88 protein-coding genes and 1 riboswitch (1 of these 89 cut by a window edge) are annotated in these 100,672 nt (G+C 72.5%); of the genes, 51 read left to right on the top strand and 37 right to left on the bottom strand.

What is annotated here, in order from left to right:
* Nucleotides 1–621, bottom strand: partial view of a TetR/AcrR family transcriptional regulator C-terminal domain-containing protein gene (locus tag ABT158_RS06600; RefSeq protein ID WP_352351601.1) — the 5' portion only. 6 nt of this gene lie to the left of the window's left edge; 621 of the gene's 627 nt are visible here — the first part of the coding sequence; the start codon lies at nucleotides 619–621; the stop codon falls past the left edge of the window.
* A 52-nt stretch (nucleotides 622–673) separates the two neighbouring features.
* On the opposite strand from ABT158_RS06600, the gene ABT158_RS06605 reads away from it, so the two are divergent.
* Nucleotides 674–2,248 carry an ATP-binding cassette domain-containing protein gene (locus ABT158_RS06605; protein WP_352351603.1) on the top strand — a complete coding sequence of 525 codons (1,575 nt, stop codon included), beginning with the start codon at nucleotides 674–676 and terminating at the stop codon, nucleotides 2,246–2,248.
* Here ABT158_RS06605 and ABT158_RS06610 read toward each other — a convergent pair.
* Nucleotides 2,245–3,456, bottom strand: a complete 1,212-nt coding sequence (locus ABT158_RS06610) for an ROK family transcriptional regulator (protein ID WP_352351605.1) — start codon at nucleotides 3,454–3,456, stop codon at nucleotides 2,245–2,247. The genes ABT158_RS06605 and ABT158_RS06610 overlap by 4 nt on opposite strands.
* A gap of 215 nt (nucleotides 3,457–3,671) precedes the next feature.
* On the opposite strand from ABT158_RS06610, the gene zwf reads away from it, so the two are divergent.
* The 7 genes from zwf to ABT158_RS06645 all read left to right on the top strand — a co-directional run bounded on the left by zwf (nucleotide 3,672) and on the right by ABT158_RS06645 (nucleotide 13,877).
* Nucleotides 3,672–5,075 (top strand): glucose-6-phosphate dehydrogenase, encoded by a 1,404-nt coding sequence (zwf, locus tag ABT158_RS06615; RefSeq protein ID WP_502911488.1) that lies wholly within the window; start codon nucleotides 3,672–3,674, stop codon nucleotides 5,073–5,075.
* A complete protein-coding gene (gene edd / locus ABT158_RS06620; protein WP_352351609.1) occupies nucleotides 5,072–7,024 on the top strand; it encodes a phosphogluconate dehydratase in 1,953 nt (650 codons plus the stop codon). The genes zwf and edd overlap by 4 nt, the downstream gene beginning before the upstream one ends.
* Before the next feature lie 142 nt (nucleotides 7,025–7,166).
* On the top strand, nucleotides 7,167–8,132 hold the full coding sequence (gene glk / locus ABT158_RS06625) for a glucokinase (RefSeq protein ID WP_352351611.1): 966 nt from the start codon (nucleotides 7,167–7,169) through the stop codon (nucleotides 8,130–8,132).
* A 58-nt stretch (nucleotides 8,133–8,190) separates the two neighbouring features.
* Nucleotides 8,191–8,805, top strand: a complete 615-nt coding sequence (gene eda, locus ABT158_RS06630) for a bifunctional 4-hydroxy-2-oxoglutarate aldolase/2-dehydro-3-deoxy-phosphogluconate aldolase (protein WP_352351613.1) — start codon at nucleotides 8,191–8,193, stop codon at nucleotides 8,803–8,805.
* A gap of 408 nt (nucleotides 8,806–9,213) precedes the next feature.
* Nucleotides 9,214–9,996, top strand: coding sequence for an IclR family transcriptional regulator (locus ABT158_RS06635; protein ID WP_352351615.1), 783 nt, complete (start codon nucleotides 9,214–9,216; stop codon nucleotides 9,994–9,996).
* 347 nt (nucleotides 9,997–10,343) lie between these two features.
* Complete coding sequence (locus ABT158_RS06640) at nucleotides 10,344–11,480, top strand: cytochrome P450 (RefSeq protein WP_352351617.1); 1,137 nt, start codon at nucleotides 10,344–10,346, stop codon at nucleotides 11,478–11,480.
* Nucleotides 11,481–11,600: 120 nt separating this feature from the next.
* Complete coding sequence (locus ABT158_RS06645; protein ID WP_352351619.1) at nucleotides 11,601–13,877, top strand: protein kinase domain-containing protein; 2,277 nt, start codon at nucleotides 11,601–11,603, stop codon at nucleotides 13,875–13,877.
* A gap of 467 nt (nucleotides 13,878–14,344) precedes the next feature.
* Here the strand turns inward: ABT158_RS06645 and ABT158_RS06650 are convergent, their stop codons facing one another.
* The 6 genes from ABT158_RS06650 to ABT158_RS06675 form a co-directional block, all read right to left on the bottom strand.
* On the bottom strand, nucleotides 14,345–15,250 hold the full coding sequence (locus ABT158_RS06650) for a D-isomer specific 2-hydroxyacid dehydrogenase family protein (protein ID WP_352351621.1): 906 nt from the start codon (nucleotides 15,248–15,250) through the stop codon (nucleotides 14,345–14,347).
* Nucleotides 15,247–15,978, bottom strand: coding sequence for a FadR/GntR family transcriptional regulator (locus ABT158_RS06655; RefSeq protein WP_352351623.1), 732 nt, complete (start codon nucleotides 15,976–15,978; stop codon nucleotides 15,247–15,249). Before ABT158_RS06655 ends, ABT158_RS06650 begins: the two co-directional genes overlap by 4 nt.
* Nucleotides 15,979–15,980: 2 nt before the next feature.
* On the bottom strand, nucleotides 15,981–16,601 hold the full coding sequence (locus tag ABT158_RS06660; protein ID WP_352351625.1) for a bifunctional 4-hydroxy-2-oxoglutarate aldolase/2-dehydro-3-deoxy-phosphogluconate aldolase: 621 nt from the start codon (nucleotides 16,599–16,601) through the stop codon (nucleotides 15,981–15,983).
* 274 nt (nucleotides 16,602–16,875) lie between these two features.
* A complete protein-coding gene (locus ABT158_RS06665; RefSeq protein WP_352351627.1) occupies nucleotides 16,876–17,790 on the bottom strand; it encodes a sugar kinase in 915 nt (304 codons plus the stop codon).
* Between the two features lie 73 nt (nucleotides 17,791–17,863).
* Nucleotides 17,864–19,186, bottom strand: a complete 1,323-nt coding sequence (locus ABT158_RS06670) for an MFS transporter (protein ID WP_352351629.1) — start codon at nucleotides 19,184–19,186, stop codon at nucleotides 17,864–17,866.
* A gap of 260 nt (nucleotides 19,187–19,446) precedes the next feature.
* Nucleotides 19,447–20,052 (bottom strand): TetR/AcrR family transcriptional regulator, encoded by a 606-nt coding sequence (locus ABT158_RS06675; protein WP_352351631.1) that lies wholly within the window; start codon nucleotides 20,050–20,052, stop codon nucleotides 19,447–19,449.
* Between the two features lie 148 nt (nucleotides 20,053–20,200).
* Here ABT158_RS06675 and ABT158_RS06680 point away from each other — a divergent pair, with 148 nt between their 5' ends.
* The gene (locus tag ABT158_RS06680; protein WP_352351633.1) at nucleotides 20,201–21,640 is read left to right on the top strand and encodes a PQQ-dependent sugar dehydrogenase; all 1,440 of its coding nucleotides are present in this window, start codon (nucleotides 20,201–20,203) and stop codon (nucleotides 21,638–21,640) included.
* A 42-nt stretch (nucleotides 21,641–21,682) separates the two neighbouring features.
* Here ABT158_RS06680 and ABT158_RS06685 read toward each other — a convergent pair whose 3' ends face one another.
* The 4 genes from ABT158_RS06685 to ABT158_RS06700 all read right to left on the bottom strand — a co-directional run bounded on the left by ABT158_RS06685 (nucleotide 21,683) and on the right by ABT158_RS06700 (nucleotide 25,977).
* On the bottom strand, nucleotides 21,683–22,450 hold the full coding sequence (locus ABT158_RS06685) for a signal peptidase II (protein WP_352351635.1): 768 nt from the start codon (nucleotides 22,448–22,450) through the stop codon (nucleotides 21,683–21,685).
* A 123-nt stretch (nucleotides 22,451–22,573) separates the two neighbouring features.
* Nucleotides 22,574–23,452: a carbohydrate kinase family protein gene (locus ABT158_RS06690; RefSeq protein WP_352351637.1), complete on the bottom strand. Its 879-nt coding sequence runs from the start codon at nucleotides 23,450–23,452 to the stop codon at nucleotides 22,574–22,576.
* Nucleotides 23,453–23,485: 33 nt separating this feature from the next.
* A complete protein-coding gene (locus tag ABT158_RS06695; protein WP_352351639.1) occupies nucleotides 23,486–24,511 on the bottom strand; it encodes a LacI family DNA-binding transcriptional regulator in 1,026 nt (341 codons plus the stop codon).
* On the bottom strand, nucleotides 24,508–25,977 hold the full coding sequence (locus tag ABT158_RS06700) for a glycoside hydrolase family 13 protein (RefSeq protein WP_352351641.1): 1,470 nt from the start codon (nucleotides 25,975–25,977) through the stop codon (nucleotides 24,508–24,510). Before ABT158_RS06700 ends, ABT158_RS06695 begins: the two co-directional genes overlap by 4 nt.
* A 230-nt stretch (nucleotides 25,978–26,207) precedes the next feature.
* Here ABT158_RS06700 and ABT158_RS06705 point away from each other — a divergent pair, with 230 nt between their 5' ends.
* Nucleotides 26,208–27,491, top strand: coding sequence for an ABC transporter ATP-binding protein (locus ABT158_RS06705; RefSeq protein WP_352351643.1), 1,284 nt, complete (start codon nucleotides 26,208–26,210; stop codon nucleotides 27,489–27,491).
* Nucleotides 27,492–27,705: 214 nt separating this feature from the next.
* Nucleotides 27,706–28,329: an FMN-dependent NADH-azoreductase gene (locus tag ABT158_RS06710; RefSeq protein WP_352351645.1), complete on the top strand. Its 624-nt coding sequence runs from the start codon at nucleotides 27,706–27,708 to the stop codon at nucleotides 28,327–28,329.
* Between the two features lie 62 nt (nucleotides 28,330–28,391).
* On the opposite strand, the gene ABT158_RS06715 is transcribed toward ABT158_RS06710, so the two are convergent.
* The 3 genes from ABT158_RS06715 to ABT158_RS06725 all read right to left on the bottom strand — a co-directional run bounded on the left by ABT158_RS06715 (nucleotide 28,392) and on the right by ABT158_RS06725 (nucleotide 32,144).
* Nucleotides 28,392–29,573 (bottom strand): hypothetical protein, encoded by a 1,182-nt coding sequence (locus tag ABT158_RS06715; protein WP_352351647.1) that lies wholly within the window; start codon nucleotides 29,571–29,573, stop codon nucleotides 28,392–28,394.
* Between the two features lie 183 nt (nucleotides 29,574–29,756).
* Complete coding sequence (locus tag ABT158_RS06720; RefSeq protein ID WP_352351649.1) at nucleotides 29,757–31,007, bottom strand: acyltransferase family protein; 1,251 nt, start codon at nucleotides 31,005–31,007, stop codon at nucleotides 29,757–29,759.
* A 24-nt stretch (nucleotides 31,008–31,031) separates the two neighbouring features.
* Nucleotides 31,032–32,144, bottom strand: a complete 1,113-nt coding sequence (locus tag ABT158_RS06725; protein WP_352351651.1) for a cation diffusion facilitator family transporter — start codon at nucleotides 32,142–32,144, stop codon at nucleotides 31,032–31,034.
* A gap of 51 nt (nucleotides 32,145–32,195) precedes the next feature.
* Between ABT158_RS06725 and ABT158_RS06730 the strand changes: the two genes are divergently transcribed.
* Nucleotides 32,196–32,552, top strand: a complete 357-nt coding sequence (locus ABT158_RS06730; protein ID WP_352351653.1) for an ArsR/SmtB family transcription factor — start codon at nucleotides 32,196–32,198, stop codon at nucleotides 32,550–32,552.
* On the opposite strand, the gene ABT158_RS06735 is transcribed toward ABT158_RS06730, so the two are convergent.
* The 3 genes from ABT158_RS06735 to ABT158_RS06745 form a co-directional block, all read right to left on the bottom strand.
* The gene (locus ABT158_RS06735; RefSeq protein WP_352351655.1) at nucleotides 32,553–33,716 is read right to left on the bottom strand and encodes an acyl-CoA dehydrogenase family protein; all 1,164 of its coding nucleotides are present in this window, start codon (nucleotides 33,714–33,716) and stop codon (nucleotides 32,553–32,555) included.
* A gap of 41 nt (nucleotides 33,717–33,757) precedes the next feature.
* Nucleotides 33,758–34,393 (bottom strand): ACT domain-containing protein, encoded by a 636-nt coding sequence (locus ABT158_RS06740; RefSeq protein WP_352351657.1) that lies wholly within the window; start codon nucleotides 34,391–34,393, stop codon nucleotides 33,758–33,760.
* 244 nt (nucleotides 34,394–34,637) lie between these two features.
* On the bottom strand, nucleotides 34,638–37,754 hold the full coding sequence (locus ABT158_RS06745; RefSeq protein WP_352351659.1) for a bifunctional cytochrome P450/NADPH--P450 reductase: 3,117 nt from the start codon (nucleotides 37,752–37,754) through the stop codon (nucleotides 34,638–34,640).
* A gap of 54 nt (nucleotides 37,755–37,808) precedes the next feature.
* Between ABT158_RS06745 and ABT158_RS06750 the strand changes: the two genes are divergently transcribed.
* Nucleotides 37,809–38,366: a TetR/AcrR family transcriptional regulator gene (locus tag ABT158_RS06750; protein ID WP_352351661.1), complete on the top strand. Its 558-nt coding sequence runs from the start codon at nucleotides 37,809–37,811 to the stop codon at nucleotides 38,364–38,366.
* A gap of 70 nt (nucleotides 38,367–38,436) precedes the next feature.
* Nucleotides 38,437–39,597, top strand: a complete 1,161-nt coding sequence (locus ABT158_RS06755) for a thiolase family protein (protein WP_352351663.1) — start codon at nucleotides 38,437–38,439, stop codon at nucleotides 39,595–39,597.
* Between the two features lie 21 nt (nucleotides 39,598–39,618).
* Here the strand turns inward: ABT158_RS06755 and ABT158_RS06760 are convergent, their stop codons facing one another.
* The 6 genes from ABT158_RS06760 to ABT158_RS06785 are packed head-to-tail and all read right to left on the bottom strand — an operon-like array spanning nucleotide 39,619 to nucleotide 46,713.
* Nucleotides 39,619–39,915 (bottom strand): hypothetical protein, encoded by a 297-nt coding sequence (locus ABT158_RS06760; RefSeq protein ID WP_352351665.1) that lies wholly within the window; start codon nucleotides 39,913–39,915, stop codon nucleotides 39,619–39,621.
* A gap of 18 nt (nucleotides 39,916–39,933) precedes the next feature.
* A complete protein-coding gene (locus tag ABT158_RS06765) occupies nucleotides 39,934–41,181 on the bottom strand; it encodes a NosD domain-containing protein (protein WP_352351667.1) in 1,248 nt (415 codons plus the stop codon).
* 58 nt (nucleotides 41,182–41,239) lie between these two features.
* Nucleotides 41,240–43,024, bottom strand: a complete 1,785-nt coding sequence (locus tag ABT158_RS06770) for a glycoside hydrolase family 13 protein (protein ID WP_352351669.1) — start codon at nucleotides 43,022–43,024, stop codon at nucleotides 41,240–41,242.
* Between the two features lie 5 nt (nucleotides 43,025–43,029).
* Nucleotides 43,030–43,869 carry a sugar ABC transporter permease gene (locus tag ABT158_RS06775; protein WP_352351671.1) on the bottom strand — a complete coding sequence of 280 codons (840 nt, stop codon included), beginning with the start codon at nucleotides 43,867–43,869 and terminating at the stop codon, nucleotides 43,030–43,032.
* A complete protein-coding gene (locus tag ABT158_RS06780; protein WP_352351673.1) occupies nucleotides 43,866–45,434 on the bottom strand; it encodes an ABC transporter permease subunit in 1,569 nt (522 codons plus the stop codon). The genes ABT158_RS06775 and ABT158_RS06780 overlap by 4 nt, the downstream gene beginning before the upstream one ends.
* Before the next feature lies 1 nt (nucleotide 45,435).
* Nucleotides 45,436–46,713 (bottom strand): sugar ABC transporter substrate-binding protein, encoded by a 1,278-nt coding sequence (locus ABT158_RS06785; protein ID WP_352351675.1) that lies wholly within the window; start codon nucleotides 46,711–46,713, stop codon nucleotides 45,436–45,438.
* A gap of 298 nt (nucleotides 46,714–47,011) precedes the next feature.
* Here ABT158_RS06785 and ABT158_RS06790 point away from each other — a divergent pair, with 298 nt between their 5' ends.
* From ABT158_RS06790 to ABT158_RS06800, 3 genes are all read left to right on the top strand, one after another.
* Complete coding sequence (locus tag ABT158_RS06790) at nucleotides 47,012–48,505, top strand: glycoside hydrolase family 13 protein (RefSeq protein WP_352351677.1); 1,494 nt, start codon at nucleotides 47,012–47,014, stop codon at nucleotides 48,503–48,505.
* A gap of 63 nt (nucleotides 48,506–48,568) precedes the next feature.
* Nucleotides 48,569–49,924 (top strand): sensor histidine kinase, encoded by a 1,356-nt coding sequence (locus tag ABT158_RS06795; protein ID WP_352351679.1) that lies wholly within the window; start codon nucleotides 48,569–48,571, stop codon nucleotides 49,922–49,924.
* Nucleotides 49,925–49,971: 47 nt separating this feature from the next.
* Nucleotides 49,972–50,790 (top strand): SAM-dependent methyltransferase, encoded by an 819-nt coding sequence (locus ABT158_RS06800; protein ID WP_352351681.1) that lies wholly within the window; start codon nucleotides 49,972–49,974, stop codon nucleotides 50,788–50,790.
* Here the strand turns inward: ABT158_RS06800 and ABT158_RS06805 are convergent.
* Complete coding sequence (locus ABT158_RS06805) at nucleotides 50,787–52,115, bottom strand: cation:dicarboxylate symporter family transporter (RefSeq protein ID WP_352351683.1); 1,329 nt, start codon at nucleotides 52,113–52,115, stop codon at nucleotides 50,787–50,789. The genes ABT158_RS06800 and ABT158_RS06805 overlap by 4 nt on opposite strands.
* Before the next feature lie 104 nt (nucleotides 52,116–52,219).
* On the opposite strand from ABT158_RS06805, the gene ABT158_RS06810 reads away from it, so the two are divergent.
* The 5 genes from ABT158_RS06810 (at nucleotide 52,220) to ABT158_RS06830 (ending at nucleotide 58,740) form a co-directional block, all read left to right on the top strand.
* Nucleotides 52,220–53,713, top strand: a complete 1,494-nt coding sequence (locus ABT158_RS06810) for a sensor histidine kinase (RefSeq protein ID WP_352351685.1) — start codon at nucleotides 52,220–52,222, stop codon at nucleotides 53,711–53,713.
* Nucleotides 53,710–54,393, top strand: a complete 684-nt coding sequence (locus ABT158_RS06815; RefSeq protein ID WP_352351687.1) for a response regulator — start codon at nucleotides 53,710–53,712, stop codon at nucleotides 54,391–54,393. Before ABT158_RS06810 ends, ABT158_RS06815 begins: the two co-directional genes overlap by 4 nt.
* Nucleotides 54,394–54,466: 73 nt before the next feature.
* Nucleotides 54,467–56,503, top strand: coding sequence for an N-acetylneuraminate synthase family protein (locus ABT158_RS06820; protein WP_352351689.1), 2,037 nt, complete (start codon nucleotides 54,467–54,469; stop codon nucleotides 56,501–56,503).
* A 3-nt stretch (nucleotides 56,504–56,506) separates the two neighbouring features.
* Nucleotides 56,507–57,493, top strand: a complete 987-nt coding sequence (locus tag ABT158_RS06825; RefSeq protein WP_352351691.1) for a glycosyltransferase family 2 protein — start codon at nucleotides 56,507–56,509, stop codon at nucleotides 57,491–57,493.
* The gene (locus tag ABT158_RS06830; RefSeq protein ID WP_352351693.1) at nucleotides 57,493–58,740 is read left to right on the top strand and encodes a polysialyltransferase family glycosyltransferase; all 1,248 of its coding nucleotides are present in this window, start codon (nucleotides 57,493–57,495) and stop codon (nucleotides 58,738–58,740) included. Before ABT158_RS06825 ends, ABT158_RS06830 begins: the two co-directional genes overlap by 1 nt.
* On the opposite strand, the gene ABT158_RS06835 is transcribed toward ABT158_RS06830, so the two are convergent.
* Nucleotides 58,724–59,902, bottom strand: coding sequence for a DUF6716 putative glycosyltransferase (locus ABT158_RS06835; RefSeq protein WP_352351695.1), 1,179 nt, complete (start codon nucleotides 59,900–59,902; stop codon nucleotides 58,724–58,726). The two genes, ABT158_RS06830 and ABT158_RS06835, sit on opposite strands and share 17 nt — an antisense overlap.
* A complete protein-coding gene (locus ABT158_RS06840) occupies nucleotides 59,899–60,843 on the bottom strand; it encodes a hypothetical protein (RefSeq protein WP_352351697.1) in 945 nt (314 codons plus the stop codon). The genes ABT158_RS06835 and ABT158_RS06840 overlap by 4 nt, the downstream gene beginning before the upstream one ends.
* Before the next feature lie 97 nt (nucleotides 60,844–60,940).
* Here ABT158_RS06840 and ABT158_RS06845 point away from each other — a divergent pair, with 97 nt between their 5' ends.
* From ABT158_RS06845 to ABT158_RS06855, 3 genes are all read left to right on the top strand, one after another.
* Entirely contained in the window at nucleotides 60,941–61,762 is an 822-nt protein-coding gene (locus tag ABT158_RS06845) for an aldo/keto reductase (protein ID WP_352351699.1), read from the top strand.
* A 19-nt stretch (nucleotides 61,763–61,781) separates the two neighbouring features.
* On the top strand, nucleotides 61,782–62,735 hold the full coding sequence (locus tag ABT158_RS06850) for a Gfo/Idh/MocA family protein (RefSeq protein WP_352351701.1): 954 nt from the start codon (nucleotides 61,782–61,784) through the stop codon (nucleotides 62,733–62,735).
* A gap of 117 nt (nucleotides 62,736–62,852) precedes the next feature.
* Nucleotides 62,853–62,990, top strand: a riboswitch (cyclic di-AMP (ydaO/yuaA leader).
* A 13-nt stretch (nucleotides 62,991–63,003) separates the two neighbouring features.
* Complete coding sequence (locus tag ABT158_RS06855; protein ID WP_352351703.1) at nucleotides 63,004–63,699, top strand: CHAP domain-containing protein; 696 nt, start codon at nucleotides 63,004–63,006, stop codon at nucleotides 63,697–63,699.
* A gap of 55 nt (nucleotides 63,700–63,754) precedes the next feature.
* On the opposite strand, the gene ABT158_RS06860 is transcribed toward ABT158_RS06855, so the two are convergent.
* Nucleotides 63,755–64,573, bottom strand: a complete 819-nt coding sequence (locus tag ABT158_RS06860) for a class I SAM-dependent methyltransferase (protein ID WP_352351705.1) — start codon at nucleotides 64,571–64,573, stop codon at nucleotides 63,755–63,757.
* A gap of 155 nt (nucleotides 64,574–64,728) precedes the next feature.
* On the opposite strand from ABT158_RS06860, the gene ABT158_RS06865 reads away from it, so the two are divergent.
* The 9 genes from ABT158_RS06865 to ABT158_RS06905 all read left to right on the top strand — a co-directional run bounded on the left by ABT158_RS06865 (nucleotide 64,729) and on the right by ABT158_RS06905 (nucleotide 74,327).
* Nucleotides 64,729–65,166: a YciI family protein gene (locus ABT158_RS06865; protein ID WP_352351707.1), complete on the top strand. Its 438-nt coding sequence runs from the start codon at nucleotides 64,729–64,731 to the stop codon at nucleotides 65,164–65,166.
* 45 nt (nucleotides 65,167–65,211) lie between these two features.
* Nucleotides 65,212–66,504 (top strand): RNA polymerase sigma factor, encoded by a 1,293-nt coding sequence (locus ABT158_RS06870; protein WP_352351709.1) that lies wholly within the window; start codon nucleotides 65,212–65,214, stop codon nucleotides 66,502–66,504.
* Between the two features lie 364 nt (nucleotides 66,505–66,868).
* The gene (locus tag ABT158_RS06875; RefSeq protein ID WP_352351711.1) at nucleotides 66,869–68,209 is read left to right on the top strand and encodes an ABC transporter substrate-binding protein; all 1,341 of its coding nucleotides are present in this window, start codon (nucleotides 66,869–66,871) and stop codon (nucleotides 68,207–68,209) included.
* 56 nt (nucleotides 68,210–68,265) lie between these two features.
* Complete coding sequence (locus ABT158_RS06880; protein ID WP_352351713.1) at nucleotides 68,266–69,222, top strand: carbohydrate ABC transporter permease; 957 nt, start codon at nucleotides 68,266–68,268, stop codon at nucleotides 69,220–69,222.
* The gene (locus ABT158_RS06885; RefSeq protein WP_352351715.1) at nucleotides 69,219–70,049 is read left to right on the top strand and encodes a carbohydrate ABC transporter permease; all 831 of its coding nucleotides are present in this window, start codon (nucleotides 69,219–69,221) and stop codon (nucleotides 70,047–70,049) included. The genes ABT158_RS06880 and ABT158_RS06885 overlap by 4 nt, the downstream gene beginning before the upstream one ends.
* The gene (locus ABT158_RS06890; RefSeq protein WP_352351717.1) at nucleotides 70,046–71,455 is read left to right on the top strand and encodes a GH1 family beta-glucosidase; all 1,410 of its coding nucleotides are present in this window, start codon (nucleotides 70,046–70,048) and stop codon (nucleotides 71,453–71,455) included. The genes ABT158_RS06885 and ABT158_RS06890 overlap by 4 nt, the downstream gene beginning before the upstream one ends.
* Nucleotides 71,436–72,434 (top strand): LacI family DNA-binding transcriptional regulator, encoded by a 999-nt coding sequence (locus ABT158_RS06895; protein ID WP_352351719.1) that lies wholly within the window; start codon nucleotides 71,436–71,438, stop codon nucleotides 72,432–72,434. The genes ABT158_RS06890 and ABT158_RS06895 overlap by 20 nt, the downstream gene beginning before the upstream one ends.
* Nucleotides 72,435–72,488: 54 nt before the next feature.
* Nucleotides 72,489–73,316: an aldose 1-epimerase family protein gene (locus ABT158_RS06900; RefSeq protein ID WP_352351721.1), complete on the top strand. Its 828-nt coding sequence runs from the start codon at nucleotides 72,489–72,491 to the stop codon at nucleotides 73,314–73,316.
* Between the two features lie 18 nt (nucleotides 73,317–73,334).
* Nucleotides 73,335–74,327 carry a phosphotransferase family protein gene (locus ABT158_RS06905; RefSeq protein WP_352351722.1) on the top strand — a complete coding sequence of 331 codons (993 nt, stop codon included), beginning with the start codon at nucleotides 73,335–73,337 and terminating at the stop codon, nucleotides 74,325–74,327.
* Here the strand turns inward: ABT158_RS06905 and ABT158_RS06910 are convergent.
* On the bottom strand, nucleotides 74,274–76,517 hold the full coding sequence (locus ABT158_RS06910) for a M64 family metallopeptidase (protein WP_352351724.1): 2,244 nt from the start codon (nucleotides 76,515–76,517) through the stop codon (nucleotides 74,274–74,276). The two genes, ABT158_RS06905 and ABT158_RS06910, sit on opposite strands and share 54 nt — an antisense overlap.
* 77 nt (nucleotides 76,518–76,594) lie before the next feature.
* Here ABT158_RS06910 and ABT158_RS06915 point away from each other — a divergent pair, with 77 nt between their 5' ends.
* The 4 genes from ABT158_RS06915 (at nucleotide 76,595) to ABT158_RS06930 (ending at nucleotide 81,195) form a co-directional block, all read left to right on the top strand.
* The gene (locus ABT158_RS06915; protein WP_352351726.1) at nucleotides 76,595–77,542 is read left to right on the top strand and encodes a LysR family transcriptional regulator; all 948 of its coding nucleotides are present in this window, start codon (nucleotides 76,595–76,597) and stop codon (nucleotides 77,540–77,542) included.
* A gap of 95 nt (nucleotides 77,543–77,637) precedes the next feature.
* Nucleotides 77,638–78,834, top strand: coding sequence for an FAD-dependent oxidoreductase (locus ABT158_RS06920; RefSeq protein WP_352351728.1), 1,197 nt, complete (start codon nucleotides 77,638–77,640; stop codon nucleotides 78,832–78,834).
* Nucleotides 78,835–78,902: 68 nt separating this feature from the next.
* Nucleotides 78,903–80,240, top strand: coding sequence for a class II 3-deoxy-7-phosphoheptulonate synthase (locus ABT158_RS06925; protein WP_352351730.1), 1,338 nt, complete (start codon nucleotides 78,903–78,905; stop codon nucleotides 80,238–80,240).
* 187 nt (nucleotides 80,241–80,427) lie between these two features.
* The gene (locus tag ABT158_RS06930; RefSeq protein ID WP_352351732.1) at nucleotides 80,428–81,195 is read left to right on the top strand and encodes an SAM-dependent methyltransferase; all 768 of its coding nucleotides are present in this window, start codon (nucleotides 80,428–80,430) and stop codon (nucleotides 81,193–81,195) included.
* Nucleotides 81,196–81,280: 85 nt separating this feature from the next.
* Here ABT158_RS06930 and ABT158_RS06935 read toward each other — a convergent pair whose 3' ends face one another.
* A complete protein-coding gene (locus ABT158_RS06935) occupies nucleotides 81,281–82,132 on the bottom strand; it encodes a LysR family transcriptional regulator (RefSeq protein ID WP_352351734.1) in 852 nt (283 codons plus the stop codon).
* A gap of 26 nt (nucleotides 82,133–82,158) precedes the next feature.
* On the opposite strand from ABT158_RS06935, the gene ABT158_RS06940 reads away from it, so the two are divergent.
* Nucleotides 82,159–83,601: an MFS transporter gene (locus ABT158_RS06940; protein WP_352351736.1), complete on the top strand. Its 1,443-nt coding sequence runs from the start codon at nucleotides 82,159–82,161 to the stop codon at nucleotides 83,599–83,601.
* On the opposite strand, the gene ABT158_RS06945 is transcribed toward ABT158_RS06940, so the two are convergent.
* On the bottom strand, nucleotides 83,567–83,941 hold the full coding sequence (locus tag ABT158_RS06945; protein WP_352351738.1) for a thioredoxin family protein: 375 nt from the start codon (nucleotides 83,939–83,941) through the stop codon (nucleotides 83,567–83,569). The two genes, ABT158_RS06940 and ABT158_RS06945, sit on opposite strands and share 35 nt — an antisense overlap.
* Before the next feature lie 150 nt (nucleotides 83,942–84,091).
* Entirely contained in the window at nucleotides 84,092–85,789 is a 1,698-nt protein-coding gene (locus tag ABT158_RS06950) for an ExeM/NucH family extracellular endonuclease (RefSeq protein WP_352351740.1), read from the bottom strand.
* 106 nt (nucleotides 85,790–85,895) lie between these two features.
* Between ABT158_RS06950 and ABT158_RS06955 the strand changes: the two genes are divergently transcribed.
* From ABT158_RS06955 to ABT158_RS06965, 3 genes are all read left to right on the top strand, one after another.
* Nucleotides 85,896–87,266 carry a pentapeptide repeat-containing protein gene (locus ABT158_RS06955; protein ID WP_352351742.1) on the top strand — a complete coding sequence of 457 codons (1,371 nt, stop codon included), beginning with the start codon at nucleotides 85,896–85,898 and terminating at the stop codon, nucleotides 87,264–87,266.
* A 76-nt stretch (nucleotides 87,267–87,342) separates the two neighbouring features.
* The gene (locus ABT158_RS06960) at nucleotides 87,343–88,485 is read left to right on the top strand and encodes a hypothetical protein (protein ID WP_352351744.1); all 1,143 of its coding nucleotides are present in this window, start codon (nucleotides 87,343–87,345) and stop codon (nucleotides 88,483–88,485) included.
* Nucleotides 88,486–88,774: 289 nt separating this feature from the next.
* Nucleotides 88,775–88,996, top strand: coding sequence for a BP74-related protein (locus tag ABT158_RS06965; protein ID WP_352351746.1), 222 nt, complete (start codon nucleotides 88,775–88,777; stop codon nucleotides 88,994–88,996).
* A 9-nt stretch (nucleotides 88,997–89,005) separates the two neighbouring features.
* Here ABT158_RS06965 and ABT158_RS06970 read toward each other — a convergent pair whose 3' ends face one another.
* The 3 genes from ABT158_RS06970 to ABT158_RS06980 are packed head-to-tail and all read right to left on the bottom strand — an operon-like array spanning nucleotide 89,006 to nucleotide 90,106.
* Nucleotides 89,006–89,437, bottom strand: coding sequence for an SRPBCC family protein (locus tag ABT158_RS06970; RefSeq protein ID WP_352351748.1), 432 nt, complete (start codon nucleotides 89,435–89,437; stop codon nucleotides 89,006–89,008).
* Entirely contained in the window at nucleotides 89,430–89,756 is a 327-nt protein-coding gene (locus ABT158_RS06975) for an ArsR/SmtB family transcription factor (protein WP_352351750.1), read from the bottom strand. Before ABT158_RS06975 ends, ABT158_RS06970 begins: the two co-directional genes overlap by 8 nt.
* Entirely contained in the window at nucleotides 89,753–90,106 is a 354-nt protein-coding gene (locus tag ABT158_RS06980) for a VOC family protein (protein WP_352351752.1), read from the bottom strand. Before ABT158_RS06980 ends, ABT158_RS06975 begins: the two co-directional genes overlap by 4 nt.
* A 104-nt stretch (nucleotides 90,107–90,210) precedes the next feature.
* Here ABT158_RS06980 and ABT158_RS06985 point away from each other — a divergent pair, with 104 nt between their 5' ends.
* On the top strand, nucleotides 90,211–90,894 hold the full coding sequence (locus tag ABT158_RS06985; RefSeq protein ID WP_352351753.1) for a permease prefix domain 1-containing protein: 684 nt from the start codon (nucleotides 90,211–90,213) through the stop codon (nucleotides 90,892–90,894).
* Here ABT158_RS06985 and ABT158_RS06990 read toward each other — a convergent pair.
* Nucleotides 90,886–91,245, bottom strand: coding sequence for a helix-turn-helix transcriptional regulator (locus tag ABT158_RS06990; RefSeq protein WP_352351754.1), 360 nt, complete (start codon nucleotides 91,243–91,245; stop codon nucleotides 90,886–90,888). The two genes, ABT158_RS06985 and ABT158_RS06990, sit on opposite strands and share 9 nt — an antisense overlap.
* Nucleotides 91,246–91,334: 89 nt before the next feature.
* Here ABT158_RS06990 and ABT158_RS06995 point away from each other — a divergent pair, with 89 nt between their 5' ends.
* From ABT158_RS06995 to ABT158_RS07030, 8 genes are all read left to right on the top strand, one after another.
* Nucleotides 91,335–92,498, top strand: a complete 1,164-nt coding sequence (locus ABT158_RS06995; RefSeq protein WP_352351756.1) for a cytochrome ubiquinol oxidase subunit I — start codon at nucleotides 91,335–91,337, stop codon at nucleotides 92,496–92,498.
* An 11-nt stretch (nucleotides 92,499–92,509) separates the two neighbouring features.
* Nucleotides 92,510–93,274, top strand: coding sequence for a cytochrome d ubiquinol oxidase subunit II (locus ABT158_RS07000; protein ID WP_352351758.1), 765 nt, complete (start codon nucleotides 92,510–92,512; stop codon nucleotides 93,272–93,274).
* A 31-nt stretch (nucleotides 93,275–93,305) separates the two neighbouring features.
* A complete protein-coding gene (cydD, locus tag ABT158_RS07005; protein WP_352351760.1) occupies nucleotides 93,306–95,009 on the top strand; it encodes a thiol reductant ABC exporter subunit CydD in 1,704 nt (567 codons plus the stop codon).
* Nucleotides 95,006–96,685 carry a thiol reductant ABC exporter subunit CydC gene (gene cydC / locus ABT158_RS07010; protein WP_352351762.1) on the top strand — a complete coding sequence of 560 codons (1,680 nt, stop codon included), beginning with the start codon at nucleotides 95,006–95,008 and terminating at the stop codon, nucleotides 96,683–96,685. Before cydD ends, cydC begins: the two co-directional genes overlap by 4 nt.
* Before the next feature lie 82 nt (nucleotides 96,686–96,767).
* Nucleotides 96,768–97,388 (top strand): hypothetical protein, encoded by a 621-nt coding sequence (locus ABT158_RS07015; RefSeq protein ID WP_352351764.1) that lies wholly within the window; start codon nucleotides 96,768–96,770, stop codon nucleotides 97,386–97,388.
* A complete protein-coding gene (locus ABT158_RS07020; protein ID WP_352328377.1) occupies nucleotides 97,385–97,708 on the top strand; it encodes a winged helix-turn-helix domain-containing protein in 324 nt (107 codons plus the stop codon). The genes ABT158_RS07015 and ABT158_RS07020 overlap by 4 nt, the downstream gene beginning before the upstream one ends.
* On the top strand, nucleotides 97,705–98,598 hold the full coding sequence (locus ABT158_RS07025) for an ABC transporter ATP-binding protein (protein ID WP_352351766.1): 894 nt from the start codon (nucleotides 97,705–97,707) through the stop codon (nucleotides 98,596–98,598). The genes ABT158_RS07020 and ABT158_RS07025 overlap by 4 nt, the downstream gene beginning before the upstream one ends.
* On the top strand, nucleotides 98,591–99,331 hold the full coding sequence (locus ABT158_RS07030) for an ABC transporter permease (RefSeq protein WP_352351768.1): 741 nt from the start codon (nucleotides 98,591–98,593) through the stop codon (nucleotides 99,329–99,331). The genes ABT158_RS07025 and ABT158_RS07030 overlap by 8 nt, the downstream gene beginning before the upstream one ends.
* Nucleotides 99,332–99,402: 71 nt before the next feature.
* Here the strand turns inward: ABT158_RS07030 and ABT158_RS07035 are convergent, their stop codons facing one another.
* Nucleotides 99,403–100,536 carry a S1C family serine protease gene (locus ABT158_RS07035; protein ID WP_352351770.1) on the bottom strand — a complete coding sequence of 378 codons (1,134 nt, stop codon included), beginning with the start codon at nucleotides 100,534–100,536 and terminating at the stop codon, nucleotides 99,403–99,405.
* Between the last annotated feature and the right edge of the window lie 136 nt (nucleotides 100,537–100,672).

Here is a 100,672-nt window from a genome sequence, read left to right on the forward strand (position 1 = left end):
GGCGTCGTGCGTCATGCCGCGCAGCAGGTAGCCGAGGCCCGTGGCGAAGGTGGCGTCCCAGTCGTGGCCGAGGCCGTGCTCGGCCAGGGCCGGGTAGCTGGCGGCCCGCTCGCGCAGGAACGCGTCGGTGTCGAGCCGGTCGCGGCGCTGCCAGGTGACCTGCATGATGACCGAGCCCATGACGTAGTTGGACAGGCTGTAGGCGGCCTGCGGGCCGTCCAGGCCGGCCCCGGACAGGGTGCGGTAGAGGAACTCGGTGCGTTCCAGGGCGTTGGGGCCCATGAGCGGGCGGTCGAGGATGGTGGCCGACCAGGGGTGGCGCAGCAGGGCGGCGCGCCAGCCGTCCATCAGGTCGCGCGCGGCGGCCTGCCAGTCGTGGTGCCCGCCGGGGAGCGGCACCTCGCCGAAGACGGCGTCGAGCGCCAGGTCCAGGACGTCCTCCTTGGTCCGGACGTGCCAGTAGAGGGTGGTCGAGCCCGTGTCGAGGCGTTCGGCCAGGCGGCGCATGGTCAGCCCGGCCACGCCCTCCTCGTCGAGCAGCGCGACGGCCTCGGTGACGATCCGGTCGAGCGTCAGCCTCGGCTTGGCGTCCTTGCGGGGGCGAACCCAAACATTGTCCACCAGACGGATAATACGGTGTACGCGGACCGGATCGATGGTCTAGTAATGGAACATGGGTCACATCGAGGTGAGCGGCTTGACGTACCTGCTGCCGGACGGGCGTCCGCTGCTGCTGGAGGCGTCGTTCAAGGTGGGCGACGGCGCCAAGGCGGCGCTGGTCGGCCCCAACGGCGCGGGCAAGACGACGCTGCTCCGGCTGATCGCGGGCGACCTGCGGCCCGACGACGGGCGCGTCACCGTCGGCGGCGGCGTCGGGGTGATGCGGCAGTTCCTCGGCACCGGCAGCGTGCGCGACCTGCTGCTGGGCGTCGCGCCCGCGCGGGTCCGGGCGGCCGCGGCCGAGCTGGCCCGCGCCGAGGCGGCGATCGGGCTGTGCGACGACGAGCCCCGGCAGCTCGCCTACGCCCAAGCCGTCGCCGACTACGCCGACGCGGGCGGCTACGAGCTGGAGGTGGTGTGGGACGCGTGCGCGACCGAGGCGCTCGGGCTGTCGTACGAGCAGGTCGCCGGCCGGGGGCTGGCCACGCTGTCCGGCGGCGAGCAGAAGCGGCTGATGCTGGCGGCGCTGCTGCGCGGCCCCGACGAGATCCTGCTGCTCGACGAGCCGGACAACTACCTCGACGTGCCGGCCAAGCAGTGGCTGGAGCGGGCGATCAGGAGCTCGGCCAAGACCGTGCTGCTGGTCTCGCACGACCGGCGGCTGCTGGCAGAGGCGGCCGACCGCATCGTCACCGTCGAGGGCCGCGAGGTGTGGGTGCACGGCGGCGGCTTCGCCGGATACGCCGAGGCCCGCAGGCGGCGCGGCGAGCGCCTGGAGGAGCGGCGGCGGCGCTGGGAGGACGAGCGGGCCCGGCTGCGCCGGCTGGTGCACGTGCTGCGGCAGCGGTCGGCCGGCAACGACGCGCTGGCGGGGGCCTACCGGTCGGCGGTGTCCCGGCTGGAGCGCTTCGAGCGGGCGGGGCCGCCGAGCCGGCCGCCGAAGGAGCAGAACGTACGGATGCGGCTGCGCGGCGGGCGTACCGGGAAGCGGGCCGTGACGTGCGAGAACCTGGAGCTGACCGGGCTGGTGCGGCCCTTCTCGGCAGAGGTGGCCTACGGCGAGCGGGTCGGCGTGCTCGGCCTGAACGGCACCGGCAAGAGCCACTTCCTGCGCCTGCTGGCCGGCGAGCCCGTCGCGCACACCGGCGTGGCCCGGCTGGGCGCCCGCGTCGTCCCCGGCCACTTCGCGCAGACCCACCTGCGGCCCGACCTGCACGGACGGCCCATCGGCGAGCTGGTGTCGGAGACGTTCGCGCTGACCAGGAACGACGCCATGGCCGCGCTGGCCCGCTACGAGCTGGCGCCGGCCGGCGGCCAGCGGTTCGAGACGTTGTCCGGCGGCCAGCAGGCCCGGCTGCAGATCCTGCTGCTGGAGCTGTCGGGCGCGACGCTGCTGCTGCTCGACGAGGCGACCGACAACCTCGACCTGGCCAGCGCGCAGGCGTTGCAGGAAGGCTTGACCGGCTTCGCGGGAACGGTCCTGGCGGTCACGCACGACCGCTGGTTCGCCGACGACCTGGACCGCCACCTGATCTTCGGCGCCGACGGCGTGGTGCGGGAGAGCCCCGAACCGCGCTGGGACCTCTAGCCGGCGCCGGCCAGCCCGCGCTCGCGGCGCAGCGTCGAGACCGTCATCGTCTCGTCGACCGCCTCGGGCGAGAGCACGTGGTCGAGCACCATCACCGCGCAGCCGCTGATGCCCGCCCCGGCGCCGAGCCGGCTCGGCTCGATGCGCAGCCGCCGGGTGGCCAGGGCGGTGGAGCGGCGGTAGACGACCTCGCGGATGCTCGACACCAGCGGGCCGAACGCCTCGGCCATGTCGCCGCCGAGCACCACGACCGAGGGGTTGAGGATGTTGACCGCCCCGGCCAGCACCTCGCCGATGCGGCGGCCGGCCGTGCGCACGATGGCCATCGTCTCGGCGTCGCCCGCGCGCACCAGCGCGGTCACGTCGGCGATGGTGCCGACGTCCTTGCCCGCCTCGCGCAGGTCGCGCAGCAGCGCGGTGCCGCTGGCGACCGAGTCGACGCAGTCGGTGTTGCCGCAGCGGCACAACACGCCGCCGCCGTCGAGCACGGGGATGTGGCCGATCTCGCCGGCCGCGCCGAGCGCGCCGCGCAGGATCTCGCCGCCGGCGATCACGCCCGCGCCGATGCGGGTGGAGACCTTCACGAACATCAGGTCGCCGAGGTCGGGGTAGGCGCCGCGGTGCTCGCCGATGGCCAGCACGTTGACGTCGTTGTCGACGAGCACCGGCACGGGGAACCGCTCGCGGATGATCGGCGGGATGACCACGCCGGTCCAGGAGGCCATCACCCGGGCGCTCTCGGTACGGCCCTGGGCGAACTCGACGGTGGCCGGCACGCCCATGCCGACGCCCCTGACGCGGGAGCCGGGACGGTCGCCGAGCAGCTCGTCCCAGGTGTCCATGAGCAGCGGGAGCACGACGTCGGGGCCCTGCTCGACGTCGATGAAGAAGTCACGGCCGGCCAGCTCGCGCCCGGCCAGGTCGCAGATCGCGACCCGGGTGCGGCTCGCGCCCAGCGCGGCGACCAGGACGACGCCGCCCCCCGCGTTGAACTCCAGCCGGACCGGCGGCCGCCCGCCGGTGGAGGGGGCGTCGGTGCGCTCGACGACCAGGCCGCGGTCGAGCAGCTCACCGACGCGCAGTTGCACCGCCGGGCGCGACAGACCGGTCACGCGGCCGAGGTCGGCGCGCGTGACGGCCTCACCCGTGCGGATGAGGCGGAGCACCTCGCCACTCGTGGCGAGGGTCGCGGCGGTACGTCGAGGCATCGGCTAAGTGAATCACATGGGCTTCGGTAATGAAAAGTGAAGACTTTTTCATCTCAGATACCAAAACCCTGCTTGTGCACGACCCAAACTCTCGTTAGTGTCCGTTCTGTCCTTGCTTGGTAGATCAACGGAGCTTCGCCTTGTCCCCCCTCTCGACCGCCAGCCCCGCCCATACCGCCGATCTCGTCGTCTTCGGCGGCACCGGCGACCTGTCCATGCGCAAGCTGATCCCGGCGCTCTACCACAGCGACAGGGACGGCCGGCTGTCCCCCGAGACCCGCGTCATCGCCATGTCCCGGGGCGGGCTGACCGACGCCGACTTCCGCGGCAAGGTGGACGCCGAGGTACGCGACCAGGTCCCCGTGGACGACCCCGCCGTCTGGCAGCGCTTCCTGGGCCGCCTGCACCACGTCTCGGTGGACGTCGGCGGCGAGGACAAGTCGGGCTGGGGCGCGCTGACCAGGCTGCTGGCCGGTCACGAGCAGCGCGACCGGGTGTTCTACCTGGCCAGCCCGCCGATGACGTTCGGCCCCTTCTGCCGCGAGCTGGAGGAGGCCGGCCTGGTCACCCCGCTCTCGCGGGTGGTGCTGGAGAAGCCGCTCGGCCGCGACCTGCCCAGCGCCCAGCGGATCAACGACGAGGTCGGCGCCATCTTCGACGAGCGCCAGATCTTCCGCATCGACCACTACCTGGGCAAGGAGACGGTGCAGAACCTGCTGGTCCTGCGCTTCGCCAACGCCTTCCTGGAGCCGATCTGGAACTCGTTGTGGATCGACCACGTCCAGATCACCGCCGCCGAGACCGTCGGCACGCCGGGACGGCGCGGCTACTACGACCACGCGGGCGCGCTGCGCGACATGGTGCAGAACCACCTGCTCCAGCTGCTCACGCTGACCGCGATGGAACCGCCCTCGCGCAACGACCGCGAGTCCATCCGGGACGAGAAGGTCAAGGTGCTGCAGTCGCTGCGGCCGATCGTGGGGACCGAGGTGGACCGGTTCACCGTGCGCGGCCAGTACACCGAGGCCGGCGGCATGCCGTCCTACCTGGACGAGCCCGCCTCCACGCCGACGACCGAGGCCTCGCGGCGGGTGGAGACCTTCACCGCGATCCGGGCCGAGATCAAGAACTGGCGCTGGGCGGGGGTGCCGTTCTACCTGCGGACCGGCAAGCGCATGCCGTACCGGCGGTCGGAGATCGTGGTGCAGTTCAAGGACGTGCCGCACTCCATCTTCCCCGGCGGCACGCCCAACCGCCTGGTGCTGCGGCTGCAGCCCGAGGAGGGCATCGAGCTGCACATCATGGCCAAGGAGCCGGGCGCCGGCGAGGTGACGCTGAAGCCGGTGCCGCTGTCGCTCAGCTTCGGCAAGACGTTCACCGCGCGGGTGCCGGAGGCCTACGAGCGGCTGCTGACCGACGTGCTGGCGGGCAACCCGACGCTGTTCATGCGGCGTGACGAGGTGGAGGCGGCCTGGCGCTGGATCGATCCGATCCTGGCGGCCTGGGAGTCCTCCGCCGAGCTGCCCGAGCCCTACCCCGCAGGAACCACCGGCCCCGCCGGGGCCCACGAACTGCTCGGCCGCAGCGGTCGCGCCTGGCACGAGGAGGAAGACCTGTGAATTCCGTCATCCAGGAGATCACCGATCGGATCGCCGAGCGCAGCGCGGCCAGCCGTACCGCCTACCTGGCGCGGATCCGGCGCGACGGCGAGGCGGCGCGGGCCAAGGGCCCGGCGCGCGCCCACCTGGGCTGCGCGAACCTGGCGCACGGCTTCGCCGCCGCCTCCGATGAGGACAAGCTGATCCTGCGCGGCGCCGGGAGCGCTGCCAAGCCCGGCGTGGCCATCGTCACCAGCTACAACGACATGCTCTCCGCCCATCAGCCGTACGAGACCTACCCGCCCGAGCTGAAGGCGGCGGTGCGCAGGGCGGGCGGCGTGGCGCAGGTCGCCGGCGGCGTGCCCGCGATGTGCGACGGCATCACGCAGGGCCGCGCCGGCATGGAGCTGTCCCTCTACAGCCGCGACGTGATCGCCATGGCGGCCGCCATCGCGCTGTCGCACGACATGTTCGACTCGTCGCTGCTGCTGGGCGTCTGCGACAAGATCGTGCCGGGCCTGTTCATCGGGGCGCTGCACTTCGGGCACCTGCCGGCGATCTTCGTGCCGGCCGGGCCGATGACCTCCGGCCTGCCGAACAAGGTCAAGGCGCGCACCCGCCAGCTCTTCGCCGAGGGCAAGGTCGGACGGGCGGAGCTGCTGGACGCCGAGGCCAAGTCCTACCACTCCCCCGGCACCTGCACCTTCTACGGCACCGCCAACTCCAACCAGGCGCTGATGGAGGTCATGGGCCTGCACCTGCCCGGCTCGACGTTCGTCAACCCGCACACCGAGCTGCGGCACGCCCTGACCGAGGCGGCCGGCCGGCGCGCGGTGGAGATCACCGCCCACGGACCGGAGTACACGCCGATCGGCGAGCTGGTGGACGAGAAGTCGATCGTGAACGCCTGCGTGGCGCTGCTGGCCACCGGCGGCTCCACCAACCACACGCTGCACCTGGTCGCCATGGCCGCCGCCGCGGGCATCGTGCTGACCTGGGACGACCTGGCCTGCCTGTCGCGCGTCGTGCCGTCGCTGACCAAGATCTACCCCAACGGCCAGGCGGACGTGAACCACTTCCGCGACGCCGGCGGCATGCAGGTGCTCATCGGCGACCTGCTGGACGAGGGCCTGCTCCACGGCGACGTGCTGACCGTCGCCGGCCCCGGCCTCGACCGCTACCGCGAGGCGCCCTCGCTGGTGGACGGCGAGCTGGTCTGGGAGCCGGTCACCGGCGGCAGCAAGGACCGCGACGTGCTGCGCCCGGTCGCCGAGCCGTTCTCGGCCGACGGCGGCATTCACATGGTCGAGGGCAACCTCGGCCGGGCCGTCAGCAAGGTGTCGGCGGTCAAGCCCGAGCACCTGGTGATCGAGGCCCCGGCCAAGGTGTTCGACGACCAGCTCGACCTGCTGCGCGCCTTCGAGGCCGGCGAGCTGGACGGGCAGGACTTCGTGGCCGTCATCCGCTACCAGGGCCCCAGCGCCAACGGCATGCCCGAGCTGCACAAGCTCACGCCGCCGATGTCGGTGCTGCTCGACCGCGGGCAGCGGGTGGCGATCGTCACCGACGGCCGCATGTCGGGCGCGTCGGGCAAGGTGCCCGCGGCCATCCACCTGTCGCCCGAGGCCGCCGACGGCGGGCCGATCGCGATCGTCCGCGAGGGCGACGTGATCAGGCTCGACTCGGCCGCCGGGACGCTGGAGCTGCTGGTGCCCGCCGAGGAGCTGGCCCGGCGCACGCCCGAGGGCCGGCCGCTGAGCGACGCGGAGTGGGTCGGCACGGGACGCGAGCTGTTCGCCACGTTCCGCCGCATGGCCGGGCACGCCGAGCAGGGCGCCGGGATCTTCGGGGTGAGCGGCGCCGAGTCGCCGCACCACGGCCCCGGGCTGGGCTTCCCCGCCGAGGCGGGCGCCTCGCACCTGGAGAGCGGCGCGCCCGTGGGCACGCGGTCCGCCGGGCTGGGCCGGTGAGCGTGCGTGCCGGCCTTCCGGTGGCGACGGCGTACGATCTCGGTCGCGCCGTGGGCATCGGAGGCATCAGCATCGGAGGCATGAGCATCGGAGGCGTGCGCCTCGGCGCGAGCATCGGAGGCGTGAGCATCGGAGGTGGGCGATGAGTGCCTTTGACCTTCCCTGGCTGGTCGCCGACATCGGAGGGACCAATGCCCGGTTCGGGCTGGTCACCTCGCCGCAGGCCCGGCCGTCGAACGTCGCGGTGCTGGCCGGCTCCGCCTACCCCACGCTGCCCGACGCCGTCGACGCCTACCTCGCCGAGCACGCGGGCGGGGCGCGGCCGGGCGCGGCGTGCCTGGCGCTGGCCGGGCCGATCGACGGCGACCGCTACCGGCTGACGAACTCGGCGTGGGCCGGGTCCGTACGCGACCTGGGCATCCCGTACGCGGTGCTGCTCAACGACTTCGAGGCGCTGGCCGTGTCGCTGCCCCACCTGGAGGGCCCCGACCTGGTGTCCCTGGGCGGGCCCGAGCCCTCAAACGGCGTCAAGGCCGTGCTGGGCCCCGGGACCGGGCTCGGCGTCGGCGGGCTCGTGCCCACGGACCGGGGCTGGACGCCCGTCCCGGGCGAGGGCGGGCACGTCACGGTGCCGGTGATCGACCGGCGCGAGCTGGAGATCGTCCGGGTGCTGCAGGCCGAGGGGCTGCCGCACGTCGTGGCCGAGCACCTGCTGTCCGGCCCCGGCCTGGTACGCCTGCACCGGGCGCTGGCCAAGGTCAACGGCGTGACCGCGCCCGACCTGAACGCCTCCGACATCGTGGCCCGGCTCGACGACTCCCTCTGCGCGGAGACCGTCGAGGTGTTCTGCGAGATGCTGGGCAGCTTCGCCGGGAACGTGGCCCTCACCCTGGGCGCCAGGGGTGGGGTCTACCTGGGCGGCGGAGTGCTGCCCCGTATCGTGGAACGGGTGCGGACCAGCGGCTTCCGTGCCCGGTTCGTCGGCAACCCCGACATGCCCGGATACCTGGAGGCGATCGCCACCACGCTGATCGTCGCGCCCCAGCCGGCGCTCACCGGCGCGGCCGCCTGGCTGCGCGGGCGGGCCACCACCGAACTCGTGGGCTGAGGCCCACCCTGATCACCACTAGACGGCCGTGACCCCGGCCGATGAGGAGAAGACTCTGATGAGCTTGCTCGACCTCGCCCCCGTGATCCCCGTCGTGGTGATCGACGACGTGGCGACCGCCGTGCCGATGGCCGAGGCTCTCGTGGCGGGCGGGCTGCCCGTCATCGAGGTGACGCTGCGCACCCCGGCCGCGCTCGGAGCGATCGAGCGGATCGCCGCTGAGGTGCCGGGGGCCACGGTCGGCGCGGGCACGATCCGCACCACCGCCGACATCTCGGCGGCCGTGGCGGCCGGTTCCCGGTTCCTGGTCTCGCCGGGCACGACGCTGTCGCTGGTGGAGGCGCTGGAGTCCAGCGGCGTGCCGTACCTGCCGGGCGCGGCCACCGTCTCGGAGGTGATGGCGCTGGCCGAGCGCGGCATCAAGGAGCTGAAGTTCTTCCCGGCCGAGGCGGCGGGCGGCGTCGCGTACCTGAAGTCGCTGGCCGGGCCGCTGCCGGACGTGCGTTTCTGCCCGACCGGCGGGATCCGGGCCGAGAGCGCCGCCGACTACCTGCGGCTGCCGAACGTGGGCTGCGTGGGCGGAAGCTGGCTCACCCCCGCCGACGCGCTGGCCGCGGGCGACTGGGCCCGCGTGGAGAAGCTCGCCGCCGCCGCCGCTGCCCTGCCCCGGTAGTTCCTCCCAGGGCCGCCTCGGCGGCCCTGTCATTCACGGGTGACGGGCTTCGCTCGCCGTGCCTTCCCGCGCTCGGGGACGCGTGCGCGCGTGCGGCAGTCCACGTGGACGGCGGTCGCGTGCACCGGCAGCACAGGCGCGCGTCGACGCATGGACCCGCAGCGTCCTCCTGACGCGCTCCCCCGCGATGTCCTCGAAGCCGCCGACGCGCGGCCGCTGGGCACATATGCCGCAACTCTGGACTTATCTCCCAGAAACCCCGCTGACGTGGCCCTTTCCAGGCACCTGGAGATCATCAGCGTGCGCCGAACCGGGTATTCGGACGCGTGACGGCGGGGTAGGGCAAGGAATGCCAAGCCGTAGCCCCGGGAAGCCCCATCCGCTCCTCGGAGAGCGAAAGGGAGCACCATGCCGCTGGAAACGGCCCGTCAGGAACACCTCACGCGTCCGGTGACGCCGATCGGGAGCCTGGAGCGGGGCATCGACATCCTCCTCGCGCTGAGCGCCGCGCCCCGGCCGGTCAGCCTGGCCCAGCTCAGCCGGAGCACGGGCCTGCCCAAGTCCACGGCCCACCGGATCCTCGGCGTGTTGTGCGCGCGCGAGCTGGCCCGCCGGACGGGCACCGGCTACCTGCCCGGCCGACAGCTGGAGACGATGGCCGGCATCGCCCGCAACCGCATCCCCGGGTCGCGGCGGGTGGTGCTGCCGTACCTGCTCTGCCTGCAGGAGACCACCCGCCGGACCGTCAACCTGGCCGTGACCGCCGGCCTGGAGGCCCGCTACGTCGAGCGCCTGTACGGCCACGACCGCGTCCGGTCCCGCTCCGACGGCACCGACCTGGCGCCGCTGCACTGCACGGCGACCGGCAAGGCGCTGCTGGCCTTCGACACCGGGCTGCGCGAGGAGGTGCTCGGGCGGGGCGGCTTCGAGCGGCTGACCAGCCGCACGATCACCGGCGTGGCCACGCTGGAGCGGGAGCTGGCCCAGGTCCGCCGGTACGGCGTGGCCTACGCCCAGGAGGAGTACACCGAAGGCGTGTCGTGCGTGGCCGCGCCGGTGTTCGGGCCGGGCGGCGGCGTGTGCATGTCGGTGGGGGTGGCGGCGCCGGGCCCGTCCGCGCCGCTGGCCCGGCTGGGCCTCACCGTACGCGGCGCGGCGCAGGCGATCTCGGCCGCGCTGGTGGTGGCCTGAGATGTTCCGGCTCCTGGAACGCTCCACGGGACCCGTCCCGAAAACGTTCCGCCCAGCGAGACCCCCGCTTGCGCACCCGCCGGACGGGCGATCGCATGACCCCATGAACTTCCTTCCCGTCCCGGCCACCAAGGAGGCGCCCCCGACCCGACCAGGGGAGCCCCGGCCGCCCTCCGGCACACGGTCGCCGGCCGAAGACGGGAAGACCGGGACGACCCCGGGCACGCGGACACCGACCGGAGACAGGAAGACCCGGACCATCCCGGGCACGCGGACACCGACCAGAGACAGGGAGACCCGGACCATCCCGATCACGCGGACACCGACCGGAGACAGGGGGGCCACGCGTGCCTAGAGGCCTGCACAGGGCCACCGTGCTGGAGACCCTGCGCCTGGCCGGCGCCCTCCTGCCGCCGGGCACGCCGCACGCGACGGCCGGCCTCGACCTGCTGCGCTCCCGCTCCCTGCTGACCGGCCTGCACGTCCGGTACGGCGGCCGTCCGGTGCTCGTCCGCGGCCCGCGCCGCACGGCGCTGGTGGTGCTGTCCCAGCGGGACGCCGAACGCGTGTTGTCCGAGCCCGCCTTCGTCCCCACCGTGCGCGAACGAGCCGCCGGCCTGCCCTACGACGTGCTGCGGCCGGCGTTCGCGGAGGTGGCCCGGCAGGAGGCGGCCGCGCTGACGGACGGCGTCATCGACTACGCCCGGCTGGAGTCGTGCTGGCAGCGGGTGGCGCGGCGGTGCGTCTACGGCGCGGGCGCGGCCGGCGACGAGGAGCTGAGCGCCCTGCTCGCCCAGATCAGACGGGCAGGCAGGGGACGGGCCAGACGCCGCCAGGAGATCCTCTCCGGCCGCTACGACGCCCGCATCCTCGACCACCTGCGCCGCGCCGAGCCCGGCACCCTCGCCGGCCTGCTCGCCGAGACCAGCGGCCCGGAGGCGCGCGGCCTGCGGCAGGCGGCGTTCTGGCTGCTCGGCTTCAGCGTGACCGCCGCCAGCCTCATGCGCACCCTCGCCCTGCTGGCCACCTACCCCGTCCAGCGCAAGTGCGCCCGCGCCGACCCCGACTACCTGCGCGCCTGCCTGCGCGAGGGCCTGCGTCTGTGGCCGCCGGTCCCGGCCCTGTCCCGCCTCACCACCGAGGAGACCGACTGGTACGGCGTCCCGGTGCCCGCCGGCACCCACGTGATCCTCCCGTTCGCCCCCCACCAGCGCAGCCCCCGCCTGCACTACGCCGACTCCTTCGCCCCCGAGATCTGGCTCGACGGCACCGCCGCCGGCGAATGGTGGGCCCTGCCGCGCTGCGACGGCGTGCACCTGATGCTCGGCGTCGGCACGGCCTTCCTGGGCGGGATCCTGGCCTCGGCCCGCCCCAAGGCGGCCGGCCGGCCGCTGTCCCCGCACCGCCCGCTGCCCCAGACGCTCAACGCCGCCCGCCTGCGGGTGACGATGCGCCCGCTGAAGCGGCGTCCAGGCCAGAGCTGACCGGGCTTCGTCGCCACCGGGCGGCGGCTTCTCCGTTAGAGTCTGGGGTGGAAAAAAGCGTACCGGCGGAAGAAACGGTTCGGTTTGCGACGGGATGACGACGGCGAGAGGACGGCGACCGTGGGGCGCTCGGCAGGCACTCCGCTGAAGCCTGAGGATCCGCCGGCGATCGGCCCCTACGAGCTGCTGAGCCGTCTCGGCTCGGGCGGCATGGGCACCGTCTACCTCGCCAGGGGCGCCGACGGCGTCAAGGTCGCGCTCAAGGCCATCAGGCGTGACTTCACGGCCGACCCGGTCTACCGGGCGCGCTTCCACGAAGAGGTGTCCAACGCGCGCAAGGTGGCCTCGTTCTGCACCGCGCGGGTGCTCGACCACGGCGAGGACCGCGGGGTGCTCTACCTGGTCACCGAGTACATCGACGGCATCTCGCTGGAAGACCAGCTGATCGAGCACGGCGCGCTGCCGCCGTCGGTGCTGCACTCGGCGGCCGTGGGCGTGGCGGCGGCGCTGACCGCCATCCACGCCGCGGGGCTGGTCCACCGCGACCTCAAGCCGGCCAACGTCATGCTGACGCTGGCCGGGCCGCGGGTGATCGACTTCGGCTTGGCGCGCTCCACGCACGTCGCGTCCCGGCACACGAACGCCGGCATGGTGATGGGCACGCCCGGATGGATCGCTCCCGAGCAGGTCTTCGAGGGGCACACCAGCCCGGCCGGCGACGTGTTCGCCTGGGGCTCGCTGATCGCGTACGCGGGGCTCGGCGGCCATCCGTTCGGCGAGGGGGACGCGTACGTGATGGCGGCGCGGGCCCGTACCGCGCCGCCGGACCTGCGCGGCCTGCCCGCCCCCCTGGACCGGCTGGTCGCCGCGGCCATCCACCCCGACCCCGCGCGCCGGCCCGCGGCCAAGCAGCTCCTGCTGGAGCTGGTGGGCGCGGCCGACGAGCCCGCGGCCCAGCTGGCGGCCACCGAACACCTGACGAACGCCTGGAACCCCTCGGAGTTCCGCCCCCTCGGCCACACGCCCCCACCCGCCGAACGCACCGGCCCTCCCCACCCGCCCGCGCCTGCCGAACGCACGGGCTCCCCCCATCTGCTTCCTCCTGCGGAACGCACGGGCCCCCGCCCTCCGGTGCCCTCCGCGCCGGGCTCTCGCCCCCCGATGCCCCCGTCCCCCGACCGGACGGGCTCCCGCTCCCCCATGCCACCCGCGGCCGACCGCACGGGGGCGGGCTCCGCGATGCCGCCTTCCGCCGAGCGCACGGGCCCGCGTCCACCGCACGCGCCCTCCCCGGCCGAACGCACCGGCCCCCGCCCGCCCATGCCCATCCCGGCGGACCACCCCGGGCCAGGCGCATCGCAGACCCCGTCCACGGCCGACCCCGCGGCACCCCACGCCGCCCATATGCCTCCGGCGACCGAGCACACCGGCATGCGCCCACCGCACATGCCCTCTCTGGCCGAACGCACCGGCCCCCGCCCGCCCATGCCCGCGGCCGCAGAGCACCTGGACCAACGCTCCTCCATGTCTGCCGGCCCGGACCCTGCCGACCCACGTCGCCCCATGCCTTCTGGCCAGGAACACATGGACCAGCGGCCACACATGCCCTCCGGCCTGGAGCACATGGGGCAGCGGCCCCCGATGCCTTCGGGCATGGAGCACGCCGGGCAGCAGTCCCCCATGCCGTCGCCCGCCGAACGCACCGGACCGCGTCCGCCGCAGATGCCCTCCCCCGCCGAGCGCACGGGCCCTCGTCCGCCCATGCCCGCCCCCACGGAGCACCCGGCACCTCGCGCGCCGCAGATGCCGCCTCCCGTGGACCGGACCGGGAACATCCCGCTCCCCCACCACCAGACCACCGGCCAGGGCCCCCTACCGCCGCACACCACGGGCCAGGGACCGCTGCCCGGGTACCCGCCTCCGCGCCGCAAACGCGGCGTGTTCACCGGCTGCATGACCGCGCTGGTGATCGTGATCGTCCTGTTCGTGCTGGTCCTGGCCACCCTGGCGTGGATCTTCCGCTCCCCCGCCATAGGCGAGGAGGGCCCGGTACAGGACGGAAAGCTGAAGTTCGCGGTAACCGCCACAAAGTGCCCCAAGCCCGCGAAGTCCGCCTCCCGTCGCACCTGTCAGGTCACGGTGAAGGTGAACAACGTCGGCCCCGACGCCCGCGTCCTCTACCCCGGCCAGCAGAAGCTGATCGACGAGGACGAGGCCCTGCACGGCGGCAGCAAGCTCCTGGACAAGAGCGGCACCGAGATCACCCCGGTCCGCATCGCCCCCAGCCAGTCCTTCACCGGCACGCTGGTGTTCGACCTGCCGAAAAGCGCCGAGCCGGCCGGCCTCGAAGTACACGACTCAGGCCTGAGCGCCGGAGCCCGAGTAGCCCTGAGCTGACCACAGACCTGAGCGCCAGAGCACAACCAGCCCAGAGCCAACCAGCAGCTCAGACACAAGCCCCGGAGCCCGAATGGCCATGGGCAAGCCAGCGACTCAGACCTGAACGCCAGAACCCAAGCAGCCCTGGGCACACCAGCAACCCAGACATAAGCCCCAGAGACCGCGTAGCCGTGGGCTAACCAGCAACACAGACCAAGCGCCACAGCCCAAATAGCCGTGGGCTCACCAAGAACCAACCCTCACATCCCGACAAAACGCCCCGCTCTGAACCGCCACCCCATCACGACCTCGCACCGACCAGCAGACCCACGCCGAGCCCCCTCTCAGGGACTTGGCCCGTTGGCGGCGCGATGGCGGCGTCACTCGAAAAGGCTGGACTCCGGACAAGGAGGCAGGTCTACGGACAAGCACGGCTCACGACAAGGGCACTCCCCCGTTCCGACGACGCCCAGGACTCTGCCCCCTCAGAACCCCTGCTCCGGCGACACCACCCCTTCCAACGGGGCACCGTCGGCGAAGTGGCGCACGTTCGCGGCCACGCGTTCGGCCAGGCCGCGCCAGTAGGACGACGGCGGATTCGCCGTGTGTGGCGTGATCAGCACGTTCTCCATGTGCCACAACGGGTGCCCGGACGGCAGCGGCTCCGGGTCGGTGACGTCCAGCGCGGCACCGCCGATCCGTCCCTCGCGCAGCGCCGTCACCAGGTCATCCGTCACGACGAGCGCACCCCGGGCGATGTTGACCAGCCAGGCGTCCGTACGCATCAGGTCAAGCTCGGGAGCACCGATCATGCCCTTGGTGCTCGGCGTGGTAGCAGCGGCGAGGACGACGTACGCGGCCTCCGGCAGCGCCTCCCGAAAGCGGGCACGAGGCAGGATCCGGTGCGCACCGGGCGCCCGGCCACTGTCGGTGACCGCGATCACCGGACAGCCGAACGGCTCCAGCATCCTGATGAGCGCCCGCCCGATGCCTCCACAGCCGATGATCGCGACCGTCGAGCCGGCGAACTCCCTCGACTCGTTCCTCCCCCACTCGGTGGCCCTGGCCAGCCGGGGCAGATTACGGGCCGCGGCCAGCATGAGCGCGAGCGCGTGCTCGGCGACGGGCACACCGTAGGAGCCGGTGGCGGCGGTGAAGACGGGCTCCGCAGTGATCACTCCGGCCTCGGCGTACCGCTCGACCCCCGCCGCGGGCAGCTGCACCCACCGGATGCCGTCATGGATCATGGGCCGCAGCTCCTCGGGACCGCCGCGCCCGTAGTAGACGATCGCCTCGGCCTCCTCCAGCGGCACGACGCTGCCGCCCGACCGCCGTACGGCGTCGACCAACAGAGGAACCGGCTCAGGGCCGACGTGGACGGCGACGCTCATCGAGGTACCTCCGTGACGTGCTCTCGGCTGTCTGCCAGGACCTGCTCGACCTCGGCGCGGGCCCGTCCGACGATGTCCGCGGCGGCCTGCGCCGCCTCCGCAGCGCGCCCGGCGGCAACCGCTTCGGCGATCTCCTGGTGGAGTCCGATGGCGGTCGTCTCCAGGCGTTCGGGCAGGAGCAGCAGCTCACGTCTGGCTTCGAGCAGCACTTCGGTCACCTCGGCGAGCTGGGCGAACATGCCGTTGCCCGACGCGGTCAGCAGCACCCGGTGGAAAGCGGTGTCCGCCGTGACGTAGGCCTGGCTGTCACCTTCACGAGCGGCGGCGTCCATGGCGCGGGCGTGGGTGGCGAGCTCGTCCCGCACGCGGAGGTCGGGCCTGGATGCGGCGAGCGCGGCGGCGGCAGGCTCGACCGCGGCCCGCAGCTCGGCCAGCTCACGCAGCTGCGCCTCACGCCCCGGCGAGGCCAGCCGCCAGCGGATCACCTGGGGATCATAGAGGTTCCAGGCGCTCATCGGCCGTACGGTGACCCCGACACGAGGACGGCTGGTGACCACGCGCTTCGACTCCAGCACGCGGACGGCCTCGCGCGCGACGGTCCGGGAAACCCCATACCGCTCCTGGACATCCTCCAGGCGCAACACCTGCCCCGCACGGATCTCCCCGACCGCCAGCGACCTGCCGACCGCGTCGAGCACCTGCCCGTGCAGGCCCCGTAGCGTCTCCACACTCATCGGGCCCCTGCCAGCCCGGCCAGCAGCGCCGCAACCCGTTCCATCGCGGCACTCGGGCCGCCGGAAGTCAGTGCCGAGCCCATGCCGCAGGCCACGGCGCCGGCCGCGATCCACTCGGGCGCATCGTCCACGGTCACGCCGCCGGTGGGGATCGCGGGCGCCTGCGGAAGGGCAGCCCGCACGTCGCGCAGCCAGGCGGGTGAAACGCCCGACGCCGGAAAGATCTTGACTGCGTCCGCCCCCTCTTCCAGGGCACGAACGATCTCGGTCGGGGTCGCCACGCCCGGGAAGACCGGCACGCCGTAGCGGTGCCCGGCGCGGATCACCTCGGGGTGCAGGCTGGGTGAGACCAGGAAGCGCGCGCCGGCCTCCACAGCGGCCCTGGCGGCGGCCGAGTCGAGGACCGTCCCCGCCCCGACCAGCGCGTCGGGCCGCTGCTCGGTGAGCCTCGCCACGGCGCTGAGGGCGCGGGGCGTGGTGAGCGCGACCTCGACGGCACGCAACCCGGCATCCAGTACGGCCTCGGCCGACGTCAGCGCCGCCTCGGGCGTGGCTGCCCTGACGATGCCGAACACGCGTTGCTCCGTGACAGCCTGGACGATCTCCCAGCGGTACATGACTTCCTTCCATCGGTTTTCCCACCAGTGAACGGCTAGGACCAGCCGCCCTCAGTGGTGACGCAAGATCCCCCGCCTGGCCATCCAACGCCCTGCCCGCCTCCTCATGAACCGCCTTCTCCCCCACCTCGTCAGCTCATGGCCGGACTCGTTTCTCGCATGCCCACCTCAGCTCCGACCTCGTCAACCCGCGAACGGACCGCCTCACGCATGCCCACCTCAGCCCGCAGCGATCGCGCTCTTGGCGGCGGACGATCTTCGGCTGGTCGGCGGGCTATCGATGGACCGTTTCGGCGTGCCCCGTGAAGGCGGCCAAGGCACGATCCAGGCCCGGCCGGTCCGGAAGGCCGTCGGTGTCGGCGGCGCACTGGACGACGAGTGCCGCCACCGCCGCCGCCTCACGCAGGCACACCTCGTACGACTCGCCGCGCAACATCCCCGACAGGAACCCGGCGGCGAAGCCGTCCCCTGCTCCCACGGGATCGGTCACCGGCACCGTGAACGCCTCCTGCCGCAGCCCCGCGCACGTGGCGGACTTGTCCCGGTGCTTGACCACGATGAGGCCGGGCAGCGTCGCCGGGTCGACGTGGAGCAGGTCGAGTTCGTCCTGGCCGGCCAGCACCACGTCCGCCCTGGACAGGAGCGGCGCCACCCGCTCGCGCCACGCCGCGGGTTCGCCCAGCTTGTAGCGGATGTTCGGGTCGATGGAGACGAGCGCTCCGGCCTGCCCGGCCAGCTCCAGCAGCCGCAGGGTCGCCAGGTGCGCGGAATCCGACAACATCGGAGTGATGCCCGTGACGTGCACGATCTTCGCACCGTTCACCATCTCCGGCGTCAGCTCGTCCGGTCGCAACCTGGACGCGGCGGCCCCGGAACGGTAGTACTGCACGTCGATGGCCCGGAAGGGATGACTGTCGCGCACCAGCAGCCCGGTCGGCGCACCGGGGTCGATGACCGCGTGCCGGGTGTCGACCCCCTCGGCTCTGAGCATGGACAGGACCGCCCGGCCCGCCGGGTCGGCGCCGACCCGGCCGAGCCAGCGCACGTCATGGCCCAGCCTGGCGAGCCCCGCGGCGACGTTCGACTCCGCGCCCGCGATGGAGCGACGGAACACCGTGGCGCGCTCCAACGGGATGCCGGGCTCGGCCAGCATCAGGAGCATGGCCTCACCGCACACCACGACGCTCATGACTCGCCCATCTCCCGTCGTTCCGGATCCGTCAACGGTGCTATCACGTCATGAAGGACAAGAGAAGGATCACTCAGGTCGTCTTGTAGGCGGAAGGCTGGGAGATGTCGATCCTGGATCGGTCGGGCAGAGCCAGCGCGGCGGCGAACCCGACCACCGCACCGACGATCATGAAGATCGCTATCGCCTGCCAGCCGTAGTCGTGCAACAACCATGTCGCGATCAGCGGCGCGGGGCCGCCGGCGATGATCGAGGCGAGCTGATAGCCGAGACCCGCGCCGCCGTACCTGAGGCTGGTCGGGAAGCTCTCGGCGATGAGCGCGGCCTGCGGGCCGTACTCCATGGCGTGCTGGATCTGCATGATCATGATCGTCAGGAAGACCACCAGCACGACGCCGGTGTTGAGCAGCATGAAGTACGGGAACGCCACCACCGCCAGCAGCGCTGCGCCGGTCGCGTAGACGAGCCGGCGGCCGACACGGTCGCTCAGGTGCCCGAAGAACGGGATCGCGACCAACTCCACCGCCGCCGCGCACGTCACCGCCGACAGCGCGACCGTCCGGGACAGGCCGAGCTGCTGGGTCACGTACGTGATGGCGAACGTCGTGTAGAGGTAGAACGGCATCTGCTCCGACACACGCAGCAACGCGCTGAGCACCACTTCCTTCGGATGCCTGCGCAGCACCTCGACGACCGGGAGCCTGACCACCTGCCGCCGTTCCAGCACCCGCGCGAACATCGGGGTCTCCAGCACCTTCAGCCGCACCCACAGCCCGACCGCCACCAGCGCCAAGCTGGCCAGGAACGGCACCCGCCACCCCCAGTCCTTGAAGGTGTCGCCCGTCGTGGCGGCCAGCAGCGACATCGCGCCGGTGCCGAGGATCAGCCCGATGGGCACGCCCACTTGCGGCCAGCTCGCCATGAGCCCGCGCCTGCGCTGGTCGCCCCACTCCATCGACAGCAGCACCGACCCGCTCCACTCGCCGCCCACCGCGATGCCCTGCAGGACGCGCAGGACCACCAGGATGATCGGCGCGGCGATGCCGATGCTGTCGGTGCCCGGCAGCACGCCGATGAGAGCACTGGCCACGCCCATCGTCAGAAGGGTGACGATGAGTGTCGCCTTCCTGCCGATGCGGTCGCCCCAATGCCCGAAGATCGCCGCGCCCACGGGCCGGGCCGCGAAGCCCACGGCGTTGGTCGCGAAGGCCGCGAGCGTGCCCGCGTACGGCGTGGACTTCGGAAAGAAGACCTCGGCGAAGACCACAGCGGCGGCCGTGTTGTAGAGGAAGAAGTCGTACCACTCGATGGCGGTGCCGACCACGCTGGCCGTCGCGGCCTTGCGCACCTGGGCTCTGTGCTCGGCGGTCGTTAATCCCCTGCTGCTCTCGGTCACGCTGCACCTCGAAGGCGTTCCTGGGCCGCGTCCGCGCCAACGGTTGCCTTACCCCGCGCCCGCGCCTCGAACCACCTCCGGCCTCCTCCCCCCGCGGGAAACCTCCGGCCATGGTCACGCCTCCCCTCATCGGGATGCCCCCCTCCCCTGGCTCCACCCGGCTGGATGCGGAGCCGGGCAGAACTCTAACACTCGTTAACCCGCGCGGCCACCGGCTTCACCGGGCGGTCACATCGCGCAAGGGCATGCCCCGAATGCCGTCAAGCAGGGGATTCGCCTTCATCGCCCGGTTCGGGCAGCCCGGCGAGGACGGCGTCCAGCGCGAACTTGAAGTGTTCTACCTGATCGGCCCGCAGGCGGGCGGCCTCGACCGCGTGATAGTGCGGATACCTGTCGGCGGGCAGCTCGGTCCAGTCCCGCGCGGCGGCCTCGTGCAGGACGAGATGCCCGACGCACACGCGCAGCACCGCCCCCTTCACGTGATCCGCCTGGTCAGGAGGGAAGCCCGCATCCAAGAGGATCCCGAAGATGGCCTCGTGGAGGCTCATCACGGGCGCGCGTCGGGCGTAGGTGGTGATGGACCAGACCGAGGCTCTGGGATGCTCCAGCGACTGCCTGACCATCGAGGCCATGAGCCCACGCAGCTGATCCTTCCACCCCCCTTCACGAGGGGCCTGAGAGACGATCTTGCTGCACACCTCGTCCACGATGGCCTCCAGCAGCGACTCGCGCCCGTCGAAGTAGTGATAGATCGCCGTCGCCGTCACATCGAGACGTTTGGCCAGCTTACGCATGCTGATCCCATGGGCGCCGTCCGCTTCGAGGACCTCCAGGCCGGCTTCCAGGATCTTGTGACGGGTGAGCATCAGAATTGACCTCGCGCTTAACACGTGTTAGAAATCTAACGGCCGTTAACTCCGGACAGCTTATCCGAGGGGCGAGCATCCTTGGCTGCCGCTCTCACGTGCCATCCAGTCATCCGTCAATGATCAGCCGCTCACGGGGAGACACCGCGTGTCCACGACCTCCGAAGTGACAGCACCGGCGACGGCCCCGCGCCGCCCAAGACGCCGGATCCTGATTCGCGCCCTGCTCGTGCTGCTCCTGCTCATGGTCCTCGCGGTGGCCGGCGCGGCCTACGCGGTGAACCGGGGCGGAGCCCCGCAGACAGCCGCCCACTTGGGCGCCGAGCCCCAGCTCGAGGAACGCGAGACGTTCCCCATCCCCAAGGTCAACGCCCCCGACGTGGTCGGCTGGCCCTCCGGCAGAGCACCGAAGGCGCCGGCCGGGTTCACGGTCACGCGGTTCGCGGGCGCGTTGGAGCACCCCCGCTGGCTCTACGAGTTGCCCAACGGCGATGTGCTCGTGGCGGAGTCGGCCACCCTGCCCAAAGATCCGGAGTCCCCGATCATGGGGCTGTTCTACTGGCTGCGCCGCAACGACGGCTCGACCACCGAACGCAGCGCCAACCGGATCACGCTGCTGCGCGACACCGACGGCGACGGCGTGGCCGACTTCCGCAGCGTGTTCCTGGAGAACCTCAACCAGCCGTTCGGGATGGCGCTGCTGGCCGCGTCCGCGCCGTACTCGCTCGGCCCGGCGGCTCCGGACGGCACCCAGGCGGCCTTCTACGTCGCAGGCACGGACGGCGTCTGGCGATTTCCGTACAAGCTGGGGGAAACCCGGGTCACCGCCCCCGGAAAGAAGATCCTCGACCTGCCGGCCGGCGGCTACAACAACCACTGGACCCGTAACCTCTTCGCCGCCCCTGACGGCACCAAGCTCTACGTCACGGTCGGCTCGTCCAGCAACGCGGGCGAACATGGCCTGGATGCCGAACGACGCCGCGCCGCCATCCTGGAGATCAACCCTGACGGCAGCGGCGAGCGCATCCTGGCCTCCGGCCTCAGAAACCCCAACGGCCTGGCCCTCGAACCGCAGTCCAGGACACTCTGGACAGTCGTCAACGAACGCGATCTCCTGGGCGACGATGCCGCGCCTGATTACCTCACACGTGTACGCCCTGGAGACTTCTACGGCTGGCCGTGGAGTTATTGGGGACAGCACGTGGACGAGCGGGTCCAGCCACGGCGTCCCGAGATGGTGGCTCGCGCGCTCCGCCCCGACTACGCCCTCGGCGCTCACACGGCCCCCCTCGGTCTGGCCTTCTCCGAGAGCCCCACGTTCCCCGAGGCCTATCGTGGCGGCGCCTTCATCACCGAACACGGCTCGTGGAACCGCGGCAATCCCGTCGGCTACAAGGTCGTGTACGTCCCCTTCAAGAACGGCATGCCCAGCGCCAAGCCCCAGGACTTCCTGACCGGCTTCAAGCCGGCCCCGGACGAGAGCACCACGTACGGCCGGCCGGTCGGCGTGATCACAGGCAAGAACGGCCGCCTGCTGGTCGCAGACGATGCAGGAAACACGATCTGGCACATCACGCCCCGATCGTGACCTCAGGCCAGGCCAGACCGGAACACGGGAGGGGTGGTGCGTTCACGTCGGGGAAAGGAGAGCGCGTTGCCGGCACTTCGCTGTGAGGCCGAGTTCTGTGAAGCGCTCCGTCGCTCTGCGCGCGTCGCCGACGTCGTCGCCGATGCGGGCCCGCAGGGACAATGCCAGGTCCCCGTGCGGGCCGGTATCCGGCGGCGCGGGCCAGCGCCAGGACCAGGGCGGCGTGGCGGAGCCGGTCTCCTTCGCCAGGCGCCGGGCCTCCGCGTAGTGATGGAGGTCGGGCGGCGGCCCACCGCCGCCCGGCCTCCGGCCGTTCGATCCGGCAGCCGAGGACCTCGAGGGGAGGCGTTCCTCGCCGGGAGCGTCCCCCAGCGGGATCCCGCGGACGCTGAGCAGGAACAGCAGCGCGCACCCAGCCGTCAGGGCGATGTCGGCGACGTTGCCGACGAACAATCCGCCGTAGTCGATGAAGTCCACCACGTGCCCCTGGGCGAACGCGGGCGGACGGAAGAGGCGGTCGAGAAGGTGGGAGGTGGCCCCGCCGAGCAGCACGCCCAGCCCCACCCCCCAGGCCGGCGAACGCAGCCGCCGGGACGCGTACAGGATGCCGGCGACCGCCCCGGCGGCGGCCAGCGCGAACACCCAGGTCACGCCCTCACCCAGCGAGAACGCGGCGCCGGGGTTGAGCAGCAGCCGCAACGAGAGCAGCCGCGGGATCACCGTGATCTCCGCGCCGCCGGACAACGCCGACATCGCCCAGAACTTGGACGCCTGATCGACCAGGAGCACCACCACGGCCAGCACGATCATCCATGCGCGAGGCCGCCTTCCCGGGCTGGTCTGCTGCGGGCCGCGTTCGTCCGACACTCTTGCCTCACAATCCATGGCTTTCTCGCCCCGAATCTACCGAACCTCGGTCGCGGCCACGCTCGCTCAGAGCAGGGACGCCCTGCTGATCAACAGTTTTTCGGTGATCGGGGATTCGTGGGTGCCCTCGACCGTGCACGCGTGCGCCCCGGCGACCGCGCCCAGTGCGACGCACTCGGGGATCGTCCGGCCGTTCAGGAGGCCGTACAGGAAGCCGGAGACGAAGGCGTCGCCCGCGCCGTTGCTGTCGGCCACCGGACCGGGCAGGGGCGCGGCGGGAAAGGCGCGTACGTCGGCCGAGTCGCGGGTCAGGACGAGGCAGCCGTCGGCGCCCCGGGTGCAGACGACCGTGTGGGCGCGCCCCTGGGCGAGGATGTCGCGCATCGTGGCGGCCGGGTCGGCCAGCGCGGTGGCCGACAGGAACACCAGGTCGGAGCCGTAGGCGAAGTCCTTCTGGTAGTCGGCGACGCCGTCCCAGTCGTGCAAATCGGTGGAGTTGGGGACGCCGTCGAGATCGGGGTAGACGTGGCGGCAGAAGTCCATGATCGAGATGTGCGCGTGCCTGGGGGGCGGACCGGCGTACAGCTCGCGGGGCAGCCGCTCCCCCGGCGTGGCCTTGGGGTCGTGCAGGGAGGTGCGCCGCCCGTCGGGGCCGACGAGCAGCACGCTGCGCCGGGTGCCCGCCTGCGCCACCCCCCACCTGCAGTCGATGTCGCGCAGGGCGTGCCTGATCAGCGCGCCCTGAGGGTCGTCGCCGACGAGGTCGGCGAAGGCGACGCCGAGCCCGAGCGCGTGGCAGCCGAGGGCGACCCCGGCCCCGGTGTTCCCGACGCGGTCGACGACGGGCGGCACGTGGTAGGTGTCCTGGTACGGCAGAGGCAGCGCGGGCACGTAGACAGTGGTGTCCACCCCGGCGCCGCCGAGGACCAGCACGTCAGGCGTCATCGGTGGGTCGGCCTTTCACAGAGAGGTCCGGGATCAGCGGTTGACCAGCGGGCCGGAACCGGTGGAGCCGCGCACGACCAGCTCCGGCTGGAAGATCAGCTCGACGTGCTTGGCCGGCGCGCCGCTGACCTCCTCCAGCAGCGTCTGCACGGCGGCCGAGGCCATCGCCCCGATCGGCTTGCGGACGGTGGTGAGCGGCGGGTCGGTGAACGCGATCAGCGGGGAGTCGTCGAACCCGACCACCGACACGTCGCCCGGCACCGCCAGCCCCTTCTGCCGGCAGGCGCGGATCGCCCCGAGCGCCATCAGGTCGCTCGCGCACACGATCCCGGTGCAGCCGCGGGCCAGCAGCTGCGCGGCGGCGGCCTGCCCGCCCTCGACCGAGAACAGCGAGTGGGAGATCAGGTCGTCGACGTCGGTGGCGCCGAGCAGGTGGGCCATCGCCTGCTTGTAGCCCTCGATCTTCCTGATCACCGGGACGAACCGGCGCGGCCCGAGCGCGAGCCCGATGCGTTCGTGGCCGAGGTCGACCAGGTGCTGGACGGCCAGCCGCGCGGCGAGGCGGTCGTCGGGCGAGATGAAGGGCGCGTCGATGTGCTCGCTGTAGCCGTCGACCAGCACGATCGGCAGGCCGCGGTCGATCAGGCGGGTGTAGCGGTCCATCCGGGCGGTGGTGTCGGCGTGCAGGCCGGAGACGAAGACGATGCCGCTGACACCGCGGTCGACCAGCAGCTCGGTGAACTCGTCCTCAGGGGCGCCGCCGGGCAGCTGGGTGCACAGCACGGGCGTGTAGCCGTGCTGGGTCAGCGCCTTCTCGATGGCCTGCGCGAACGCCGGGAAGATCGGGTTGTCCAGCTCGGGCGTGACGAGCCCGATGAGCCCGTTGCTGCGCTGCCTGAGCCGGGGCGGCCGCTCGTAACCCATGAGGTCGAGGGCCGTCATCACCGCCTGCCGGGTGCCTGCCGAGACGCCGGGCTTGCCGTTGAGCACCCGGCTGACCGTGGCCTCACTCACCCCGGCCTGGGCGGCGATGTCGGCTAGGCGAGCGTGACCGTTCATGGAACACACTTTACTTTCCACCAGGCGGCCGAATCGGCTGCTCCGGGGACATCGGAGGCCAGCAGCAGCTCTCCCTTGACGCCGAAGTCGACGGGCGCGCCGGTCAGGTTGACGGTGCACAGCACGTCGCCGCGGGAGAAGACCAGGGTGCCCTCGGGCGAGTCGTGCCAGACCAGGTCGCCGTCCAGGGAGCGGCGCAGGCGCAGCGCGGCGCGGTAGAGCTCCAGGGTGGAGCCCGTGACGCCGTCCTGGGCCTGGACGCTGAGGTCCGCCCAGTCGGCCGGGATCGGCAGCCACGGGTCGCGCCAGCCGAGGTCGCGGGTCCACGGCAGCGGCACGCGGCAGCCGTCCCGGCCGCTGTCGGGGTCGCGCAGCCGCTGCGGGTCCTGGCACACCTCGTCCGGCAGGTCGAGCACCTCGGGAAGGCCCAGTTCCTCGCCCTGGTAGACGTAGGCCGAGCCGGGCAGCGCGAGGGTCAGCAGCGCGGCGGCGCGGGCTCTGGCCAGGCTGCCGTAGCGGGTGACGTGCCGCTTGACGTCGTGGTTCGACAACACCCAGGTGGTGGGCGCGCCCACGGAGCCGGCCGTGGCGAGCGAGGAGTCGATCACCGCGCGCAGCTCGGCGGCGTCCCACGGGGTGAACAGGTAGTGGAAGTTGAAGGCCTGGTGGAGCTCGTCGGGCCGGACGTACATGGCCAGGCGTTCGGCGGTGGGCGCCCACGCCTCGGCGACGCCGATGCGCTCGCCGGGGTAGGAGTCGAGCACCCGCCGCCAGGCCCGGTGGATCTCGTGCACGCCGTCGTTGTCGAAGTACGGCACCGGCTCGCGGCCGATCATCCTGGTCTGGTTCGGGTGGCCGATGTCGGGCAGGCCGGCCGGTTTGACCATGCCGTGCGCCACGTCCACGCGGAAGCCGTCCACGCCCAGGTCGAGCCAGAAGCGCAGGATCGACTCGAACTCGCCGCGCACCTCGTCGTCGTCCCAGTTGAGGTCGGGCTGGGCGGGGTCGAACAGGTGCAGGTACCACTGGCCGTCCTCGACCTGGGTCCAGGCCGGGCCGCCGAAGATCGACTCCCAGTCGTTGGGCTGGTCGCGGAAGATGTACCGATCGCGTCGCTCGCCGCGCAGCGCGGCCTGGAACCAGGCGTGCGCCGACGAGGTGTGGTTCGGCACGACGTCCACGATGACGCGCAGGCCGTGGCCGTGGGCCTCGTCGATGAGCGCCTTGGCGTCGGCCAGGGAGCCGAACAGCGGGTCGACGTCCCGGTAGTCGGCCACGTCGTAGCCGAAGTCGGCCATCGGCGAGGTGTAGAAGGGCGTCAGCCAGACGGCGTCCACCCCCAGCTCGACCAGGTACGGCAGGCGATCGCGCACGCCGATCAGGTCGCCGACGCCGTCGCCGTTGCCGTCGGCGAAACTGCGCACGTAGACCTGGTAGATCACGGCGTCACGCCACCACATGTTCATGGATCTCCCCCCGGGTTACCGCACCATGAAAGCCCTTGCCGCAAGTTTACGCAAGCCCTTCCATGCACCTCATATCCGGATTTATGGGTATACGGCCGCCTAAAACCCCTGGCCGAAACGCCTGCGGATGAGATTCTTTATGTCAAGGGTGGACATCCAGCGTTAAGGCGCGATGTACTACCTCTTCAATCAGCCTCGTCACAGGTGACACGCGCGCAAGGTGTGGGCCCATGAGCTCGGTCGTTCTCGACAAAGTGACCAAGGTGTATCCGGGCGACTACCTGGCAGTCGACCGGCTGAGCCTGCAGGCCGAGGATGGCGAGTTCCTCGTCCTCCTCGGTCCTTCCGGTTGCGGCAAGTCCACGCTGTTGCGGATGATCGCCGGCCTGGAGGAGATCACGGAAGGCGATCTCTGGCTGGACGGCCAGCTCGCCAACCACCTGCCGCCGCGCGACCGCGACGTGGCCATGGTGTTTCAGAACGGCGCCCTCTACCCGCACCGGACCGTGCGCGGGAACATCGCCTTCCCCCTGGAGATCGCCAAGTCGGACCCGGCGATGGTGCGCGACCGCGTCACCGAGCTGTCGAAGGCGCTGCACATCGACGAGACGCTCGACCGCCGCCCCGGCACCCTGTCGGGCGGCCAGCGGCAGCGCGTGGCGATGGGCCGGGCGATCGTCCGGCAGCCGAAGCTGTTCCTCATGGACGAGCCGCTGTCGAACCTCGACGCCGGCATGCGCACCGAACTGCGGATGGAGATCTCCGCGCTGGTCAGGTCGCTCGGGGTCACCACGATCTACGTCACGCACGACCAGGTCGAGGCGCTCACCCTGGCCGACCGGATCGCGATCCTGAATCGCGGGGTCCTTCAGGACGTCGGCACTCCGGCCCAGATTTACAACGATCCAGCGACGGCGTTCGTGGCGGCCTTCCTCAACTCCCAGCAGTTGAACCTGTTGGCGGCCGGTGTCAGAACGCCGCAGAACCAGTACGTCATGCTCGACTTCGGCCCGCACCGGCTGACGATGCCCTGGAGCGATCCCAGGGCGTACGCGATCTCTCAGCACACGGGCGGGCAGGTGCTGGTCGGCATGCGTCCCGACGGGCTGGCGCCGGTGCCGGAGTCGTACGACGGACCGTCCTTCTACGGGCGGGTGCGGGCGCTGGAGTACCACGGGCACGAGTGGCTGGCGTACCTGGAGTGCGGCATGCCGGCCGTGCCGGTGCCCGAGCCGCCGGACCCGCGCGCCCGCCTCAACGGCGAGCGCAACGGCGCGGGCGGGCTGAGCGGGATGGTGCGGCGGCTCTTCTCGCAGCGCCCGCAGGAGCACGAGGAGCAGGAGCAGGTCGGCCAGAACGTGGGCAGCGGCTTCCACCGCCGCTCCGACCTGATCGTCCGGCTGGGCAACCGGCCGATGTGGCGGGCGGGGGACGCGGCGAAGGTCGCGGTGGACCTGTCCCGCCTCATGATCTTCACCCTGGACGGCGCCCGCATCGACCCGCCGCGCCGCTGACCCCCGCCGCGCCTCGCAAGCACCGCGGGATCGACACCCCCGTCACCGCCGTCGAACGCCCGACCTGACGCCTCCGCCGGACTCGCGCCGCACCCACCGTGCCGCGCGGGCCCGGCCTTCGCCATGCCCCGGCACAGGCACGCCTTGACCAAGCGGACCTCGGTCCGTATCGTTGGCGACATTAAACGGACCGCAGTCCAGAAAGGTGTCCGCCATGTCCAGGTTGCTGCACATCTCCGCCTCCCCCCGGGGCACGGAGTCGATCTCCGCCGCCATCGCCGAGACGTTCGTCCAGGAGTACCTCGCCACCCACCCCGCCCACACCGTGGACCGCTTCGACCTCTGGGACGGCACCCTGCCCGAGTTCGGCCCCGCCGCCGCCCGCGCCAAGATGACGGTCTTCGGCGGCGGCACCCCCGAGGGCGAGGAGGCCGAGGCGTGGGCCGCGGCGGTCAGGACGTTCGAGCGCTTCGACGCCTACGACCGCTACCTGTTCAGCGTGCCGATGTGGAACGCGGGCGTGCCGTACAAGCTCAAGCAGTTCATCGACGTGGTCAGCCAGCCTGCGATGATCTTCGACGTGCACCCGGAGACGGGGTACCGCGCGCTGCTGACCGGCAAGCGGGCGGCCGTCGTCTACACCAGCGCGGTGTGGGGGCCGCGGCTCGGCCCGGAGTTCGGCACCGACTTCCAGTCCACGTTCTTCGGCGACTGGCTGCGCTGGACGGGCATCGCCGACGTGCAGGAGATCCGCCACCACCCCACGCTCACCGGCTCCTACGACGCCGAGCGCAAGCAGGCCGACGAGCACGCCCGCCGCATCGCCAGCACCTTCTAGACCGCCGCCCACCGCGTCGCCAGCACCTTCCAGACCGCCGCCCGCCGCGTTGCCAGAACCTTCTAGACCGTCGCCGGGCTCCAGCGCGGACCGGCCGGGGTGTCCTCCACGGTCACGCCGCCGCGCGCCATCGCCGCGCGCAGCGCGTCCGCGATCTCGTACCGCCCCTCCCGCCGCAGCCGCGCGCGCAGGTCGAGCAGGGGTTCGACCAGGGGGCGCAGGCCGGCGGTCGCGGCGGCCTCGCCCAGCCGGGCGATCAGCAGCCGCATCAGCTCCCGGGCCTGGTCGACCCCGCCGGCGTCCTCCTCGGTGTCGGCCGTCCACGTGACGATCTCCGCCTCCAGGTCGAGCACCAGCCGCGCCGCCGCCGCCAGGTCCGGCTTGCCGACCGCGTCCTCGAACAGCCGCTCGCAGGAGCGGATCGTCTCCTCCAGCGTGACGGCAGGGCCCACGGCGGGGGCGGCGGCGGGCCGTGACGGCGGGACCGGCCCGGACGTGGCGCCCGCCACCAGGTCGCGGACGGCGGCCAGGCTCGTCCGGGTCCCGGCCGGCAGGACGGTCACCGCCCCCGCACGCCGTACGGTCAGGCCGCCGCGCCCCGCCACCTGCACCGCCTCCGACTCCAGGTCGATGATCAGCGCCGTGTGCTCGTCGAGCCCCAGGACGGCGGTCCCCGGCGGCAGCTCCCGCTCCATCCGCGACAGCCGCCGCTCGCCCAGGTAGCAGTAGCGGGTGTCGTGGGTGCCGCCCTCGGCGTTGTCGAAGTGCGGGATCAGCACGGCCCGCAGGCCCAGCGGCTCCAGCAGGCCGATGCCCTCGCGCCAGTGAGGCTCGGCGCCCACCTTGTAGATCTCGTAGACGGGCACGGTGGCCAGGCCCGCGGTGCAGGCGGCGGCCGAGGCGAGCACGGTCACCCCCTGCCGCGAGCGCACCCGGGCACGCAGGTCGCCGGCCACGCCGGAGGCGGCCCACCGGTCGAGCGCGTACGTGGGGCTGCCCGGCCCGGAGAACACCCAGTCCGCGCCCGTGATCCTGGTGGCCACTTCGACCTCCAGCCCGACGCTGCGGGCGAAGTAGCGGCGGGCACGGGCGGAGATGTCGGCGGCGTTCTCCTGGAAGGCGTAGGGCGTGTCGAGCAGCACGGCACGGGCCCCCGCGCGCAGCCCGCGGGCCACCGCCCGGTGGACCTCGACCATGGTCGGGCTCGTCTCCCCCGACCCCATGAGCACCAGCGCACCCGGCATGACCTCGGCCCCTTCCCGCCCGCCGGCGACCGCGGGGCCCCGGCACGTGCCCTGACCAGCCCCGGGCCCGGCGAGAGCCCCGGCGAGGCCGCGCGACGGCCCGGCGGGGGCGCGCCGATGACCCGCACCCCATCTTGCCCGCCACGAGCCGGCGGCACGAGCCCGGCGACCGGATCGTGCGGCCTACGCGGTGTGCCCCGAGCCGTCGCCGCCGGCGGCCGAGGCGCCCGTGACGGGGACCGCCCGCGGCGCGGCGCCGGCGGACCGCCGGGAGACCCGCCGGCCCAGCGCCTGCATGGGGCGTTCGACGTAACGGTAGGAGAGCGCGCTGACGGCCAGGACCAGCGCCAGGGCCAGCCCGGCCATCGCGAGCTGGTACGGCAGCGGCGCCCGCCGCAGGTCGCCGGTGACCTCCACGAAGTACTTCAGCAGCGGATGGTGCACCAGGTAAAGGGAGTAGCTGATCAGCCCGAGCCAGGTGAGCACGGGCGGCAGCCGCCGCCCGCGCAGCGCCATCGCGCCCGCGAAGGTGGCCGCCGCCAGCGCGATCGTGGTCAGCCACACGTCGGCCTCGACCCACCACCAGCCGCTCTCGATCGCCCACACCGGAGCCACGACGACCAGCGCCGCCGTCACCGCGACCGGCCACAGGCCGCCGCGCCCGCGCTCCCAGCGGTGGATCGCCGTGCCGGCGAACATGACCGCGACCACGGCCGCGCCCAGCCACGGCACCCGGCTGCTCAGCAGCAGCAACGCCAGCGCCATCAGCCCGAGCACGCACGCCGCGGTCCGGCGGAACCAGCCGCCGACCACGCAGGCGAGCCCGGCGGCGAACACCGCGCACGACACGTACGCCGGCCAGCCGCCCCGCAGCACCGCCCCCGACACGACCAGCCCCACCGCCACGGACGCCCCGGCGAACAGGACGGACACCAGCCCGCTGCGCTCGTGCGCCCCGATCAGGAACAGCGCCGTGACCAGCAGGTAGAACACCATCTCGTACGACAGCGTCCACATCGTGTCGGCCACGCCGCCCACGCTCACGACGTCGAGCAGCATGGTCGCGTGGGCGGCCACCGCGCTCCCGTCGCGCGGCACGCCCTCGCGCACCGGCACCCACCAGGACGCGGCCAGCACCAGCGCGATCACGGCCAGGTAGAGGGGGTAGAGGCGGAAGGCGCGGCCGGCCCAGAAGGCCCGCACGTCGCCGTGGCGTTCCAGCGAGGTCGGGATGATGTACCCGCTGACCAGGAAGAACACCAGGATGCCGTAGACGCCGAGGCTGAACCAGTAGGGCCGCAGCGCGGGCAGGAACCACGGCAGCAGGTGCTCGGCGACCACCGCGAGCGCGCCGATGCCGCGCAGGGCGTCGAGCCAGGCGAGCCTGGACGGCGCGCCTGGCGTGGTCGTGTGGGGGGTCGCGGCGGTCGGCACCCGCCCCAACTTACCCGCAGCGGGCTAGGTGATGCGGTGGGTCGCCAGGGACGCGTGGTGGTCGGCCCCGTCGGGCCCGCAGGGGTCGGTGTGGACGGTGGCGGCGCGCAGGCGCGGCAGGTCGTGGATGAGGCGGTGCTCGGCCTCCACCGCCACGGCGTGCGCGTCCACGACCGACATGGCGTGGTCGACCAGGATCTCGACCTCGGCGTGCAGGGCGTGGCCGAGCCAGCGCAGGCGCACCGAGCCGACGCGCTCGACGCCGGGGACGCCGGCCAGGATGCGTTCGGCCTCGTCCAGCAGGGCGGGGTCGACGGCGTCCATGAGGCGGTGGTAGATCTCGCGGGCGGCGTCGCGCAGCACGAAGCAGATGGCGACCGTGATCAGCAGGCCCACGATCGGGTCGGCGATCGGGAACCCCAGTGCCGCGCCGCCCGCGCCGAGGAGCACGGCGAGGGAGGTGAAGCCGTCGGTCCTGGCGTGCAGGCCGTCGGCCACGAGCGCGGCCGAGCCGATCTGGCGGCCCACGGTGATGCGGTAGCGCGCCACCCACTCGTTGCCCACGAACCCGGCCAGCGCGGCGGCGGCGACCCAGCCGAGCGCCTGGACGTCCTGGGGCTCGACGAGCCGCCGGACGGCCTCGTACCCGGCCAGGGCGGCCGAGGCGGCGATGAGCACGACGATGACGATGCCCGCGAGGTCCTCGGCCCGGCCGTAGCCGTAGGTGAAGCGGCGGGTGGCGGCCCGGCGGCCGAGCGAGAACGCGATGGCCAGCGGGACGGCGGTCAGCGCGTCGGCCAGGTTGTGCAGGGTGTCGCCGAGCAGCGCGACCGACCCCGAGGCCACGACGATCACGGCCTGGACCACGGCGGTGAGCATGAGGACCGCGAAGGACACGGCCAGCACGCGCATGCCCCTGCTGCTGGACTCCAGGGCGCTGTCGGTTCTGGCGGCGCTGTCGTGGCTGTGCGGCGTTAACACGTGCGCGGCCTTGGCGGCCAGCGCCCTGAACCCCCGCCGCTCCCCCGGCCCGTGCTCGTGGCCATGCCCATGGCCATGCCCATGGCCGTGACCGTGGCCGTGACCGTGGCCGTGGCCATTTCCATGGCCGTGCGGATGGGTATCGGAGTCAGACATGAGCACCCCTTAGCTTGCGCGTCTCGTCCGCTCCGACCAGGATATGTAGTCATGTACGCACGCGACAACGTCTCAGGTGCGGACCACTCGCAGGAGCAACCCACTCCCGCCCAGGTCAACGCCGCCGTGGACGCCTTCCGCATGCTCAGCGACGCCACCCGGCTCCGGCTGATGTGGCAGTTGTCAGCCGGTGAGCTGGACGTGAACTCCCTGGCCGAGGCGGTCGGCGCGGCGCGCCCGTCGGTGTCGCAGCACCTGGCCAAGCTCCGGCTGGCCGGTCTGGTGGACACCCGCAGGGACGGCCGCCGGGTGCTCTACCGCGCCCGCGACGGTCACGTGCGGGCGCTCATCGCCGAGGCGCTGTCCCATGCCGACCACGAGGTCTCGGGGCTGCCCCGGCACGACTAGCTACCAGCCCACCCGGCCCTTGCCGGAGACGAGGGCGCGGGCGATCACCAGGCGCTGCACGTCGTTGGTGCCCTCGCCGATCGCCATCAGCGGCGCGTCCCGGTAGAGGCGTTCGACCACGAACTCCTGGGAGTAGCCGTAGCCGCCGTGGATGCGCATCGCCTCCAGCGACGCCTTCAGCGCCACCTCGGAGGCGAAGTACTTGGCCATGCCCGCCTCCATGTCCACCCGCTTGCCGCCGTCGGCCTGGGCGGCGGCCCAGTACGTGAGCAGCCGGGCGGCCTGGATCTCGGTGGCCAGGTCGGCGAGCTTGAGCTGGACGGCCTGGAAGTCGGCGATGGGCTGCCCGAACGCGGTGCGCTCGCGCGCGTACTCCAGGGCGGCGTCGTAGGCCGCCTGCGCGACGCCGACCGCGCGGGCGGCGATGTTGACCCGGCCGATCTCCAGCCCGCCCAGCACCTGCTGCATGCCGCGTCCCTCGACGCCCCCGAGCAGCGCCGAGACCGGCACGCGCACCTCGTCGAGCACGACCTCGCAGGTCTCGGTGCCCTTGTAGCCGAGCTTGGGCAGGTCGCGGCTGACGCCGAAGCCGGGCGAGGCCGGATCGACGAGCAGCACCGACATGCCCTTGTGGGCGGGCTCGGTGACCGAGGTCTTGACCAGGACGGGCAGCGGGTCGGCGTGCCGGGCGTTGGTGATCCACGTCTTGGTGCCGGTCACCACGTAGTGGTCGCCGTCGCGCACCGCGCGGGTCTGGATGCCCTGCAGGTCGGTGCCGGCGCCGGGCTCGGTGAGCGCGATGGCGGTACGCCGGACGCCCGCGGCCAGGTCGGCGAGGTGGAGGCGTTTCTGCTCGTCGGTGCCGTGTCTGGCGATCATCCAGCAGGCCAGCGAGTGGGAGCCGATCGTGCCGGCCACGCCCATCCAGCCGCGCGCGATCTCCTCGAAGACCAGCGCGAAGGAGACCATGTCGGCGCCGAGGCCGCCGTACTCCTCGGGGACGGTCAGCCCGAACAGCCCCATCTGCTTCATCTTCTCGACGATCTCGGTGGGGTAGCGGCCCGAGTGCTCCCACTCGGTGGCCACGGGCAGGATCTCCTTCTCCACGAAGGCGCGCAGGGTCTCGCGGAAGGCCTTCTGCTCGTCGGTCAGCTCGAAATCCATGGCCTCAGTCCTCTGCGCGGGAGGGACGGTCGAGGCTCACGTTATTCGTCTGATGTTTGGCCGGTCAATCGTGCGGGCGCGCGGGCGGCCAGCTTGGCGACGACGTCCACGATGCGGACCGCGCGTTCCAGCTCGGCCCGGTGGAAGACGGGCCCGCCGGCGCGGGCGACGACGACGTGCATGCCCTGCGGGACGAGGGGCAGCAACATCAGCCGCAGGTCCGCCGAGTCCAGGGTGATCGCGCGCGGCGGCGGGTCGGGCAGGTTCAGCACCTCCGGCGCGGCCATCGAGGCGTGCCGGACGGCTCCGTCCTCGACCGCGACCGACCACTCGGCGCCGCACAGCGCGGGCAGGGCGTCCACCAGCGTGGCCAGGCCGCGCGCCGGTTCCGTCGCCACGTGCATGAGCAGGTCGTAGTCGGGGGCGGAGCCGGGCACGTCACGGGTGGGCCAGACGCCCTCGACGCGCACGCCCGGCGTCGCCGACAGCCGCTCGCAGACCTCCGTCGCGCTGATCGGGCCCGGCCAGGACACGATGAAGTCGTCCACCGCCCGGCCGGTCTCCCGTTCCAGCACGGTGACCTGCAGGATGTCGGCGCCGAGCGTCCCCAGCGCCTTCGCGACCTGGCCAAGGCCGCCCGGCCGGTCCGGCAGGGACACCCTCAGTCGCAGCAGCATTGGCCGCCCCCTTTCCCAGAGGCTCTCACAGTGCCGTGGACAGGTTTCGCGTATGTTCCACGGATATGTCGCGCATGCTGCGCTTATATCCCAGGATCCGGCGCTAAGTCCGGATTGTCGAACCTGGATGGCGGTTTGAGCAGGTGTTTTCCCAAAAACGACCAAGGATCGTTCAAGGATCAGGCAGACCGATCCCCGCACGTGGGGATCAGGCGGGGCATCGGCCAGGGGATCAGGCTGGGGATCAGGCGAACACGTCCTGCTGGTAGCGGCCGTCCGCCTCCAGAGCGGCCAGCCACGCCGCACCGTCCTCGCCGGCGTGCCGCCGGTGGACGTCCAGCAGCGCCTGGCGCACCGCCGGGGCCATGCGCAGGCCGTCGCCGCAGACGTACACGTACGCGCCCTGCTCCAGCAGCTCCCACACCTCCTCGGCGTGATCGGCCACGGCGTCCTGGACGTACCGGTACGGATGCCCGGCCACGGCCGAGAACGCGGTGTGCACGTTCACCTCCGCGCGAGCGGCCCAGGCGGTCACCTCGTCCCGGTACAGCCAGTCGTGGTCGGGGTGGCGGCAGCCGGTGAACACCTCGGCCCGGCCGCCCGCCCCGCTCAGCGCCCGCTCCTCCAGGAAGCCGCGCAGCGGCGCGAAGCCCGTGCCGGGGCCGACCAGGATCACCGGGGTGGCCGGATCGGCGGGCAGCCGGAACGGCGGCGCGGGCTCGCGTACGTACCCGTAGAACACCTCACCGGGCCGCAGCCCGGCCAGGTACGCCGAGCACATGCCCTGGTAGGTGCCGCTGCCGGACCAGGCGGGCCCCTCGACCAGCCCGACGGTGAGCCGCACCAGGTCCGGCCCGGCCAGCGGCGAGGAGGAGACCGAGTAGTAGCGCGGCCGGATCGGCCCGGCCATCTCCAGGAACACCGGCATCGGCAGTTCGACGGCCGGGAAGCGCTCCAGCAGGGCCAGCGGCGAGACCCGCTTGGCCAGGATCTCGTCGGCGTAGTTCGCGGTCAGCTCGGCCAGCTGGCCGCGCGTCCAGGGGCAGCCGGTGTGCGCGGCCAGGGCCTCCAGGTCGGCCCTGGTGGCCACCTCCTGCAGCTCGGCGAACTCGGTCAGCAGCAGGCCGGCCGTCACCGGCGTGTCCACGGGCAGGTGGGTGGCGCCGGCGGCGCGCAGCCGCACCACCTGCTCGCGCGGCACCCGCAGGCAGCGCAGGGCCCACTCGACCAGCTCGGGGTCGTTCTTGGCGAAGACGGCGACGTGGTCGCCCGCCGCGTAGGTGACGCCCTCGGGCAGGCGGGCCACGATGGAGCGCACGCCGGGCCTCGGGGCCTCGGCCGAGAAGTCCCACAGCCCGGCGGGGTCGCCGGTCAGCTCCTCGTTGGACACGACGGTCATCGGCACGGCCCGCTCGGACACGACGGCCGGCCTGACCTCGCTCTCGCCGAGCACCTCCATCTCGTAGCGCGGCCCGGCCGCGTCCGCCTGGGCGCTGTACTCGTCGGCCAGCGCCGCCCACAGCCGGGCCGTCCACGCCGAGACGTCGCCGTCGAAGTCGCCGTCGGCGTCGGCCTCGCCGCGCTCGACGAGCGGCACCGCCCCGGCGGCGGTCAGCTTCTCGCCGGCCCGGCGCGGGAAGTCCTGGTACGTCGGCCACTGGGAGTTGCCGCAGCCGAGCACCGCCAGGCGCACGCCCGACAGGTCGGGCAGCTCCTCCAGGGCGTCGAAGCGCTGGGCGTTGTCGGGCGCCTTGCCGTTGTAGGAGGAGGCGACCACGACGAGCAGGCCCTGCGACGGCGGCGTCAGGTCGTCCAGGGTGGTCAGGGTGGTGGCGAAGCCGGACCGGCCGGCCCGCTCGGCCAGCCGCTCGGCGATGTCGGCGGCGGTGCCCAGGTTGGAGCCGTAGGCGACGGTGAGCGGCACGCCGGTGACCGCGAGGTCGTGCCGCTCCCCCTCGCCGGCGGCCTGGACGGCGGCGGCGGGCGCGGTGCGCTCGTGGGCGCGGCGCTCGCGCACCCGCAGGGTGAACCCGTCGGGCTTGATGGTCAGCGTCTGCTTGATCTTCATCCGGTAGGCGTCGGGGTCGGAGACGGCGAAGCGGCGCAGGATCATGGCCAGGGCGAGCCGGGCCTCGGTCAGCGCGAACTGGCGGCCGATGCAGGCCCGCTCGCCGTTGCCGAACGGCTTGTACGCCGCCGGGTGGTGGGCCTTCTTGTGCTCCGGCAGCCAGCGGTCGATGTCGAACTCTTCCGGCCGCTCCCACGCCTTGGGGTGGCGGTGCAGCGCCGGCAGCAGCACCGCGACGCTCTGGTCGGCCTCGATCTCGTACCCGCCGATGGTGGTGGCCTCGACGGCGCTGACGGCGAAGGCGGGGATCGGCGACCAGATCCGCAGCGTCTCCTCCAGGATCCGGGGGATGACGTCGAGCTTCATGATCGTCTCGTAGCCGGGCGGCTCGTCGCCGGGCAGCAGGCGGTCGACCTCGTCGTAGGCCCTGGCCAGGGTGTGCGGGTCGCGCAGCAGGTTGTACAGGGCGAAGGAGAGCAGGCCGCTGGTGGTCTCGTGCCCGGCGATCAGGAAGGTGAGCACCTGGTTGCGGATGTTCTCGTCGGACAGGCGGCCGCCGGTCTGCGGGTCCTCGGCCGCCAGCATGAGGCCGAGCAGGTCCTTGGCGTCGCCGGCGCCCTCGGCGCGGCGCTGCTTGATCACGTCGTCCACCAGGGCGCGCATGGTCTCGATGTCGCGGCGGTAGGCGTCCTCGTGGCCGCGCTTCAGCTTGGTGACGAACGGGAGCTGCTGGTTGCGCAGCATGGCCTCGGTCAGCGCGCCGCCCATGGCCTTCAGGAAGGGGTGCAGCTCGGGAGAGGCGAAGGAGTCGAACCGGAAGCCGAAGCCGGTCAGCGAGATCGTGTCCAGCGTGAGCCGGGTCATGTCGTCGGCCACGGGCAGGTCCTGCCCCTGGCGGCTGGCCCACGAGGCGACGAGCTGCTCGGCGACCTCCAGCATCTGCGGGTAGTACGCCTTCATCGAGCGCTGGCTGAAGGCGGGCAGCAGGATGCGGTGCGCCTGCCCCCACACCGGCTCGTGCGGCTCGGCGGTGAACAGGCCGTCGCCGCCGAAGTCGCGCACGATCGACAGCGGCGGCTTGATGCGCTTGACGAACCTGCTCTCGTCGCACACCTCCGCGACCAGGTCGGGGTCGTGGACCAGCACGATCGTGCGGCCGGCGACCTCCAGCCGGAAGATGCCCTCCTCGTACCGCTCGGCGACCTTGACGAAGTGCTCCACCGGCGAGTGGGCCGGGATCTGCAGCGTGTTGCCCAGGATCGGCAGGCCCTGCGGGGCGGGGATACGCCTCATGAGTGCTCCCTTCGGGTAGCCATACACCGTATGGCTGACGCTACCATACGCTGTATGGCAGTGAGCGCGCGCAGGGGAGCTCCCCTGAGTCTTGACGAGATCTGTTCCACGGCGCTTCGCCTGATCGACGAGGCCGGCGTCGAGGGGTTGTCGATGCGGAAACTGGCCGCCGAGCTCGACGTCAACCCCATGTCGGTCTACCACCACGTCGCGAGCAAGGAGGCGCTGCTGGCCCGCATCTGCGAGACGGTCAGCGCCCGGCTGCCGCTGCCGCCCGACGACGGCACCCCGTGGCAGGACCAGCTCCGCGCCCTGGCCCTGGCCTACCACCGGCACGCCCGGCAACATCCGGCCATGTGGACCTACCTGCACAACCACCCCGAGTTCATCGAGGACCGGCGGCTGCCGCTGTGGCAGGCGCTCTACCGCATCCTGCGCGCCTCCGGGGTGCCCGAGGCGGAGCTGCGGCGGACGAGCGAGGTGCTGCACGCGTTCGTCTCGGGGTTCGTCTTCGCCGAGACGCGGGGGCACCTGAGCGGCGAGCCCGAGGAGGTCGAGCGCAGCTTCGACGTCGCCCTGCACATGATCATCAACGGCCTGGCCGCCCGGTGACGCCTGCGTTGGAAAGTCCAACCCGCTCGCGTTAGAGTGAGTTGGACTTTCCAATGGACAGGAGGCCGCGATGCGCGACGCCGTCATCGTGCAAGCTGTACGCACCCCCATCGGCAGGGGCAAACCCGGCGGCGGGCTGCACGGGACGCACCCCGTCGACCTGCTCGCCCACGCCCTGCGCGCCCTGATCGAGCGCAGCGGCGTGGACCCGTCGCTGGTCGACGACGTGATCGGCGGCTGCGTCGACCAGGTGGGCGAGCAGGCCATGAACACCACCCGCTACGCCTGGCTGGCCGCCGGCTTCCCCGACTCGGTGCCCGCGGTCACGGTCGACCGGCAGTGCGGCTCGTCCCAGCAGGCCGTGCACTTCGCCGCGCAGGGCGTCATGTCCGGCGCGTACGACCTGGTCGTGGCCTGCGGCGTGGAGTCGATGAGCCGGGTGCCCATGTGGTCGAACGTGCCGCCGGGCGCCGACCCCTTCGGGCCCTCGGTGGCCGCGCGCTTCCCCGGCGGGCTGGTCCCGCAGGGCATCAGCGCCGAGCTGATCGCCGCCAAGTGGTCGCTGAGCCGCGAGCAGATGGACGTCTTCGCCGCCGCCTCCCACGCCAAGGCCGCCGCCGCGGACTTCGGCGCCGAGCTCGCCCCGATCGCCGGCCTGGACCGCGACGAGTCGATCCGGCCCGCCACCACGCCCGAGATCCTGGCCGGGCTGCGGCCCGCCTACGCCGACCCCGGCTACGCCGAGCGTTTCCCGCAGATCAGCTGGTCGGTCACCGCGGGCAACGCCAGCCCGATCAACGACGGCGCGGCGGCCGTCCTGATCACCAGCTCCGAGACCGCCGCGCGGCTCGGCCTGCGCCCGCTGGCCCGGCTGCACAGCTTCGCCGTCACCGGCTCCGACCCGCTGCTCATGCTCACCGGCGTGATCCCGGCCACGGAGAAGGTGCTGCGCCGCGCCGGGCTCGCGCTGTCCGACATCGAGCTGTTCGAGGTGAACGAGGCCTTCGCCAGTGTCGTGCTGGCCTGGTTGCAGGAGACGGGGGCCGACCCGGCGAAGGTCAACGTCAACGGCGGCGCCATCGCCCTCGGCCATCCGCTCGGCGCCAGCGGCGCCCGCATCACCACCACGCTCGTGCACGCCATGCGCACGCGCGGCGCCCGCTACGCCCTGCAGACCATGTGCGAGGCGGGCGGCCTGGCCAACGCGCTCGTGCTGGAGAACGCGAGCTGACTGGAGAAGGCGAGCTGAGGCTCAGGCGGCGGCCCAGACGGCCTCGAACGCCGCCTGGGTGATCTCGGTCAGCTCCCAGATCTCCAGCGGCTGGTCGGTGAGGAAGCCGCGATCGTCCTGGAGCCGGCCCCACCAGTAGCGGTGGGCGACGCGGTCGGCGTCGACCTCGATCTGCCTGATCGCCCAGTGTTCGCCGTCGCCCTCGACGCTCTCGAACAGCCAGACGCGCCCACCGGGGCCGGCGGTGTGCCAGAAGCGGTGGGGCACGTCGGCCTCGGCGAGCTGCTTGACCAGCGGCAGGCGAAGATCCGGGACCATGCCCGGTAGGTTACACCGCTACCGCTGGTAGGCCCCGGCGTCCGGCGCCCCGGACAGCGGCCGGCCCAGCATGTCCTTGCCGAGGGCGGCGCCGCCGTACCAGGTGGGCGACAGCGGCAGGCCGCGGCCCAGCGCCGGGGAGCCCGGACGCAGGCGCAGGTCGGTGCGGGAGACGAACAGCGGGTCGGCCCTGACCGACTTCGGCCCCAGCTTGAAGGTGAGCTTGCGGCCGTAGTAGACGCTGCCGCCGTCGTCGACGCCCTTGCCGTCGGCCCAGCCCGCCTCGCCGCCGACCGCGATCACGTTGTTGCGCAGCCGGAGGATGGAGGGGCTGCAACCGTCGTGGCAGGACCAGCCGATGGTGTCCTTGGCCGGCAGGTAGACCGAGTTGTGCACGGCGATCGTGCCCTTGACCGGGCCCACGACGTGGCCGGGCCCGCGGGTGATGAGGAAGGAGCCGCGGCTGCGGCCGGAGGTGACGACGTTGAAGGCGAAGACGTTGCCGGTGGCGGTCTTGCCCTTCTGGGCGCCGAGCTCGGTGAAGGTCTCGTTGTCGCGGGCGGTGTTGTAGGTGACGCGGTTGCGGTCGCCGTTGAAGATCTCGACGGCGGCGCCGTCGGTGCCGTAGTCGTGGCTCTTGGCGTAGCTGCCGGTGATGGTGTTGCGGGTCACCAGGTTGTCGTCGCCGTTGAGCAGCACGCCGAAGGCGCCGGAGTCGTTGTCGCCGCCCTCGTCGTCGACGCTCATGCGGTTGTTGCCGGTGAGCGTGCTGTCGCGGACGGTGTTGTGCGAGCCGGACGGCGTGACCCACACGCCCGCGACGTTGCCGTCGGCCGCGACGCCGATCAGCTCGATGTGGTGGCCGCCGAGCTGGAACCCGGCGAACCGGCAACCGGTGGCGCGCAGGCCGCTGATCTGCCAGTAGGCGCCCTTGACGACCACGCAGTCGCGCTCGTCGCCGCTGATGCGGGGCAGGGCGCCGGTGCCGTGGGAGCGGATGACGATGGGCCGGGCGGCGGTGCCGCTGGCGGTGAGCCGGAGCGGGCCGGTGAAGCTGCCGCCCCGCTTGAAGCTGACGACGTCGCCCGGCTTGAGCTCGGCGGAGCCGACCTTCTCCAGCGACTTCCACGGCTTGTCGGGGCTGGTGCCGGCGGCGGAGTCGTCGCCGGCCCTGGAGTCGACGTAGTAGGTGGTGGCCGCCCTGGCTTCCGCGGCGGTCGGTACGGTGAGAAGCGAAGCTGCGACGGCTACGGAGAGCAACCTCATGCGGGCACACCACTATCCAGTTGAAGACGGTACGGGGCCAGGCCATACCGTAGCGTGATCAGCGTGTGATGCGCCACACACTCACCGAAGGACCGTCCCCCGGGATCACGTCTCCGTCCTGCGCATTGTGGACGCCCTGGGCCTGCGCCCCGATGGGCAGTGCGGCGCCGGGCGCCCGGCGGACGGCCACCAGCAGCGACTCCTCGAACGTCTCGCGCGCGAACACCAGGCAGTCGGCGTCGGAGTGCAGCCAGCGCAACCCTCCGTGACGCAGCGCGGGCTCGGCGCGGCGCAATCCGAGCAGCTCGCGGTAGGCCGACAGGGTCGCCGGGTCCTGGTCGTGCGGCCGGTTCCAGGGCATGGGGGTGCGCGAGTGCTCCCCGTTGATCCCGGTCAGGCCGAACTCGCTGCCGGCGAAGACCATGGGCGTGCCGGGCAGCGTGGCCTGCAGGCCGAGGGCCAGCAGGTGGCGTTCGCGCGAGCCGGTCACCGTGCGGATGCGCGGCGAGTCGTGGGAGTCCAGCAGCTGCCAGGAGTGCGTGAGCGAGCGCCAGGACATGTGCGAGGCGAAGGACCGGAACGTGGCCAGGGTGTCGGTGCCGTCGCGCTCGGGCACGCCGCCCGGCACGCCGAGGAAGTGCGGCAGGTCCAGGTCGGGGCCGCGCAGCCAGGCCCAGACCGGACGGGTGAAGCCGCCGTAGTTCATGGTGCCGTGCCAGCCGTCGCGGTCGAGGTCGAGCGAGGCGTCGTGGTTGTGCTCGGCGATGAAGGCGGCCTCGGGGCCGAGCTGGCGGCGCAGCATGGCGGCGACCTCGTGGTTGCGGTCGTCGGCGCCGAGCCTGGCGGTCATGTTGGCGACGTCCACGCGCCAGCCGTCCAGCGGGCCGAGCCACTTCTTCAGCACCGCGCGCATGCTGGAGCGCACCAGCTCGCTGCCCCAGTTGAGCTTGGGCAGCGACTTGACGCCCCACCACGACTCGTAGTCGCCGGTGTCGGGGTCGAAGTAGAACATCTCCCGTTCGAGGGCGTTGACGTCGGAGACGGCGGCGGTGAACCATTCGTGGGCGTCGCCGCAGTGGTTGGTGGTGATGTCGCCGAGCAGGCGCATGCCGCGGGCGTGCAGCGCGCCGGACAGCCGGTGCAGGGCCTCGTCGCCGCCGAGCAGCGGGTCGACGTGCTCGAAGCTCGCGGCGTCGTAGCGGTGGTTGGAGCGGGCCGGGAAGATCGGCGTCAGGTAGACGGTGTCGGCGCCGAGCCCCTGGATGTGGTCCAGGCGCCGGGTGATGCCGTCGAGGTCGCCGCCGTAGAACTGCTGGGCGGTGCCGGGGCCGCTGGGGATCACCGGGTCGCGGTCCCAGTCGCGCGGCAGCGCCCAGTCGGGCAGGTCCGGCATCGGGCCGGAGCGGTCGAAGCGGTCGGGGAAGATCTGGTAGACGATCGCGTCCGACATCCACGAGGGCGGCGCCTGGTGGCAGACCAGACGGAAGTCGCCCGCGTCGGTCACGTCGTGGCCGACCGGGCCGGCCGCGGTCAGCCACCGCTGGCCGCGGCGGGTGTGCAGCAGGAAGCGGTACGGGGTGACCGGGTTGACGGCGGTGATCTCGGCCTGCCACCACACGTCGTCGGCGCCGTAACCGGCGACCGGCGTGCCGGTCCTGGAGTCGTCGACGCGGGCCTCGGCGTAGCGGGGCTCGCCGTCGCAGACGGTGCGCACGTGCACCCCGGTGATCCCGGCGGCGCGCGGGGCGCGCAGCCAGAGGGTCACCCGCGAGCCGAGCGCCGGTTCCCGGCTGGAGACGTAGAGAGCTGAGCCGTCGTGGTGCGGCTCGCCGACATGACGCAATGGACCTATCCCTTGACAGCCCCGGCCGTCAGGCCGGAGACGATGTACTTCTGCAGCCATAGGAACACGCTCACCGTGGGTACGGCGGTGAGCAACGTCGCGGCGGCGAACATGCCGAAGTTGGCGTTGCGGTGGTCGCCGGCGATCATGCCGTACATGCCGACGGCCAGGGTCTTGCTCTCGGGGTCGCGCAGGAACACGTTGGCCATGAGGAACTCGCTCATGATGCCGATGAAGGCCAGCAGCGCGGTGACCGCGAGGATCGGCGTGACCAGCGGCATGATGATCCGCCAGAAGATCTGCGCGTGGGTGGCGCCGTCCACGGTGGCGGCCTCGTCGAGCTCCTTGGGCACGGTGTCGAGGAAACCCTTCATCAGCCAGGTGTTCACGCCGAGCGCGCCGCCCAGGTAGAGCAGCAGCAGGCCCCAGACGGTGTTGAAGCCGAACGCCGGGTACAGCTCGGTCACCCTGGTGAAGATCATGAAGATCGTCACGATGGCCAGGAACTGCGGGAACATCTGGATGAGCAGCAGCGCCAGCAGCCCGACCCGGCGGCCGGTGAAGCGCATGCGGCTGAAGGCGTAGGCGGCCAGCATCGACAGCAGCAGGCTCGCGAACGACGAGACCAGCGCGATGAACACCGAGTTGAAGAACCACCGGCCGAACGGATAGTCCTCGGAGGTGAGCAGGTCGGCGAAGTTGTGCAGGCTCGCCCCCGACGGCAGCAGGTCGGTGGAGGCCAGCGTGCCCATCGGGTTGATCGCGGCCGAGACCACGAACAGGATCGGGAACAGCGCGAACGCGCACACCGCCAGCACGAACACGTGCCTGAGCGCGATCCTCATGCGTAGACCTCCTCCTGCTTGCGGGTACGCCGGAAGGCCACGGCCGAGATGACCGCCACGATCGCGAAGATGAACACCGAGATCGCCGCCGCGAACCCGAACTGCGCCCCGCCCGCGCCGAACGCCAGCCGGAAGGTGTAGGTGATCAGCAGGTCGGTGGCCCCCACCTGCGGGCTCTCGGCCGGGAACGGCCCGCCGTCGGTGGTGAGCGCGATGGCGTTGAAGTTGTTGAAGTTGAACGCGAACGACGAGATCAGCAGCGGCGTCAGCGCGACCAGCAGCAGCGGCAGCGTCACCCGGCGGAACGCCTTCCACGGCGTGGCGCCGTCGATGGAGGCGGCCTCGGTCAGCTCGCGCGGGATCGCCTGGAGCGCGCCGGTGGTGACCAGGAACATGTACGGGAAGCCGAGCCACAGGTTGACCAGGATGACCGCGAAGCGGGCGGTGACGGGCTCGCCGAGCCAGTCGACGCTCAGCCCGAAGAACTGGTTGATCAGGCCGAAGTCGCGGTTGAACATGTCCCGCCAGACCAGCAGCATGGCGAAGGCCGGCATCGCGTACGGCAGGATCAGCGCGATCCGGTAGATCTTCGTGCCGCGCATGCGCGGGTGGTGCAGCGCCAGCGCCACGGCCATGCCGAGCCCGAACGTGCCGGCCACGGAGGCCAGCGCGAACACCAGGTTCCAGCCCAGCACGCCGACGAAGTAGCCGGAGATGGTGGGGTTGGTCAGCACGCGGGCGAAGTTGTCCAGGCCGACGTTCGCCTGCCAGCCCTGCGCCAGGTGCTCGCCCTCGGCGTTGACGAAGTAGCCCTGGGCCTCGTCGGCCGTCCAGGTGTCGCCGTTGCCCTTGACGCAGTCGCAGGCGGCGTCGTAGACGAGCGCGGCCTTGCCCTCCACGGCCCGGCTCAGGCCGTTGGCCTTGATCGCGCCGCCCGGCGTCGGCACGGACAGCGCCGAGATCTCCTGGCCGCGGGCGGCCGCCTCGGGCGCCTTCAGCACGGTCACGCCGGGTGCCGAAAGGACCTTGCCGGTGAGGCCGACCTGGGCGCCCGCGAGCGGGGTCAGCCCTTCTGCGGTGCCCAGCCGGACCTGCTTGGTCGTGGGGTCGACCAGCAGGAACACCAGCTCGTCGCCGCGCAGGGCGGCGGTCAGGCCGTACTCGGGCGAGCCGGGGGCCTGGCGCACCGAGCCGGTCTCGATGGCGGTGACGGCGTCGGCCTTGTCGCCGCGGTGCCCGTCGCCGAAGTTCGTGAACGCCGTGGTCACCGTGTAGAGCACGGGCAGCACCTGGAAGGCGATCAGGAAGACGGTGCCGGGGACGAGGTACTTGGCCGGGATGAAGCGGCGGGTCAGGTACAGGTAGGCGATGGCCGCGGCGGCCAGTCCGAGCAGCGTGAGCGAGACCCACGACTCCGCGGCGACCAGCGGCGGCACGGCGTAGAGCAGGATCGCCGCGGCCACGGCCAGCACCGCGATCCTGCTCACCACGAACGCCGTGGTCAGCTCCCGGCGAGGCCGCGGGGACGCGGTGGTCCCCACGGCCTCGTGCACGTCCTGGGTCATGTCAGTTCTTGAGCGCGCCGTCGATGGCCTTCTGCGCGGCCGCGGCGGCCTTGGCGGCGTCGCCGCCCTTGACCACGGCGGTCTCCGCGATGCCGAACGGCTCCCAGATGGCGGCCATCTCGGGGATGGCGGGCATCGGCATGCCGCTCTTGCCGGCGTCCATGAACTTGGCGGCGTCGGGGTCGGCGGCCTGGACCTCCTGGAGGGCGGCGGTCAGCGCCGGGGGCCGCGGGTCGGCCTCGTACAGGGCCTTGGCGACGTCCTTGTTGGTGACGTAGTTGGCGACGAACTCCTGGGCCAGGGCCTTGCTCTTGCCCTTGGCGGCCACGAAGAACGACTGGACGCCGACGAACGGCGTGGCCGGCTTGCCGTCCTTGAACGCCGGGACGGGCGTGATGTCGTAGGAGATGCCGCCCTTCTTGACCTCGCTCATGGCCCACGGGCCGGAGATCAGGTAGGCGCACTTGCCGGCGGCGAAGTTGACGATGTAGTTCTCGTTGGTGACCGACGTCTTGAGCGCGCCGTCACCCTTCTCGCCGAGCTCCTTCAGCTTGCCGAACGCCTTGACCGAGCCCTCGGAGCCGAGCAGCACCTGCTTGGGGTCGGGGTCGCCGGAGGCGGTCTGGCCGAACAGCGCCCCGCCCGCGGAGGCGAACAGCGGGTAGGCGTGGAAGGCGTCGCCCTTGACGCCGACGGGCAGGCAGAGCACCTCCTTGACCTTGCCGGCCTTCTTCAGCTCCTTGCCCTTGTCGATCATCTCGTCGAGCGTGGCGGGGGCGTCGGGGGCGAGCTTGGTGTTGCGGATCAGGGCGATGTTCTCCACCGCGTACGGGGCGCCGTACACCTGGCCGTTGAAGGTGACCGCCTTCATGGCGATCTCCGGGAAGGCCGCCTTCTGCTCGTCGGTCAGCGTGACCGGGTCGATGGCGCCGTTCTGGACGAGGTTGCCGATCCAGTCGTGCGCGCCGATCATGATGTCCGGGCCGCTGCCCTGCTGGGAGGCGGTCAGGAAGGTCATCTGGTTGTCCTTGCTGATCTCCTTCACCTCGACGGTCACGCCGTTCTCGGTGCCGAACCGGTCGGCGAAGGGCTTGAGCGGCTTGACCCGGCTCGGGTCGGCCCAGATGACCAGCGTGCCGCCCGCCGCGGAGGCCGGAGCCGAGGCCGAGGCCGAGCCGCTGGGCTGCGCCGACGGGGCGGTCGAGCCGGAGTCACCACAAGCCGTAGCGGCGAACGCGAGGGTGGAGAGGGCGGCCACTCCCAGGACCCGTACACGCATGAGACCTCCCGAGGTCATGGAGGAGCGGCGGCGCCTGCGTGCGCCGCCGCCGAAGATCGTTTTCCGCCGCTGTTCACGGCTTACGTTTCCGGGACGTTAGCGGCTCTTTGCAAGAATTGGAAGAACTTGCGAAAGAGCGTTACCGGAACCACATCCGACCCGCGACGCGCTGACCTCGCCGCACCTTCGATAACGGGCGTACGGGGAATCTGCAACTTTCCGAAACTTGCACTTGACCTGTCGCAAGGACGCGCGACATCCTGCACCAGACATCACGGACATCGGGGGAAGGAAAGCCATGCTCGGCAACGACGACTGGTGGCGGGACGCCGTCGTGTACCAGGTCTACCCCCGGAGCTTCGCCGACGCCGACGGCGACGGCACCGGCGACCTGAAAGGCGTGCGGGAACGCCTGGGCCACCTGGCCGGGCTGGGCGTGGACGCGATCTGGCTGAGCCCCTTCTACACCTCGCCCATGGCCGACGGCGGCTACGACGTGGCCGACTACCGGGACGTGGACCCGATGTTCGGCACGCTGGCCGACTTCGACGCCCTGGTCGCCGAGGCCCACGACCGCGGCATCCGGGTGATCGTGGACCTGGTCCCCAACCACTCCTCGGACCGCCACCCCTGGTTTCAGGCCGGCCTGCGCGACCGTTACATCTTCCGCGACCGGCCCAACGACTGGGAGTCGATCTTCGGCGGCCCGGCCTGGACCCAGGTCGAGGACGGCCAGTGGTACCTGCACCTGTTCGCGCCCGAGCAGCCCGACCTCAACTGGGACAACCCAGAGGTGCGCGCCGAGTTCCGCGACGTCCTGCGCTTCTGGCTGGACCGGGGCGTGGACGGCTTCCGCGTGGACGTGGCCCACGGCATGGTCAAGGCCGAGGGGCTGCCCGACGTGGGCCCGAAGGAGGGCCGCCAGGCCGAGATGCTGGGCGACGAGCAGGTGCCCTACTTCGACCAGGACGGCGTGCACGACATCTACCGCGAGTGGCGGCCGATCCTCGACTCCTACCCCGGCGGGCGGATGGCCGTCGCCGAGGCGTGGGTGTCCTCGCCCGAGCGGCTGGCCCGCTACGTCGGGCCCGACGAGCTGCACCAGGCGTTCAACTTCGAGTTCATGATGGCCGACTTCCACGCCAAGTCGTTCCGCACGGTGATCGAGAAGTCGCTGGCGGAGGCCGAGCTGGTCGGCGCGCCCACCACCTGGGTGCTGTCCAACCACGACAAGCCGCGGCACGCCACCCGGCACGGCGGCCTGGCCCGCGCCCGCGCGGCGACGCTGCTCATGCTGGCCCTGCCCGGCTCGGCCTACCTCTACAACGGCGAGGAGCTGGGCCTGCCGGAGGTCCTCGACCTGCCCGACGAGCTGCGCCAGGACCCGGCCTTCCGGCGCACCGGCGAGAGCCGCGACGGCTGCCGGGTGCCGATCCCGTGGACGAGCGAGCCGGGCTGCGGCTGGCGCGACCCGTGGCTGCCGATCCCGCCGTCGTGGACGCAGCTGTCGGCCGAGGCCCAGGAGCACGACCCGGACTCCACGCTGAACCTCTACCGGGCCGCGCTCCGGCTGCGCAAGCAGCACCCCGCGCTCGGCGGCGGCACGCTGCGGTGGCTGGAGACCCCCGAGGACGTGCTGGCCGTCCAGCGCGACCCGGGCCTGGTCGTGATGCTCAACACCGGCGAGCGCCCGGTCGCCCCGGTCGTGCCCGGCACGGTGCTGCTGGCTAGCGGCCCGCTGGCGGCCGACGGCTCCGTCCCGCCGGACACCACCGTGTGGATCCAGCGTTGAGGTTGGGGGAACCTTTCCCTTGACGCGGCATTTGGCGGCAATGACGGTTAGTAGTCTCGGGGAGTGCCACCCCTGTGGGCCCGCTCCCTGCGCGGACGCGTCACCCTCATCGCGACGGCCGTAGCCGCCCTCGTGCTGATCCCCGTGGGCATCGCCGGGTGCATCGTCTCGCGGTCGCTGGTGACGGCCGGCGTCTACCGGGACACGCGGGACACCGCCGAGCGGGTGGCCTCGGAGATGCGCGCGGGCGGGCTGCCGCAGGGCGCCACGATCCCGGTGCCCAACCCGTCCATCGACCTGATCCAGATCGTCGGCACCGACGGCCGCGTCCTGGCCAGCAGCGACGCGGCCAGGAACCTGCCGCCGCTCAGCGACGTGCGGCCCACCGCCGAGAGCCGGGTGGTCAACACCACCAACTGCCTGCCGACCGAGTGCGTGCACCTGTCGGCGGTCAAGGCCGGCATGTCGGAGGACTCCCCCATCGTCTACGCCGGCCGCAGCACCCCGGAGGTGCTGGCCTCCCAGACGCTGGAGGTGATCGTGTTCTCCCAGGTGGCGGTGCTGATCGCGCTCACCGCCTGGGCGACCTGGCTGGTCACCGGCCGCGCGCTGCGCCCGGTGGCGACCATGCGCGCCGAGCTGGACGCGGTCAGCGCCGGCGACCTGAGCCACCGGGTCACCCAGCCGGGCGGCGAGGACGAGGTCGCCATGCTGGCCAAGGCCGTCAACAACACGCTGGCCCGGTTGGAACGTTCCGCGCTGCAGCAGCGCCAGTTCGCCTCCGACGCCTCCCACGAGCTGCGCACCCCGATCGCCGGGCTGCGCGCCCAGTTGGAGAGCGCCCAGCTCTACCCGGAGGACACCGACGTCGAGGCGCTGGTGGACAGCGCCCTGCGGGACACCGACCGGCTGGAGGCGATCATCACCGACCTGCTCCTGCTGGCCAGGATCGGCTCCCGGGTGGACGTGGCCAGGGAGCCGGTGGACCTGGCCCAGCTCGTCCGGCAGGAGCTGGCCGTGCGCAGCGACAAGCTGCCCACCCGGCTGGAGCTGACCGAGGGCGTGGTCGTCGAGGGCGTGCGCCTGCAGCTGGCCAGGGTGCTGACGAACCTGCTGGACAACGCCCAGCGGCACGCCGAGACCATGGTGCTGGTCGCGGTCTCCAGGGAGGCGGGCCCGGCCAAGGGCGGCACCGCCGTGCTGGCGGTGGAGAACGACGGCCAGGAGATCCGCGAGGCCGACCGCGAGCGCATCTTCGAGCGGTTCACCCGCCTCGACGCCGCCCGCAGCCGCGACTCCGGCGGCACCGGGCTCGGCCTGGCCATCGCCAGGGACGTGGCGATGGCCCACCGGGGCAGCGTGCGGGTGGAGGACCGTCCGGGCGGGGCGCGGTTCGTCCTGCGCCTTCCGGCCATCTGATGTCGAAAGCGTAGATTTCCGGCAGCCAGTTAGTGGATCATGCCCTCATGACGCAAGAAGTCCCCCAGGGCGTGGATCCTCACATCCCCAACACCGCGCGCATGTACGACTACTTCCTGGGCGGAAAGAACAATTTCCCGGCCGACCGCGAGCTGGCCGAGCTGGTGCTGAGCGCGATGCCCGAGGTCAGGGACGGCACACGGGAGAACCGGCTGCTGATCGGCCGGGTGGTGCGGTACCTGTGCGAACAGGGCGTCACCCAGTTCCTCGACCTGGGCTCCGGCCTGCCGGCCGCCGAGAACGTGCACGAGGTGGCGCTGCGGCACGCGCCGCAGGCCCGCGTGGTCTACGTGGACAGCGATCCGGTGGTGGCCGCCCACGGGCGGGCCCTGCTGGCCGGTCCCGGGCAGGTGGCCATGCTGCACGGCGACGTCCGGCGCCCGCGGGAGGTGCTGGACAGCCCCGAGGTGCGCGGGCTGCTGGACTTCGGCAGGCCCGTCGCCGTGCTCATGATGTTCCTGCTGCACCTGATCCCCGACACCGACGACCCGCAGGGCTTCGTGGCCGCCTACCGGGACGCGCTCGCGCCCGGCAGCTACCTGGCCCTGTCGCACGTCGGCACCGACCACGCGCCCGAGCGCGTGGCCCGCGTCAGCCAGTTCTACCGGCGGGCCAACGCGCCGTTCTGCCCGCGGCCGGGCAAGGAGATCGCCGCCTTCTTCGGCGACTTCGAGCTGATCCCGCCCGGTCTGGCCACGGGCAAGGGGCCGGAGCTCGGTTTCCCGTTCACCGACCCCGAGAGCCCGCCGTTCTACGACGACGACCTCGCCCGCATGGGGTACGCGGGCATCGGGCGCAAACCCTAGACGCGCACGGCCTGCCGATCGGGCTCCGGCTCGGGGCGGTCGTCCTCCTCGTCGATCAGCGTGGACTCGTCGAAGGGCGCCCGCCCGGCCAGCACCTCGGCGGCCCGCTCCCGGTCGAAGTCGCCGGTCCAGGTGCCGACCACGACGGTGGCCACGGCGTTGCCCGCGAAGTTGGTCAGCGCCCTGGCCTCGGACATGAACCGGTCGATGCCGACGATGAGACCGACGCCGTCCACCAGCTCGGGGCGGTGCGACTGCAGGCCGCCGGCGAGCGTGGCCAGGCCCGCCCCGGTCACGCCCGCGGCGCCCTTGGAGGCGACCATCATGAACAGCAGCAGCGAGACCTGCTCGCCGACCTGCAGCGGCGCGCCCGTGGCCGAGGCGATGAACAGTGTGGCCATGGTGAGGTAGATGGCGGTGCCGTCGAGGTTGAAGGAGTAGCCGGTCGGCACGGTGATGCCGGCCACCGTCCGGCTCACGCCGAGGTGCTCCATCTTCGCGATCAGCCGCGGCAGCGCCGTCTCCGACGACGACGTGGACAGGATCAGCAGGAACTCCCGGCCGAGGTAGCGCAGCAGCGACCACAGGTTGACCCGGGCCACCAGCCACAGCAGCGCGCCCAGCACCACGCCCACGAACAGCAGGCAGGTGACGTAGAAGGCGATCATGATGATGGCCAGGCTCTTGAGCGCCTCGATCCCGGTGGCGCCGACCACGGCCGCGATGGCCCCGAACGCGCCGACCGGGGCGGCCCACATGACCATGGCCAGGATGCGGAACACCAGCCGCTGCACGTGCTCGACGCCGCGCAGGATCGGCGCGCCCCGCTCGCCCATGGCCTGCAGCGCGAACCCGGCCAGCAGCGCCACCAGCAGCGTCTGCAGGACCGAGCCCTCGGTGAAGGCCGACACCAGCGTGACGGGGATGATGCCGAGCAGGAAGTCGACCCCGCCGGTGGCCTCGCCCTTGGCCGCCTCGGCCTCGGCGGCCTGCCGGGCGGCGTCGGTCAGGTGCAGCCCTGAGCCGGGGTCGATGACGTTGCCGACCAGCAGGCCGATGACCAGGGCCACGGTGGACATCACCATGAAGTAGCCGAGCGCGAGGCCGCCCACCTTGCCGACCTTGGCGGCCTGGCGTACCGAGCCGATGCCGAGCACGATCGTGCAGAAGATGATGGGGCTGATCAGCATCTTGATCAGCGCCACGAACCCGGTGCCGAGGGGTTTGAGCTCCTTGCCCGCCTCCGGCCAGACGAACCCGACCAGGATGCCGAGCAGGACCGCCACGATGACGGCCAGGTACAGGTAACGAGTGCGATCACGCATGAGGGGTCTCCACCGCTTTGGAAAAAGGGGCTGGTCGTGCGACTATGCGGCTCGCTGTGACCCACGTCACGATTGAGTAAGTTTCGTTCACGCAAGGGGAGCTCATGCGCCGCTGGAGCCTGGCGGGCCAGATGCTGGTCCTGCAACTGGTCGTGGTCGCGGTCGCCGTGACGGGCTGCGCGGTGCTCGCGCTGGTGCAGGCCCACCGCCTGCTCACCGAGGAGGCGGGCGCCACGGCCAGGGCCGTGGCGGTCAGCGTGGCCGCCGCGCCGGGCGTGGCCGCCGCCCTCGACGACCCGGAGCCGACCCTGGCCCTGCAGCCGTACGCCGAACGCGTGCGCAGGGAGACCGGCGTCGACTTCGTCACCATCATGAAGCCGGACGGCACCCGCTACACCCATCCGAACCCGGCCGAGATCGGCCGGCGCTTCCTCGGCCACACCGGGCGGGCCCTGGCCGGCCGGACGTTCGTCGAGACCTACACCGGCACGCTCGGCCCCTCCAAGCGGGCCGTGACGCCCGTATGGTCCGGCGGCCGGGTCCGGGCCCTGGTCAGCGCGGGCATCACGGTCGACCGGATCAGCGCCCGGCTGCGTGACCAGATCGCCTGGAGCGGCCTGGTCGCCGCCCTCGCGCTCGGCCTCGGCGCGGCCGGGACGTGGCTGGTCACCGCACGGCTGCGCCGCCAGACCCACGGGCTCGGCCCGGTGGAGCTGGGCCGCATCCACGACCACCACGACGCCGTCCTGCACGCCGTGCGGGAGGGCCTGCTGCTGGTCGGCGGCGACGGCACGCTGACGCTCTGCAACGACGCCGCCAGGCAGCTCCTGGACCTGCCGCCGGACGCCGAGGGCCGGCACATGGCCGAGCTGGGCCTGTCGGCGCTGCTGGAGGGCCACGAGGAACGCGTGCACCTGGCCGGCGACCGGGTGCTGGCCGTCAACGGCGCGGCCAGCAGGCTCGGCACGGTGGTGACCGTACGCGACCACACCGAGCTGCAGGCGCTGGCCGGGCAGCTCGACGCCGAACGCGGCTTCGCCGACTCGCTGCGCTCGGCCGCGCACGAGGCCGCCAACCGGCTGCACACCGTGATCACGCTGGTCGAGCTGGGACGCACCGAGCAGGCCGTCGCGCTGGGCACGGCCGAGCTGCGCGCGGCGCAGGAGCTGACCGACCGGGTGGTGGGCGCGGTGCGCGAGCCGGTGCTGGCCGCGCTGCTGCTCGGCAAGAGCGCCGAGGCGGCCGAACGCGGCGGCGAGCTGGTGCTCACGCCCGACAGCGACCTCGACGACCTGGGCCTGGACCCGCGCGACCTGGTGACGATCGTCGGCAACCTGGTCGACAACGCCCTCGACGCGGCCACCCGGGTCGAGGTGCACCTGAGCGCGGACGTGGACGGGGTGGTGATCAGGGTGGCCGACGACGGGCCGGGGCTGACCGCGCCGGAGGCGTTCGCGAAGGGCTGGACCACCAAGGGCGACGGCCACGGGCTCGGGCTGGCGCTGGTCGGGCAGGCGGTGCGGCGGCTGGGCGGCACGATCGAGGTGGCCGGGTCGGCGTTCACGGTGCGGCTGCCGGTCCCGGAGCGGGTCCGATGAACCGGCAGGGCGCGGCGGTCTCCGTGCTGATCGTGGAGGACGAGGAGATCACGGCCGAGGCCAACCGGGTCTACGTCGAGCGGGTGGCCGGGTTCGAGGTGGCCGGGGTGGCGCGTTCGGGCGGCGAGGCGCTGCGGTTCCTGCGCGGCCGGCCGGTCGACCTCATCCTGCTCGACCTGTACCTGCCCGACATGCACGGCCTGGAGGTGTGCCGCGCGGTGCGGGCCGGCGGGCTGCTGTGCGACGTCATCGCCGTCACCTCGGCGCGCGACCTGGCGACGGTGCGCTCGGCGGTGTCGCTGGGCGTCTCCCAGTACCTTCTCAAGCCGTTCACCTACGCGACCCTGGCCGAGAAGCTGGCGCGTTACGCCCGGTTCAGGCAGGACACCGGCGTGATCGTCGCCCAGGGCGACGTCGACCGGGTGCTCGGCACCCTGCGCGGCAGCTCCGAGCTGCCCAAAGGGCTGGCCCGCGACACCCTCGACGCCGTGTCGGCGCGGCTGCGCGAGCGGCCCGGCGGCAGCACCGCGCAGAGCGTGGCGCAGGCCGTCGGGGTGTCGCGGGTGACCGCCCGCCGCTACCTGGAACACCTGGTCGAGCTGGGGACGGCGGTGCGCGTGCCGCAGTACGGCGGGGTGGGCCGGCCAGAGTTGCTCTACCGGATCCCCATGGAAAGTTAATGGCGGTGACGCTGCCCGTTCAATCCGGGCCCTTAGCTTCTGGGTGCGATCCGATGCACTGAGGAGAAGTCACTTGCGAGTCCTGGCCGTTGTTCCCGCCCGCGGAGGTTCGGCGGGCGTTCCCCTGAAGAACCTCGCCCTGGTCGGGGGCGTCCCGCTGGTCACCCGCGCGGTACGGGCGTGCCTGCGGGCCGAGCTCGTCGACCAGGTCGTGGTCAGCACCGACCACCCGCAGATCGCCGAGACCGCCCGCGCGGCGGGGGCGACCGTGGTGGAGCGGCCCGCGGAGCTGAGCGGCGCGACCGCCTCCAGCGAGTCGGCCGTGCTGCACGCCCTGGACGCGCTCGGCGCGGACCCGGACGTGGTCGTCCTGGTGCAGTGCACCAGCGCGTTCATCGACCCCGAGGACCTGTCGGCGGCCGTGCGCAGGGTCCTGGACGGCGAGGCCGACTCGGTCGTGTCCGGGCTGCCGACGCACGAGTTCCTGTGGACGGCCGCGGGCGCGGGCGTCAACCACGACCCCGCCGTACGGCCGCGCAGGCAGGACCGCGAGCCGCAGTTCCGCGAGAACGGCGCCTTCTACGTCATGCGCACCGCCGGCCTGCGCGAGCACGGCCACCGCTTCTTCGGCGAGGTCGCCGTGCAGCCGGTGCCGCCGCAGCACGCCATCGAGGTCGACGACCCCGAGGACCTGGAGCTGGTGCGCGCCCTGGCGCCGTTCATCGACAGGCCCGAGCCGATCGACGTGGACGCGGTCATCACCGACTTCGACGGCGTGCACACCGACGACCGCGCCTACATCGACTCCGACGGCCGGGAGATGGTCCTGGTCAGCCGCTCGGACGGGATGGGCGTCTCGCTGCTGCGCCGCTCCGGCGTCAAGGTGCTGGTGATGTCCACCGAGCAGAACCCGGTCGTGGCCGCCCGCGCCCGCAAGCTGGGCGTGCCCGTGCTCCAGGGCCTGGCCGAGAAGCGCATCGTGCTGCGCGACTGGCTGGCCATCGAGGGCCTGGACCCGGCGCGCGTGGCCTACGTCGGCAACGACGTCAACGACCTGGGCCCGATGGCCGAGGTCGGCTGGCCGATCGCCACCCCCGACGCGCACCCGCGCGTGCGCGCCGCCGCCCGCGTGGTGCTGACCAGGCCCGGCGGCTCCGGCGCGGTGCGCGAGCTGTGCGACCTGGTGGTGGCCGCCCGGCCCGAGCCGCCCGTCGCCGAGGCCAAGGCCCGGCCGCGGCTCGGCCCGGTCGCGATCGGCGACGTGCTGGTCGGCGACGGCGAGCCGGTGTACGTGATCGGCGAGATCGGCATCAACCACAACGGCGACCTCGACCTCGCCCGCCGGCTCATCGACGTGGCGGCCGACGCGGGCTGCCAGGCGGTCAAGTTCCAGAAGCGCACCCCCGCGATCTGCGTGCCCGAGGAGCAGAAGGGCCAGATCAGGCAGACGCCGTGGGGCGAGATGACGTACCTGGAGTACAAGGAGCGCACCGAGTTCGGCCACGACGAGTACCGGCAGATCGCGAAGTACTGCGACGAGCGCGGCCTGCACTGGTTCGCCTCGCCGTGGGACGTGCCGTCCGTGGAGTTCCTGGAGGACATGGACGTGCTCACGCACAAGATCGCCTCGGCCAGCGTCGCCGACCACCAGCTGCTGCGCGCCCTGGCGGCCACCGGCAAGCCGCTCATCCTGTCCACCGGCATGTCCACGCTGTCGGAGATCGACCAGGCGGTCGAGATCCTCGGCACCGACCGGCTGATCATGATGCACGCCACCTCCACGTACCCGCTGCCGCCGGAGGAGGCCAACCTGCGCACGATCACCACGCTCAAGGAGCGCTACGGCGTGCCGGTCGGCTACTCCGGGCACGAGCGCGGCCTGCAGATCTCGCTGGCGGCGGTCACCCTGGGCGCGGTCTGCGTCGAGCGGCACATCACGCTCGACCGCACCATGTGGGGCTCCGACCACGCCGCCTCGCTGGAGCCGTCGGGGCTGGAGCACCTCGTCCGCGACATCCGCATCATCGAGCAGGCCATGGGCGACGGCGTCAAGCGCGTCTTCCCCGGCGAGGAGGCGCCCAAGGCCCGGCTGCGCCGGGTGACCGTCTGAGTCATGACGCCGACCACTCTCTCCGTCGTCGTGCCGGTGCGTGACGGTGAGCGCTTCATCGCCGACGCGCTCACCTCGCTCGCCCGCAACGCCCGGCCCGGCTTCGAGTTCATCGTCGTGGACGACGGCTCCGTGGACGCCACCCCGGACATCGTCGCCGACTTCGCCCGCGACCTGCCCGGCCTGGCCGTGCTGCGCAACCCCGCCCCTGTGGGGCTGGCCGACGCCCGCAACACCGGGCTGTCGGCCGCCTCGGGGCGGTTCGTCACGTTCATGGACGGCGACGACTGGCTGGCGCCCGGCTACCTGGCCGGGCTGGTGGCGGCCATCGACGGGCTCGGCTGCGACTTCGTGCGCGTCGACCACGTCCAGGTGGAGGGGCGCAAGCGGGTGGTGCACCGGGCCCCGCTGTCGCGCCGCGGCGTCGTGCTCGACCCCCGCTCGGCGATCCTGCCGGCCGGGGAGCGGACCATGGTGGACTACCCGTACGCGTGGGCCGGGGTCTACCGGCGTTCGCTGCGGGACCTGCTGCACTTCCCCGGCTCGCTGCACACCGCCGAGGACCGGCCGTGGATCTGGCGGCTGCACCGGGAGGCGGCCACGTTCGCGGTGGTGCCGATGGCCGGGCTGTTCTACCGGCGGCTGGTGTCCGGGTCGCTGACGCAGGTCGGCGACGAGCGGCAACTGCACTTCTTCGACGCCTTCGAGCTGGTCTTCAAGGACCTGGAGCCGGAGTTCCTGCCCAAGGCGGCGCGCAACTTCTGCGCGCTGCTCGCCCACCACCTGGAGCTCGCGGGCCGGTTCACGCCCGCGCTGCGCGCCCGGTTCGAGGAGCGGGGCGCGCAGATGGTCCGCGGCCTGCCGCCCGCCCTGGTGGCCGACGCCGTGTCGCGGATGGCCGTCGAGCGGGAGGCCGTGCTGCGCGCCCTGGTGCCCGACATTCCCCCCAGCCCCCACGTCCGGATCCGCCGGGATCGGGAGGACTCCTGATGAAGGTCTTCTACGCCTCGACGCTGTTCGGCGCGATGTCGCTGGCCGCGGCCATCGACGACGGCCGCTTCGGCGCGGGGCGGCGCGTGCTGATCGTGTCGAACAACGCGGCGATCCCCGAGGTGTCGGTGCCGCTCGACGGCACGCCCGGCTTCGCCGCCCTGCGCTCGCGCTTCGACGAGGTGCACTCCTGGAACGAGCTGATCGCCCCGCTGCACCCCTCCGACTGGCGGGCGCGGGTCATCGAGGTGCCGATGTTCGAGCGGCTGATCCGCTCCCACCTGGCGCTGGACGACGTCGAGGAGCTGGTGCTGGAGTCGATCGCGGTGCCGCCCGCGCGCACGATCGCCGGCCTGGTGCGCGACTGCCCGATCACCGTCTACTCCGACGGCCTGATGAGCTACGGGCCGACCCGCGACCCGCTGCCCGCGGAGATCTCCCGCCGCATCGAGCGGCTGCTCCACCTGGACCTGGTGCCCGGCCTGACCCCGCTGCTGCTCAGCGAGTACGGCGTGCCGCCCGTGGTGCTGCCCGAGGAGCGCTTCCTCGCGGTCGTGGACGAGGTGGCCGCCACCGCGCCGGACCTGCCCGGCGGGCAGGCGGTCGTCCTCGGCCAGTACCTGTCGGCGCTGGAGATCGTCACGCCGGAGGAGGAGGCCGGGCTGCACGCCTCGATGCTGCGCGCGCTGGCCGCCCGCGGCTGCACCGACGTGCTGTTCAAGCCGCACCCGGCCGCCGGACGCCGGCACGCGCAACTGCTGCGCGCGGCGGCCGGGCCGCTGGGGGTACGGCTGACGGTGGCCGGGGAGAGCGTGCCGGCCGAGGTGTGCTTCGCCGCGCGGCGGCCCGAGCTGGTCGTGGGCTGTTTCTCCACCGGACTGGTGACCGCCCGGCGCTACTTCGGCCTGCCGGTCGCCTCCTTCGGCACCGGCCTGGTGCTGGACCGGCTCACGCCGTACGAGAACAGCAACCGGGTGCCGGCCACGATCGTGGACGCGCTGCTGCCCCGGCTGAACGCCGACGGCGTGATCGACGAGCCGCCGCGCACGGACCTGCCCGCGCTGGTGCGCGCGGTCGGCTACTGCATGCAGGCCGACGCCTATCCCGAGCTGCGCCCGTCGGGCCCGGGGTTCGACGGGGCCTTCGACGGGCGCTACTTCAAACGCAAGCGCCTGGAGACGCTGGGGCTGGCCGAGCCGCCGTCGGCGCTGTCCAGGCTGCGCAGGAAGATCAGGTCAGCGATCTGAGGTAGCGGCGCACCCGCCGCTTGGCCCGGTAGCCCGCCCGCAGCATCGTGGGCGGCACCTCCACCCGCAACCTGGCCCGGCGGCGGGCCGCGGCGTGCTCGGGGCCGTCCAGCAGCGAGCGAGCGGGCGGGCGCGTCCCGTCCGCGGCCAGGGCGGTCAGCCGGGCCGCCCAGTCGTCGCGGCCGGCCGGGTGGAAGTAGTTGGCCTCGCACCAGCGCGGCTCGGCCGTGCGGAAGTCGCCCAGGGCCAGGTCGTCGAGCGTGCCGAGCAGGCCGCTGCCCTCGAACACCAGGTTGATCATCTCGGCGCTGACGCCGAAGTCGCTCAGCACCAGCGACGGCACGCCCATGGCGACGGCCTCCAGCGCGGCCGTCGAGCTGACCGTGACGAACCCGGCCGCCCGCGACAGCTGCTCGTGCATCGACCCGGCCGCGAACGTCAGCCTGCCCGGCTCGCCCATCTCGCGCCACAGCCGCTGGTAGTGGTGGCGTTCGTTGTGGGTCTGGCGCTCGTGCTCCAGGGCGCGCAGCTTGACCACGACCTCCAGGCCGGGCCGGCGGGCGGCCAGCTCGGCCAGCGCCGTCAGCACCCGCTCGCGCTCCTCCCGCGCCCGCGGCACCTTGGCCTGGGTGGCGAACACGACCCGGTCGCCGCCGCCGGACACCGCGCCGGGCCGCAGGAACGGCAGCCGGGCCAGCCCGACCGCCCCTCCCCCGCCGAGCCGGCCGGCGATCTCGGAGAACTCGGCCACCTCGCGCTCGCTGTGCACCACGAACAGGTCGCAGCCGCTGCGGAACAGCCACGCCTTCTCCGTGGCCGGCACCGAGATGCCGGGCAGCCCGCTGACGAACACCGGCCGTGCCCGGCCCGCCGGCCGCAGCCCGGCCAGCACGTCGGCCACCAGGACGTCCACCACCGGGCCCGTGCAGCCCACCAGGACCGCGTCGGGCCGGGTGCGCTCGGCCAGGCGGCGCAGCGAGCGCGCCGACAACACCGGGGGCGCCGCGCGCCCGCCCACCGCCGCCGCGATCTGCTCCGGCGAGGGCGCGATCGGCGTGCGCACCACCACCAGCTCGCTCTCGCAGCCCGCGGGCAGGTCGTCGAGCAGGCAGGCCGCCCACTTCAGATACGAGTCGGAGTCGGCTACCGCCAGCACCCTCACCTGGAAGCTCCTGTCAAATGCGATCGCAGGCCGGGGGCCGCCCTGCTGGTCCACCAGTCGTCGGGAACGTCCACCGGCTCGACCTCGACGCCGCGCGGGCCGAGCAGCACCCGCAGCGAGGTGATCGCGGTCGAGGGCAGGCTGAGCACCCGCTGGCCGGCGTCGAGGCCGCGCAGCGTCAGCTCGGCCGGCACGCCCGCGTCGTGCACGGTGATGCCGGGACGCTCGCCGATCAGCGCCAGGTCCACGGGGTCCTCGCGGCGGTGCGGGTAGTAGGCCAGCGGCTCGCGCCCGGCCAGGTCGGTCAGCCAGCGCAGGTAGTGGTCGCGGTGGACCAGGCCGTTGCGGACCAGGGACGTGCCGAGGACGACCGTGCGCTCGGCGGGCCCCTGGGCGCTCGGCGGCTGGGCGCGCAGCCAGGCGAAGTCGTGGCGGACGAGGTCGACGCCCGCCCCCCGGACGGCGGCGGCCAGCTCGTCGGGGACGGGCAGGGCGGTGAAGACCGACACCCGGCTCATCCGCAGCCGCAGCGCGGCGGCCAGGCCGAGCAGGGCGCGCGCCCGCGAGGGGGCCGCCCGCGCCCGCAGCAGCGGCCGGAACGGCCCGGCGGCCAGCAGTTCGAGCAGCCTGAGCGTGGCCAGGCCGTCGTCCACGACGACGATGCGGCCGGGGTCGGAGGTCAGCCAGCGCATCTGGACCTTGCCGGAGAACGCGTCGCCCACGGCCTGGACGCGGCGCGGCATGCGCTCGCGCGGCTCGTCCAGCACCAGGCCGGCGGGCAGGCCGAGGCGGCGCAGTTCCTTGCGGGTGGCGCGCAGCGGGCGCAGGCCGGCGCGCGGCACGACCACGGTGTCCGGGCCGAGCAGCCCGGCATGGTGGGCCTCGACGGCGCACAGCATCTGGAGCGGAGACTCCACCCAGGCCGACGCCTGTCTGACCACTCTGTTTCCCCCAGCCGGTGGATAGCCTTGCACGACCCGCCTCAAGGTAGCCCGGCCTGCTTAAGCCGCAAGAAACGACACGTGAACAATGGAGGGTATGAACTCGCTGATGCTCAACACCGACGGTGTGCAGATACCACAGCTCGGCTTCGGCGTCTGGCAGGTCTCTGCCGACGACGCCGAGCACGCGGTGACGACCGCGCTGCGCGCCGGATACCGGCACGTCGACACCGCCGCCGCCTACGAGAACGAGGAGGGCGTCGGCCGGGCCGTGCGCGCCGCCGGGGTGCCACGGGAGAAGGTGTTCGTCACCACCAAGCTGTGGAACGGCGACCACGGGCGCGCCGAGCAGGCCTTCGACGAGAGCCTGGCCCGCCTGGGCCTCGACTACGTAGATCTTTTCCTGATTCACTGGCCGGTCCCGGAGCAGGACAGGTACGTGCAGGCCTGGCGGGCGCTGGAGAAGATCTATCGGGACGGCCGGGCCAAGGCCATCGGGGTCTCCAACTTCACGGTCGCCACCCTGACCCGGCTGATGGAGGAGACCGACATCACGCCGTCGATCAACCAGATCGAGCTCCACCCGTACTTCCAGCAGCGCGAGATGCGGGCCTTCCACGAGGCCAACGGCATCCTGACCGAGGCGTGGAGCCCGCTCGGGCAGGGCAAGGGGCTGCTGGCCGACCCGGCGCTGCGCGTGCTGTCGGAGAAGTACGGCAAGACGCCCGCCCAGATCGTGCTCCGCTGGCACCTGCAGCTCGGCAACGTGGTGATCCCCAAGTCGGTCACGCCGTCGCGGATCGAGGAGAACATCGACGTGTTCGACTTCATCCTCGACACCGAGGACATGGCGGCCATCGGCGCGATGAACGCGGGGCGGCGGATCGGGCCCGACCCCGACTCGTTCAACCTGACCTGAGCGCTCTACGATCTCGGTCGTGCGAGATTTCACCTGGGGAATAGCGGCGACCGGCGGCATCGCGCGTACCGTGGGGTCGGCCATCGTGGCCGAGCCCGGCATGCGGGTGGCCGCCGTCGGCTCGCGGAGCCCGCTCAGGGCGCGGGCGCTGGCCGACGAGCTGGGCGCGGAGTCGGCCTACGGCTCCTACGAGGCCCTGTGCGCCGATCCGGCCGTCGACGCGATCTACGTCGCCACGCCGCACGCCCAGCACCTGGAGGTGGCCGAGGCCGCCATCGCGGCGGGCAAGTCGGTGCTGTGCGAGAAGCCGCTGGCGGCCGACGTGGCCGACGCCGAGCGCATGGTGGCGCTGGCCCGCGCGGCCGGGGTCTTCCTCATGGAGGCCATGTGGATGCGCTTCAACCCGCTCATCCAGCAGGTGGCGGCCGATCCGCGCTTCGGTGAGATCCGGTCGGTGCGGGCCTCGTTCGGCTTCGCGCTGCCCTATGACCCCGCCCACCGGCTGTGGGCGCCGGAGCTGGGCGGCGGGGCCCTGCTCGACCTGGGAATCTACCCGTTCGGGCTGGCCCAGCTGCTGCTCGGCATGCCCGCGGAGCTGCGCATGGCCGGCTCGCTGGCGCCCAGCGGGGTCGACGCCGAGGCCGGCGGGCTGCTGCTGTACCCAGGCGGGCGGCGGGCGCTGGTGGACGTCTCGCTGCTGGCGCATCATGCCAACGACGCGAGCGTGGTGGGCACGTCGATGCGGGCCGACATCCTGGCGCCGTTCTGGGCGCCGCGGCGGGTGCTGCTGTCGGGGCCGTCGATGGAGACGGAGGAGCTGGTGCTCGACCCGGCCGACAACGGTTACGCGGGCGAGCTGCGCGAGGTGCGCACGGCCACGATCGAGGGCCGCACGGAGAGCGCGATCATGCCCCTTGACGAATCCCTTGCCATGATGGGGCTTCTGGCCGAAGCGCGGGCGCAACTCTCCTAGCTGGACCTTTAGCCACTTGCCTGACTCTTGCCCGATGTATTACCTTGTGGGGCATCTCGCGGCAGACGTCCGGTTTGTCCGGCTTTGTCCAACCATCGCACGACATTTCACAGGATCGTCCTGTGACCGCTGAATCCGCCTCCGGGCGGAACCGGGGACCCACGTCCTTTGGGGTGAATCGGCACTTCGGTGCCGTAGGGCAGCTTCCACGTCCGAACCCGTCAGCTAACCCGGTAAGCGGCATGGAAGCAAGGAGTTAATGCCCTCGATGGCCAAGCACCGTCCCATCCGTGCCCCGAAGATCACCTACGCCCACGCCGCGCTCGGCGCGGCCATCCTCGCCTCCGCCATCGGCGGCCACGCCACCGCCGCCGCCGCCGACAGCGCCGGCCCGGCCGCCGCGGCCGGCCACTCGGCCGTCGCGCCGCAGGCCGCCGCCCAGACCCGCAAGGCGGAGGAGACCCAGGTCAACGTCACCGCCCAGCAGGTCCTGGCGATGGCCAAGGCCCAGGTCGGCACCTCCGAGAACGCCTACGGCGGCGGCACCAAGTTCCAGAAGTGGTACGCCGACTCCCAGCGCGCCGCCGAGACCATCGCCCGCGACGGCGGCACCCGCGCCATGTACCTGAATGCCCCCTGGTGCTCGATCTTCGTCTCCTGGGTCGGCGAGCAGACCGGCGCCCGGCCGCAGGTCGGCTGGGACGCCTGGACCGTCGCCCACGCCAAGTGGTTCGCCGCCAACGACCGCTGGGGCGCCGAGGCCAGGCCCGGCGCGGTGGTCTTCTTCTCCTGGGGCGGCAGCAAGAGCCTGGACGCCATCCAGCATGTCGGCTTCGTCGTCAAGGACAACGGCGACGGCACCATCTCCACGATCGAGGGCAACACCGGCAACGGCAAGGTCGAGGAGCGCGTCCGTCCGAAGTCGCAGGTCGTCGGCTACGGCTACCCGCAGTACGCCAGCTGACCTCCGCGCCGCTCCGAGCGCGCGTCCCGCACGAGGGGCGCGCGCTCGCCGCGTCTCAGGGCCGGACCGCCACCAGCGAGTAGAGGATCGGCAGGTGCGAGTCCCCGAACGGGAACCGGTACCGGCCGTCCGGGCCCTCGGGCAGCAGGCCGCGCGGGTCGAGGTCGGTCTCGACGTGCTCGCCCAGCTCGGCCACCGTGAACCCGGCCCGCGCCGCCGCCGTGACGATCTCGCCCACCGAGTACGGGTACTCGACCGCCTCGTGCGTCTCGGTCACCACCGCGGCGTCGGCGTACGTGCCGGTCACCGTCTCCCGGTGGGCCTGGCCGCCGCCGTAGGGCCAGTCGGCCACCAGCGGGTCGAGCGAGGCCACCGTCTGGTAGGCCGGATGCAGGTCGACCAGCACCAGCCGCCCGCCCGGCCGCAGCGCCATGGCCGCGCCGCGCATCCAGCCGTCCAGGTCGCCGATCCAGCACAACACGCCGTACGTGGCCACCGCCACGTCGAAGCCGCCGGCCAGCTCCGCCGGCAGCCGCTGCGTGTCGGCCTCCACGAACGTGGCCGCCAGCCCGGCCCTGGCCGCCAGGTCGCGGGCGCGCGCGACCGCCACCGGGGAGAAGTCGACGCCGGTCACCCGCGCACCGAGACGTGCCCAGCTCAGCGTGTCCAGGCCGAAGTGGCACTGCAGGTGGAGCAGGTCCCGGCCGGCGACGTCGCCGGCCAGGCGGCGTTCGAGCGGGTAGAGGGTCTGCCGGCCGGCGAGGAAGGCGTCGACGTCGTAGAACCGGTCGGCCGCGGTGGAGCCGTGGACGCGGGCGCGCTCGTCCCACAGGGCCCGGTTGGGGACGGAGGCGTCTGGTGCGGGTCGGGGCATGGGGCGAGGATGGCACATCGGCCACCCGCCCGCACGACCGGTACGGTGCCCTGGAAGCGGACGGCCCGCGCCCGCGTGTCGATCCGGCCGGCGCCCGTTCGACGCTTCGGCGAGGCCGGCTCCGCCCCGGGGCCGCGGACGGAAGGGACGGCAGGATGAAATTCATGATCGTCGGCAAGGCCAACGGGGAGACCGAGGCCGGGGCGCTGCCCAGCCAGGAGCTCGTCGACAACATGCACGCCTACAACGAGGCGCTGGCCAAGGCCGGGGTGCTGCTGGCCGCCGAAGGGCTCTACCCGAGCTCGCAGGGCGCGCAGATCGCCTACAGCGGCGGCCGGGCCACGGTGATCGACGGCCCGTTCGCCGAGGCCAAGGAGCTGATCGCGGGGTTCTGGCTGATCCAGGTGAAGTCCAGGGAGGAGGCTCTGGAATGGGCCATGCGCGTGCCCGTCCCGGAGGGCTATGACGGGATCGGCCTGGACGTGTGGCGAGTGTACGACGCCTCCGACGCGCCCGACGCGGCCTCGTCCGACCCGGCGGAGGTCGAGCGGGAGAGGGCCATGCGCCGGCGTCTGGGCGGGCGGGAGAGCTGACCTCGGCTTGCGGACCCCGGACGGTGCTGGTGTCATGAGCCGGTGATGGCTTCCGACACCCACCGGGCGATCGAGGCGGTCTGGCGGATCGAGGCGCCCCGGCTCATCGCCGGCCTGGCCGGGCTGGTCCGCGACGTCGGCCTGGCCGAGGAGCTGGCCCAGGACGCGCTGGTCGCGGCCCTGGAGCAGTGGCCGGAATCGGGCGTGCCACGCAACCCGGGCGCCTGGCTGATGACGGTGTCCAAACGCCGCGCCGTCGACCTGATCCGCCGGAACGAGCGCATGTCCCGCAACCTGGCCGAGCTGGGCCACCGGCTGGAGACCGCCGTGGAGCCGCCCGAGCCCGACGAGATCGAGGACGACCTGCTGCGGCTGGTCTTCACCGCCTGCCATCCGGCGCTGTCGATGGAGGCGCGGGTGGCCCTGACGCTGCGGGTGCTCGGCGGCCTGAGCACCGACGAGATCGCCCGCGCGTTCCTGGTGCCCGAGCCGACCGCCGCCCAGCGGATCGTGCGGGCCAAGCGCACCCTGGCCGACCGGAAGATCCCGTTCGAGGTGCCGCAGGGCGCCGAGCTGGCCGGACGGCTGTCGTCCGTGCTGGAGGTCATCTACCTGATCTTCAACGAGGGGTACTCGGCGACCGCGGGCGACGACTGGATGCGCCCCGGCCTGTGCGAGGACGCGCTGCGGCTGGGCCGCGTGCTGGCCGGGCTGATGCCCGCCGAGCCCGAGGTGCACGGGCTGGTCGCGCTCATGGAGATCCAGGCGTCCAGGGCGGCGGCCCGGGTGGGGCCGTCCGGCGAGCCGGTGCTGCTGCTGGAGCAGGACCGCACCCGGTGGGACCGGCTGCTCATCGGACGCGGGCTGGCGGCGCTGGCACGCGCCGAGAGCCTGGCCGAGGAACGGGCCGCGAGCCTGGCCGAGGAGCGAACCGAGGGCCTGGCTGAGGAGCGGGCAGGCGCGGCGGGGCCGTACACGCTGCAGGCCGCGATCGCGGCCTGCCACGCCCGCGCGTTCGACCCCGGCGACACCGACTGGGTGCGCATCGCCGGCCTGTACGAGTCGCTGGCCCGGCTGGCCCGCTCCCCCGTCGTCGAGCTCAACCGCGCGGTGGCGCTGTCGATGGCCTACGGCCCGGCGGTGGGCCTCGACCTGCTCGACCAGATCGTGGACGAGCCGGCGCTCAAGGGTTACCACCTGCTGCCGAGCGTCCGCGGCGACCTGCTGTTCCGGCTGGGCCGGCGCGGCGAGGCGCGGGCCGAGTTCGAACGGGCGGCCGCGATGACCCGCAACTCCCGCGAGCGCGCCCTGCTACACGAACGCGCCGCCGCCTGCTGAGGCCCGCCTCCCCAGAGGCCGGGCGGTGGGTAAGGCGTTGGAACGTGCCAGACGGCCGTCACACTCCGTGACAGTCCGGCCTGACCGGGAGCAAGCTCGGAGGGTCCGGGCGACATGCCCTTGATGCGGCACGAAAGATGTCTCTTGAGGTGGGAGCGCTCCCAAACAGCCCTTCACCCCCTTCATCCCCTTAAATCCTTATTCGCGGTGGCAAAACGCACGATTGGTAACGGTTCCGTTTCGGCGGATTGACGGACACAGCCGGTAAGTGCACCCTTTGTGGGAGCGCTCCCAAACACTCCCATCGCGGCCGAGCGCGTCGCCGCGGTGCACCTCCCATCAGTCACCCGAGAAGGGGTCCCCCATGATGATCAGCAAGCGTCGCGGTCTGGCCGCGGCCTCAGCCCTGGCCGCGGCGGCGCTGACCGTCGCGTCGTGCGGCAGCGGCGACACGCCGGCCGCCGGCAACAGCCCCGCCTCCTCCGCGGCGGCGGCCGAACCCGTCACCATCCGGGTGCAGACCTTCGGCGGCGGCTCCAACTTCGGCTACAAGAACGCCATCGAGAAGTGGAACGCCGAGCACAAGGACATCCAGATCAAGGAAGAGCACCTGACCGACCAGTTCGAGCAGCAGTACTGGCCCCAGATGATCCAGTGGCTGCAGTCCGGCAACGGCGCGGGCGACGTCATCGGCATCGACGAGGGCGGCATGGGCCTGGCCAAGGCGCACCCCGAGTGGTGGGCCGACCTGAAGGAGTACGGCCTTGAGGGCCGCAAGGCCGACTACCCCGCCTGGAAGTGGGAGAACGGCGTGACGGCCGACGGCAAGGTCTTCGGCCTCGGCACCGACATCGGCGGCATGAGCCTGTGCTACCGCACGGACCTGTTCAAGAAGGCCGGGCTGCCCACGGACCGCGAGAAGGTCGCCGCCCTGTGGCCGACGTGGGACGACTTCATGAAGGTCGGCCAGCAGTTCCAGGCCAAGGTGAAGGACACCAAGTTCACCGACGGCACCAACACGCTCTACAACGTGGTGCTGTACCAGGAGGCGGCCAAGAACGGCAACGTCGCCTACTTCGACAAGGACAACAACCTCATCGTCGACAAGAACCCGGCGGTGAAGGCGGGCTTCGACTTCGCCTCCAAGCTCAGCCAGTCCGGCCTGACGGCCAAGCTGCGCAACTTCACCGACGAGTGGGCGGCGGGCACCCAGAAGGGCGCCTTCGCCACGGTCGGCTGCCCGTCCTGGATGCTCGGCGTGGTCTCGGGCAACGCCGGCGACGGCATGAAGGGCAAGTGGGACGTCGCCTCGGTGCCCGGCGGCGGCGGCAACTGGGGCGGCTCGTGGGTGGCCGTGCCCAAGCAGTCCAAGCACCCGAAGGAGGCCGCGCAGGTCGCCGACTACCTGACCAGCGCGCAGACCGAGGCGAGCATCTTCACCGACTTCGGCAACATGCCGAGCAACAGCAAGGCCCAGGCCGACGCCGCCGTGCAGGGCGCGAAGAACGAGTTCTTCAGCGACGCCCCGATCGGTGAGATCTTCGCCAAGTCCGCGGAGAGCCTGCAGCCGGTCTTCCTCGGGGTGAAGCACGCGCAGGTCAAGAACGCGGTCGAGTCGGTCATCCAGGGCATGGACGACGGTTCGGTGGCCTACGACAAGGCCTGGCAGCAGCTGGTCGACGACGCGGTGAAGGCCGCGGGCTGATCTTCCCCCGCCCGGCCCGCCGCTAGCGGGCCGGGCTTGCCGCTGAAAGGTCTGTTATGAGCCTCGACACCCTTCCGCGGGCGGCGCGGAACCACCATCGCCGCGACCGCCCGCCCGGCCGCCTCTGGCGTTCTCGACTCGACGTCAAGGCCATGCCGTACGCCCTGGTGTCCCCGTACTTCCTGCTGTTCGCCGCCTTCGGGCTGTTCCCGCTGGCCTTCACGCTCTACTACTCGCTCTACGACTACGACCTGGCCGGCGACACCAAGTGGGCCGGGCTGGGCAACTACGCCGCGCTGCTGGCCGACGAGGACTTCTGGAACGCCGTCACCAACACCGTCGGCATCTTCCTGCTGGCCACGATCCCGCAGATGCTGATGGCCCTGTTCCTGGCCAACGCGCTGAACAAGAAGCTGCGCTGGCGCCTGCCGATCCGCATGAGCGTGCTGCTGCCGCTGGTCACCTCGGTGGTCGCGGTCGCGGTGGTGTTCACCCAGCTGTTCGCGCGCGACTGGGGCCTGGTCAACTGGGTCCTGGCCTGGTTCGGCGGGGACAAGATCAACTGGCGGGCCGAGCGCTTCCCGTCCTGGCTGGCCATCGCCGCGATGGTCGACTGGCGCTGGACGGGCTACAACGCCATCATCTTCCTGGCCGGCATGCAGACGATCCCCAAGGACCTGTACGAGGCGGCCGCCATCGACGGCGCGTCCCGGCGGCGCCAGTTCTGGCAGATCACGCTGCCGATGCTGCGCCCGACCATGATCTTCGTGGTGCTCAACTCCACGATCGGCGGCCTGACGCTGTTCTCCGAGCCGACCACCTTCTACAACGGCAACGTGGACGGCGGCTCGCAGGGCCAGTTCCAGACGGTGGCGATGTTCGTCGTCAAGCAGGGCTTCCGCGAGTTCGACTACGGCTATGCCGCGGCCGCCGCCTGGCTGCTGTTCCTGCTGATCCTCATCGGCGCGGCCGTCAACTTCCTGTTCGTCCGGCGGATCGGAGGCGCCAAGTGACCGGCTGGAAACCGACCGTCATGACGCGGGTCATGCTCGGGGTGGCCATCTTCCTGTCGGCGTTCCCGCTGTACTGGATGCTCGTCATCGCCTCGCGCACGAACTCCGACGCCGTCTCGGTGCCGCCGAAGTTCCTGCCCGGCGGCAACCTCGGCGAGAACATCGTCGCGGTGCTGGAGAACGAGGACGCGCACTTCCTGCTCGGCCTGACCAACTCCTTCTTCAGCGCGGCGATCGTCACCGTGTCCGTGGTGATCATCTCCACCCTGGCCGGGTTCGCCTTCGCCAGCCTGCAGTTCAGGGGCCGCAACATCCTGCTGCTGCTCGTGCTGCTGACGATGGCGGTGCCGCTGCAGCAGATGGGCGTGGTCCCGCTCTACCGCATGATGGTGAGCCTGGAGTGGACCGGCACGCTGAAGGCCATCATCCTGCCGTACCTGCTCAACGGGTTCGGCGTGTTCCTGATGACGCAGTACACCCGCCAGGCCGTCCCGAACGAACTGGTCGAGGCGGCCAGGGTGGACGGCGCGGCGACGCTGCGGATCTGGTGGAACGTCGTGCTGCCGGCCGTGCGTCCGGGCATGGCGGTGCTCGGCATCAACACCTTCATGCTCATGTGGAACGACTACATGTGGCCGCTGATCGTGCTGACGCCGGACAACCCGACCGTGCAGATCGCCATCAACTCGCTCAACGCGCGCTACTCGACCAGTTACTCGCTGATCTTCGCGGGTACCGCGCTGTCCATCATTCCGCTCATCGCGGTATTCGTCGCATTCGGCCGCCAGATCGTCGGCGGACTCATGGAAGGTGCGGTCAAGGCGTGACGACACAAGAGGAACAGATTCGTCCCGGGCTGCGCTTCCCTCCCGGTTTCGCGTTCGGCGCGGCCACCTCGGCGTACCAGATCGAGGGCGCGGTCACCGAGGACGGACGCGGCCCGTCCATCTGGGACACCTTCACCAAGACCCCGGGGCGGGTGCTCAACGGGCACCACGGGGACGTGGCCATGGACCACTACCACCGCTACCGCCAGGACGTCGCCATCATGGCGGACCTGGGCCTGACGGCCTACCGCTTCTCGGTGTCCTGGCCGCGGATCCAGCCGACCGGCTCGGGCGCGGTCAACCAGAAGGGCCTGGACTTCTACAAGCGGCTCACGGACGAGCTCAGGAAGAACGGCATCGACCCGTGGCTGACCCTCTACCACTGGGACCTGCCGCAGGAGCTGGAGGACAAGGGCGGCTGGCCCAACCGCGACACGGCCTACCGCTTCGCCGAGTACGCCGCGATCGTGCACGAGGCGCTGAAGGACCACGTCCACACCTTCAGCACGGTCAACGAGCCGTGGTGCGCCGCGTTCCTCGGCTACGCCTCGGGCGAGCACGCCCCCGGCCGGCGTGAGCCGCGCAACGCGATCAGGGGCGCGCATCACCTCAACCTCGCCCACGGCCTGGCCGTCCAGGCGATGGACGCGCGCCGCGCCGGCGGCTGCGTCAACCTGTACGCGATCTCCCCCGAGACCGGCAGCGAGGCCGACCTGGACGCGGCCCGCCGCATCGACGGCCTGCAGAACCGGTTCTTCCTGGACGCGCTGCTGACCGGCCGCTACCCCGAGGACGTGCTGAACGACATCCCGATCGACGACGACCTCGTGCGGCCGGGCGACATGAAGATCATCAACGCGCCGATCGACGTGCTGCTGGTGAACTACTACAGCCGCTTCACGGTCTCCGGCGCGCCCGGCGGCAGGGCGTCGGCGGCGGCGGCCCCCACGGACACCGCCTCGCCGTGGGTGGGCAGCGAGCACGTCTCGTTCGTCAGCGGCGGCCGGCCGGTCACCGCGATGGGCTGGGAGATCGACGAGGACGGCCTGGTGGAGGTGCTCACCCGGGTGGCGCGGGACTACCCGCCGATCCCGATGGTGGTCTCCGAGAACGGCGCCGCCTTCGACGACGTGCTGGCCGACGGCCGCATCCACGACGCGCAGCGGCAGGCGTACGTGGAGGCGCACCTCGGCGCGTGCCGGCAGGCGATCGACGCGGGCGTGCCCCTGCAGGGCTATTTCGCCTGGTCGCTGATGGACAACTTCGAATGGGCCTGGGGCTACGGCAAGCGTTTCGGCCTGGTCCACGTCGACTTCGACACCCAGGAGCGGCTGCTGAAGGACAGCGCGCACTGGTACTCGGAGATCATCCGGCAGAATAGGCGACATGAACCGACCGACTCTTGAGGCAGTCGCGGCTCGGGCCGGTGTGGGCCGGGGCACGGTGTCGAGAGTCATCAACGGCTCGCCGAACGTCAGCGCCAAGGCCCGCGAGGCCGTCGAGCTGGCCATCCGCGAGCTGGGCTACGTGCCCAACAGGGCGGCGCGTGCCCTCGTCACGCGCCGCACGGACACGGTCGCCCTGGTGGTGTCGGAGTCCCAGTTCCGGGTCTTCGACGAGCCGTACTTCGCCGGCACCATCCGCGGCATCGGCTCGGCGCTGGCCGAGACCGGGCTGCAGCTGATCCTGGCGATGGCGCGCTCCCCCGAGGAGCACGAGCGGCTGGAGACCTACCTGACGGGGCAGCACGTCGACGGCGTGCTGCTGCTGTCGCTGCACGGCGCCGACCCGCTGCCGGGCAGGCTGGAGGAGATGGGCGTGCCGACCGTGCTCGGCGGCAGGCCCGTCGGCCTCGATCCCTACAGCTTCGTGGACATGGACAACCGGGCGGGGGCCCGGCAGGCGGTCAAACACCTGCTGGGCCTCGGCCGGGGCGCGATCGCCACGATCGCCGGCCCCCAGGACATGGGCGTGGGCGTCGACCGTCTGGCCGGCTACCGCGACGCGCTGCTGCCCTCGGGGCTGCCGGAGATCGTGGCCTTCGGCGACTTCTCCGAGGAGAGCGGCGCCACCGCCATGCAGGAGCTGCTGGAGAGCCATCCCGATCTCGACGCCGTCTTCGCCGCCTCCGACCCGATGGCCCTGGGCGCGATGCGCGTGCTCAAGGCCGCGGGCAAGGCGATCCCGGGCGACGTCGCCGTGATCGGCTTCGACGACTCCAAGGCCGCGCTGCACGCCGATCCGCCGCTGACCACCGTCCACCAGCCCACGGAGGCCATGGGCCGCCAGATGGCCCAGCTTCTCGTGGCCCGCATCAACGGCGAGGAGCTGCGCCAGCCCGTGGTGATCCTCGACACGCACCTGGTTCGCCGAGAGTCTGCCTGACCAGGCGTTATCCTGGCCCGGCTGCTCGCACGCCCGACGAAAGGACCTTCTCCCGTGCCCCAGCTCGAAGGCGGCGGCTACACCGCGCACATCAGCCCGCGCGGCGCCGCGCTCAGAACGCTCCGGCACGGCGGGCGCGACCTGGTGACGGCCTGGCCCGAGCAGGGCCCGGTCCCCTACTTCGCGGGCACCGTCCTGGCCCCCTGGCCCAACCGGGTGGGCGGCGCCCGCTACACCTTCCAGGGCCGCGCGCACCGGCTGGAGGTGACCGAGCCCGACCGCGGTCACGCGCTGCACGGCCTGGTCGCCGTCGTCGACTGGAAGGTGGCCGAGGCCGAGGCCGATCGGGCGCGCCTGACGTACGAGCTGGCCGAGGCGCCCGGTTACCCGTTCACGCTGGCGCTGTCGGCCGAGCACCTGCTCGACGCGGGCGGCCTGACCACGACGGTCACGGCCCGCAACACCGGCGAGGCCCACGCCCCCTACGGCTGCGGGCCCCACCCGTGGCTGCTGGGCGAGGAGCTGGAGCTGCCCGCCGCCCGCTACCTGACGACCGACGACCGGCTGCTGCCGGCCGGTCTGGCCGACGTGGCCGGCACCCCGTACGACTTCAGGAAGCCGCGCCCGGTCGGCGACACCGTGATCGACCACGCCTTCACCGGGCTCGACCGCGGCGAGGTGCGGGTGGGCGCGGTGCGCGTGGTCTGGGACCCGGCGGTGCTGCCGTGGGTGCAGGTCTGCACGAGCCGGCAGCTCGGCTACGAGGGCGTCGCGGTCGAGCCGATGACCTGCCCGCCCGACGCCTTCAACTCCGGCACCGACCTGGTCGTGCTGCGGCCGGGCGACGAACACGTGGCGAGCTGGACGATCAGCGTCGCCTGAACCCGGAAGGGGCCTCGCGTGGACAGCAGGACCAAGCGCCGCTTATCGCCCGCCGAGCTCGACGCGCTGGCCAGACGGGCCGTGGGGGCGGGCGTCTTCACGGCCGTCGAGCTGACCGACGGCTACGCCAACGCCGTGTGGCGGCTGACCCTGGAGGACGGCCGCGAGGTGGTGCTCAAGCTCTCCCCCTCGCCCGACCTCGACCAGCTCAGCTACGAGCGCAACCTGCTGCGCATGGAGGCCGCCGCCTACGAGCTGGCCGCCGCGGCGGGCGTGCCGATGGCCGAGCTGCTGGTGGCCGGGTTCGACGACCCGGTGCTCGGCGGCGACTACCTGATGCTGACCGCGCTCGACGGCGTCTCCTGGAACGACGTCAAGCCCGAGGGCGAGCAGGCGCTGCGCCGGGAGCTCGGCCGCCACCTGGCCGCCTTCAACGCGGTGACCGGCGAGGTGTTCGGCTACCCGCACGCCGGGATCGTCGGCTCGACCTGGCGGGAGGCGTTCCTGGCCATGGCGGGCGCGCTGCTGGCCGACACCGAGCGCTACCCTGCGCCGCTGCCCCGCCCGGCCGCCGAGATCATGGCGGTCTTCGAACGGGCCGCGCCGGTGCTGGACGAGGTGACCACGCCCTGCCTGGTGCACTTCGACGTGTGGGCCGGGAACGTGTTCCTCGACCTGACCGGCGAGCCGCGCATCCAGGCGATCATCGACCACGAGCGGGCGTTCTGGGGCGACCCGATCGCCGAGTTCGTCACCCCGACGATCTTCGACGAGCTGCGCGAGGACGACCCGCTGCTGGCCGGCTACCGCGAGGTGACGCCGCTGGAGCTGACCGCCTCGGCCCGCGTCCGGCTGGACCTGTACCGCGCCTACCTCTACCTGATCCTGCTGGTGGAGAACGGACCCCGGCAGTACCCGGAGTCCGAGTACGCCAGGGTCCGCGATCTGGCCGTCAGCTCACTGACGGACGTCCTGGACCGCCTCGTACGGCTTCCCCTTGACGCCCGCTGACAGCTTGCCGCACTGACCGCCGCCCGCGCCGTTCACCTGGTTCGGCACGCCGAGGTCGGCCGGCCCGGGGGTGTTGCCGGTGCAGGCGAGCGCGCCCTTGACCGTGACGCCCGACAGGATCGGCGCGGTGTTGCCGGTGAGCACGGCCGCGCCGCGCAGCTCGGCGCCCACGACCGTGAGCTGGGCCGCGCCGGTGACGCTGAGCGCGCCGTCCACGCGCGTCCCGATCAGGTGCACGGCGGCGGGCTTGGCGGCGGTGAGGGTGCCGCTGATCCGGCCGCCGTCCGTCACCAGCGAGGCGCCGGCCTTGACCGTGACCGGGCCGGTGACCTGGGCGTCCTTCAGGCAGGTCACGCCGTCGGCCACGGTGAGCGGGCCGCGGTGCGCGCCGGTGACCGTGCGGTCGCAGGCGGGCGGCGGGGCGATGGTGGTGACGGTGAAGCTCTTGGCCTGCCCGTAGTTGCCGGCGGCGTCGATCGAGCGGTACTCGACGGTGTGCCGGCCGCGCGGCAGCTTGCCGTAGACCAGGGAGTCGATGACCGTGCCCTGCTCGGTGAACGTCCAGGGCAGCTCGCTGGAGGTGGGCCAGCCGAAGTAGTTGAACCAGCCGTCGCCGTCCACCCGGGACTCCGAGACCACGTAGCCGTCGCGGTCGTCGTCGCCGGTGAGCTTCATCGTGAACGGGCCGTTGTAGACGTAGGTGTCGCCGGAGCGGGCGAGCGGCTCCGACAGCTCGTACCCGGTGGTGGGCTCGGTGGCGTCGACCTGCCAGGTCAGCGTGGTGGCGCCGAGGGTGGCGGTGAGGGTGTGGGCGCCGGGCGCCAGGTCGGCCGCGCCCAGGTCGAACTCGGTGCCGGTGCCCGCCGGCCGGCCGTCCAGCGCCCAGGCGACGGCGGGGACCGACGCCGCCGGGTGGGTGGTCTCGACGTACACGACGGCGTCGCGCCCGGCCGGGCGGTCCGTCGGCGTGGACGACACGACGGCGGCCTGGACGCCGTCGGGCGGCGTGGTGAGCGTGGTGTCCACGGTCCAGGTGCGGGTCTTGCTCATGGCGGTCCGGATCGCCGGGTCCCGGACGAACTCCGTGGGGTCGGCGACCGTGGCCGTGACCGTGTGCGTGCCCGCGGCCAGGCCCAGTGTGCGCAGGTCGAGGACGTCGGCGTCGCCGGGCAGGTTCTTGCCGTCCACGGCCCAGGTGGTGGTCAGCGAGTGCCCCACCGGGCGCATCGGCTCGACCCAGAGCACCCGGTCGGCCCCGACGGGCGCGGCGGTGGGCGTGGAGTCCTGGATCAGCGTGGTCTTGGCGGTGATGCGCTGGGTCATGACCTCGCGGCTGACCTGGTCGAAGTAGTAGCCGAGGGTCTTCATCATGGAGTGCTTGCTCGGCCGCCACACGCCGCTGGTGTAGTACAGGCCGCCCTCGTAGCGGGCGATCGGGCCGCCGGACTCGCTGTCCTCGCCCAGCCACCGCCACCACTTCCGGCGCTGGTCGAGCATCTGCTGCTCGGTCAGCAGGCTGTGGTGCGCGCTGGAGGGCTCGGAGCCGCCGTAGGTCCCGCCGGGGACGCCGCGCTGGTAGTAGTCGTACTCGTCCTGCAGGCCGCCCAGGGAGTGGCCGAGCTCGTGCGGGCTGATCAGGGCGGACATGGAGTTGCTGCCCGAGGCGGTGGCGTAGCTGCCGCCCGCGCCGCCGTAGGTGCCGCTGTTGGCCAGGGCGAGGATCTGCCGGTTGCCCGACGTCGTCCCGGTGACCAGGTTCGCGAACCGGGTGGCGGCGGAGTTGTCCATGGTGATCAGTCGCTGCACGCTGCCGGGGTTGCAGCCGCCCCAGAAGCCCATGCTCAGCGGGGTGGTACGGCGGGGCGCGTCCAGGCCGGGGTCGCAGCTCACGCCGGACTCGCCGGAGACGATGTCGATCCGGTAGACGTTGATGTAGTCGCGGTAGGTCTTGAACGGCTCGATCGACCACATCACGTTGAGGTGCCGGTCCACGTCGGCCCGGAACTTCGCCTGCTCGGCCTCGGTGTAGCCGTCGCCCATGACGATCAGGTTGAACCGCTTGGCCGGGGCGCCGGTGACCTGGACCGGCACGACCGTGGCCGCGCCGGGCCCGTCGGCGGCCGCCGACGCATGGGCGGATGGGACATATAGGACGGCGGCGGCCAGTACCAGGGCCGCGAATCTACGCATGTCATGCACTATCGGCCCGATGGATCCGGCAGTCTCATCCCATAAGGGCATAACTCCGGAGTGATAGCTTCTGCGGGATGCAGCTCGAACTGAGACATCTCAGGACGCTGCGCGCCATCGCCGACCACGGCAGTGTGACCAGGGCCGCGGCGGCGCTCGGCGTCTCCCAGCCCGCGCTCACCGCCCAGCTCGGACGGATCGAACGCCTGCTCGGCGGGGCGGTCTTCACCCGCGACCACCGCGGCGTGGCGGCCACCGCGTTCGGGGAGTTCGTGCTGGCCAGGGCGCGGGTGGTGCTCGCCGGGGTGGACGACCTGCTGGCGGCGGGGCCGTACGAGCTGGCCGGGCAGGCGATCCGGGTGGGCGGCTTCGAGAACCCCGTCGTCGTGCCGCTCGTCGCGAACCTGGCGGGCGCGCTGCCCGAGGCGCGGATCACGTTGCAGACCGAGCACTACGTCCGGGTGCTGGTGGACATGGTGGCCAACGGGCGGCTCGACGTGGCGCTGGTGGCCGACTACCCCGACCACGAGCTGCGGCTCGGCCCGGCCATGGGGATGGGCGTGGTGGCGGTCGAGCCGGTGTTCGTGGCGCTGCCCGCCGTCCATCCGCTGGCCGGACGGGCCGAGGTGGAGCTGGCCGAGCTGGCGGGCGAGCCGTGGGTGCTGCCGCCGCCCGACGGGATGGGCTGGCCGGAGCACCTGCTGGAGGCGTGCCGGCGGGCCGGGTTCACGCCGCGCGGGCGGTACCAGCTCGTGGAGGCCGGGGTGCGGCGGGAGCTGATCGCGGCCGGGCACGCGGTGTCGGCCTGCCAGGCGCTCTACGACCCGGGCGAGCGGGTGTCGGTGCTGCCGCTGCGCGGGAACCCGCTGTGGATGCGTCAGGTGCTCATCTGGCGGTCGTCGTTCGCCGCGCACGCGCCGGCGCTGCTGGAGAGCGCCCGCGCGGCCCACGCGGCCGTGGCGGCCCGCAGCCCGGTCTACACCGCCTGGACGACCCGCTACGGCCGCCCGCCCCTGCCCTCCTGACCCCGCCCCCTCCCACCGCCCCTCCGGCACGCCGGAGGGGCGCGGGGGCTTGCTCATTTCCGGGGACGTGACACAATCTCATTGGGTGATGAATTATGACATGTGTGATAGCCGGAGGCGGTCCCGCCGGGGCCGTGCTCGGACTGCTGCTGGCCAGGGCCGGCGTCGAGGTCACGCTGCTGGAGAAGCACGCCGACTTCCTGCGTGACTTCCGCGGCGACACGATCCACCCCTCCACCCTGCGCGTGCTGGCCGAGCTCGGCCTGGCGGAGGACTTCCTGAAGCTGCCCCACCGCAAGGCCCACGAGCTGCGGCTGGTGACCGACACCGGCGACATCACGCTCGCCAGCCTGCGCGGCCTGCCGGGCGGCTACGACTACATCGCGTTCGTGCCCCAGTGGGACTTCCTCAAGCTGGTCACCACGGCCGCGAGCGCGTACCCGAACTTCCGGCTGCTGATGAACGCCGAGGCCCACGACCTGATCCGCGAGGGCGGGGCGGTGCGCGGGGTGCGCTACCGCGACCCGTCCGGCGAGCACGAGCTGCGGGCCGAGCTGACCGTGGCGGCCGACGGGCGGCACTCGGCGCTGCGCGCCCGCGCCGGCCTGGTCCCCCAGGACCTGCACGCGCCGATGGACGTGGTCTGGTTCCGCCTGCCCCGGCACGACGACGACCCCGACGACACGTTCCTGCGCATCTCCAGCGGCCACATGATGGTCGCCATCAACCGGGAGACCTACTGGCAGCTCGCCTACCTGATCCCCAAGGGCGGCTTCGGGCGGCTGACCGAGCAGGGCATCGACGCCCTCAGGCGGCCGGTGGCCACGCTGCTGCCCTACCTGGCCGGCCGGGTCGGGCAGATCGAGGGCTTCGACGACGTCAGCGTGCTCACGGTCGCGCTCAACCGGCTGCGCCGCTGGCACCGCCCGGGGTTCCTGTGCATCGGGGACGCCGCGCACGCCATGTCGCCGGTGTTCGGGGTGGGCATCAACCTGGCCGTCCAGGACGCGGTGGCCGCCGCCAACCTGCTGGCCGCGCCGCTCGCCGCGGGCCTGCCGGTCCCGGAGTCTGTCCTGCACCGGCTGCAGCGGCGGCGCATGCTGCCCACGCGGGTCACCCAGGCGGCCCAGCGGCTGGTGCAGAACCAGGTGATCACGCCGGCGCTGGGGCGGCGGTTCGACGCGTCCAGGATGCCGCGCGACCTCACCAGGATTCCGCTGTTCAACCGGCTGCCGCGGCGTTTCATCGGCCTCGGGGTGCTGCCTGAGCATGTGAAGTCTCCCGAAAGCTGATAAATGCATTCTCACAACGTGGACAAGAGGGTCGGTGGGGCCGGGTCAGTGGAATACCCTCGTATCTCGTGAGCAGCAATCTCGTGGATCTCGATTCCTGGCGAGCCCTCCCCGCGGCCCAGCAGCCCGACTGGCCCGATCGCGGTGAGCTCGACAAGGTCGTCGCCGAGCTCGGCGGCCTGCCCCCGCTCGTCTTCGCCGGCGAGTGCGACCAGCTCAAGAGGCAGCTGGCGGCCGTCTCGCGCGGAGAGGCGTTCGTCCTGCAGGGCGGCGACTGCGCCGAGACCTTCTCCGGCGCGACCGCCGACAACGTGCGCAACAAGCTCAAGACGTTGCTGCAGATGGCGATCGTGCTGACCTACGCGGCGAAGGTGCCGGTCGTGAAGATCGGCCGGGTGGCGGGCCAGTTCGCCAAGCCGCGGTCGAAGGGCACCGAGATCCGCGACGGCGTGGAGCTGCCGGCCTACCGGGGCGACATGGTCAACGGGTTCGAGTTCACCCCCGAGTCGCGCGAGCCCGACCCGTGGCGGCTGCTCAAGGCGTACCACTCCTCGGCGGTCACGCTCAACCTGGCGCGCGCCTTCACCAAGGGCGGCTACGCCGACCTGCGCCAGGTGCACGCCTGGAACCAGGACTTCGTGGCCGAGTCGCCCGCCGGGCGCCGCTACGAGCAGCTGGCCCGCGAGATCGACCAGGCGCTGGCCTTCATGCGGGCCTGCGGGGCCGAGCCCGAGGAGTTCCACACCGTCGAGTTCTACTCCTCCCACGAGGCGCTCATCCTCGACTACGACCGGGCGCTCACCCGCATCGACTCGCGCACCGGCCTGCCCTACGACGTCTCGGCGCACATGGTCTGGATCGGCGAGCGCACCCGTCAGCTCGACGGCGCGCACGTCGACTTCTTCGCCGGCATCCGCAACCCGATCGGCGTCAAGCTCGGGCCGACGACCTCGCCGGAGGAGGCGCTCGCGCTGATCGAGAAGCTCAACCCGGACAACGAGCCCGGCCGGCTCACGTTCATCACCCGGATGGGCGCGTCCAAGATCCGTGAGCACCTGCCCACCCTGGTCAAGGAGGTCACGGCCGCCGGCGCCCAGGTGGCCTGGATCTGCGACCCGATGCACGGCAACACCTTCGAGGCGCCCAGCGGTCACAAGACGCGCCACTTCGACGACGTGCTCGACGAGGTGGCCGGGTTCTTCGAGGTCCACCGCGCGCTCGGCACCCACCCGGGCGGCATCCACATCGAGTTCACCGGCGACGACGTCACCGAGTGCGTGGGCGGCGGCCACGAGATCGTCGAGGGCGACCTCGGCACCCGCTACGAGACGGCCTGCGACCCGCGGCTCAACCGCGGCCAGTCGCTCGACCTCGCCTTCCGCGTGGCCGAGCTGTACCGGGGCTGAGCTCCACCAGGATTGAGCTCCACCGGGGCTGGGCCGTACCGCTGAGGGCGGTGTCCTCCCCGGGTGAGCCGGTTCCGCGCGGCGCGTGTTCGTGACGTGCGCCGCGCGGACAACCGAACCGAATTCCAGTGCGGGCGGGGTCGGCGAGGCTATGATCACCCGAAGGACCGAAATTTCGGGAGAAATCGTGGACAGTGCCCCCGAGGGGGTCGACCCCAACGTCCCCAACGTCGCACGGATGTACGACTACTTCCTCGACGGCAAGGACAACTTCGCGGCCGACCGCGCCGCGGCCGAGCAGATCCTCAAGGTGTTCCCCAACACCAAGGAGGCCGCCCGCGCCAACCGGGCGTTCCTGCAGCGGGCCGTGCGGCATCTGGTGGACTCGGGCGTACGGCAGATCGTCGACCTCGGCGCCGGGCTGCCGACCCAGGGCAACACGCACGAGATCGCGCCCGAGGCCCGCGTGGTCTACGTCGACTACGACTCGGTGGTGTGCGTCCACGGCCGGGCGCTGCTGGCCCGTACGGACAACGTCGACATCCTGCAGGCCGACATCCGCGAGGTGGACGCCCTGCTGGACAAGCTGGGCGCGCTGATCGACTTCGACCAGCCGGTGGCCTTCCTCATGCTGGCGATCCTGCACTTCATCCCCGACGAGCAGGCCCACCCGATCGTGGCCCGGCTGCGCGAGGTCAGCGCCCCCGGCAGCCACCTGGTGATCAGCCACGCCATCGACGCCAGGCCCGACACCACCCCGCAGGCGCTGGAGGTCTACAACCAGGCCACGGCCGCGCTGAGCCTGCGGACCGACAAGGAGATTTTGGCCTTCTTCGAGGGCTACGAGCTGGCCGACCCCGGCCTGGTCTTCCCCCAGGACTGGCGTCCCGCCGAGCCGCCCGCCCTGACGAACGGCACCGACGTCGGCTACGTCGGCGTCGCCCGCAAGCCCTGACGGACGGCCGGACCGCGGCCCCCGGTCCGGGCCGCGGGAAGGTCCAGGGGAAAGGCCGCGGGGAGGTCCGCGGTGAGGGGCCTTGTCAGGGCAGGGCCGCCAGGAGCTGCCGCACCCGGGCCGTCGGCGGCCCGGCCGGCACGGCGAGCCAGGTGCGCACCTCGGGCTCGTCCAGGCCGGCGTAGGCCACGCCGCGGATCGGCGGCAGCTCGTCGAGGACCGGGTAGAACAGCGTCCACGACGGCGGGCCCGAGGCCAGGTCGATGAGCGTGTCGTTCAGGCCGGTGAAGGCCGGGCCGCGCGGCGGGTCCACGCCCGCCCGCGCCAGGGCCCCGGTGACCAGGTCGTGGAAGGGCGGGTTGCGCTCGCGGGGGGCCAGCCGTACGGGCAGGTCGCCCAGCTGGGCGAGGCTGAGCGTGCCGGAGCCGGCCAGCGGATGGGCGGCGGGCAGCGCCACGACCAGCGGCTCGGTCCAGGCGGGGAAGAACTCCAGGCCGGGCGCGGCGTCCACGAGACGCACCAGGGCGGCGTCCAGGTCGCCGGAGCGCACCCCCGCCAGCCGCTCGGCCAGCCCCTGTTTGGCGAGCCGGACCCGCAGGCCGGGGTCGAGCCGGTCGAGCATCGGGTACAGGCGGGCGCCGGGCGCGGCGGACACGCCGAGCCGCAGGGTGGTCTCGGCCAGGTGGCCGGTGACCGCCCGGCGGGCCCGTCCGGCCGCGGCGAGCACCTCGCGGGCCTCGGGCAGCAGCCGCTCCCCCGCCTCGGTCAGCCGTACGTGCCGGGTCGACCGGTCGAACAGGCGGGCGCCCAGCTCGCGTTCCAGCCTGCTCACCTGCTGGCTGACCGCGGGCTGCACGATGTGCAGCCGCTCGGCGGCCCGGCCGAAGCCGCCCTCGTCGGCGACGGCGACGAAGTAGGCGAGCTGCCGCAGCTCCACTGTGCCTCCATTCATCATGATCGGTGATGACTGTCCAGGAGAACGTCTCCTGGTTCGCCCGCTCTTCCCGCGATGGACTGACCCGCATGAACGGGAGTGGATCGATCGGGATCAGGCTGGGCGCGCTCTTCGGCCCGGCCGTGTTCGGCGTCACGGCGGCCGGGGTCGCCCTGCCGGACGTCGCCGCCGCACTGGGGGCGCGTCCTGGCGCGGTGGTGTGGGTGCTGACCGCGCACGCGCTGGCGCTGGGCGTCGGGACGGCGCTGTTCGGGCGCCTGTCGGACGCGTGGGGGGTGCGCCGCGCGCTGCTGCTCGGCTCGGCGGTGCTGGCATCGGGGGCGCTGGCCTGCCTGGTGGCGCCGTCGCTGGTGGCGCTCGTGGCGGCGCGGGCAGTGCTGGCGGCCGGGTCGGGCGCGCTGTCGGCGGTCGCGCTGAACCTGGCGGCGACGGCCGAGCCGGAGCGGCGTCAGGCGGTGCTGGCCTGGTTCGGCAGCGCGATGGCGGTGTTCTCGGCGGGCGCGACGCTGGCCGGCGGGCTGGTCACCCAGGCGCTGTCGTGGCGGCTCACGCTCGCGCTGCCCGCGCTGGCGCTGGTGGCGGTGCCGTTCTGCCTGCCGGTGGCGCGGCGGGCGGGGTCGGGCGGCCGGGTGGACGTCGTGGGCGCGGGGCTGCTGGCGGCGGGCGTGTCGGCGTTCCTCGTGCTGGTCCAGGCGGCCAATCTGGGGCTGACCTGGCCGGTCGCGGCGCTGGCCGGGGTGGTGGCGGTGCTCGCGGGGGCCGCGCTGGTCCGGCGTACCCGTACGGTGGCGGGCGGGTTCGTCCCGCGTGACCTGCCGGCCGACCGCGTCTTCCGCCGGGCCGCGCTGATCGGCGTCGGCGTGTACGGCGGCCTGTTCGCCACCATGTGGGCCGCCCCGCAACTCCTGGCCGGGGTGCACGGGTGGAGCGTGCCGGCGATCGGCGCCTGGCTGCTGCCGGGCGCGCTGGTGGGCGTGGTGCTGGCCAGGATCGCGGGCACCCGGTCGTGGCTGCTGCCCGCGGTGGCCGCGGCGTTCGCGCTCTGCCTGGTCGCGGCGGGGCTCGCCGGGGCGCTCACCGGCGGGCCGGGTGGGCACGGCGGGCCGGCGGGGTGGGCCGCGGTGCTGCTGGTGGTGGCCGCCTCGCTCGGGTTCCCGGCGTTCTCGCTGGCGCAGGTGGTGATCACGGCCCGGATGTCGGCGAGCTTCCCGGTGGAGCGGCGCGGCGGCGCGATGGGCCTGCTGAACCTGACGTTCTTCGTCGGCGGCGGGATCGGGCTGGGCGTGGCGGGCGCGTTGTCACGCCTGGCCGGGCTGCCCAGCACGCTCGTGGTGATCGCGGTGTTCCCGCTGGCCGCCGCCTTCGCGCGGGCCGGGCGACGCGAGGGCCCCGCCGCGCCGGCGGGGCCTGCCGGGGTCAGTTCTGCTCGGCGTTCTTCAGCTCCTCGCTGAGCTCGGCCCGGATCGCGTCCATGTCGAGGGCGCGGACCTGGCGGATGAGGTCCTCCAGGGCCGGGGCCGGGATCGCGCCGGCCTGGGCGAAGACCACGATGCCGTCGCGGATCGCCATCAGCGTGGGGATCGAGGTGATGTCGAAGCCCTGGGCGAGCGCCTGCTCGGCGTCGGTGTCGATCTTGCCGAAGGTGATGTCGTCGTGCTTGTCGGAGGCCGCTTCGAAGATCGGCCCGAACTTCTTGCACGGCGGGCACCACGTCGCCCAGAAGTCGAGCAGCACGATGCCCTTGTCGGCGATGTCGTTGAAGTTCTTCTCTGTTACTTCGATGGTCGCCACAAGTGGCTCCTCGCTCTTCGGTGAAATTGCAACCGTGTCAACCACGTACCCCCCACCAGCATTCCATGCCCTGGGGGCCCGCAACCCCGCTGCGGCGGGCGTTCCGGAACGCCGGAAGGCGCGGCCCGCGGGCCGCGCCTTCCGCACGGGTCAGTGGCCGCCGGGCAGGGTCAGCCCGATCACCAGGGGGTCGTGGTCGGAGGAGCGGTAGGCGTCCGGCTGGTAGAGGCCGGGCGGGTTGAACTCGGTGTTGTAGTCGCGGATGCGCGGCTCGTCGGAGTTGATGTGCCAGATCGTGGTGCTGGTCACCCGCTTGAGCAGCTGCTTGCCGGCGAAGGCGTGGTCGAGCTCGCCGGCCAGGCCGTCGAACAGGTAGCTGTAGCGCTGCGCCGGCGGCACGAACCGCTTGGTGAGGCTGGTCAGGCCGCCGGCCTCCAGCGTGTCGATTGGGTCCTCCTCGCCGTAGGCGTTGAGGTCGCCGAGCACGAGCGGGTTGGGCAGGTCCTGGTCGCCGATGATGCCGAGCAGCGCCTGCGCCTGCTTGACGCGGGTGGGGTTCCAGCAGCTCTGGCCGTCGCCCTGGTCGGCGTCGGGGCCGTCGGCCGGGCAGCTGCCCTTCGACTTGAGGTGGTTGACGATCATGGTGAACGGCTGGCCGCCGCCCTTCCTGCGGAAGGTCTGGATCAGCGGCGGACGGCTGAAGACCGGGTCCTGGGATGCCTTGGTCTCGCCGACCGGGGTGAGCTTGCCCGGCTTGTAGATCAGCCCGACCTGGATGAGGTCCGTGCCGGGGTAGGGGTGGCTGAGGGCCGCGTACGTGCCGGCGCCGACCTCGGCGTTGACGGCGTCCACGAGCGCCTGCAGCGCGGTCTGGCCGTTGTTCTCGACCTCCATGAGGGCGACCGCGTCGGCGTCCAGGCCCTTCAGCGCGGCCACCAGCTTGGCGAGCTGCCGCTGCTGCTCGCCGGCGTTGCTCGCGCCGCGCGAGCCGATGGTGGTGAACCAGTTGAGGGTGTTGAACGAGGCCACCGTCACGTTGCCCGCCACCGGGAAGGGGCGCGGCGTGCGCGGGTTGGCGTCCAGGTAGGCGATCGGCTGGGTGGGCTGGAGGCGGTACTCGCCGAAGCCGTACCCGAGCACGCCGGTGACGCCGGCGGCCACGGCGCCCGCCCGCGTGACGGGCGGCAGCGTCGCCGGGTTCTCCCGGTTGGAGCCGTCGTCGATGAGCAGCGAGCGGCGCGTGTCGCCGGCGGGGTCCACGCCGGGCCGGTCGGTGGGCTGGTACAGCCGGCCGTGCGCCGACACCGTGACCTCGCCGAAGCGGCCCAGGTTGTAGTTGTCGTCCACGGTGAGCGGCTGCGGGAAGGTGAGCAGCATGTTCTCGACGGCCTCCAGGCCGTCCGCGGCCGGGGGCAGCGTGTACGGCTGCGCCGCCACGCTCCCGGTGCCGCAGACGTCCACGGCGGTGACCGGGGACAGCTCGGTCCAGCCGTTGAACTCGGTGGCCTTGCCGGTGACCAGGACGCGGTCGCCGGTCTTGACGTCCTTGAAGGACTCTCGGGCGAAGACGAACAGGCCCTCGGAGGTCCTGGGGTCGGCGTCCGGCCGCGGGTCCTGGAGGAAGAAGCCGCTGAGCTGGTCGGTCCGCTGGAAGTCGCCGGTCACGATGCCTTCGACCCGTACGGTCCGGCCGGTCAGGGGGCCGGTGTCGCCGCTGCCCTGCACCTCGGCGACGCGGCGGTCGGCCGGGGTGTCACAGGGCGCCGCCGCCGTGTCGGCGAGGGCCGGGGTGGCGGTCAGGGCGCCCGCCACGAGGGCAGCGAGTGCTGCTCGGGATAAAACGCGCATGACCGGCACTTTAGAGGGATTATTGCCCGCATATTTCCACACAAAAGTGGATAGAACATTAAATCATCGAACCTTGACATTGGCGGCACGCGGGTATGACCAGTGCATGGACTGGGTCACCTGCGCGTTTTCTGCTGCCTGCCCCGGAATCGCCCAACAGCCGTCCGGCCTGTGCCTGGCGCATCTGCCGGCCGAGGACCTGCCCGCCGTCCTCGCCCGGTTGTCCCCCGGCAGGCTGCTCGACCTCCGCGGCACCACCGTCAACGGCGACCTGCTGTCGCGGGTCCTGGAGGCGACGAGTCGCAGACCGGGCCGCGCCCGGCTCGACCGGGCCAGGTTCACCGGCGACGTCAGGCTGTCGGGCGTGACGTTCGCCGGGGACGTGTCGCTCGACGGAGCCAGGTTCGAGCGGCTCGCCTCCTTCTTCGGGGCCCGCTTCGAGGGGAACGTGTCGCTGGCGGCGGCCAGGTTCACGCGCGAGCTGTCCTTCCACGGCGTACGCGTCCGGGGGCACGTCTCGCTGGACCGGGCCGTGATGTCCCGCGACGCGCTGTTCGGCCAGGCCGTCTTCGAGCACGGGCTCTCCTGCGAGGGCGCCCGGTTCGACGGGTACGCCACCTTCGACGACGCCCGCCTTGGCACCGGCGCCACGTTCCGCGGCGCCAGGTTCGGCCGGACCCTCTCCTTCCGCAAGGTGCGCGGGCAGGCGGGGTTCGACTACGCCCACTTCGCCGGGGACGCCTACCTGTCGGCCTCCGGCCGGCTCTCGGCCGCGCGCGCCCGCGCCGACGGCCTGCTCGACGTGACGGTCGCGCGCTGCGGGGTGGACCTGCGGCGGGTCGAGGTCTTCGGCGCCGCCACCGTGCGGCTGACCGACTCCAGCGCCGACCTGGAGGGCGCCGTGCTGCACGGGCCCGCCTCGGTGACCGGCAAGGGCCTGTCGATGCTGACCTCGCTGCGCCAGGTGGACGCCGCCAGCCTCACGCTGACCGGCCTCGACCTGTCGGGCTGCGGCTTCGCCGGGCTCACGCACCCGGCCGGGGTGCGGGTCAGGAACTGCACGTTCGCGCTCACGCCGCGCGGCGTGCGGGTCAGCCTGCGCCGTCCGATGCTGCGCTGGATCTCGCGGCGCAGCGCGCTGGCCGACGAGCACGCCCTGCGCGGCTGGGACGCCTCCGGCGGCTCGCCCACCACCCCCGACCTGCTGGCCGCCCTCTACGCCGAGCTGCGCGGCCGGATCGAGGACCGCGACACCTCGGCGGACTTCGCCTTCGCCGCCATGGAGATGCGCCGCCGGGCCGGTGAGCACTGGTGGCTGTCGCTGTCGTGGCTGCTGTGGGGGTACGGCATGCGGCTCGGACGCGCGGTGGCCTGGTGCACGCTGCTCGCGGCGCTGACGGCGGCGGCGGTGTTGTGGAGCTCCACCTCGCACGCGGCCCGCCAGGCGGTCCACCACAACCCGGTGCTGCATCAGTAGCCGGGCCGTCCGCCACCGGCAGGCTGGCCGAAAATGCGGTGGCAGGCGGCGGACCGGGCTCGCTAGGGTCGCGCCGGTGAGTACCGATCCGCTGCCGCTGCTCTGGTTGACGGGCCCCACGGGCGCCGGGAAGTCCTCAGCCGGGTGGGAGATCTTCGACCGGCTGGGCCGCAGCGGCGTCAAGACGGCGTTCCTCGACGCCGACCAGATCGCCCTGTGCCATCCGGCGCCGGAGGGCGGCACGCATCGCCTGCGGGCGCGCAACCTGGCGGCCCTGTGGCCCGGGTTCCGGAGCGCCGGGATGCGCTGCCTGGTGCTGGCCGGGTTCGTGGACACGCCCGAGGAGGTCGGCGAGTACACCGCGCTGCTGCCGGGCGCGGCGTTCACGGTGTGCCGGTTGCGGGTGCCCCACGCGGAGCTGCGGGAGCGGTTCCTGGGGCGGGGCTGGCGTCCCGACCTGGTGGAGGCGGCCGTGGCCGAGGCGGTCGAGCAGGACCGCAGCCGGTACGCCGACCTGTGCGTGGACACCGGCGGCCGGACGGTGGCCGAGACGGCCCGGCTGGTGCTCGACCGGCTGGGCGGCTGGCCGCCGCCCGTCCCCGCCCCCGGGCCGGCGCCCGCCCTGACTGATCCGGGCGGGGGTGCCGGTTCCGGCGTGCCGGTTCCGCTGGTGTGGTTCTCGGGGGCGACGGCGGCCGGGAAGTCGACGGTCGGCTACGAGGTCTTCGGCCGCGTCCACCGGTCGGGCGTACGGGCCGCCTACGTCGATCTGCGGCAGGTCGCCGCGCTGCGCCCGTCCACCGAGGAGGAGGGCCGCCGGCTCAGGGCACGCGGCCTGGCCGCGCTGTGGGACGGGTACCGGGCGGCCGGGGCCGGATGCCTGATCGTCTCCGGCGGGGCGGACTCCGACGAGACCGTCCGCGCCTGCACCGGACTGCTTCCCGGGCTGTCCCCGACCGTGTTCCGGCTGCACGCCTCCCCCGCCACGCTGCTGGAACGCGTGCTGCTGCGCGGCCGGGGAGGCGGCCCGGCGACGCCCGGCGACGAGCTGCGGGGGCTCGGCCGCGACACGCTCCGGGCCGTGGCCGGACGGGCGGCGCGGGAGGCCGCCGCCCTCGACCGGGCGGGGGCGGGCGACGTGCGCCTGGACACCGACGGCCGGTCGCCGCAGGAGCTGGCCGCGCAGGTCATGGCCCACCTCCGGCTTGCGCCGTCATAGTGACTTTGCGCATTCACTCGATTACTTTGAGTGACGGGTCGCAGAGTGCGGCCGACAGTTTCGGAGGTGTCCCCCATGCCCCGCATCGTCACCAAGATCAGTGCTGTGCTGGCGTCCGTCGTCCTGCTCGGCGCGGCGGGAGCCGTCCCGGCCCAGGCGGCCGGAGAGGCGTACTTCGAGTTCACCGACACCGACGGCCGGTCCCGGTTCGTCATGCAGCTCACCGACCCCGGCTCCATCCGGCACGCCCGCGACCTGCTGGCCGGCGCCACCGACGATGCGGCCGCACGTGCACGGCCGCATCGTCAAGCGGTCCGTCGCCTACAACGCCCGGTGGAGCTACCACCTGCAGCCCGAGACGATCAATTTCTTCGACGTGGCCATCGAGGTCTGCGACGCGAGCATGACCTACGTGGAGGACCACCTCGACGAGGCGGGCGGCGCGTTCCTGCCGGGCGGCCACTGGTGCCCGTGGAGCTCGCGCCTGACCCGCGAGCTGCCGCCCATGTAGGAGCCCGGCTCAGAGGGTGGCGGCCAGGTCTTCGATGACGGTGAAGTGCCGGGGCCAGCCGCCGCCCATGATCCGGCGGGAGAGCTGCTGGGTCGGGTCGTCGGGGTCGAAGCCCTCGTGGTCGAGGAACAGCCGGGTGCCCCGGCCCTCCGGCACCAGCCGCCAGGTGACCGTCCAGTCGGCCTGCTTGCGGTCGCTCCAGCTGATCCGCAGCAGCTTCTCCGCCTCGAACTCCAGCACCTGGCAGTGGACCGTCCCGTCGAACCCCACCGCCTTCCTGGGCTGGGTGGTGAAGGTGAACCGGTGGCCCACCTCCAGCCGGAAGTCGTTGGGCATCAGCCAGCGGGCCATCAGCTCGGGGTCGGTCAGCGCCCGCCACACCTTGGCCGGCGGGTGCTTGAGGAACTCGTCCAGCCTGATCGCGGTCCGGTCCTCAGCCATCGTCTTCCTCCATCTCGTCGAGCAGCGCGGACAGGCCGGTCAGCTTCTCGCGCCAGAACCTCTCGTACGGGGTGAGCCAGTCCCGGATCTCCATGAGCGGCTCGGCCTCCAGCTGGTAGTGCCGTTCGCGCCCTTTGCGGGCCTCGGCCACGAGCCCGGCGTCCTTGAGCACCTTGAGATGCTCCGAGACGCTGGGCCGGCTCATGTCGAAGCGCTCGGCCAGCCGTCCGGCGGGCTGGGGGCCCTCCTGGAGCAGCAGGCGCAGCAGTTCGCGCCGGGCCGGGCTGGCCAGCGCGGTGAAGACGTGGTCGGCGGTCATGCCTGGCTGACCACGAACCCGTTGCCGAACGGGTCCTGGAAGAGGAGCTGGCGTCCCCACGCCTGCTCGCTCGGCCCCTCGAAGGCGACGTCGTCCGCGGCGAGCCGGGCGGCCAGGGCGTCGAGGTCGGGCGCGGCCACCACGAGCCCGCCGACGGGGGCCAGGTCGGGGAACCAGGAGGCCAGCAGGAGCGCGGTCGCCGCCCCCTTGGGGGCGACGGTGAGCCAGCGGCCCATGGGGAACGGGTTGTCGGTGCGCACCTCGAAATCGAGCACGCCGGTGTAGAAGTCGAGCGCCCGCGCCTGGTCGGCGACGGGCACGGTGACGGTGAGGATCCCGGAAATCAGCATGTCGGACACTATACGTAGGATTTTTCCGACATATCAAGTCGCGGCGTGAAAAATCGGGGACTTCCCTGATAGGCCATCGGCGGCTCACTCCGTAAACTGGGATCATGCGGATCGACGACTACGTGGCCGACCTCGATCGCGCGCTCTCCGGCCCGACCGGCGCGAAGCGCGACCTGGTCGTCGAGGCCCGCGACAGCCTGTCCGACACCGCCGACGCCCTGGAGGCCGACGGCCTCGATCGCGCCGAGGCCGAGCGGCTGGCGGTCGCGGAGTTCGGCCCGGTCACCGAGATCGCCCCCGGCTACCAGAGCGAGCTGACCGCCGTGGCCGGGCGGCGGCTGGGCCTGCTGCTGTTCATCAGCGTGCCGCTGACCGCCCTCATGTGGTCGATGGTGTGGCGTACCTACCCCGCCGACCCGGCGCTGTGGGTGGGCCGTCCGGCCTGGTACCACCTGATCTCGAAGCTGCTCGACATCTGCCAGCTCGCCACCGGCCTGTACGGCGGCCTCGCCCTGCTGGCGCTGGGCCGGGGCGCGCGCTGGATCCGCCGTCCGCACCTGGTGACCAGGTCGCTGGGCATCGTCGTGTGGGGCATGCTGCCGCTCGGTGGCGCCATGAGCCTCGTGCTGTCCTACAGCCCGCCCGGTCCGGGCTCGATGACCGGCTACCTGCCCGCGTTCCTGGCGAACCTGGTCACGACCGCGTTCTGGGGCCTGCAGATCTACGGCGCGACGCGCTGCCTGCGGGTCAGCCGCAACCGCCGGCCCGCCGCGGCCCCGTCAGCCTGAGGCCCGCGCCTCGACCCCGGCGTCGGCCCGGGTGTCGGCCTGGAGCACGCCGCCGATCACGCTGGTGAACTCCCGCCAGGCCGACCGCTCCCCTTCGAGCTGCTTCCTGCCCGGGTCGGTCAGCCGGTACGTGCGCCGCTTGCGCCCGCCCACCGTGGCCCACTCGCTGGCCAGGTGGCCGACCCGCTCCAGCCGCCGCAGCGCCGGATAGACGGTGCCGGTGGGCACGCTCAGCGCACCCCCGCTGCGCTCCTGGAGCGCCTCGATGATCGCGTAGCCGTGCAGCGGCTCCCGCTCCAGCACCGAGAGCAGCAACGCGTCCATGTGCCCGCGCAGCGCGTCTGGATTCATGCTCCTGATCCTAGACAACCGTTCGCCATGTAGCCAGTCTACATGTAGGCTGCCTATATGTAGGTAGGCACAACAACGGAGTCGATCGAATGGACGTACTCGAACTCGCCCGCACGCAGTTCGCCGTGACGGGAAGCCTGCACTTCCTGTTCGTCGTGCTCACGCTCGGGCTGGCGCCGGTCGTGGCGCTCATGCACACCCGCCACGTGCTCTCCGGCAGCGCGCTGCACGGCGGCATGACGCGGTTCTGGGGGCAGATCTACGTCATCAACTACGCCCTGGGCATCGTCACCGGCCTGGTGATGGAGTTCCAGTTCGGGCTGTCGTGGAGCGGGCTGTCCCACTACGCCGGAGACGTGTTCGGCGCGCCGCTGGCCATGGAGACGCTGGTGGCCTTCTTCCTGGAGTCCACGTTCCTGGGGCTGTGGATCTTCGGGTGGGGGCGGCTGCCCAAGTGGCTGCACCTGGCCTGCATCTGGCTGGTGACGCTGACCGCGTACGCCAGCGCGTTCTTCATCATGGTCGCCAACTCCTTCCTGCAGAACCCGGCCGGTTCGGTGGTCAGGAACGGCCGGCTGGAGCTGGTCGACTTCGGCGCCCTGCTCACCAACAAGACGCTGGTCTTCTCCTTCCCCCACGTCATCGGCGCGGGGCTGCTGACCGGCGGCCTGGTGCTGGCCGGGGCCAGCGCGTACCAGCTGCGGCGGCGCACCCGCGAGACGCTGTTCTTCACCAAGTCGCTGCGCACGGGGGTCGGCGTGGCGGCGGTCGGCGCCTTTCTGGCCCTGGGCTTCGGGTACGCGCAGTTCGGCGGCGTCCAGGAGGGCAAGTTCGACGGCGGCGCGGGCGTGCCGCTCGCGCTCATGATCGAGATCGGCCAGCTCCTGGCGTTCGTGCTGCTGTTCCTGCTCCTGCCGCTCATCTACTGGCTGCCGCGCTGGCGGTGGACGCACCCCGTGCTGATCGTGATGACCCCGGTGCCGTTCGCGCTGGCGATCCTGGGCTGGATGGCCAGGGAGATCGGCCGCCAGCCGTGGATGGTCTGGCACAAGCTGACCGTGGCCGACGCCCTGACGCCTGGCCTGACCTCGGGCATGGTCACGGCCTCGCTGATCGGGTTCGCCGGCGTGCTGGGGCTGCTGGCGGTCGTCGACTACGTCCTCATCGCCCGGGTCGTCCGGCGCGGCCCGCGCGACCTCGACCTCGGGGCCGTCCCGGCCGGCGCCGAGCCCGCCCCCGCGATGAGCTACTAGGAGTTGCTGACATGGAAGTGATCTGGTTCCTGTTCTTCGCGGTGCTGCTGGCCGGGTACTTCGCCCTGGAGGGCTTCGACCTCGGCGTCGGCCTGCTGCTGCCGGTGCTGGGCAGGACGCGCGGCAACCGCGACCGCATGGTGGCCGCGATGGCGCCGTTCGTGCTGGCCAACGAGGTGTGGCTGGTGGCGGTGGCCGGGACGCTGTTCGGGGTGTACCCGCGCCTGGAGGGCGAGGTGCTGTTCGGGCTCTACCCGCTGGTGGTGGCCATGCTGCTGAGCTGGATCGTGCGCGACGCCGGGCTGTGGTTCCGGCGGCGGCTGGACGGCGCGCGGTGGCGCGGCTTCTGGGACGCGATGATCGCGTTCGGGTCGCTGGGGTTGTCGTTCGGGTGGGGCATGGCGCTGCACGCCGCCGCGACCGGGTTCTCCTCCTCGCCGGTCAATCCGGTCGGGGTGCTGCTGGGCGTGCTGGTGACCCTGCTGTTCGCCTTCCACGGATGGACGTTCCTGGCCTGGCGGGAGCCGGGCAGGTTCGGGGCCGTGCGGTCGGGGCGGGCGCTGCTGCTGTCCGGGCTGGTGTCCGCGCTGCCCGCGATCGGCCTGCTGGCGGGGGCGATGCCGTACTTGCTGGAGCACAGCGCGCCGGCGGCTACGTTGAATGTGCTCAGTGTCATGGCGTTGCCGTTCGCGCCGATCATGCTGGGCGCGCAAGTATGGGTATGGCGGACTTTCCGGCCAGGTAAGGGCGCCGTCCCGCTCCCCTCGTTCTTCTGAAGGCCACGTGCATAAGGATCTTCTTCGGCTCATGCGGGCCGAGCGCTCGGTGCGCCGCCACCTGACCGTCACCATGGTCGCGGCCGTGCTCGCCGGGCTGCTCGTGCTCGCCCAGGCCGAGCTGCTGGCCGGCGTGCTGTCGGGCCGGTTCACCGCCGCCGCGCTGGGGGCGCTGGCCGCCGTCGTGGGCGTGCGGGCGCTGCTGGCCTGGACGCAGGGCGTCTTCGCCGGGCGCACCGCGACGGGCGTGAAGTCCGCGCTGCGCCACCGGCTGCTGGCCCGCCTGGGCGAGCTGGGCCCGTCCAGGCTGACCGGTCACCGGTCGGGCGAGCTGGTCACGCTGACCGGCCGCGGCCTGGACGGCCTCGACGCCTACCTGACCGGCTACCTGCCCTCGATCGCGGTGGCGGCCGTGGTGCCGGTGGCCGTGCTGGTCCGGCTGTTCACCGCCGACCTGGGCAGCGCGGTGATCGTCCTGGTGACGCTGCCGCTGATCCCCGTCTTCGGCGCGCTGGTCGGCATGACGACCAAGGCGGTCACCGAGCGGCAGTTCCACGCCCTGTCGCGGCTCGGCGGGCACTTCCTCGACGTGGTGCGCGGGCTGCCGACGCTGCGCGCCTTCGGGCGGGCCCGCTACCAGGCCACGGTCATCCGGCAGGTCGCCGACGCCCACCGCAGCGCGACCATGCGCACCTTGCGGGTGGCGTTCCTGTCGTCGCTGGTGCTGGAGCTGTGCGCGTCGCTGTCGCTGGCGCTGGTGGCGGTGCCGATCGGGCTGCGGCTGCTCGGCGGCTCGCTGGACCTGACGACGGCGCTGCTGGTGCTGCTGCTGGCGCCGGAGGCGTACCTGCCGCTGCGGGCCATGGGGACCCGGTTCCACGCCTCCATGGAGGGGGTGGCCGCCGCCGACGCGGCCTTCGCCGTCCTGGACGAGGCCGCCGGCGACCCGTCCGGCCCCGCCCGCCCGTACGACGGGCACGGCGCGCCGGAGATCCGCCTGGAGAACGTGACCGTCCGCTACCCCGGCAGGGACGAGCCCGCCCTGGAGAACGTGACGCTCACCATCGCGCCCGGCGAGCGGGTGGCGCTGGTCGGCGAGAGCGGCGGCGGCAAGAGCACCCTCCTCCACCTGGTCCTGGGCTTCCTGCGCCCGTCCGAGGGACGCGTCCTGGTCGACGGGGCCGACCTGCGGGAGCTGGACCTGGACAGCTGGCGGGCGGCCCTGGCGTACGTGCCGCAGCGGCCCCACCTGTTCACCACCTCCGTGGCCGACAACATCCGGCTGGGCGCGCCCGGCGCCACCCTGGAGGAGGTCCGGCGGGCGGCCGCCGCCGCGCACGCCGACTTCGTGGACGGCCTGCCCCAGGGTTTCGACACCGTGGTCGGCGAGCGCGGCGCGAACCTGTCGGCCGGCCAGCGGCAGCGCGTGGCGCTGGCCCGGGGCTTCTGCCGCCCGGACGCCACGGCGCTGCTGCTCGACGAGCCCACCGCCCGACTCGACGGCCGCAGCGAGGCCGCCGTCGTGGCCGCCACCGCGCGGCTGGCGCAGGGGCGCACCGCCGTCATCGTCGCCCACCGGCCCGCGATGATCGACCTCGCCGACCGGATCGTGCGGGTGCACGAGGGCCGCGTCGTCTCCGACACCACCCGCGACCGGCCGCCGGCCCACCCGGACGGCGACGGTCACCGGGAGCCGCAGAGCGCGGTCTCCCTTCCCGAGGGGAGCGCGCGATGAACCGGCGCATGGGCACCCGGCTGGCCTGGGCCGTGCTGGCCGGGGCGGCCGCCGACCTGGCCGGGCTGGGGCTGATCGCGGCCGCCGCCTGGCTGATCACCAGGGCCGCGCAGCAGCCGTCCCTGGCCGCGCTGAGCGTGGCCATCGTGGCGACCAGGGCGTTCGCGACCGGCAAGGGCGTCTTCCGCTACGCCGAACGGCTCACCGGCCACGACGTGGCCCTGCGCGCCCAGGCCGGCACCCGCGAGCGGCTCTACCAGGCGCTCGTCCCGCCCCAGCGGCCCCGGCACGGCGGCGCCGACCTGCTCAGCCGCATGGTGGACGACACCGAGGCCGTCCAGGACCTGCTGGTCCGCGCGCTGCTCCCGGCCGCCGCCGCGCTGCTGACCGGGCTGGCCGCGGTCGCCATCGGGCTGTTCGTGCTGCCGCTGACCGCGCTGGTGCTGGTGGCCGGGCTCGTGCTGGCGGGCGTGCTGCTGCCCGCCGCGACCGCCGCCGCCGCGCGCCGCTGGTCGGCCCGGATCGCGCCGGCCAGGGCCGCGCTGGCGGCCCGCGTGGCCGACCTCGTGCACGGCTCGGCCGACCTGGCCGCCTACGGCGCGGGCGAGCGGGCCCTGTCCGGCGCGCTGGCCGCCGACGAGGCGCTGGCCGCGCTGGAGCGCCGCCAGTCGCGCGTGCACGCCGCCGCCCTGGCGGTCGGGACGCTGGCCCAGGGCCTGACGGTGGCGGCCATCGTGCTGCTCGCCCAGGGCGCGGGCGCCGGCTCCGTCGCCACGGCGGTGCTCGCGCTGACCGCGCTGGTGTCGTTCGAGCCGGTGCTGCCGCTGGCGGCGGCGGGCGAGCGCATGGCCGGGATCACCGCCGCGATCCGGCGGCTGCGCGAGGTCCGCGCCGCCGCGCCGGCCGTCACCGAGCCCGCCGCGCCCGCGCCCGTGCCGTCGGCTCCGCTGACGGTCGAGGTCGACGACCTGGTCGTCCGCCACCCCGACGCCGCGCGGCCCGCGCTCGACGGCGTCTCCCTGCGCCTGACCCCCGGCCGCCGGGTGGCGATCGTGGGCCCGAGCGGCGCGGGCAAGAGCACGCTGCTGGCCGCGCTGATGCGCCTGGTCGAGCCCGAGTCGGGCAGCGTGCGCGTCAACGGGACCGACCTGCGTGACCTGTCCGGCGACGACGTCCGCACGCTGATGACCGGCCTCACCCAGGACCCATACATCTTCCGCACCACCCTGCGCGACAACCTGCGCCTGGCCGGGCCGGACGCCGGCGACGAGCGGCTGGCGGCGGCCGTGCGGGAGGCCAGGCTCGGCCCGTGGGTCGAGCGCACCGGCTGGGACGCCGAGCTCGGCGAGGACGGCAGGACCGTCTCCGGCGGCCAGCTCCAGCGCCTGGCCCTGGCCAGGGCGCTGCTGTACGACCCGCCCGTGCTGCTGCTGGACGAGCCCGCCGAGGCGCTCGACGAGGAGACCGCCGACCGCCTGATGGCCGACCTGCTGGACGTCATCCGCGACCGCACCACCGTGCTGGTGACCCACCGGCTCAAGGGCCTGGAGTCGGTGGACGAGGTCGTGGTGCTCGACGAGGGCCGCGTCGTCCAGCGCGGACGGCACGACGAGCTGGTGGCGGCGCCCGGCTACTACCGCGACCTGTGGGAGTCCGAGGCGCTGACCGGGCGCTAGGCCGATCCTCTCGCCCGCACGTTGAGTTTGCGTCGCCATCAGGTTTATGATGCAAACCTGTTTGCGGGTAAGAGGAGTTGGCATGGTGGACGACGATCGGGCGCGTACCCCCGAGGAGACGCTGCGGCTGATCGAGCAGCAGCGCACCGCCACGGTCCGGCGCCTGCACGGCGACCCGGTGCTGCTGTACGTGCCCTGGGGCGTGGCCTGGCTGCTCGGCTTCACGGCGCTGTTCCTGCACTACGGCCTCGACGGCGTCCCCTACGCGCCGATCTCCCGGCCGCAGGCGCTCATGGTGCTGTTCGCGGGCATGTCGCTGGCCGGGGCCATCGCGATCTTCGGCATGGTGAAGATGGGGGCGCAGGTCCGCGGCGAGTCCTCGGCCAAGGGCATGATGTACGGCTACGCCTGGGCGGCCGGCCTGGTCTCCATGACGGTGCTCGCCATCCGCTTGAGCCCCCAGCTCCCGGCCACCGAGAGCGGCCTGCTGTGGGGCGGCGGGTTCATGATGCTCGTCGCGCTGCTGTACATGGCCGGCGGCGCGATCTGGACGTACTGGCCGATGTTCTTCGTCGGCGTGTGGGCGGCGGTGGTCAACGGCGTGGGCGTCATGCTCGGCGCCGGCTGGCACGCGCTGCTGACGGCCGTGCTGACCGGCGGCGGCTACATCGCGGCCGGCGTCGTGCTGCGGCGGCGGATGTGAGCCCCGACGGGGCCGTCCCCGAGCTCGACCCGGTGATCCACGCGCAGGCCAGGCTGCGGGTGGTCGCCACGCTCAACACCCTCGGCGGGCGCGACGAGATCGCCTTCCCCTCGCTGAAGGACCTGCTCGGGATGACGGCCGGCAACCTCTCGGTGCACCTGACCAAGCTGGAGGACGCCGGTTACGTCCGCATCACCAAGACCCACAAGGGCCGGACCCCCGTCACGTACGTGGCGCTCACCCAGCGCGGACGGCTGGCCTTCGAGGACTACACCAAGGCGATCCGCGCCTTGCTCGACAACGCTGGAGGAACCCCATGACGGCCCTCGCCAGAACGGTGGAGGTCACCCGCCGCTACGGGGACGTGCTCGCGCTCGACCGCGTCTCGCTCGACATCCGGGCAGGAGAGCTGGTCGGCCTGCTCGGCCCGAACGGCGCGGGCAAGTCCACCCTGATCAACCTGTTCGTCGGGCTGCGCCGCCCGACCTCCGGCACGGTCGAGCTGTTCGGCGGCTCGCCCCAGGATCCCGTCGTCCGCCGGGGCATCGGCGTCACCCCGCAGGAGACCGGCCTGCCCGAGTCGCTGCGGGTCGGCGAGATCACCGACTTCGTGCGCGCCCACTTCCCCGACGCGCTCGGCAGGGACGAACTGCTCGACCGCTTCGGCCTGAGCGACCTGGTCAAGCGGCAGGTGGGCGGGCTGTCCGGCGGGCAGAAGCGGCGCCTGGCCGTGGCGCTGGCCTTCGCCGGCCGCCCGCGCCTGGTGTTCCTGGACGAGCCGACGACCGGCCTCGACGTCGAGGCCAGGCGCACCCTCTGGGACGGCATCCAGGCCTTCCACGCCGAAGGCGGCACGGTCGTCCTGACCAGCCACTACCTGGAGGAGATCGAGGCGCTGGCCCAGCGCGTGGTCGTCGTCGGGCAGGGACGCGTCCTGGCCGACGACACCGTGCGGGCCGTGCGCGACATGGTGGGCGTGCGGCGCGTCTCGCTCGACGCCGGGGACCTGCCCGAGCTGCCCGGCGTGCTCAGCACCGAACGCCAGGACGGCCGCGTCAGCCTGCTGACCACCGATCCCGACCGGCTGGTGGTCGAGCTGGTGCGCAGCGGCATCCCGTTCTCGGGGCTGGAGGTCAGGCCGACCACGCTGGAGGAGGCCTTCCTCACCATCACCTCGACCTCGCCCCCCAAGGAGAGCGCGCATGTCTAGCCTGATCGTGGCCCACACCCGGCTGCAGCTCGTCGAGCAGTTCAGGGTGCCCATCGGGATCCTGGCCAGCTCCATGTTCCCGGCCATCTCGATGCTGGCGTTCGTGGTGCCGTTCGCGGGCGGCGATCCGGCGGCGGCGACGTCGGCGACGGGGGCGCTGATGTTCTTCGGCGCCATGTCCTCGGCGGTGATCGGGCTCAGCGCGTCGGTCTCGCAGGATCGCGAGCAGCCCTGGGACCCCTACACGCGCACGCTGCCCGCCGGGCCGTTCCCGCGCCTGGCCGGGCGGATGGTCTCGACGGTGGTCCTCATGCTGCTGTCGGTGGTGCCGGTGCTGGTGGTCGCGGCCCTGCTGACCGAGGCGGTCATCACGCCGGTCCGGCTGGCCCTGGGGCTGGCCGCGCTGGTCGGCGGAGGGGTGCCGTTCATGCTGATCGGCCTGTTCCTCGGCCTGACGCTGCCGTCGAAGGCGGCGCTCGCGGTGGCGCAGATCGTCTTCTTCCCCGTGGCGATCGTGGGCGGGCTGATCCTGCCGCCGCAGATCCTGCCGGACATCGTGGAGGCCGTCTCGCCGTACGTTCCGTCCAGGGGCGCGGCCGAGCTGATCTGGGCGGCCATCTCGGGGGCCCGCCCTGACGGCATCGCGCTGATCATGCTGGGCGTCTGGACGGTGGTCGCGGCGGCCGCCGCGACGTGGGCCTACCGCCGCGACGAGGGCCGGCGTTTCGCCTGAATGGGGGGGTGTGCCGCCGAGTCCGCAGCGATCTCAACGGCACACCCGTCTCCGGGAGGGGGTCCTGGTGTTTACTTCTTCTCTTGGAGGGTGACGGTGGCCTCCGCGGAGCGACCGTCCCTCATATATGTGATCTTGACCTGTTGGCCCGGTTTGAAACCTCTGACCTGTCCAACAACGGTATCGCCTGAGTCAACAGGTGTGTCCCCAATCTTGGTGATGAGGTCGCCCTCCTGCAGGCCGGCCTTGGCCGCCGGGCTTTCCGCGGTCACCTGCCGGACAAGCGCGCCGGGCACGTCGCCGGTGGCGTCGGTGACGCTCACGCCGAGGAAGGCGTGGCTGACCTTGCCGCTCTTGATGAGCTGCTCGGCGACCTGCTTGGCGGTGTTGACCGGGATCGCGAAGCCGACGCCGCCGCCGGCCGCGTCGGAGGCGATGGCGGTGTTGATGCCGACGAGCGCGCCCGCCGCGTTCACCAGCGCGCCGCCGGAGTTTCCGGGGTTGATCGCGGCGTCGGTCTGGATGACGTCGCCGATGGTGGTGCCCTCCACCGGGCTCTGCTGCTGCTCGCCGCCGAAACCGGGGGGCAGTTGCTGACGCTGCTCGCCGCCCAGCTTGAGCGTGCGGTTCAGGGCGCTGACGATGCCCCTGCTGACCGACCCGTCCAGGCCGAGGGGGCTGCCGATGGCCAGCACGTCGTCGCCGACCTTGAGCTGGTCGCTGTCGCCCAGCGTGGCCTTGGTCAGCCCCGAGACGTCCTCGGCCTTGATGACCGCGAGGTCGGTGGCCGGGTCGGTGCCCACGACCTTGGCCTTGGCCGTCTTCCCGTCGCTGAACTTGACCGTCATCTGACCCCCGCCCTGCGAGGCGCCGACGACCACGTGGTTGTTGGTGAGGATGAGGCCGTCCTCGGAGAGCACGACCCCCGACCCCTCGCCCGTCTGCCCCTGGATCATGACCACCGACGGCTGCACCCGCTCGGCCACCTCAGCGGTGGAGAGCTGGTTGGAGGCGGCCCTGAGCACCGGGCTCGGCGCGCTGACCACCTGCTGCGGCTCGGGCTGGAACGCGGTCGCGACGGCGGCTCCCACGACACCGCCGCCGATGGCCATCGCGGCCAGCGCGAGCCCGGCCACGGCCTTCTGCCCGGCGTTGAGCCGCGCCTTGACGGGGGTGGACGGCGGAGGAGGAGGCGGCTGCTCCATGACGATCGTGTCCCGCCGGGGGAAGCCCCCGGCGGGCGGGGGGGGGGGGGCCGAAGTGGGGCACCCCCCCGGGGCCGGCGGGCGCGGCGCGGTCGGGGTTATAATGGAGATACCCCAAATACACAGTAAACAAACT

Origin of the sequence: Nonomuraea sp. NPDC001636, assembly GCF_040298265.1 — a bacterium.
Lineage (GTDB): Bacteria > Actinomycetota > Actinomycetes > Streptosporangiales > Streptosporangiaceae > Nonomuraea.

Coding starts and splice junctions, on each gene's coding strand:
- ABT158_RS06605 (WP_352351603.1), top strand. CDS start 674: ATGGGTCACATCGAGGTGAGCGGCTTGACGTACCTGCTGCCGGACGGG.
- ABT158_RS06610 (WP_352351605.1), bottom strand. CDS start 3,456: ATGCCTCGACGTACCGCCGCGACCCTCGCCACGAGTGGCGAGGTGCTC.
- zwf (WP_502911488.1), top strand. CDS start 3,672: ATGCGCAAGCTGATCCCGGCGCTCTACCACAGCGACAGGGACGGCCGG.
- glk (WP_352351611.1), top strand. CDS start 7,167: ATGAGTGCCTTTGACCTTCCCTGGCTGGTCGCCGACATCGGAGGGACC.
- eda (WP_352351613.1), top strand. CDS start 8,191: ATGAGCTTGCTCGACCTCGCCCCCGTGATCCCCGTCGTGGTGATCGAC.
- ABT158_RS06635 (WP_352351615.1), top strand. CDS start 9,214: ATGCCGCTGGAAACGGCCCGTCAGGAACACCTCACGCGTCCGGTGACG.
- ABT158_RS06650 (WP_352351621.1), bottom strand. CDS start 15,250: ATGAGCGTCGCCGTCCACGTCGGCCCTGAGCCGGTTCCTCTGTTGGTC.
- ABT158_RS06660 (WP_352351625.1), bottom strand. CDS start 16,601: ATGTACCGCTGGGAGATCGTCCAGGCTGTCACGGAGCAACGCGTGTTC.
- ABT158_RS06665 (WP_352351627.1), bottom strand. CDS start 17,790: ATGAGCGTCGTGGTGTGCGGTGAGGCCATGCTCCTGATGCTGGCCGAG.
- ABT158_RS06675 (WP_352351631.1), bottom strand. CDS start 20,052: ATGCTCACCCGTCACAAGATCCTGGAAGCCGGCCTGGAGGTCCTCGAA.
- ABT158_RS06685 (WP_352351635.1), bottom strand. CDS start 22,450: ATGATCGTGCTGGCCGTGGTGGTGCTCCTGGTCGATCAGGCGTCCAAG.
- ABT158_RS06690 (WP_352351637.1), bottom strand. CDS start 23,452: ATGACGCCTGACGTGCTGGTCCTCGGCGGCGCCGGGGTGGACACCACT.
- ABT158_RS06695 (WP_352351639.1), bottom strand. CDS start 24,511: ATGAACGGTCACGCTCGCCTAGCCGACATCGCCGCCCAGGCCGGGGTG.
- ABT158_RS06700 (WP_352351641.1), bottom strand. CDS start 25,977: ATGAACATGTGGTGGCGTGACGCCGTGATCTACCAGGTCTACGTGCGC.
- ABT158_RS06705 (WP_352351643.1), top strand. CDS start 26,208: ATGAGCTCGGTCGTTCTCGACAAAGTGACCAAGGTGTATCCGGGCGAC.
- ABT158_RS06710 (WP_352351645.1), top strand. CDS start 27,706: ATGTCCAGGTTGCTGCACATCTCCGCCTCCCCCCGGGGCACGGAGTCG.
- ABT158_RS06715 (WP_352351647.1), bottom strand. CDS start 29,573: ATGCCGGGTGCGCTGGTGCTCATGGGGTCGGGGGAGACGAGCCCGACC.
- ABT158_RS06725 (WP_352351651.1), bottom strand. CDS start 32,144: ATGTCTGACTCCGATACCCATCCGCACGGCCATGGAAATGGCCACGGC.
- ABT158_RS06730 (WP_352351653.1), top strand. CDS start 32,196: ATGTACGCACGCGACAACGTCTCAGGTGCGGACCACTCGCAGGAGCAA.
- ABT158_RS06735 (WP_352351655.1), bottom strand. CDS start 33,716: ATGGATTTCGAGCTGACCGACGAGCAGAAGGCCTTCCGCGAGACCCTG.
- ABT158_RS06740 (WP_352351657.1), bottom strand. CDS start 34,393: ATGCTGCTGCGACTGAGGGTGTCCCTGCCGGACCGGCCGGGCGGCCTT.
- ABT158_RS06745 (WP_352351659.1), bottom strand. CDS start 37,754: ATGAGGCGTATCCCCGCCCCGCAGGGCCTGCCGATCCTGGGCAACACG.
- ABT158_RS06750 (WP_352351661.1), top strand. CDS start 37,809: ATGGCAGTGAGCGCGCGCAGGGGAGCTCCCCTGAGTCTTGACGAGATC.
- ABT158_RS06755 (WP_352351663.1), top strand. CDS start 38,437: ATGCGCGACGCCGTCATCGTGCAAGCTGTACGCACCCCCATCGGCAGG.
- ABT158_RS06760 (WP_352351665.1), bottom strand. CDS start 39,915: ATGGTCCCGGATCTTCGCCTGCCGCTGGTCAAGCAGCTCGCCGAGGCC.
- ABT158_RS06765 (WP_352351667.1), bottom strand. CDS start 41,181: ATGAGGTTGCTCTCCGTAGCCGTCGCAGCTTCGCTTCTCACCGTACCG.
- ABT158_RS06775 (WP_352351671.1), bottom strand. CDS start 43,869: ATGAGGATCGCGCTCAGGCACGTGTTCGTGCTGGCGGTGTGCGCGTTC.
- ABT158_RS06780 (WP_352351673.1), bottom strand. CDS start 45,434: ATGACCCAGGACGTGCACGAGGCCGTGGGGACCACCGCGTCCCCGCGG.
- ABT158_RS06785 (WP_352351675.1), bottom strand. CDS start 46,713: ATGCGTGTACGGGTCCTGGGAGTGGCCGCCCTCTCCACCCTCGCGTTC.
- ABT158_RS06790 (WP_352351677.1), top strand. CDS start 47,012: ATGCTCGGCAACGACGACTGGTGGCGGGACGCCGTCGTGTACCAGGTC.
- ABT158_RS06800 (WP_352351681.1), top strand. CDS start 49,972: ATGACGCAAGAAGTCCCCCAGGGCGTGGATCCTCACATCCCCAACACC.
- ABT158_RS06805 (WP_352351683.1), bottom strand. CDS start 52,115: ATGCGTGATCGCACTCGTTACCTGTACCTGGCCGTCATCGTGGCGGTC.
- ABT158_RS06810 (WP_352351685.1), top strand. CDS start 52,220: ATGCGCCGCTGGAGCCTGGCGGGCCAGATGCTGGTCCTGCAACTGGTC.
- ABT158_RS06815 (WP_352351687.1), top strand. CDS start 53,710: ATGAACCGGCAGGGCGCGGCGGTCTCCGTGCTGATCGTGGAGGACGAG.
- ABT158_RS06825 (WP_352351691.1), top strand. CDS start 56,507: ATGACGCCGACCACTCTCTCCGTCGTCGTGCCGGTGCGTGACGGTGAG.
- ABT158_RS06830 (WP_352351693.1), top strand. CDS start 57,493: ATGAAGGTCTTCTACGCCTCGACGCTGTTCGGCGCGATGTCGCTGGCC.
- ABT158_RS06845 (WP_352351699.1), top strand. CDS start 60,941: ATGAACTCGCTGATGCTCAACACCGACGGTGTGCAGATACCACAGCTC.
- ABT158_RS06855 (WP_352351703.1), top strand. CDS start 63,004: ATGGCCAAGCACCGTCCCATCCGTGCCCCGAAGATCACCTACGCCCAC.
- ABT158_RS06860 (WP_352351705.1), bottom strand. CDS start 64,573: ATGCCCCGACCCGCACCAGACGCCTCCGTCCCCAACCGGGCCCTGTGG.
- ABT158_RS06865 (WP_352351707.1), top strand. CDS start 64,729: ATGAAATTCATGATCGTCGGCAAGGCCAACGGGGAGACCGAGGCCGGG.
- ABT158_RS06870 (WP_352351709.1), top strand. CDS start 65,212: ATGGCTTCCGACACCCACCGGGCGATCGAGGCGGTCTGGCGGATCGAG.
- ABT158_RS06875 (WP_352351711.1), top strand. CDS start 66,869: ATGATGATCAGCAAGCGTCGCGGTCTGGCCGCGGCCTCAGCCCTGGCC.
- ABT158_RS06880 (WP_352351713.1), top strand. CDS start 68,266: ATGAGCCTCGACACCCTTCCGCGGGCGGCGCGGAACCACCATCGCCGC.
- ABT158_RS06895 (WP_352351719.1), top strand. CDS start 71,436: ATGAACCGACCGACTCTTGAGGCAGTCGCGGCTCGGGCCGGTGTGGGC.
- ABT158_RS06910 (WP_352351724.1), bottom strand. CDS start 76,517: ATGCGTAGATTCGCGGCCCTGGTACTGGCCGCCGCCGTCCTATATGTC.
- ABT158_RS06915 (WP_352351726.1), top strand. CDS start 76,595: ATGCAGCTCGAACTGAGACATCTCAGGACGCTGCGCGCCATCGCCGAC.
- ABT158_RS06920 (WP_352351728.1), top strand. CDS start 77,638: ATGACATGTGTGATAGCCGGAGGCGGTCCCGCCGGGGCCGTGCTCGGA.
- ABT158_RS06940 (WP_352351736.1), top strand. CDS start 82,159: ATGACTGTCCAGGAGAACGTCTCCTGGTTCGCCCGCTCTTCCCGCGAT.
- ABT158_RS06950 (WP_352351740.1), bottom strand. CDS start 85,789: ATGCGCGTTTTATCCCGAGCAGCACTCGCTGCCCTCGTGGCGGGCGCC.
- ABT158_RS06955 (WP_352351742.1), top strand. CDS start 85,896: ATGGACTGGGTCACCTGCGCGTTTTCTGCTGCCTGCCCCGGAATCGCC.
- ABT158_RS06970 (WP_352351748.1), bottom strand. CDS start 89,437: ATGGCTGAGGACCGGACCGCGATCAGGCTGGACGAGTTCCTCAAGCAC.
- ABT158_RS06975 (WP_352351750.1), bottom strand. CDS start 89,756: ATGACCGCCGACCACGTCTTCACCGCGCTGGCCAGCCCGGCCCGGCGC.
- ABT158_RS06980 (WP_352351752.1), bottom strand. CDS start 90,106: ATGCTGATTTCCGGGATCCTCACCGTCACCGTGCCCGTCGCCGACCAG.
- ABT158_RS06985 (WP_352351753.1), top strand. CDS start 90,211: ATGCGGATCGACGACTACGTGGCCGACCTCGATCGCGCGCTCTCCGGC.
- ABT158_RS06990 (WP_352351754.1), bottom strand. CDS start 91,245: ATGAATCCAGACGCGCTGCGCGGGCACATGGACGCGTTGCTGCTCTCG.
- ABT158_RS06995 (WP_352351756.1), top strand. CDS start 91,335: ATGGACGTACTCGAACTCGCCCGCACGCAGTTCGCCGTGACGGGAAGC.
- ABT158_RS07000 (WP_352351758.1), top strand. CDS start 92,510: ATGGAAGTGATCTGGTTCCTGTTCTTCGCGGTGCTGCTGGCCGGGTAC.
- cydD (WP_352351760.1), top strand. CDS start 93,306: ATGCGGGCCGAGCGCTCGGTGCGCCGCCACCTGACCGTCACCATGGTC.
- cydC (WP_352351762.1), top strand. CDS start 95,006: ATGAACCGGCGCATGGGCACCCGGCTGGCCTGGGCCGTGCTGGCCGGG.
- ABT158_RS07015 (WP_352351764.1), top strand. CDS start 96,768: ATGGTGGACGACGATCGGGCGCGTACCCCCGAGGAGACGCTGCGGCTG.
- ABT158_RS07025 (WP_352351766.1), top strand. CDS start 97,705: ATGACGGCCCTCGCCAGAACGGTGGAGGTCACCCGCCGCTACGGGGAC.
- ABT158_RS07030 (WP_352351768.1), top strand. CDS start 98,591: ATGTCTAGCCTGATCGTGGCCCACACCCGGCTGCAGCTCGTCGAGCAG.
- ABT158_RS07035 (WP_352351770.1), bottom strand. CDS start 100,536: ATGGAGCAGCCGCCTCCTCCTCCGCCGTCCACCCCCGTCAAGGCGCGG.